Origin of the sequence: Streptomyces ovatisporus (assembly GCF_042653885.1) — a bacterium.
Lineage (GTDB): Bacteria > Actinomycetota > Actinomycetes > Streptomycetales > Streptomycetaceae > Streptomyces > Streptomyces ovatisporus.
This window is the reverse complement of record NZ_JBHSFH010000013.1, coordinates 114,998-229,937: the sequence shown is the minus strand read 5'-3', so window position 1 is coordinate 229,937 and position 114,940 is coordinate 114,998. Positions and strand designations below refer to the sequence as shown.

97 protein-coding genes and 5 pseudogenes (1 of these 102 only partly in view) are annotated in these 114,940 nt (G+C 70.8%); 57 read left to right on the top strand and 45 right to left on the bottom strand.

Annotation, left to right across the window (positions count from 1 at the left end):
• Window positions 1-400 carry the 5' portion of a magnesium/cobalt transporter CorA gene (corA, locus tag ACFPA8_RS22290; RefSeq protein ID WP_386451200.1) on the bottom strand. The gene continues 584 nt to the left of window position 1, outside the view, so the window shows 400 of its 984 coding nt (coding positions 1-400); its start codon is at window positions 398-400; the stop codon falls past the left edge of the window.
• A gap of 90 nt (window positions 401-490) precedes the next feature.
• Between corA and ACFPA8_RS22285 the strand changes: the two genes are divergently transcribed.
• The 4 genes from ACFPA8_RS22285 (at window position 491) to mshC (ending at window position 4,451) form a co-directional block, all read left to right on the top strand.
• On the top strand, window positions 491-1,264 hold the full coding sequence (locus ACFPA8_RS22285; protein WP_386451199.1) for a histidine phosphatase family protein: 774 nt from the start codon (window positions 491-493) through the stop codon (window positions 1,262-1,264).
• Between the two features lie 68 nt (window positions 1,265-1,332).
• Entirely contained in the window at window positions 1,333-1,923 is a 591-nt protein-coding gene (locus tag ACFPA8_RS22280; RefSeq protein ID WP_386451198.1) for a DUF3090 domain-containing protein, read from the top strand.
• Window positions 1,920-2,939 carry an SCO1664 family protein gene (locus ACFPA8_RS22275; RefSeq protein ID WP_386451197.1) on the top strand — a complete coding sequence of 340 codons (1,020 nt, stop codon included), beginning with the start codon at window positions 1,920-1,922 and terminating at the stop codon, window positions 2,937-2,939. Before ACFPA8_RS22280 ends, ACFPA8_RS22275 begins: the two co-directional genes overlap by 4 nt.
• Before the next feature lie 282 nt (window positions 2,940-3,221).
• Window positions 3,222-4,451: a cysteine--1-D-myo-inosityl 2-amino-2-deoxy-alpha-D-glucopyranoside ligase gene (mshC, locus tag ACFPA8_RS22270; RefSeq protein WP_386451196.1), complete on the top strand. Its 1,230-nt coding sequence runs from the start codon at window positions 3,222-3,224 to the stop codon at window positions 4,449-4,451.
• Between the two features lie 834 nt (window positions 4,452-5,285).
• Here the strand turns inward: mshC and ACFPA8_RS22265 are convergent.
• A pseudogene (locus ACFPA8_RS22265) lies at window positions 5,286-6,165 on the bottom strand (PAC2 family protein); the annotation flags it as partial.
• Between the two features lie 211 nt (window positions 6,166-6,376).
• Window positions 6,377-6,727: pseudogene (locus ACFPA8_RS22260) on the bottom strand (substrate-binding domain-containing protein); the annotation flags it as partial.
• A 59-nt stretch (window positions 6,728-6,786) separates the two neighbouring features.
• Between ACFPA8_RS22260 and ACFPA8_RS22255 the strand changes: the two are divergent.
• A complete protein-coding gene (locus tag ACFPA8_RS22255; RefSeq protein ID WP_386451195.1) occupies window positions 6,787-7,215 on the top strand; it encodes a DUF3459 domain-containing protein in 429 nt (142 codons plus the stop codon).
• Between the two features lie 378 nt (window positions 7,216-7,593).
• Here the strand turns inward: ACFPA8_RS22255 and ACFPA8_RS22250 are convergent, their stop codons facing one another.
• The gene (locus ACFPA8_RS22250) at window positions 7,594-9,156 is read right to left on the bottom strand and encodes an FAD-dependent monooxygenase (protein ID WP_386451194.1); all 1,563 of its coding nucleotides are present in this window, start codon (window positions 9,154-9,156) and stop codon (window positions 7,594-7,596) included.
• Window positions 9,157-9,278: 122 nt separating this feature from the next.
• Here ACFPA8_RS22250 and ACFPA8_RS22245 point away from each other — a divergent pair, with 122 nt between their 5' ends.
• Window positions 9,279-9,902, top strand: coding sequence for a TetR/AcrR family transcriptional regulator (locus ACFPA8_RS22245; RefSeq protein ID WP_386451193.1), 624 nt, complete (start codon window positions 9,279-9,281; stop codon window positions 9,900-9,902).
• A 272-nt stretch (window positions 9,903-10,174) separates the two neighbouring features.
• Here the strand turns inward: ACFPA8_RS22245 and ACFPA8_RS22240 are convergent, their stop codons facing one another.
• From ACFPA8_RS22240 to ACFPA8_RS22220, 5 genes and pseudogenes are all read right to left on the bottom strand, one after another.
• A complete protein-coding gene (locus tag ACFPA8_RS22240) occupies window positions 10,175-11,791 on the bottom strand; it encodes a glycerol-3-phosphate dehydrogenase/oxidase (protein WP_386451192.1) in 1,617 nt (538 codons plus the stop codon).
• Between the two features lie 5 nt (window positions 11,792-11,796).
• Window positions 11,797-13,347, bottom strand: coding sequence for a glycerol kinase GlpK (glpK, locus tag ACFPA8_RS22235; protein ID WP_386451191.1), 1,551 nt, complete (start codon window positions 13,345-13,347; stop codon window positions 11,797-11,799).
• A 114-nt stretch (window positions 13,348-13,461) separates the two neighbouring features.
• Window positions 13,462-14,217 (bottom strand): MIP/aquaporin family protein, encoded by a 756-nt coding sequence (locus tag ACFPA8_RS22230; protein WP_386451190.1) that lies wholly within the window; start codon window positions 14,215-14,217, stop codon window positions 13,462-13,464.
• Between the two features lie 220 nt (window positions 14,218-14,437).
• Window positions 14,438-14,521, bottom strand: a pseudogene (locus tag ACFPA8_RS22225) (IclR family transcriptional regulator); the annotation flags it as partial.
• A 93-nt stretch (window positions 14,522-14,614) separates the two neighbouring features.
• A pseudogene (locus ACFPA8_RS22220) lies at window positions 14,615-15,286 on the bottom strand (IclR family transcriptional regulator); the annotation flags it as partial.
• A 268-nt stretch (window positions 15,287-15,554) separates the two neighbouring features.
• On the opposite strand from ACFPA8_RS22220, the gene metH reads away from it, so the two are divergent.
• The 3 genes from metH to ACFPA8_RS22205 all read left to right on the top strand — a co-directional run bounded on the left by metH (window position 15,555) and on the right by ACFPA8_RS22205 (window position 21,819).
• Window positions 15,555-19,079: a methionine synthase gene (gene metH, locus ACFPA8_RS22215; protein WP_386451189.1), complete on the top strand. Its 3,525-nt coding sequence runs from the start codon at window positions 15,555-15,557 to the stop codon at window positions 19,077-19,079.
• A 107-nt stretch (window positions 19,080-19,186) separates the two neighbouring features.
• Complete coding sequence (locus ACFPA8_RS22210; protein WP_386451188.1) at window positions 19,187-19,888, top strand: HAD family hydrolase; 702 nt, start codon at window positions 19,187-19,189, stop codon at window positions 19,886-19,888.
• Window positions 19,889-20,229: 341 nt separating this feature from the next.
• Window positions 20,230-21,819, top strand: coding sequence for an ABC transporter substrate-binding protein (locus ACFPA8_RS22205; protein WP_386451187.1), 1,590 nt, complete (start codon window positions 20,230-20,232; stop codon window positions 21,817-21,819).
• Between the two features lie 57 nt (window positions 21,820-21,876).
• Here ACFPA8_RS22205 and ACFPA8_RS22200 read toward each other — a convergent pair whose 3' ends face one another.
• Window positions 21,877-22,545 carry a response regulator gene (locus tag ACFPA8_RS22200; RefSeq protein WP_386451186.1) on the bottom strand — a complete coding sequence of 223 codons (669 nt, stop codon included), beginning with the start codon at window positions 22,543-22,545 and terminating at the stop codon, window positions 21,877-21,879.
• 46 nt (window positions 22,546-22,591) lie between these two features.
• Window positions 22,592-23,530, bottom strand: coding sequence for a RecB family exonuclease (locus ACFPA8_RS22195; RefSeq protein ID WP_386451185.1), 939 nt, complete (start codon window positions 23,528-23,530; stop codon window positions 22,592-22,594).
• A 200-nt stretch (window positions 23,531-23,730) separates the two neighbouring features.
• Between ACFPA8_RS22195 and ACFPA8_RS22190 the strand changes: the two genes are divergently transcribed.
• The 3 genes from ACFPA8_RS22190 to ACFPA8_RS22180 all read left to right on the top strand — a co-directional run bounded on the left by ACFPA8_RS22190 (window position 23,731) and on the right by ACFPA8_RS22180 (window position 26,893).
• Window positions 23,731-25,176: a site-2 protease family protein gene (locus ACFPA8_RS22190; protein ID WP_386451498.1), complete on the top strand. Its 1,446-nt coding sequence runs from the start codon at window positions 23,731-23,733 to the stop codon at window positions 25,174-25,176.
• Between the two features lie 32 nt (window positions 25,177-25,208).
• Window positions 25,209-26,141, top strand: a complete 933-nt coding sequence (locus tag ACFPA8_RS22185; protein ID WP_386451184.1) for a tRNA (adenine-N1)-methyltransferase — start codon at window positions 25,209-25,211, stop codon at window positions 26,139-26,141.
• 182 nt (window positions 26,142-26,323) lie between these two features.
• The gene (locus ACFPA8_RS22180) at window positions 26,324-26,893 is read left to right on the top strand and encodes a hypothetical protein (protein ID WP_386451183.1); all 570 of its coding nucleotides are present in this window, start codon (window positions 26,324-26,326) and stop codon (window positions 26,891-26,893) included.
• Between the two features lie 54 nt (window positions 26,894-26,947).
• On the opposite strand, the gene ACFPA8_RS22175 is transcribed toward ACFPA8_RS22180, so the two are convergent.
• Entirely contained in the window at window positions 26,948-27,247 is a 300-nt protein-coding gene (locus ACFPA8_RS22175) for a ferredoxin (RefSeq protein ID WP_386451182.1), read from the bottom strand.
• Between the two features lie 242 nt (window positions 27,248-27,489).
• On the opposite strand from ACFPA8_RS22175, the gene arc reads away from it, so the two are divergent.
• From arc to prcA, 5 genes are all read left to right on the top strand, one after another.
• A complete protein-coding gene (gene arc / locus ACFPA8_RS22170) occupies window positions 27,490-29,256 on the top strand; it encodes a proteasome ATPase (protein ID WP_386451181.1) in 1,767 nt (588 codons plus the stop codon).
• Between the two features lie 257 nt (window positions 29,257-29,513).
• A complete protein-coding gene (gene dop, locus ACFPA8_RS22165; RefSeq protein WP_386451180.1) occupies window positions 29,514-31,025 on the top strand; it encodes a depupylase/deamidase Dop in 1,512 nt (503 codons plus the stop codon).
• 143 nt (window positions 31,026-31,168) lie between these two features.
• Window positions 31,169-31,387: a ubiquitin-like protein Pup gene (locus tag ACFPA8_RS22160; protein ID WP_045865506.1), complete on the top strand. Its 219-nt coding sequence runs from the start codon at window positions 31,169-31,171 to the stop codon at window positions 31,385-31,387.
• Between the two features lie 132 nt (window positions 31,388-31,519).
• The gene (gene prcB / locus ACFPA8_RS22155; RefSeq protein ID WP_386451179.1) at window positions 31,520-32,365 is read left to right on the top strand and encodes a proteasome subunit beta; all 846 of its coding nucleotides are present in this window, start codon (window positions 31,520-31,522) and stop codon (window positions 32,363-32,365) included.
• A gap of 53 nt (window positions 32,366-32,418) precedes the next feature.
• Window positions 32,419-33,189 carry a proteasome subunit alpha gene (gene prcA / locus ACFPA8_RS22150; protein WP_386451178.1) on the top strand — a complete coding sequence of 257 codons (771 nt, stop codon included), beginning with the start codon at window positions 32,419-32,421 and terminating at the stop codon, window positions 33,187-33,189.
• A 153-nt stretch (window positions 33,190-33,342) separates the two neighbouring features.
• Here the strand turns inward: prcA and ACFPA8_RS22145 are convergent, their stop codons facing one another.
• On the bottom strand, window positions 33,343-34,452 hold the full coding sequence (locus tag ACFPA8_RS22145; RefSeq protein WP_386451177.1) for a LacI family DNA-binding transcriptional regulator: 1,110 nt from the start codon (window positions 34,450-34,452) through the stop codon (window positions 33,343-33,345).
• Window positions 34,453-34,573: 121 nt separating this feature from the next.
• Here ACFPA8_RS22145 and ACFPA8_RS22140 point away from each other — a divergent pair, with 121 nt between their 5' ends.
• The 12 genes from ACFPA8_RS22140 to ACFPA8_RS22085 all read left to right on the top strand — a co-directional run bounded on the left by ACFPA8_RS22140 (window position 34,574) and on the right by ACFPA8_RS22085 (window position 47,967).
• Window positions 34,574-35,881 carry an MFS transporter gene (locus tag ACFPA8_RS22140; protein ID WP_386451176.1) on the top strand — a complete coding sequence of 436 codons (1,308 nt, stop codon included), beginning with the start codon at window positions 34,574-34,576 and terminating at the stop codon, window positions 35,879-35,881.
• 9 nt (window positions 35,882-35,890) lie between these two features.
• A complete protein-coding gene (pafA, locus tag ACFPA8_RS22135) occupies window positions 35,891-37,252 on the top strand; it encodes a Pup--protein ligase (protein WP_386451175.1) in 1,362 nt (453 codons plus the stop codon).
• A gap of 88 nt (window positions 37,253-37,340) precedes the next feature.
• Window positions 37,341-38,303: an FKBP-type peptidyl-prolyl cis-trans isomerase gene (locus ACFPA8_RS22130; protein WP_386451174.1), complete on the top strand. Its 963-nt coding sequence runs from the start codon at window positions 37,341-37,343 to the stop codon at window positions 38,301-38,303.
• 62 nt (window positions 38,304-38,365) lie between these two features.
• Complete coding sequence (locus ACFPA8_RS22125; protein ID WP_386451173.1) at window positions 38,366-38,740, top strand: FKBP-type peptidyl-prolyl cis-trans isomerase; 375 nt, start codon at window positions 38,366-38,368, stop codon at window positions 38,738-38,740.
• Between the two features lie 162 nt (window positions 38,741-38,902).
• Window positions 38,903-39,877, top strand: coding sequence for a helix-turn-helix transcriptional regulator (locus ACFPA8_RS22120; protein ID WP_386451172.1), 975 nt, complete (start codon window positions 38,903-38,905; stop codon window positions 39,875-39,877).
• Window positions 39,878-39,892: 15 nt separating this feature from the next.
• Window positions 39,893-40,855 (top strand): helix-turn-helix transcriptional regulator, encoded by a 963-nt coding sequence (locus ACFPA8_RS22115; RefSeq protein ID WP_386451171.1) that lies wholly within the window; start codon window positions 39,893-39,895, stop codon window positions 40,853-40,855.
• Window positions 40,856-40,960: 105 nt separating this feature from the next.
• Window positions 40,961-41,236, top strand: a complete 276-nt coding sequence (locus ACFPA8_RS22110) for a hypothetical protein (protein WP_386451170.1) — start codon at window positions 40,961-40,963, stop codon at window positions 41,234-41,236.
• Window positions 41,237-41,460: 224 nt separating this feature from the next.
• Window positions 41,461-41,748 (top strand): Sec-independent protein translocase subunit TatA, encoded by a 288-nt coding sequence (tatA, locus tag ACFPA8_RS22105; RefSeq protein ID WP_386451169.1) that lies wholly within the window; start codon window positions 41,461-41,463, stop codon window positions 41,746-41,748.
• A gap of 124 nt (window positions 41,749-41,872) precedes the next feature.
• On the top strand, window positions 41,873-42,808 hold the full coding sequence (tatC, locus tag ACFPA8_RS22100) for a twin-arginine translocase subunit TatC (protein WP_386451168.1): 936 nt from the start codon (window positions 41,873-41,875) through the stop codon (window positions 42,806-42,808).
• A 17-nt stretch (window positions 42,809-42,825) separates the two neighbouring features.
• The gene (locus ACFPA8_RS22095; protein ID WP_386451167.1) at window positions 42,826-43,719 is read left to right on the top strand and encodes a diacylglycerol kinase; all 894 of its coding nucleotides are present in this window, start codon (window positions 42,826-42,828) and stop codon (window positions 43,717-43,719) included.
• Window positions 43,720-43,764: 45 nt separating this feature from the next.
• Window positions 43,765-46,572 (top strand): DEAD/DEAH box helicase, encoded by a 2,808-nt coding sequence (locus ACFPA8_RS22090; protein ID WP_386451166.1) that lies wholly within the window; start codon window positions 43,765-43,767, stop codon window positions 46,570-46,572.
• A 210-nt stretch (window positions 46,573-46,782) separates the two neighbouring features.
• Window positions 46,783-47,967 carry a phosphatidylinositol-specific phospholipase C1-like protein gene (locus ACFPA8_RS22085; protein WP_386451165.1) on the top strand — a complete coding sequence of 395 codons (1,185 nt, stop codon included), beginning with the start codon at window positions 46,783-46,785 and terminating at the stop codon, window positions 47,965-47,967.
• Window positions 47,968-48,076: 109 nt separating this feature from the next.
• On the opposite strand, the gene ACFPA8_RS22080 is transcribed toward ACFPA8_RS22085, so the two are convergent.
• Complete coding sequence (locus ACFPA8_RS22080; protein WP_386451164.1) at window positions 48,077-48,940, bottom strand: siderophore-interacting protein; 864 nt, start codon at window positions 48,938-48,940, stop codon at window positions 48,077-48,079.
• Between the two features lie 77 nt (window positions 48,941-49,017).
• Complete coding sequence (locus tag ACFPA8_RS22075; RefSeq protein ID WP_386451496.1) at window positions 49,018-49,950, bottom strand: 5'-3' exonuclease; 933 nt, start codon at window positions 49,948-49,950, stop codon at window positions 49,018-49,020.
• A 405-nt stretch (window positions 49,951-50,355) separates the two neighbouring features.
• Between ACFPA8_RS22075 and ACFPA8_RS22070 the strand changes: the two genes are divergently transcribed.
• A complete protein-coding gene (locus ACFPA8_RS22070) occupies window positions 50,356-51,102 on the top strand; it encodes a helical backbone metal receptor (RefSeq protein ID WP_386451163.1) in 747 nt (248 codons plus the stop codon).
• Between the two features lie 109 nt (window positions 51,103-51,211).
• On the opposite strand, the gene ACFPA8_RS22065 is transcribed toward ACFPA8_RS22070, so the two are convergent.
• Window positions 51,212-51,958: an AraC family transcriptional regulator gene (locus ACFPA8_RS22065; protein WP_386451162.1), complete on the bottom strand. Its 747-nt coding sequence runs from the start codon at window positions 51,956-51,958 to the stop codon at window positions 51,212-51,214.
• Between the two features lie 53 nt (window positions 51,959-52,011).
• Here ACFPA8_RS22065 and ACFPA8_RS22060 point away from each other — a divergent pair, with 53 nt between their 5' ends.
• Entirely contained in the window at window positions 52,012-53,238 is a 1,227-nt protein-coding gene (locus ACFPA8_RS22060) for an MFS transporter (protein WP_386451161.1), read from the top strand.
• A gap of 130 nt (window positions 53,239-53,368) precedes the next feature.
• Here the strand turns inward: ACFPA8_RS22060 and ACFPA8_RS22055 are convergent, their stop codons facing one another.
• The 3 genes from ACFPA8_RS22055 to ACFPA8_RS22045 form a co-directional block, all read right to left on the bottom strand.
• On the bottom strand, window positions 53,369-54,109 hold the full coding sequence (locus tag ACFPA8_RS22055) for a gamma-glutamyl-gamma-aminobutyrate hydrolase family protein (protein WP_386451160.1): 741 nt from the start codon (window positions 54,107-54,109) through the stop codon (window positions 53,369-53,371).
• A gap of 142 nt (window positions 54,110-54,251) precedes the next feature.
• Window positions 54,252-55,763: an ethanolamine permease gene (gene eat, locus ACFPA8_RS22050; protein ID WP_386451159.1), complete on the bottom strand. Its 1,512-nt coding sequence runs from the start codon at window positions 55,761-55,763 to the stop codon at window positions 54,252-54,254.
• 126 nt (window positions 55,764-55,889) lie between these two features.
• Window positions 55,890-56,666: a FadR/GntR family transcriptional regulator gene (locus ACFPA8_RS22045; RefSeq protein ID WP_386451158.1), complete on the bottom strand. Its 777-nt coding sequence runs from the start codon at window positions 56,664-56,666 to the stop codon at window positions 55,890-55,892.
• An 85-nt stretch (window positions 56,667-56,751) separates the two neighbouring features.
• Between ACFPA8_RS22045 and ACFPA8_RS22040 the strand changes: the two genes are divergently transcribed.
• The 4 genes from ACFPA8_RS22040 to ACFPA8_RS22025 all read left to right on the top strand — a co-directional run bounded on the left by ACFPA8_RS22040 (window position 56,752) and on the right by ACFPA8_RS22025 (window position 61,314).
• Window positions 56,752-58,119, top strand: a complete 1,368-nt coding sequence (locus tag ACFPA8_RS22040; RefSeq protein ID WP_386451157.1) for a glutamine synthetase family protein — start codon at window positions 56,752-56,754, stop codon at window positions 58,117-58,119.
• A 10-nt stretch (window positions 58,120-58,129) separates the two neighbouring features.
• Window positions 58,130-59,515 (top strand): aldehyde dehydrogenase family protein, encoded by a 1,386-nt coding sequence (locus tag ACFPA8_RS22035; protein WP_386451156.1) that lies wholly within the window; start codon window positions 58,130-58,132, stop codon window positions 59,513-59,515.
• Entirely contained in the window at window positions 59,512-60,318 is an 807-nt protein-coding gene (locus ACFPA8_RS22030; protein ID WP_386451155.1) for a 3-oxoacyl-ACP reductase, read from the top strand. Before ACFPA8_RS22035 ends, ACFPA8_RS22030 begins: the two co-directional genes overlap by 4 nt.
• 144 nt (window positions 60,319-60,462) lie before the next feature.
• A complete protein-coding gene (locus ACFPA8_RS22025; RefSeq protein WP_386451495.1) occupies window positions 60,463-61,314 on the top strand; it encodes a DUF2510 domain-containing protein in 852 nt (283 codons plus the stop codon).
• A gap of 160 nt (window positions 61,315-61,474) precedes the next feature.
• On the opposite strand, the gene ACFPA8_RS22020 is transcribed toward ACFPA8_RS22025, so the two are convergent.
• Complete coding sequence (locus tag ACFPA8_RS22020; protein ID WP_386451154.1) at window positions 61,475-62,689, bottom strand: alanine racemase; 1,215 nt, start codon at window positions 62,687-62,689, stop codon at window positions 61,475-61,477.
• A gap of 848 nt (window positions 62,690-63,537) precedes the next feature.
• Here ACFPA8_RS22020 and ACFPA8_RS22015 point away from each other — a divergent pair.
• The 4 genes from ACFPA8_RS22015 (at window position 63,538) to ACFPA8_RS22000 (ending at window position 67,256) form a co-directional block, all read left to right on the top strand.
• Window positions 63,538-64,263, top strand: a complete 726-nt coding sequence (locus ACFPA8_RS22015; protein WP_386451153.1) for a hypothetical protein — start codon at window positions 63,538-63,540, stop codon at window positions 64,261-64,263.
• Window positions 64,264-64,388: 125 nt separating this feature from the next.
• Window positions 64,389-65,573 (top strand): type VII secretion-associated serine protease mycosin, encoded by a 1,185-nt coding sequence (gene mycP, locus ACFPA8_RS22010; protein WP_386451493.1) that lies wholly within the window; start codon window positions 64,389-64,391, stop codon window positions 65,571-65,573.
• An 85-nt stretch (window positions 65,574-65,658) separates the two neighbouring features.
• A complete protein-coding gene (locus tag ACFPA8_RS22005) occupies window positions 65,659-66,405 on the top strand; it encodes an SseB family protein (protein ID WP_386451152.1) in 747 nt (248 codons plus the stop codon).
• Between the two features lie 83 nt (window positions 66,406-66,488).
• On the top strand, window positions 66,489-67,256 hold the full coding sequence (locus ACFPA8_RS22000; RefSeq protein ID WP_386451491.1) for an MIP family channel protein: 768 nt from the start codon (window positions 66,489-66,491) through the stop codon (window positions 67,254-67,256).
• A 35-nt stretch (window positions 67,257-67,291) separates the two neighbouring features.
• On the opposite strand, the gene ACFPA8_RS21995 is transcribed toward ACFPA8_RS22000, so the two are convergent.
• Entirely contained in the window at window positions 67,292-67,690 is a 399-nt protein-coding gene (locus ACFPA8_RS21995; RefSeq protein ID WP_386451151.1) for a DUF1844 domain-containing protein, read from the bottom strand.
• 271 nt (window positions 67,691-67,961) lie between these two features.
• Here ACFPA8_RS21995 and infC point away from each other — a divergent pair, with 271 nt between their 5' ends.
• The 8 genes from infC to ACFPA8_RS21955 all read left to right on the top strand — a co-directional run bounded on the left by infC (window position 67,962) and on the right by ACFPA8_RS21955 (window position 77,450).
• On the top strand, window positions 67,962-68,633 hold the full coding sequence (gene infC, locus ACFPA8_RS21990) for a translation initiation factor IF-3 (protein WP_074467927.1): 672 nt from the start codon (window positions 67,962-67,964) through the stop codon (window positions 68,631-68,633).
• 107 nt (window positions 68,634-68,740) lie between these two features.
• Window positions 68,741-68,935 (top strand): 50S ribosomal protein L35, encoded by a 195-nt coding sequence (rpmI, locus tag ACFPA8_RS21985; RefSeq protein ID WP_045865535.1) that lies wholly within the window; start codon window positions 68,741-68,743, stop codon window positions 68,933-68,935.
• Between the two features lie 80 nt (window positions 68,936-69,015).
• Entirely contained in the window at window positions 69,016-69,399 is a 384-nt protein-coding gene (gene rplT / locus ACFPA8_RS21980; protein ID WP_028436556.1) for a 50S ribosomal protein L20, read from the top strand.
• A gap of 163 nt (window positions 69,400-69,562) precedes the next feature.
• Window positions 69,563-70,459 (top strand): TrmH family RNA methyltransferase, encoded by an 897-nt coding sequence (locus tag ACFPA8_RS21975; protein WP_386451150.1) that lies wholly within the window; start codon window positions 69,563-69,565, stop codon window positions 70,457-70,459.
• A gap of 159 nt (window positions 70,460-70,618) precedes the next feature.
• A complete protein-coding gene (locus ACFPA8_RS21970) occupies window positions 70,619-71,851 on the top strand; it encodes a sensor histidine kinase (protein ID WP_386451149.1) in 1,233 nt (410 codons plus the stop codon).
• A 176-nt stretch (window positions 71,852-72,027) separates the two neighbouring features.
• Window positions 72,028-73,164, top strand: coding sequence for a phenylalanine--tRNA ligase subunit alpha (gene pheS / locus ACFPA8_RS21965; RefSeq protein ID WP_386451148.1), 1,137 nt, complete (start codon window positions 72,028-72,030; stop codon window positions 73,162-73,164).
• Window positions 73,164-75,731, top strand: a complete 2,568-nt coding sequence (gene pheT / locus ACFPA8_RS21960) for a phenylalanine--tRNA ligase subunit beta (protein WP_386451147.1) — start codon at window positions 73,164-73,166, stop codon at window positions 75,729-75,731. Before pheS ends, pheT begins: the two co-directional genes overlap by 1 nt.
• Window positions 75,732-76,106: 375 nt before the next feature.
• Complete coding sequence (locus tag ACFPA8_RS21955) at window positions 76,107-77,450, top strand: PP2C family protein-serine/threonine phosphatase (protein ID WP_386451146.1); 1,344 nt, start codon at window positions 76,107-76,109, stop codon at window positions 77,448-77,450.
• A gap of 15 nt (window positions 77,451-77,465) precedes the next feature.
• Here ACFPA8_RS21955 and ACFPA8_RS21950 read toward each other — a convergent pair whose 3' ends face one another.
• The gene (locus tag ACFPA8_RS21950; RefSeq protein WP_386451145.1) at window positions 77,466-78,326 is read right to left on the bottom strand and encodes a 3-hydroxybutyryl-CoA dehydrogenase; all 861 of its coding nucleotides are present in this window, start codon (window positions 78,324-78,326) and stop codon (window positions 77,466-77,468) included.
• Window positions 78,327-78,583: 257 nt separating this feature from the next.
• Between ACFPA8_RS21950 and ACFPA8_RS21945 the strand changes: the two genes are divergently transcribed.
• The gene (locus ACFPA8_RS21945; RefSeq protein WP_386451144.1) at window positions 78,584-79,846 is read left to right on the top strand and encodes a glycoside hydrolase family 10-like protein; all 1,263 of its coding nucleotides are present in this window, start codon (window positions 78,584-78,586) and stop codon (window positions 79,844-79,846) included.
• Between the two features lie 36 nt (window positions 79,847-79,882).
• On the opposite strand, the gene ACFPA8_RS21940 is transcribed toward ACFPA8_RS21945, so the two are convergent.
• The 13 genes from ACFPA8_RS21940 to ACFPA8_RS21880 form a co-directional block, all read right to left on the bottom strand.
• Window positions 79,883-80,467, bottom strand: a complete 585-nt coding sequence (locus ACFPA8_RS21940; protein ID WP_386451143.1) for an NADase-type glycan-binding domain-containing protein — start codon at window positions 80,465-80,467, stop codon at window positions 79,883-79,885.
• A 674-nt stretch (window positions 80,468-81,141) separates the two neighbouring features.
• On the bottom strand, window positions 81,142-81,699 hold the full coding sequence (locus ACFPA8_RS21935; RefSeq protein WP_386451142.1) for a phage tail protein: 558 nt from the start codon (window positions 81,697-81,699) through the stop codon (window positions 81,142-81,144).
• Window position 81,700: 1 nt separating this feature from the next.
• Window positions 81,701-83,671 (bottom strand): putative baseplate assembly protein, encoded by a 1,971-nt coding sequence (locus tag ACFPA8_RS21930; protein WP_386451141.1) that lies wholly within the window; start codon window positions 83,669-83,671, stop codon window positions 81,701-81,703.
• Window positions 83,668-84,078, bottom strand: coding sequence for a GPW/gp25 family protein (locus ACFPA8_RS21925; protein ID WP_181766748.1), 411 nt, complete (start codon window positions 84,076-84,078; stop codon window positions 83,668-83,670). The genes ACFPA8_RS21930 and ACFPA8_RS21925 overlap by 4 nt, the downstream gene beginning before the upstream one ends.
• 1 nt (window position 84,079) lies before the next feature.
• The gene (locus ACFPA8_RS21920) at window positions 84,080-84,355 is read right to left on the bottom strand and encodes a PAAR domain-containing protein (RefSeq protein WP_386451140.1); all 276 of its coding nucleotides are present in this window, start codon (window positions 84,353-84,355) and stop codon (window positions 84,080-84,082) included.
• Between the two features lie 48 nt (window positions 84,356-84,403).
• Window positions 84,404-86,314, bottom strand: a complete 1,911-nt coding sequence (locus ACFPA8_RS21915; RefSeq protein ID WP_386451139.1) for a VgrG-related protein — start codon at window positions 86,312-86,314, stop codon at window positions 84,404-84,406.
• A 9-nt stretch (window positions 86,315-86,323) separates the two neighbouring features.
• Entirely contained in the window at window positions 86,324-87,226 is a 903-nt protein-coding gene (locus ACFPA8_RS21910; protein ID WP_386451138.1) for a CIS tube protein, read from the bottom strand.
• 1 nt (window position 87,227) lies between these two features.
• Window positions 87,228-87,659 carry a phage tail protein gene (locus tag ACFPA8_RS21905; RefSeq protein WP_386451137.1) on the bottom strand — a complete coding sequence of 144 codons (432 nt, stop codon included), beginning with the start codon at window positions 87,657-87,659 and terminating at the stop codon, window positions 87,228-87,230.
• A gap of 45 nt (window positions 87,660-87,704) precedes the next feature.
• Window positions 87,705-89,369, bottom strand: a complete 1,665-nt coding sequence (locus tag ACFPA8_RS21900) for a hypothetical protein (RefSeq protein WP_386451136.1) — start codon at window positions 89,367-89,369, stop codon at window positions 87,705-87,707.
• A 99-nt stretch (window positions 89,370-89,468) separates the two neighbouring features.
• On the bottom strand, window positions 89,469-89,609 hold the full coding sequence (locus ACFPA8_RS21895; protein ID WP_386451135.1) for a DUF6760 family protein: 141 nt from the start codon (window positions 89,607-89,609) through the stop codon (window positions 89,469-89,471).
• Window positions 89,606-90,067 carry a hypothetical protein gene (locus ACFPA8_RS21890; protein ID WP_386451134.1) on the bottom strand — a complete coding sequence of 154 codons (462 nt, stop codon included), beginning with the start codon at window positions 90,065-90,067 and terminating at the stop codon, window positions 89,606-89,608. Before ACFPA8_RS21890 ends, ACFPA8_RS21895 begins: the two co-directional genes overlap by 4 nt.
• Complete coding sequence (locus ACFPA8_RS21885; protein WP_386451133.1) at window positions 90,067-90,510, bottom strand: phage tail protein; 444 nt, start codon at window positions 90,508-90,510, stop codon at window positions 90,067-90,069. Before ACFPA8_RS21885 ends, ACFPA8_RS21890 begins: the two co-directional genes overlap by 1 nt.
• A 119-nt stretch (window positions 90,511-90,629) precedes the next feature.
• A complete protein-coding gene (locus ACFPA8_RS21880) occupies window positions 90,630-92,171 on the bottom strand; it encodes a phage tail sheath family protein (protein WP_386451132.1) in 1,542 nt (513 codons plus the stop codon).
• Between the two features lie 269 nt (window positions 92,172-92,440).
• Here ACFPA8_RS21880 and ACFPA8_RS21875 point away from each other — a divergent pair, with 269 nt between their 5' ends.
• Window positions 92,441-95,839, top strand: a complete 3,399-nt coding sequence (locus ACFPA8_RS21875) for a phage tail protein (protein ID WP_386451131.1) — start codon at window positions 92,441-92,443, stop codon at window positions 95,837-95,839.
• Window positions 95,840-95,988: 149 nt separating this feature from the next.
• Window positions 95,989-96,480: a hypothetical protein gene (locus ACFPA8_RS21870; RefSeq protein ID WP_386451130.1), complete on the top strand. Its 492-nt coding sequence runs from the start codon at window positions 95,989-95,991 to the stop codon at window positions 96,478-96,480.
• Window positions 96,481-96,581: 101 nt separating this feature from the next.
• On the opposite strand, the gene ACFPA8_RS21865 is transcribed toward ACFPA8_RS21870, so the two are convergent.
• From ACFPA8_RS21865 to ACFPA8_RS21850, 4 genes are all read right to left on the bottom strand, one after another.
• On the bottom strand, window positions 96,582-98,663 hold the full coding sequence (locus ACFPA8_RS21865; RefSeq protein ID WP_386451129.1) for an ATP-binding protein: 2,082 nt from the start codon (window positions 98,661-98,663) through the stop codon (window positions 96,582-96,584).
• Complete coding sequence (locus tag ACFPA8_RS21860) at window positions 98,660-99,424, bottom strand: Pvc16 family protein (protein ID WP_386451128.1); 765 nt, start codon at window positions 99,422-99,424, stop codon at window positions 98,660-98,662. The genes ACFPA8_RS21865 and ACFPA8_RS21860 overlap by 4 nt, the downstream gene beginning before the upstream one ends.
• A 55-nt stretch (window positions 99,425-99,479) precedes the next feature.
• Window positions 99,480-102,194 carry a VWA domain-containing protein gene (locus ACFPA8_RS21855; RefSeq protein WP_386451127.1) on the bottom strand — a complete coding sequence of 905 codons (2,715 nt, stop codon included), beginning with the start codon at window positions 102,192-102,194 and terminating at the stop codon, window positions 99,480-99,482.
• A 234-nt stretch (window positions 102,195-102,428) separates the two neighbouring features.
• A complete protein-coding gene (locus ACFPA8_RS21850) occupies window positions 102,429-103,070 on the bottom strand; it encodes a helix-turn-helix transcriptional regulator (protein WP_386451126.1) in 642 nt (213 codons plus the stop codon).
• A gap of 224 nt (window positions 103,071-103,294) precedes the next feature.
• Between ACFPA8_RS21850 and ACFPA8_RS21845 the strand changes: the two genes are divergently transcribed.
• The gene (locus tag ACFPA8_RS21845) at window positions 103,295-104,629 is read left to right on the top strand and encodes a COG1470 family protein (RefSeq protein ID WP_386451125.1); all 1,335 of its coding nucleotides are present in this window, start codon (window positions 103,295-103,297) and stop codon (window positions 104,627-104,629) included.
• 124 nt (window positions 104,630-104,753) lie between these two features.
• On the opposite strand, the gene ACFPA8_RS21840 is transcribed toward ACFPA8_RS21845, so the two are convergent.
• The 3 genes from ACFPA8_RS21840 to ACFPA8_RS21830 all read right to left on the bottom strand — a co-directional run bounded on the left by ACFPA8_RS21840 (window position 104,754) and on the right by ACFPA8_RS21830 (window position 107,140).
• The gene (locus ACFPA8_RS21840; protein ID WP_386451123.1) at window positions 104,754-105,596 is read right to left on the bottom strand and encodes an eCIS core domain-containing protein; all 843 of its coding nucleotides are present in this window, start codon (window positions 105,594-105,596) and stop codon (window positions 104,754-104,756) included.
• Between the two features lie 246 nt (window positions 105,597-105,842).
• Complete coding sequence (locus tag ACFPA8_RS21835; RefSeq protein ID WP_386451121.1) at window positions 105,843-106,034, bottom strand: DUF1918 domain-containing protein; 192 nt, start codon at window positions 106,032-106,034, stop codon at window positions 105,843-105,845.
• 119 nt (window positions 106,035-106,153) lie between these two features.
• A complete protein-coding gene (locus ACFPA8_RS21830; RefSeq protein ID WP_386451119.1) occupies window positions 106,154-107,140 on the bottom strand; it encodes a DMT family transporter in 987 nt (328 codons plus the stop codon).
• Here ACFPA8_RS21830 and ACFPA8_RS21825 point away from each other — a divergent pair.
• Window positions 107,139-108,584, top strand: a complete 1,446-nt coding sequence (locus tag ACFPA8_RS21825) for an aminotransferase-like domain-containing protein (RefSeq protein WP_386451117.1) — start codon at window positions 107,139-107,141, stop codon at window positions 108,582-108,584. The genes ACFPA8_RS21830 and ACFPA8_RS21825 overlap by 2 nt on opposite strands.
• 89 nt (window positions 108,585-108,673) lie before the next feature.
• On the opposite strand, the gene ACFPA8_RS21820 is transcribed toward ACFPA8_RS21825, so the two are convergent.
• Window positions 108,674-109,102, bottom strand: a complete 429-nt coding sequence (locus ACFPA8_RS21820; RefSeq protein WP_386451115.1) for a hypothetical protein — start codon at window positions 109,100-109,102, stop codon at window positions 108,674-108,676.
• 208 nt (window positions 109,103-109,310) lie between these two features.
• Entirely contained in the window at window positions 109,311-109,415 is a 105-nt protein-coding gene (locus tag ACFPA8_RS21815) for an LPFR motif small protein (protein ID WP_386451489.1), read from the bottom strand.
• A gap of 264 nt (window positions 109,416-109,679) precedes the next feature.
• Here ACFPA8_RS21815 and ligD point away from each other — a divergent pair, with 264 nt between their 5' ends.
• The gene (ligD, locus tag ACFPA8_RS21810) at window positions 109,680-110,699 is read left to right on the top strand and encodes a non-homologous end-joining DNA ligase (protein WP_386451113.1); all 1,020 of its coding nucleotides are present in this window, start codon (window positions 109,680-109,682) and stop codon (window positions 110,697-110,699) included.
• Window positions 110,700-110,777: 78 nt separating this feature from the next.
• Here the strand turns inward: ligD and ACFPA8_RS21805 are convergent, their stop codons facing one another.
• A complete protein-coding gene (locus ACFPA8_RS21805) occupies window positions 110,778-111,731 on the bottom strand; it encodes a hypothetical protein (RefSeq protein WP_386451111.1) in 954 nt (317 codons plus the stop codon).
• Window positions 111,732-111,886: 155 nt separating this feature from the next.
• On the opposite strand from ACFPA8_RS21805, the gene ACFPA8_RS21800 reads away from it, so the two are divergent.
• From ACFPA8_RS21800 to ACFPA8_RS21785, 4 genes and pseudogenes are all read left to right on the top strand, one after another.
• Window positions 111,887-112,456 (top strand): histidine phosphatase family protein, encoded by a 570-nt coding sequence (locus tag ACFPA8_RS21800; RefSeq protein ID WP_386451109.1) that lies wholly within the window; start codon window positions 111,887-111,889, stop codon window positions 112,454-112,456.
• Window positions 112,457-112,642: 186 nt separating this feature from the next.
• Window positions 112,643-113,119, top strand: coding sequence for a GbsR/MarR family transcriptional regulator (locus ACFPA8_RS21795; RefSeq protein ID WP_386451108.1), 477 nt, complete (start codon window positions 112,643-112,645; stop codon window positions 113,117-113,119).
• A gap of 5 nt (window positions 113,120-113,124) precedes the next feature.
• Complete coding sequence (locus ACFPA8_RS21790) at window positions 113,125-113,994, top strand: SAM-dependent methyltransferase (RefSeq protein WP_386451106.1); 870 nt, start codon at window positions 113,125-113,127, stop codon at window positions 113,992-113,994.
• 162 nt (window positions 113,995-114,156) lie between these two features.
• Window positions 114,157-114,734 (top strand): annotated as a pseudogene (locus ACFPA8_RS21785) (transposase); the annotation flags it as partial.
• Window positions 114,735-114,940 lie beyond the last annotated feature (206 nt).

Genomic DNA, 114,940 nt, shown 5'->3' with positions numbered 1-114,940 from the left:
CCGTCGGGTTCCTCTCCAGCCGCTCCCGCACCTCACCGAGCGGATTGGCCTCGCCGTGCCGCACCGTGACCACGAAGGAGTCGCCGATGAAGAGCATCACCTCGCCGGCGGAGACGGTCGCGGTGGACTGGTCGTAGGAGACGGGCTTCAGGACCAGGAAGAGGGAGTCGGAGTAGACCTCCAGCTTGGGCCGCTGATGCGCGTGGAGAGCGTCCTCGACGGCGAGCGGGTGCAGCCCGAACTCTTCGGCGACGTGGTCGAATTCGGCTTCGGTGGGCTCGTGCAGGCCTATCCACAGAAAGGCGTCCCCCGACTCCCTGGCCTCCGCCAGCGCGTCGGAGTAGTCGGACGGGCGCTCCATGCGCAGCCCGTCCTTGTAGATGGCGCAGTCCACGATCACGACAGGTCATTGTGCCCCGTCGTCGCAGCTCCAACCACCGCAGCGGGATGCAGGACCGGCGGTACGGGCCGCTCGCTTACGCTGGCAGGCATGCCCACGCTGATCCTCGTACGGCACGGCCGCTCCACCGCCAACACCTCCGGACTGCTCGCCGGCCGCACCCCGGGAGTGGCCCTCGACGAGTACGGGCAGACGCAGGCCGGGGCGCTTCCCGGCCGGCTCGGCGCACTGCCGCTCTCCGCGGTCGTCAGCAGCCCCATGCAGCGCTGTCAGGAGACACTGGCCCCGCTCGCCCGTGCCCGCCCGGACGTGCCCGTGCACACCGACGAGCGGATCTCGGAGTGCGACTACGGGGACTGGAGCGGACGCAAGCTGGCCGAACTCCTCGAAGAGCCGCTGATGACGACCGTGCAGCAGCACCCCTCCGCCGCGGCGTTCCCCGGCGGGGAGTCGATGCGCGACATGCAGGCCCGGGCGGTGGAGGCCGTGCGGGAGTGGAACAGCCGGATCGAGGAGGAGCACGGCCCGGGGGCGCTGTACGCGATGTGCTCGCACGGCGACATCATCAAGTCCGTCGTGGCCGACGCCCTGGGAATGCACCTGGACCTGTTCCAGCGCATCTCCGTGGGCCCCTGCTCGCTCACCGTCATCCGCTACACCGCGTTGCGGCCCTTTCTGCTGCGACTCGGCGAGACCGGGGAACTGGACTCGCTCGTACCGCCGGAGCCCCCCGCGGAAGAGGCGGAGGGAGCGTCCGCGGAAGGAGCCTCCGCCGAAGACGCCGGAGACGCTTCACGGAAGCCCGGCGGGGAAGACAAAAGCCGCGCGCAGGGCAGCAACGCCACTGTGGGAGGCGGCGCTTAAGCACGAAGATCGGCAGGCGCAGTAGGGTGCCATTGACCGAGTAGACGTCGACGACAACGGAGCAGGACGTGTCCCGTCAGGTGTTCCTCTACGACCCTCCGGACCGATTCATCGCCGGTACGGTCGGGCTGCCAGGACGGCGCACCTTCTACCTCCAGGCCTCGGCTTCGGGCCGTACGACGAGCGTCGCGCTGGAGAAGGCTCAAGTCGAGGCACTGGCCGAGCGGATCGACGAACTGCTGGACGAAGTGGTGCGGCGCTCCGGCGGCAACGCACCCGTGCCGGCCGTGGCTCCCTCCGAGATCGACGACAAGGAGCCGCTGGAGACACCCGTCGAGGAGGAGTTCCGCGTCGGGACCATGGCACTGGCCTGGGACGGCGACGGCGAGCGGATGGTCGTGGAGGCGCAGGCCATCGTCGAGCTGGAGGCCGACTCCGACGAAGACCTCGCCGACGCCGAGGAACGCCTGCTCCAGGACGACGAGAACGGCCCCCCGATGCTCCGGGTGCGGCTCGACGGAGCCATGGCCCGCTCCTTCGCCAAGCGGGCTCTCGAGGTGGTCAACGCGGGTCGTCCGCCGTGCCCGCTGTGCAGCCTGCCGCTCGACCCGGAAGGGCACGTGTGCCCGCGGCAGAACGGCTACCGGCGGGGCGAATGAGCAAGCAGGCCGAATCCGCTTCTCCGTCACGGCCGGGCCGGCCGTCCGGTTCGCCGGCGGACGACGAGACGCGCCGCCACCTGGAGCGCGGCTCGCTGACGGTGCTGGGACGGATCCGGGAAGCCTCCAACGCCGTGCTCTTCGGAGCGGTCGAACACGAAGGCCGCAGCGTGCCGTGCGTGTACAAGCCGGTGGCGGGCGAACGTCCGCTGTGGGACTTCCCCGACGGCACTCTCGCGCAGCGCGAGGTGGCGGCGTACGAGATCTCCCGTGCCGTCGGCTGGGACCTGATCCCCGCCACGGTCCTGCGCGAGGGGCCCCACGGACAGGGAATGTGCCAGGCATGGGTGGGGCCGCTGCCCGGCACGGACGACGAACCCGCCGACGAACCCGCTGACGGCTCCGGCGGCGGTTCCGGTGACGGTTCCGGTGACGGGGCGGCCCGGGCGCCCGAAGCCTCCCGCGACACCGGAGTCCCCGAGGACGCCGGGGACGTGGGGGAGGACGCGGACGCCTCCGCGGGCGAGGGGCTCGGAGACCTGCTCGCCGTGGTCGAGGGTGACGAGCCGGGCGCGGGCTGGAAGACCGTCGGCCACGTGGACACCGGCGGTGTACGCCCTGCACTGCTGGTGCATGCCGATGACGCACGGTTGCGGCGGCTCGCCGTCGTCGACGCCGTGATCAACAATGCGGACCGGAAGGGCGGCCATCTCCTGCCCGTCCCCGGGGGCCGGCTGTACGCCATCGATCACGGCGTCACCTTCCACGTGGACGGCAAGCTGCGCACTCTGCTGTGGGGGTGGGCTGGCGAGCAGCTCACGGCGGAAGCCGTCGCGGCACTGCGTGAACTGGCCGCGGAGCTGGCCGAGGGCACCCCGCTCACTGCCCGGCTGTCCGAACTCATCACCCCCGGGGAACTCGACGCCCTGCGCAAGCGGGTCAACGCGCTGCGCAAGTCCGGACGGCACCCGCTGCCCGGTGGCGACTGGCCCGCGATTCCCTGGCCGCCCGTGTAGGGCCTTCCGCCCGCCGAGTCCGGTTCCAGGTTCCACTCCGGCGGGCGGTGCTGTGCGCCTTGGGCGGAGTCGAGCGGCGTGCAGCGAGGGTCCGTAGGCGCAGGGGGAGAGCAACGGCGGGGCAGTGACGGGGCACCGGCAGGCAGGAGACAAGGGCGCGATACCCCGCAACCGCACCCGACCCGCCGTCAAGGCCGTGTATCAAGCCATTCACGCAACTTGCTCATCTCTCGTCCCCGTCCGCCCGAGATGCCGAACGGCTGTCCGGGTTAGGCTCGTGGAATGCATGCCTGGCCCGCTCCCGAGGTCCCCGCCCTGCCTGGTCAGGGCCGCGACCTGGAGATCCACGACACCGCGACCGGCGGGCGGGTGACCCTCGCCCCGGGTCCCGTCGCCCGCATCTACGTCTGCGGCATCACGCCCTACGACGCCACACACCTGGGGCACGCGGCGACGTACAACGCCTTCGACCTCGTACAGCGCGTGTGGCTCGACACCAAGCGGCAGGTGCACTACATCCAGAACGTCACCGACATCGACGATCCACTGCTGGAGCGGGCCGGTGTCACCGGCGAGGACTGGACGGCGCTCGCGGAGCGTGAGACCGCCCTCTTCCGTGAGGACATGACGGCCTTGCGGATGCTGCCGCCGAGGAACTTCGTCGGAGCTGTCGAATCGATTCCGCGCATCGTGCCGATGGTCGAGAAGCTGCTGGAGCAGGGCGCGGCGTACGAACTGGACGGCGACGTCTACTTCTCCGTCGACGCGGACGCCCACTTCGGCGAGGTCTCGCGACTCGACGCCGAGACCATGCGGCTGCTGTCCGCCGAGCGTGGCGGCGACCCCGAGCGGCCGGGCAAGAAGTGCCCGCTGGACCCGATGCTCTGGCGCGGGGCCCGCGACGGCGAGCCCCGGTGGGACGGAGCCTCACTCGGCCCGGGACGTCCCGGCTGGCACATCGAGTGCGTGGCCATCGCTCTGGAGCACCTGGGGATGGGCTTCGACGTACAGGGCGGAGGCAGCGATCTGGCCTTCCCGCACCACGAGATGGGCGCCTCGCACGCCCAGGCGCTCACCGGCGAGCACCCCTTCGCGCAGACGTACGTGCACGCCGGAATGGTCGGTCTGGACGGCGAGAAGATGTCGAAGTCGAAGGGCAATCTCGTCTTCGTCTCACAGCTGCGCCGCGACGGCGTCGACCCCGCCGCGATCCGGCTCGTCCTGCTCTCGCGCCACTACCGGGAGGACTGGGAGTACAGGGAAGAGGTGCTCGACGAGGCCCGCTCCCGGCTCGCCCGGTGGCGCGCCGCTGTCTCACGGCCGGACGGACCGCCCGCCGGAACCATGGTGGAGGAGGTACGGGCCGCCCTGGCGGACGACTTGAACTCGCCGGCCGCCCTGGCCGCCGTCGACCGGTGGGCGGCGGCACAGGAATCCGGCGGCGGCACGGACACGGGTGCGCCCGGTCTGGCCTCGCGGGCGGTCGACGCGCTCCTGGGAGTCGCCCTGTAGCGGCTCCCGCAACTGCGCGGCAGCACAAGGGAGTTCACAGACGCCGGCCGAAGGGCCGGACCGCACTGTCGACGCGGTCCGGCCCTTCGGCTTCGTTCTTACTTCTCGCTGCTGCCGCTGCTGCCGCTGCTGCGCCGCTGTGTCGCGGCAGGCAGGCGCGGCCTCCGGCGACGGAGCCGGACTCCGTCGGTCACTTCTCGCCGGAGTCCTCGCCGGGCTCGTCCTGCGAGGAGGGCTTCCGCTTCCTGGGCGTCTGCTTCTTGGGTGCCTGCTTCTTGGGTGCCTGCTTCTTCGGCGCTTCCTTCTTGGCCGTCTGCTTCTTGGGCGTCTGTTTCCTCGGCGCCCGCTTCTTCGGCTTCTCGTCGGCCGTACCGCCGTCGCCTTCGCTCTCCGCCGGCTCCGCGTCCTCGGACTTCTTCCCGGCCGCCTTGCCGTCCTCCGCGCCGTCCGTGCTCTTGGCGTTCTTGGCGCTCCGGGTGCTCCGCGTGCTCTTCCTGCCCTTCGGGCCCGCGCGGCCCGCCGTCCCGCTGCTGCGGGTGCTCCGGGTGTTCCTGCTGCTCCCGCCGGAGGTGCCTGTGCCCTTTCCGGTCCCGGGCTGGTCCTGGCCCTCCCGGCTCTCGTCGCCCTCCGGGGTGTCCCGGTGCTCGGCGCTCGCACCGTTCCGTGGGGCCTCGTCCTCCGTGCCGCCGTCCCCGTCGCCGGCGCGCTCGCTGCCGTCCGTGCCGCTGCTGTCCTCGTCGCCGGACCTGTCCTCCTTCGTGGAGGGCTTCGAGCGTCGCGTCCCTCCCCCGCCCGTACCGCGCCTGTACGAACTCGCCCCGGACTCACGGGCGTTGTCGGCCGCCCCGCCGCCCGCGGGGCCGTCGTCGCGCCGCCGCAGATAGCGCTCGAACTCCTTGGCGATGGCTTCCCCCGACGCTTCGGGCAGGTCGGCGGTGTCCCGGGCCTCCTCCAGCGACTGCACGTACTCCGCGACCTCGCTGTCCTCCGCGGCCAGCTGGTCCACGCCCAGCTGCCAGGCACGGGCGTCCTCCGGCAGGTCGCCGAGCGGCACGCTCAGCTCCAGCAGGTCCTCCAGCCGGTTGAGGAGCGCCAGCGTCGCCTTCGGGTTGGGGGGCTGGGAGACGTAGTGCGGGACGGAGGCCCACAGGCTCACCGCCGGCACCCCGGCGTGGGTGCACGCCTCCTGGAGGATGCCGACGATCCCGGTGGGGCCCTCGTAACGCGACTCCTCCAGGCTCATCGTGCGTGCCAGATCCGGGTCGGACGTCATGCCCGTCACCGGCACCGGACGGCTGTGCGGGGTGTCGCCGAGCAGCGCGCCCAGCACGACCACCATCTCCACACCCAACTCGTGCGCGAAGCCCAGGATCTCGTTGCAGAAGGAACGCCAGCGCATGCTCGGCTCGATGCCCCGTACGAGCACCAGGTCGCGGGGGCCGCCCTTGCCGCCGGCGTTGTCGATCCGTACCACCGAGAGCCGCGTCGTCGGCCAGGTGACCTTGCGGACGCCGCCGTCGAGCCACACGTGCGGCCTGTTGACCTGGAAGTCGTAGTAGTCCTCGGCGTCGAGCGCGGCGAAGACCTCGCCCTTCCACTCCTTCTCCAGGTGCCCGACCGCGGTGGAGGCGGCGTCGCCGGCGTCGTTCCAGCCTTCGAACGCGGCCACCATGACCGGGTCGACCAGCTCGGGAACTCCCTCGAGCTCGATCACCCAGCGCCTCCTTCCGGCCGGGACGGAGCACCTGCTCCCTGCCCGGCAGCCGATCCAGTTCCGTGCGGCAACCAGCCTACGGCGTGTGCAGGCGACCGCCGCAGTCCTGGCCGCCCTTCAAGTGCCTGACCAGAGCAGGTCACGCACACGTCACGCGCTGCGCCGGCCACGCGCCGCGATGCCGCCGCGCAGCCGTCGGCCCCTGCGGCGCTCACGCACCGGGTGGCACACCGCCCGGTGCACTGCTCGTCCCGCGGGTGACCAGACGCGTTTCCAGCTGGACGTGGGGCTTCCCGGACCTGCTCCGCTGCACGGTCTCCAGCAGCAACCGGCCCGCGGTCAGGCCCTGTTCGCGGACGGACTGGCCGATCGTCGTCAGGCCCAGCAGCTCGGCGACGGGGCTGTCGTCGAAGCCGACCACCGAGATGCCCGCCGGTACCTCCACACCTGAGCGCCGCAGCGTACGCGGCGCCTCGACAGCAACGTCGTCCGCCTCCGCGAAGACAGCGGTCGGCGGACTGCGCAGCGACCAGCAACTCGCCCATCGCCCTGGCTCCGCCGTCGATGCCCCAGGGTCCGGAGACGACGGCGTCCGGGGCGACGGTGAGTCCGCGTTCGCCCATGGCGGAACGGAAACCCTCCAGCCGGCGCCTGGACACGCCCTGGCGCTGCCGCGTTCCGCTGCCCTGGCAGGAGGAGGGGCCCTCGTACGGTTTCGGGCCGGGAGGCGGCTGGCTGCCGCAGCCGAAAGGCTGGGGCGAGTACTCGGCAGCACCGCAGTCCGGCGATCCGCGCTCCTTCCTGGAGCTGTACCGCACCGCGCTGAGGCTGCGCAGGGACGTACGGGGGAGCGGCGAACTGGAGTGGCTGCCGGCGGGGGAAGGGGGGCTTGCCTTCCGCCGGGGCGGAGCGTTCGAGTGCCGCGTCAATCTGGGCGACCGTCCGCTGCCCCTGCCCGCCGGGGCATCTCTGCCGGTGGCCAGCGACAGCCCTGAGGGGGGTGGCGTGCTCGCACCGGACACGGCGGTCTGGATCAAGCCCTCGGCGTGAACGCGGGGGCCGGCCACGGACATCCGGCACGTCGGATACCGGTGGCTGCCGTTCCCATGGGCCGGGCACGAGCACGGGACCGGCCCGGGGCTTGAACCTGCCCCGGGGTTCCAGCGTGCCGGGCGCGACCTGGCGGTACGACAGGAACGACTCTGGTCCTGGAACAACTGCTCACGAACAGTCGGTACGGGTGTCGAGGCCGAGCCGGTCTTCACACCCGACGCCGTACGGGGTCTTCCAGACCGAGCGGTGGTCGCATGAACCGCCAGTGCGCCGGGAGCAGTTGGCGGACAGACTGTGCTCGGTGCTGCGGCTGGTGGTCTTCTCGTGCATCGCCCTTGACGCCGGCTGACCGACCGGGGCACGCACCCCGATCGATCACGCTCGCACTCGCCCGTGCTGCAACGCACCCTCCAGCCAGCGCCCGAGAGCGGCGGTGCCAGGTCGGCCGCGCCACGCCAGATGCGCGTCCGGGCGGATCAGCCATACCTCGCCCTTCATGCGCGGCCCCTCGCTGCCGGCTTCGGTGTCGGCTGCGGTCAGGGCCGTGATGCGGTCCGCCAGCCGACTGCGCACAGCCGGCAGGCAGGCGGTCGCTGTGTCGTCGTCGCCCAGCAGCACCCAGCGCCCGCCCAGTTCGGCGTGCAGCCGGGTGGTGCCACCATGCGGATGCCGGCAGGCCCAATCGGGCACCCGGTCGCCGGGTCGTGGGCGGCGGCCCGGCCACCTTCCGCGGTCGGCCAGCGGGCCCCGGCGGTAGCTCACCGAAAGCTGGGAGGCGACCAGGGTTCCCTGGCGCTGCACCGCCGGCCGGCTGAAGATGGGCACCAGCACCCACCTGACCAGCTGGCGCACCAGCCCACTGTTGCCGATCTGCAGCCGGGCGACGGCGCTGGTGTTGCGGAGCACCTCGGTGGCCAGCGGGCGGCGTTCGGCCTGGTAGGTGTCCAGAAGCGCCCTGCCGGCGTGGCCCTGGACGACCAGGGCGAGCTTCCAGGCGAGGTTTTCCGCGTCTCCGATCCCGGTGACCATGCCCTGTCCGCCGGCGGGGCTGTGGATGTGCGCCGCGTCGCCGGCCAGTAGGGTCCGACCCTGTCGATAGGTTTCGGCCAGGCGGCGGTGGACGCGGAAGACCGAGGCCCAGTTCGCGTCCCTGATCCGCTCACCGGGGAGGCCCGCTCGCTCGGACGCCAGGTGGCGGAACCGGTTGAGGATCTCGTCTCCGGTGAGCTTCTCGTCCTTGGCACCCGGCAGGTAGGCCATCAGCCGCCACAGGCTGCCGCCTTCAGCGCCGGGGTGATCGGGCATGGGCATGGCGAACAGCGGTCCGTCCGGGTGTGCCCAGCCGTGCCCGCCGACGCGGGGAAGGTCGAAGTCCGCGTGCGCGTCGGCCAGAAGCCAGGAGTCGGTCAACGGGGCACCTGGGAACCGGATGCCGGCGAGCTTGCGCACCAGGCTGTGGGCGCCGTCGCAGCCGGCCAGCCACCCGGCCCGCACGGTTTCCCCGCTGCTCAGGGCCGCAGTGATCCCCTGGTCGTCCTGGGCGGCGCCGGTGACCGCAGTGTCCCATTCCACCGTGCCGCCCAGCTCGGCCAGGCGGTCCCGCAACTGGGCCTCGACGGCGGTCTGGGGCAACACCAGCGCCGGGCGCGGGGTGCCGAGGCCGGCGTCTCCAAAGTGGATCTTCATCGCCGGTCGCCCCGCGATGTGCGTAGTGAGGACGAGGGCTGGGGCTGAGCGGTCGGGCAGGTCGCCCAGTGCTCCCAGCCGGTCGAGGACTTCGACGCCGCGGGCGTGCAGGATGTTCGCCCGCGACGTGGTGGCCGGGCCTGACGCCTGGTCCACGACCCGGACCGCCACCCCTTGCAGACGCAGGCCGCAGGCCAGCGCGAGGCCGGCAGGTCCGGCCCCGACCACCAGGACGTCCGTGGACTCGGTCATCCGCATCTCCACAAGCAAGCGGGACAGACGTAAGAACGGAACGGTGGCGTTCCGTCCCTGCCCGACGGTAGCCGGGGCTACGATGGAACGCAACCGTTCCGTCTCTGGTGGAGGATGCGCCCATGCCCGACGCCACTCCAGCCCCCGGGCGCAGACCGGCCGGCGCGGCGGTGCTCCGCGAAGAGGTCACCGGCGCGATCGCCCAAGCGGCTCTCGCCGAGCTGGCCGAGGTCGGCTACACCCGCATGTCCATGGAAGCCGTCGCCCGCCGCGCCGGCGTCGGCAAGGCCGCCATCTACCGCCGCTGGCCATCAAAAGAGCCCATGGTGCTGGACGTCGTCCGCGACCTCGCCAACCAGACCGTCCCGCTGCCCGACACCGGCACCCTGCGCACCGACGTCGCCGGCTTCGTGCAGCACACCTCCGCCCTGCGGGCGGACCTGCGCGCGGTACGCATCCTCACCGACCTGACGGCCGAGGCCACCCGCAACCCGCGACTGGCTGAGGCGATGCGCGCCACCGCCGAGGAGCCCCGTCGCGCGGCGGCCGGGCAGCTCCTGCACCGCGCCGTCGAGCGCGGCGAACTCCCCGCCGACCTCGACATCGAACTGGCCACCGACTGCCTGGTGGGCCTGGCCTACCTGCGCCCCCGGACCCCCTGGCAGCCCGCCGAGCGCCTGGACCCCGACACCACGGCGCGACTGGTCGGGGTCACCCTGGCCGCGCTGGCAGCCTGCCGCCGCTGAGGCCCGGCCGCCGACATCACCCCACCACGGACTGGTAGTTGTCCGACGGCGGCCGCAACGTGGAGCCCAGGAGCCTTGGCGTACCTGATGCGGCTGCTCGCCGACGACATGGACACCCCGCCGACCTACCGCCGACGATCCTCCGACATCTCGTCGGGCTCCGCGTCCGAGGGGCCCTCCGCGCGGACGGCCCCCGTTCAGCCGGAGGAACTCGGCGCCGTGCGCCCGTCGGGAGAGCGACGGGCGCACGGCGCCGAGAGGCCGGCGGGGTGTCAGTCGGGCCGCTGCGCCAGCAGCATGCCGACCTGCTCGCGCACGTCGTCGGTGTCCAGGCCGCGGATCGTCAGGGTGGTGCGGCGCCGCAGCACGTCGTCGACGGTCTCGGCCCACTCCCGGTCGCGTGCGTGGACGACCTGCGCCCAGATCTCCGGTCCGTCCGGGTGGATGCGTTCGCCCAGCGACGGGTCCTCGTTCACGAGCCGGGCGATGTCGAAGGCCAGCGAGCCGTAGTGGGTGGCCAGATGGCGTGCCGTCATCGGATCCATGCGCGGACCGGGCTCGCGCTCCCGGTCCACCAGCAGCCGGTGTGCGACGGCGTTGGGGTTGCTGATGCCGGGCAGCGGGGTGCGCCGGACCAGTTCCCGTACGGGCTCCATGTCCTGCGCGAGCGAACCGCCCGGCAGCTTGGCCAGTTTGTTCATCACGGCACGGCCGATGTGCCGGTACGTCGTCCACTTGCCGCCCGCGACCGAGAGCATCCCGCCGATGCCCTCGCTCACCACCGTCTCCCGTTTGGCGGCCGTCACCCCGCCGGGGCCGCCGGGCAGCACGCGCAGCCCTGCGAAGGCGTACGTGATCAGGTCGCGGGAGAGGTGCTCGTCCCGCACGGAGAACGCGGCCTCGTCGAGGATCTGCTGGATGTCGGCCTCGGTGGCCGCCACTTCGGCGGGGTCGCCCTCGTACGCCTCGTCGGTGGTGCCCAGCAGCAGCTGGTCCTCCCAGGGGAGCGCGAACGTGATGCGGTACTTGTCGATGGGTGTGGCCATGGCCGCCCGCCAGGGCGACTTGCGCCGCAGCACCAGATGCGCGCCCTTGGACAGCCGGACACTCGGCGCGGCGCCCTTGTCCTCCAGCCTGCGCAGGTGGTCCACCCAGGGACCGGTCGCGTTGAGCACCAGACGGGCGTCGACCCCGAACTCGCTGCCGTCCGTGCGGTCGCGCAGTTCGGCGCCGGTGACTCGGCCGCAGGTGCGGCGCAGGCCCACGACCTCGGCGTGGTTGAGCACCACGGCACCGGAGTCGACGGCGGCGCGCACCGTCATCACGGCCATGCGGGAGTCGTTCATCTGGTGGTCGCGGTAGAGGGCGACCGCCTTGAGGTTCTCCGTGCGCAGCCCCGGATTGTCGGCGGCGGCACGCGAGGGGGAGATCAGGCGCCCCACCCCGTCGCCGAACGCGGAGAGCGCGCTGTAGGCGAAGACGCCCGCACCCAGCTTCGCCGCACCGTGCGGACCGCCCTTGTAGACGGGCAGGTAGAAGGTGAGCGGGTTGACCAGGTGCGGAGCGACGTCCTTCGCGAGTACCCGGCGTTCGTGGTGATTCTCCGCCACCAGCTTGACCGCGCCGGTCTGCAGATAACGCAGGCCGCCGTGGACCAGTTTGGAGGAGGCGGAGGAGGTGGCGCCGGCGAAGTCGCCGGCGTCCACCATCGCCACCCGCAGACCCGACTGCGCGGCGTGCCATGCCACCGAGGTCCCCAGGATGCCGCCGCCGATCACGAGCAGGTCGTACGTCGCGTTGGCGAGCAGCCCCCTGGTCTCGGCGCGGCTCGGATTGCCGCCGGCAGCCGGGCGCGTCCCGAGAGTGGGGACGCTCTGCAGGGTGTTCATGTCGTTCAGTTCTCCTCTTCGATCCAGCCCATGGTCCGCTGGACGGCCTTGAGCCAGTTCTTGTACTCGCGGTCACGGTCGGCCGCGTCCATGCTGGGCGTCCACTCGGCCGCCCGCTTCCAGTTGGCGCGCAGCTCGTCGGTGTCGGACCAGAATCCGACGGCGAGCCCTGCCGCGTACGCCGCGCCGAGGCAGGTGGTTTCGGCGACCATCGGACGGACGACGGGCGCGTCGAGGAAGTCCGACATCGTCTGCATGAGCAGGTTGTTGGAGGTCATGCCGCCGTCGACCTTCAGCGCGGTCAGCTCCACGCCGGAGTCCTTCTGCATCGCGTCGACGATCTCGCGGGTCTGCCAGGCGGTCGCCTCCAGCACGGCTCGGGCGAGGTGGGCCTTCGTCACGTACCGGGTCAGGCCGGCGATGACGCCGCGAGCGTCGTCACGCCAGTACGGGGCGAAGAGGCCGGAGAAGGCGGGCACGAAGTACGCGCCGCCGTTGTCGTCCACGGAGCTGGCGAGCGTCTCGATCTCGGCCGCGGAGTTGATCAGACCCATCTGGTCGCGCATCCACTGCACCAGCGAACCGGTGACCGCGATGGCGCCTTCCAGGGCGTAGACGGGACGGTCGTCGCCTATCTGGTAACCGACGGTCGTCAGCAGCCCGTTGTAGGAGTTGACGGCCTCGTGACCGGTGTTGAGCAGCAGGAACGTGCCAGTGCCGTACGTGGACTTCGCCTCGCCCTCGGAGTAGCAGGTCTGCCCGAACAGGGCCGCCTGCTGGTCGCCCAGGGCGGACGCCACGGGAACGCCGGCGAGCGCGCCCTTCGCCTCTCCGTACACCTCGGCGGAGGAGCGGATCTCCGGGAGCACCGACATCGGGACGCCCATGGACTCGCAGATCTTCTCGTCCCAGGCCATGGTCCGCAGGTTCATCAGCATGGTGCGGGAGGCGTTGGTCACGTCGGTGACGTGCCGGCCGCCGTCCGGACCGCCGGTGAGGTTCCAGATGACCCAGGAGTCCATCGTGCCGAAGAGCAGTTCGCCGCGGTCGGCGCGCTCGCGCAGGCCGTCCACGTTGTCGAGCAGCCAGCGGATCTTCGGGCCCGCGAAGTAGGAGGCGAGCGGCAGACCGGTCTCGCGGCGGAAGCGGTCCTGGCCCACGTTGCGGCCGAGTTCGCGGCACAGGGCGTCGGTGCGGGTGTCCTGCCAGACCAGCGCGTTGTGCACGGGCTCGCCGGTGGCCTTGTCCCAGAGCAGCGTCGTCTCACGCTGGTTGGTGATGCCCAGGGCCTTCACGTCGGCCTTGGTGATGCCCGCCTTGTCCAGGGCGCCGATGACCACTTCCTGGACGTTGGTCCAGATCTCCGAGGCGTCGTGCTCGACCCAGCCGGGCTTCGGGAAGATCTGCTCGTGTTCCTTCTGGTCGACCGAGACGATGCGGCCGTCCTTGTCGAAGACGATGCAGCGGCTGGAGGTGGTGCCCTGGTCGATGGCGGCGATGAAGGGGCCCTCGCCGTGGGAGGAGGCGCCTGGGGACTGGTTGTCGGTGTCGCTCATGTCCTGCTCTCCAAGGTGTTCGGTGGGAAGGGCTCTGCGCCCGGACCGTGACTGCCGGCCTGCGCGTGCGAGGCCGGGTCACGGAGCGGGCGGCGAGCGGAGCGGGGCTGGGTCTCAGGCGAAGGCGAGCTGGTGGACGCCTGCGGCGAGCGCCGCGCCGACGAGGGGACCGACGATCGGGACCCAGGAGTAGGACCAGTCGGAGCCGCCCTTGTTCGGCAGGGGGAGCAGCGCGTGGACGATACGGGGACCGAAGTCACGGACCGGGTTGATGGCGTACCCCGTGGGGCCGCCGAGCGACAGGCCGATGCCGAGGACGACCAGCGCCACCAGCAGCACTCCGATGCCGGAGAGGCCGACGCCCTTGTTCAGGCCCTGCGTGAGGATCGCGATGATCAGCACGAACGTGCCGATGATCTCAGTCGCCAGGTTCTGCGCGGCGTTGCGTATCTCGGGGGAGGTGAAGAACACGCCGTGCACGGGGCCGGGGTTCTCGCCCTTGCGCTCCGCCATCGCCGGTTCGGCGAGGTCGGCGTGGAACTGGCCGTAGTACGCCAGCCACACCAGCACGGCGCCGATCATCGCGCCGAGCAGTTCGGAGGCGAAGTAGAGCGGGACGTCGCTCCACTCGGTCGTGCCCTCGATGGCGAGGGCCAGGGTGACCGCCGGGTTGAGGTGTGCGCCGGAGACGCCCGCGGCCACGTAACCGCCGGTCAGGACGGCCATGCCCCAGCCGAAGGTGATGACGATCCAGCCGGAGTTGTGCGCCTTGGACCGTTTGAAGGTGACGGCGGCGCAGACGCCACCACCGAGCAGGATGAGCAAGGCCGTGCCTATGACTTCACCGAAGAAGATGTCGGAGCTGGACACCCGCGACTCCTTTGTCTTGTCCAGATGGGGAGGGCGGGCCGGTCCCGTCCGCTGTTCGACAATGCCGACCGCCGACTGGGCAGTTTTGTCCCTGGTGAAGGTCCCGTCAAGGGGTGTGACTCAGGTCTCTTCGGTGCACTTTTCGCACAGGTACGGCGACCCGGGCACGCAGGGCTCCTCCGCCCCGGTGCGGCCGTGTCCGCCCGTACCTCCGGGAGGCTCAGAACCGCCGGGCGCCCAGGTCGCGCGAGACCGCCCGCGCACAGTCCCGTACGGCCGCGACCAGCAGCGGACGCAGTTCGGCCTCCCCGCCCGTCCCGCCCGCGGAGTTCCCGGCGCCCGGCACGGTGCCCGGGCCGGCGGCGCCCGCCGCGGCCCCGACCGGAACCTCCTCGCAGAGCCGCTCCACGGCGCCGGTCACACCGACCGCGCCCACCGGCATCCGCCGGCGGTCCCGGATCGGCGCGGCGATCGACGCCAGGCCCTCCCACGTCTCCTCGACGTCGGCGGCCCAGCCGCGGGCCCGCGTCAGTTCCAGCACGTCCTCGAAGCCGTCCAGGGCGGTGACCGTACGCTCCGTGAAACGCTGCCGCTCGCCGTCCACGGCCTCGCTGTGAGCCACCGGGTCGAAGGCGGCCAGCACCTTGCCGAGGGCCGTGCTGTGCAGTGGCTGCATCACGCCGACCTCGAGCACCTGACGGCTGTTGTCGGGCCGGAAGACGTGATGCACTATCAGCACGCCCTGCTGGTGCAGAACGCCCAGGTAGACGCTCTCGCCACTGGAACGCGCCAGGTCGTCCGCCCAGACCAGGGCGCGTGAGCGCAACTCGTGGACGTCGAGATAGCTGGTGCCCAGCCGCAGCAGTTCGGCGCCCAGCTGGTACTTGCCCGTCGCCCCGTCCTGTTCGACGAAACCCTCCTGCTGGAGAGTGCGCAGCAGCCCGTGCGCGGTGGCCTTCGGCAGTTCCATGGACGCGGCGATGTCGGAGAGGCCCAGCCGCCGTTCTCCGCCCGCCAGGACGCGGAGCACAGCTGCCGCACGTTCGAGCGACTGGATGGTCCGGGCCATCTGGCACCTCCCTGACCTGCTCTCCATGAGCCGCTCTGATACGGGTTCGACAATGCCGAACGGTAGCGCTTGATTTCCGGCTGCGGTAGCCCGGTCCTTCTCGGTCGCTCGTACGAGGGAGGCCGTTCCGCACGCGCCAGCGGTCCACTGTGCGGAATGTCCGGCTGCGCTCTTGTGCTCGCCCGATACCCTGATCAGGTGCGCCGTCCTCTCCGGAGTGGACGGACCCGCATAGCCGACAGCCGTCGCATCCTAGGGAGAACCCTTCATGGCCTCGCCGAGCAGTACGCCCGCTTCCGCTTTCCCCCGGGCAGCCGCCCTGCGAAAGGCGCTCGCGGAGCGCGTGATCGTCGCCGATGGCGCGATGGGCACGATGATCCAGGCGCAGGACCCCAGCCTCGACGACTTCCAGCAGCTCGAAGGCTGCAACGAGATCCTCAACGTCACGCGGCCCGACATCGTCCGCTCGGTCCACGAGGAGTACTTCGCCGCCGGTGTCGACTGCGTCGAGACCAACACGTTCGGCGCCAACCACGCGGCGCTCGGCGAGTACGAGATCACGGAGCGGGTCTACGAACTCTCGGAGAAGGGCGCCCGCATCGCCCGCGACGTCGCCGACGAGTTCGAGGCGGACGGCCGCCCCCGCTGGGTGCTCGGCTCCATGGGCCCCGGCACCAAACTCCCGACGCTGGGCCACGCCCCGTACGCGACGCTGCGCGACGCCTACCAGCGCAACGCGGAGGGCATGATCGCCGGTGGCGCCGACGCGCTGCTGGTGGAGACGACCCAGGACCTGCTGCAGACGAAGGCCGCCGTCATCGGCGCCCGCAGGGCCATGGACGCCCTCGGGGCGCACGACCTGCTGCTCATCTGCTCGGTCACGGTCGAGACCACCGGCACGATGCTGCTGGGTTCCGAGATCGGAGCCGCCCTCACCGCTCTCGAACCGCTCGGCATCGACGTGATCGGCCTCAACTGCGCCACCGGACCCGCCGAGATGAGTGAGCACCTGCGCTACCTCGCGCAGCACTCGCAGGTGCCGATCTCCTGCATGCCCAACGCCGGTCTTCCGGTGCTGGGCAAGGACGGCGCGCACTACCCGCTGACCCCCGAGGAGCTGTGCGACGCCCACGAGGGGTTCGTCCGCGACTACGGCCTCTCCCTGGTCGGCGGCTGCTGCGGTACGACCCCCGAGCACCTGCGTCAGCTCGTGGAGCGCGTGCGCGGCAAGGAACCCGTCACGCGCACGCCGACCCCGGAGCCCGGCGCCTCCTCCCTGTACCAGCTGGTCCCCTTCCGGCAGGACACCTCGTACCTGGCGATCGGCGAGCGTACGAACGCCAACGGCTCCAAGAAGTTCCGCGAGGCCATGCTGGACGGCCGCTGGGACGACTGCGTCGAGATGGCCCGCGACCAGATCCGCGAAGGCGCCCACATGCTCGACCTGTGCGTCGACTACGTGGGCCGTGACGGCGTCGCGGACATGAAGGAGCTGGCCGGGCGCTTCGCGACGTCGTCCACGCTGCCCATCGTGCTGGACTCCACCGAAGTGGACGTCATCCAGGCCGGGTTGGAGAAGCTCGGCGGCCGCGCCGTCATCAACTCCGTCAACTACGAGGACGGTGACGGGCCCGAATCGCGCTTCGCCCGCGTCTCGGCGCTCGCCCGCGAACACGGCGCGGCGCTGATGGCTCTGACCATCGACGAGGAGGGCCAGGCCCGTACGGCCGAGCACAAGGTCGCCATCGCCGAACGGATCATCGAGGACCTCACCACCAACTGGAACATCCCCGAGTCGAGCATCCTCATCGACTGCCTGACGTTCACCATCTGCACGGGCCAGGAGGAGTCCCGCAAGGACGGCATCAACACCATCGAGGCCATCCGGGAGCTCAAGCGGCGTCACCCGGACGTGCAGACCACGCTGGGCCTGTCCAACATCTCCTTCGGCCTCAACCCGGCGGCGCGGATCGTCCTCAACTCCGTGTTCCTCGACGAGTGCGTCAAGGCCGGCCTGGACTCCGCGATCGTCCACGCCAGCAAGATCCTTCCGATCGCGCGGCTGGAGGAGGAACAGGTCAAGACGGCCATGGACCTCATCTACGACCGGCGCAGCGAGGGCTACGACCCCCTTCAGCACCTGCTGGAGCTCTTCGACGGCGTCGACACCAAGGCGATGAAGGCCGGCAAGGCCGAAGAACTGGCCGCGCTGCCCCTGGACGAGCGTCTGCAGCGGCGCATCATCGACGGCGAACGCAACGGCCTCGAAGCGGACCTGGACGCGGCGCTGGAGGAGCGTCCCGCACTGGACATCGTCAACGACACGCTGCTGGCGGGCATGAAGGTCGTCGGCGAACTCTTCGGATCGGGCCAGATGCAGCTGCCGTTCGTGCTGCAGTCCGCCGAGGTGATGAAGACGGCGGTCGCCCATCTCGAACCGCACATGGAGAAGTCCGACGACGAGGGCAAGGGCACCATCGTGCTGGCCACCGTGCGCGGAGACGTGCACGACATCGGCAAGAACCTCGTCGACATCATCCTCTCCAACAACGGCTACAACGTGGTCAATCTGGGCATCAAGCAGCCCGTCAGCGCGATCCTGGACGCCGCCGAGGAGAACAAGGCCGACGTCATCGGCATGTCCGGCCTGCTGGTGAAGTCCACGGTGATCATGAAGGAGAACCTGGAGGAGCTCAACCAGCGCAAGATGGCCGCCGACTTCCCCGTCATCCTCGGCGGTGCGGCCCTGACCCGCGCCTACGTGGAGCAGGACCTGCACGAGATCTACGAGGGCGAAGTCCGCTACGCCCGCGACGCCTTCGAGGGCCTGCGCCTGATGGACGCCCTGATCGGCGTCAAGCGCGGCGTCCCGGGCGTGGAACTGCCGCCGCTGAAGCAGCGCCGGGTGCCCAAGCGTCCCTCGTCCGCCGCCGGTGAGGTACCGGAGGCCGAGGTCAACGACGGTTCGGTGCGCTCCGACGTCGCCACCGACAACCCCCTGCCCTCCCCGCCGTTCTGGGGGAGCCGCGTGGTCAAGGGCATCGGCCTCAAGGACTACGCGTCGTGGATCGACGAGGGCGCGCTCTTCAAGGGCCAGTGGGGGCTGAAGGAGTCCCGCAAGGGTGACGGGCCCGGCTACGAGGAGCTGGTGGAGTCGGAGGGCCGGCCCCGCCTGCGCGGCTGGCTGGAGAAGCTGCACACCGAGAACCTCCTCGAAGCCGCCGTCGTCTACGGCTACTACCCCTGCGTCTCCAAGGGCGACGACCTGATCCTGCTGAACGAGGACGGCAGTGAGCGCACCCGCTTCACCTTCCCCCGTCAGCGGCGCGGGCGGCGGCTGTGCCTGGCGGACTTCTTCCGTCCCGAGGAGTCCGGCGAGCAGGACGTGGTCGGGCTCCAGGTCGTCACCGTGGGGTCCAGGATCGGGGAGAAGACGGCGGAGCTCTTCGCCTCGGACGCCTACCGGGACTACCTGGAGCTGCACGGCCTGTCCGTGCAGCTCGCCGAGGCCCTCGCGGAGTACTGGCACGCCCGGGTCCGTTCCGAGCTGGGCTTCTCCGGGGAGGACCCGGAGGCGATGACCGACATGTTCGACCTGAAGTACCGCGGGGCGCGCTTCTCGCTCGGCTACGGAGCCTGTCCGAACCTCGAGGACCGGGCGAAGATCGCCGACCTGCTCCAGCCGGAGCGCATCGGGGTGGAGCTCTCGGAGGAGTTCCAGCTGCACCCCGAGCAGTCCACGGACGCGATCGTCATCCACCATCCGGAGGCCAAGTACTTCAACGCCCGATAACGGGTACGAGCGAACCATCGTAGAATGGTCGATCCGGTAGAGGCCGGTCGTCCGCTCCTCGGGGAGCGGTCGGCCGGCCTTGTTGTCCCTCACGGAGGTGTACGCGGATGACCAGTTCCACCCCCGCGCTCGGCACTCTGACGGCCGAAGGCCCGTCGTTGCAGGCGGTGCTCCTCGACATGGACGGCACCCTTGTCGACACGGAAGACTTCTGGTGGGACGCCGAGAGCGAGGCATTCGCGGAACTGGGACACGTCCTGAAGGACGAATGGCGGCAGATCGTGGTCGGCGGCCCCATGACCCGCAGTGCCGGTTTCCTCATCGAAGCCACCCGGGCCGACATCACGGTGGAGGAGCTGACGGGGCTGCTCAACGCCAAGTTCACCGAACGGCTCCGGCGGGGCGTGCCGCTCGCCCCCGGGGCCCGGCGCCTCCTGGCGGAGCTGCGCCTGCACGGGGTGCCGACGGCGCTGGTCTCCGCTTCGCACCGCAGCATCGTCGACGAGATGCTCAAATCGCTGGGCGAGGAGCACTTCCACGTCACTATCGCCGGTGACGAGCTGACGCGCACCAAGCCGCACCCCGACCCGTATCTGACGGCCGCGAGGCGGCTGGGCGCCGATCCCGTGCGCTGCGCCGTCATCGAGGACACGGTGACGGGGGTGACCGCGGGGGAGGCCGCCGGCTGTCAGGTGGTCGCGGTGCCGTCGGTGTCACCGATCGAAGCCGCCGAAGGACGCACCATCGTGAAGTCCCTCGAGGAAGTGAGCCTGGCTTTTCTCAGGTCGCTCGTCATGGTGTCCCACTAGGCATTTCCTGCGGGCAGCGGGCTTTTCGGCGGCGATTTGCGAACAGGCCCCCTTGACGCGGCGCGTAGGGGGCAGTGGCATACATCACGCACCCCGCGTCGCCGCCGCTTTCGGTGTGCGGCATGTCCCCTGAAGTGCGACGCAAGTGCCGCTGTGTCCATATTGACCGAGTGTTCGGACAGTTCGTTCAGCTGTCCGTGCAACGGATCGGAGGTGATCCCCACGGGCCCCGAGTCCGTTGGCAGAACGTGCCTTTCGGAATTCTTTCTGTCGATGCTTCAGCTTTCCCTCCCGGCCTTCCGCCGCGTGGAGATTCCGGCCGGAGGAGAGGACCGCCGTTCATGATCCGCAAAACCATCGCGCTGCCCGCGGCAGCCGCTCTTCTGACGTCCCTGCTCGCCGGCTGCGGCGTGGAGCCCGCAGACGGAGGAGGGATCGTCGTGGGTACGACGGACTCCTTCGCAGTCACCGACTCCACCCCGGCGCCCTTCGACCCGGCCGCTTCCTACGACGTCAGCGCCTGGAACGTCATGCGCAACACGTTCCAGACACTGCTCCGGATGCCCCGCTCCGGCACCCGTCCCGTGATGGACGCCGCCGAGCGCTGCGGCTTCGTCGACGAGCAGAACGAGCACTACACCTGCACGCTGCGCAAAGGACTCACCTTCTCCAACGGGCACAAGCTCGACGCGCAGGACGTCGAGTACTCGATCCGCCGAATACTGAACATCCGTTACGCCAACGGACCCGTCTCGCTGCTCACCGGCATCAGGAAGGTCGAGGCCACCGGCGACCGCGACATCGAGTTCCGGCTGAGGAAGCCCGACGCGACCTTCCCGTACAAGCTCGCCACCCCGGCCGCGGCCATCGTGGACAGCGAGACCTATCCCGACGACGGCTTCATCAAGAGCTTCAAGATCACCGGCTCCGGCCCGTACCTCCTCGAAGATCTCGACGACAAGGCCGGCAAGGCGGTCTTCACCCGCAACCCGGACTACAAGGGCGGGCTGAAGATCCGCAACGAGCGGATCGAGCTGCGCTTCTACCCGGACTCCGAGGCGATGGAGAAGGCGCTCCGGGCCGGCGACATCGATCTGATGAACCGTACGATCTCGCCCAAGCAGGTGGCGAAGCTGGAGGCCGCCGGCGACGACCGAGTCGACCTGGTCGAGCAGCCGGGGCAGGAGATCCGCTACATCGTCTTCAACACAGAGGACGAGACGATGGGCCGCCGCTCGGTCCGGCGGGCGATGGCCGAGATCATCGACCGCAAGGAACTCGTACGGGACGTGTACGCGCGCACGGCGGAACCGCTCTACTCACTGGTGCCCTCCGGCGTGACGGGGCACCGCAACTCCTTCTTTAACGAGTACGGCGAGCCCGGCAAGGACGCCGCCCGCGACATCCTGGAGGAGGCGGGCGTGGAGATCCCGGTGAAGATGGAACTCGCCTACACCACGGACCACTACGGCAGCGTCACCGAGAAGGAGTTCGAGAACATCGAGGAGCAGCTGGACGACAGCGGGCTCTTCAAGGTGAAGACCAAGGGCGTGCCCTGGGCGAAGTACCGCACCGCGGCGCTGAAGGGCAAGTACGAGGCCTACGGCTACGGCTGGTTCCCCGACTTCCCGGACGCCGACAACTACATCGCCCCGTTCTTCGAGAAGAACAACTTCCTCGGCAGCTCTTACACCAACCCCGAGATCCGCGACCAGCTGATACCGCAGACGCGCCGCGTGGCCGACCGGGTCCGCACCGCCGACGGCTTCGGACGCGCGCAGGACATCGTCGCCGAAGAGGTGCCGGTGCTGCCGCTGTGGCAGGGCAAGCAGTTCATCGCGGCGCGCGACGACATCACGGGCGTGGAGTGGGCGCTCAACTCCTCCTCCGTGCTGCAGCTGTGGGAGCTGGCCCGCAGCGACGTCAGCTGACCGGAGGTCAGCGCCGGACCGCTCGCCCGCAGTCCGGCACTCCGTCCGTCCCGGTGGTCACGCGCCGGGACGGACGAGCCCGCTCTCGTACGCGTAGACGGCGGCCTGTACGCGGTCGCGCAGCCCGAGCTTCGTCAGTACATGGCCCACGTGCGTCTTGACCGTCGTCTCGGAGACGAAGAGGTCGGCGGCGATCTCCGAGTTCGACAGACCGCGTGCCACCAGCTTCAGCACCTCCACCTCACGCTCCGTCAGCTGGTGCAGCGCGTCGGGCACGGGCTCCTCGCCGGAGGGCAGCTTCCCCGCGTACTTGTCCAGCAGGCGGCGGGTGATGCTGGGGGCCAGCATCGCCTCGCCGTCGGCCACCACCCTGATCGCCTGCACCAGCTCGGCGGCCGGTGCGTCCTTCAGCAGGAAGCCGCTGGCGCCGGCACGCAGGGCCTCCACCACGTACTCGTCCAGATCGAAGGTCGTCAGCACCAGCACCTTCGCGGGACCGTCCTTCGCGGGCCCGGTGATGCGGCGGGTCGCCTCGACGCCGTCCATCCTCGGCATGCGGATGTCCATCAGCACCACGTCCGGCTGCAACGCCCGCACCTGGTCCAGCGCCTGGAGGCCGTCACCGGCCTCACCGACCACGGCGATGTCCTGCTCCGCCTCGAGGATCATCCGGAAACCGGTGCGCAACAGCGGCTGATCGTCTACCAGCAGAACGCGGACAGCCACGGAATCTCCTCCAGCGGGCGGCGGGGGCATGTGGCCCCATTCTTGCTCAAGGCTGCGCCGGCGACTCCCGGGACCCGTCGGTACGCGGCTTGGGCAGCCGGGGCTGGACGGTGAGCGGATAGGGCGGGGGAGAGCCTCCGAACTCGGGGCAGTGCGCCTGATGGTCGCACCAGTCGCACAGCCTGCTCCGCCGGGGGCGCCAGTCGCCGGTCTCCGTCGCCCGGGTGATGGCCTCCCACAGGGCCAGCAGCCTGCGTTCGACACGCAGCAGATCGTTCTCGTCGGGATCGTAGGTGAGCACGTCGCCGCTGCCGAGGAAGACGAGCTGCAGACGCCTCGGCACCACACCGCGCAGCCGCCAGACGACCAGCGCGTAGAACTTCATCTGGAACAGCGGACCGTCGGTGTACTGCGGGGGCGGTGCCTTCCCCGTCTTGTAGTCCACGATCCGCACCTCGCCCGTGGGAGCGACGTCGACGCGGTCGATGATGCCGCGCAGCCGCAGTCCCGAATCGAGCTTCGTCTCCACGAACAACTCGCGCTCGGCGGGCTCCAGACGGGTCGGGTCCTCCAGCGAGAACCACCGTTCGACGAGTGCTTCGGCCTCCGCGAGCCACAGGGCGAGCTGCTCCCCGTCGAGCGCGGTCCCGCCGTCCTCACCGGCCTCACTGTCCGTACCCGCCGCACCCGCCGCACCGCCGCCCTCCGTGGCGAACAGCTCCCGCAGCTCCGGCCGTTTGGCCAGCAGCCGCTCCCACTCGCCGACGACGAGGGACCGGGCCCGCCGTACGCTGCGGTGCTCGGCCGGTGCGTCGAAGAGCCGCTCCAGCACCGCGTGCACGACCGTTCCGCGCGTGGCGGCTGCTGAAGGTTTCTCAGGCAGTTTGTCGATCACCCGGAAGCGGTAGAGCAGCGGGCACTGCATGAAGTCGCTGGCGCGGGACGGTGAAAGGGAGTTGGGCGGCGAGGCGACTCGGGTCTTCATGGGGTACGACCCTAGGGCCCCGCACCGACAGCGGACGCATACCATCGAGGACGACGCACCGCACTACCGATCATGGGACCGGCAGCGCTGCGGAGTGCGAGGAAAGCGGCAGAGGGGAACCCGTGGCGGACACGGACAACGACGGCAGGCCGCAGGACGGCTCCGGCGGCTCCGGCGAACCCGGAAGGGAGGGAACGGGCATGGACCGTGTCCCTGACCGTCCGGACAGCCGCACGCAGCCGGACGGGAAGCCGGAGAGCGACGTGCCGCCCGGACCGGCATCGGGCACCGGCGACGAGGGCACCGGCAGCCCGGGGACAGGCACCGGGGCAGGGCCCGACGAGGACCCGACCGCTCAGGGCACCGGCACCGGCACCGGCACTGAGAGCGACCCCCCTCCCGGCCCCGCCGCCGAGCACCCGCAGGCTCCTCGGCCCGAGTCCGGACGCTCCCAGCGGGCCACCCCCCTCGCCACCGACAAGGTCCGCCGCAACGGCCCTTTCGGAGGCGGCATCCTGATGGGCCGTCCCTTCGGAGTCCCCGTCTACGTGGCACCCAGCTGGTTCCTCGTCGCCGCACTCATCACCTGGGTCTTCGGCGGCCAGCTCGACCGCGTCCTCCCGCAGCTGGGCGCACTGCGCTACCTCATCGCGCTCTTCTTCGCAGTCGCCTTCTACGCGTCCGTGCTCGTGCACGAACTCGCCCACACCGTCGTGGCACTGCGCTTCAAGCTGCCTGTCCGCCGTATCCAGCTCCAGTTCTTCGGCGGCGTCTCGGAGATCGAGAAGGAGGCCGAGAACCCCGGACGTGAGTTCTGGCTCGCCTTCGTCGGGCCTCTGCTCTCCCTCGTGCTCGCGGCGCTCTTCTACGGCGGGATGCAGGTCGTCAGGCCCGGCACCGTCCCCGGTGTGCTGCTGGCCGGCCTGATGATCTCCAACCTCATCGTGGCGGTCTTCAACCTGCTCCCCGGCCTGCCGCTGGACGGCGGCCGCATGCTCCGCGCGCTGGTCTGGAAGTTCAGCGGACGCCCCATGACCGGCACCGTCTTCGCCGCCTGGACGGGCCGGGCCCTCGCCGTCGCCGTACTGATCGGGCTGCCGCTGGCCACCTACGCCGGCGGCTTCACCCAGCAGAGCATCGGCGGCGTCGACTCCCTCATGGACGCGCTGCTCGCCGCCATCCTCGCCGCGATCATCTGGACCGGCGCCGGCAACAGCCTGCGCATGGCCCGGCTGCGCGAACACCTCCCGGATCTGCGCGCCCGTGCGCTCACCAGGCGTGCCGTCCCCGTCACCGCCGACACACCGCTCTCCGAGGCCCTGCGCCGCGCCAACGAGGCCGGAGCCCGCGCCCTCGTCGTCGTCGACGGCCTCGGGGCTCCGCTCTCGCTCGTACGGGAAGCCGCCATCGCCGGGATTCCCGGGCACCGCCGCCCCTGGGTGGCCGTCTCCACCCTCGCGCAGGACCTGAAGGAGGGTATGCGCGTCCCCGCGGAGCTGGCCGGCGAGGAACTCCTGGAGTACCTGCGAGCCACCCCCGCGACCGAGTACCTGGTCGTCGAGGAGACCGGCGAGATCTACGGCGTCCTCGCCACCGGAGACGTCGAGCGGGCCTTCGTCGCGGCCATGGCGAAGCCCTCGGCGTGAACGCCGCAGCGCACACCCGTTAGTCTGTGCGCATGTCCGAACCGACCGGTGCAGCCCGCCGTCGCGGGCCCTTCAAGGTCGGGGACCAGGTCCAGCTCACCGATCCCAAGGGACGCCACTACACGTTCACGCTCGAAGCAGGGAAGAGCTTCCACACCCACAAGGGAGCCTTCCCCCACGACGAGCTGATCGGCGCTCCCGAGGGCAGTGTCGTCCGTACCACGGGAAACGTCGCCTATCTCGCGCTGCGCCCCCTGCTCCCCGACTACGTCCTGTCCATGCCGCGCGGAGCCGCCGTCGTCTACCCCAAGGACGCGGGTCAAGTCCTGGCGATGGCCGACATCTTCCCCGGGGCGCGCATCGTCGAGGCCGGCGTCGGCTCCGGCTCCCTGAGCACGTTCCTGCTGCGCGCCATCGGCGACCAGGGCATGCTGCACAGCTACGAGCGCCGCGCCGACTTCGCCGAGATCGCCCAGCAGAACGTCGAGCGCTACTTCGGCGAACCGCACCCCGCCTGGACCCTCACCGTCGGCGACCTCCAGGACCATCTCTCGGACACCGAGGTCGACCGCGTCATCCTTGACATGCTCGCCCCCTGGGAGTGCCTGGAGGCGGTCTCCAAGGCGCTCGTTCCCGGCGGCATCGTCTGCTGCTACGTCGCCACCACGACGCAGCTTGCGCGCATGGTCGAATCCATCCGCGAGCACGGCACGTTCAACGAGCCGCAGGCATGGGAGACCATGGTCCGCAACTGGCACGTGGAAGGTCTCGCGGTACGCCCGGACCACCGCATGATCGGCCACACCGGCTTCCTGCTGACGGCCCGCCGCCTCGCCGACGGCGTGGAGCCGCCGCTGCGCCGCCGTCGTCCCGCCAAGGGCGCCTACGGCGACGACTACACAGGCCCGGGCAGCACCTCCGGCAGCTCCGGGAAGGACTCCGGAAACTCTACGTCCGCAGGCTGAGGCAGCTGCACGCACGCCTGTCCGCCCTGCTCGCCGGGTCCTGAACTCGGGGGCAGGGCGGAGGAGTTGACTCCCCGCCAGAAACCGCGGGCAGAAGTGCCGACCCGGCCGTTCCGATGCGGTGTGACGTATGGCACGATGCTGGGCATCCCCCAGCACACACTTCACAGGAGTCACCCGGCGTGACGGAACTGCCGCACACCCGTACCCGCATGGTGCACTGGCTGAGCACGGCTGTGGCGCTCGCCGCCGTCGTCGGCGCCTCGTCGTTCATCCAGCCCGCCGACGCCAGCGCCCAGGCCACGCTCTCCGTCAAGGCCGCCGGCCCCGCCCCCGACCCGGAAGCGGCACGCTTCCCTGTCGACTGCGGAAAGGGCCCAGGCGTCAAGGTCGATGTGGTGGACCACGGTTCGGCGGATTTCGACGGGGACGGACGGAGCGAGACGGTCGCCTCCGTACGCTGCCACTCGGGCACCGGCACACCGCCCAACGCCCTGTACGTACTGGCAGCCGCAGCCGATCCGGAGGCCCCGCCGCGCGTGGTCGCCACGATGCTGCGCACCAAGGAGCGCATGACCGTCCAGGACCTGAAGGTCCGCGGCACCACCGTCTCCGCGAAGCTCCTCGGCTACTCCTCGCCGTCCGTGCCCAGCTGCTGCCCGGACAAGCAGCGGAGGGTGAAGTGGGAGTGGAAGGACGGGAAGTTCGCACTGGAGGCGGCGCCCGTCCCAGGCGCTCCGGAGAGCGTCTGAGGGCAACGGGCCGCTCTCAGCAGCCCTTTCCGGACACGGCGGGTGTCCGCTTCGTCACTCTGCGGACTCGTCGGCGTCGGGGCCGTAGACCTCAACGCTGTCCGAAACCCTGCGTACATGGATGCAGTCGCCCGGGCATTCCTTCGCGGAATCCACGACGTCGTCGAGGAGCGGAAGCGGCACCGGCGTCGCAGCGCCCTTCTCCTGAAGCAGTTCGTCCTGGGCGTCTTTCACGTAGGCCAGGCCGTCGATGTCCAGCTCGAACACCTCTGGTGCGTACTGCGCGCAGATGCCGTCGCCGGTGCACAGGTCCTGGTCGATCCAGACCTCGAGTGCGTCGTTCCCGGTGCTCATCCTGTCGCCTGCCGTTCCTGCGGTCGTGAGGGAAGCTGCCGCCCACCAAGGGCTGTTGACCACCTCGACCCTACAACCGGCTGCTTCCGGATGGTGGTGGGTGGGTATCCCCCTGTGGTGAGGGAGCGCGCAAGGGTGAAGATCAGACACACCGCGAGAGTCTTTCTGATCTAGGGTTTCAACCCGTACCGGTACAGGTAGGGTCAGGAAGCGTCCAGCTCCCCCTGGAGGAGGTGAGGACCGTGGCAGCCCACGACGACGACATCAACCGCGGCATCCGGCCCGGTCGGGGTTCCGAAGACCCCTCCGGCCAGGTCGCGTATCTCGAGCAGGAAATCGCCGTCCTGCGCCGCAAGCTCGCCGACTCTCCGCGGCACACTCGCATTCTCGAGGAGCGGATCGTCGAGCTGCAGACGAACCTGGCAGGCGTCTCGGCACAGAACGAACGGCTTTCCAACACTCTCCGTGAGGCGCGTGATCAGATCGTCGCCCTCAAGGAAGAGGTGGACCGTCTCGCTCAGCCGCCCGCCGGTTTCGGTGTTTTTCTGCAGGCCAACGAGGACGGCACGGCGGACATCTTCACCGGCGGCCGCAAGCTCCGTGTGAACGTCAGCCCCGGCGTCGAACTCGAAGAGCTCCGGCGCGGCCAGGAAGTGATGCTCAACGAAGCGCTCAACGTGGTCGACGCCATGAAGTTCGAGAGCGCCGGCGACATCGTCACGCTCAAGGAGGTCCTGGAGGACGGCGAACGCGCCCTGGTCGTCGGTCACACCGACGAGGAGCGCGTGGTGCGCCTCGCGGAGCCGCTGCTGGAGTCGACACTCCGGGCCGGCGACGCCCTGCTTCTGGAGCCGCGTTCCGGTTACGTCTTCGAGGTCGTTCCGAAGAGCGAGGTCGAGGAGCTCGTCCTCGAAGAGGTCCCGGACATCGACTACGCCAAGATCGGTGGCCTGCGCGGACAGATCGAGCAGATCCGCGACGCGGTGGAGCTGCCGTACCTGCACCCGGATCTCTTCAAGGAGCACGAACTCCGGCCGCCCAAGGGCGTCCTGCTCTACGGCCCGCCCGGCTGCGGCAAGACGCTGATCGCCAAGGCCGTCGCCAACTCCCTGGCCAAGAAAGTCGCGGAGGTCACGGGCAAGCCCCAGGGGAAGAGCTACTTCCTGAACATCAAGGGCCCCGAGCTTCTCAACAAGTACGTGGGCGAGACCGAGCGGCACATCCGGCTGGTCTTCCAGCGGGCCAGGGAGAAGGCGAGCGAGGGCACCCCCGTCATCGTCTTCTTCGACGAGATGGACTCCCTCTTCCGCACCCGCGGCTCCGGGGTCAGCTCGGACGTCGAGAACACGATCGTCCCGCAGCTGCTCTCCGAGATCGACGGCGTGGAGGGCCTGGAGAACGTCATCGTCATCGGCGCCTCGAACCGCGAGGACATGATCGACCCCGCGATCCTGCGCCCCGGCCGTCTCGACGTGAAGATCAAGATCGAGCGTCCCGACGCCGAGGCCGCGAAGGACATCTTCTCGAAGTACCTGACGGCGAACCTCCCGCTGCACGCGGACGACGTGGCCGAGCACGGCGGGAACTCGAACGCCGCAGTGGACGCCATGATCCAGTCCGTGGTGGAGCAGATGTACGCCGAGTCCGAGGAGAACCGCTTCCTCGAGGTGACGTACGCCAACGGCGACAAGGAAGTCCTCTACTTCAAGGACTTCAACTCCGGCGCCATGATCGAGAACATCGTCGGCCGGGCGAAGAAGATGGCGATCAAGGCCTACCTCGACCAGAACCAGAAGGGTCTGCGCGTCGCCCATCTGCTCGCCGCCTGCGTGGACGAGTTCAAGGAGAACGAGGACCTTCCCAACACCACCAACCCCGACGACTGGGCCCGCATCTCCGGCAAGAAGGGCGAGCGGATCGTCTACATCCGCACGCTCGTCACCGGAAAGCAGGGCGCGGACACGGGCCGTTCCATCGACACCGTGGCCAATACCGGTCAGTACTTGTAAGCAGACAGCGATCCGGCTGCGGACGCCCCGGGTGGACCCCCGCCGAGAGCAGGGGGGCGGGGGCGTCCGCAGCCGGATCGTTTTGAGCAGACTGAGGAAGTCCGCTGAGTGATCTCCCGACTTCGGTCCGTGCGTTCTAGGCTCGTGCGTAGTGCCGCTGCGCGCAGTGCCCGGAGGCGGAACGCACGCGGGACGGTCGCGCGGCGGGACTTGAGCGGTGGCCCATCGGCGGGCCGTCGCCGGGCAAGGAGGGCCGCATGACCGTACGGCGAGTAATGGGCATCGAGACCGAGTACGGAATCTCCGTGCCCGGCCACCCCAACGCCAATGCCATGCTCACCTCGTCCCAGATCGTCAACGCCTACGCCGCGGCGATGCACCGGGCGCGCCGCGCCCGCTGGGACTTCGAGGAGGAGAACCCGCTGCGGGACGCGCGGGGATTCGACCTGGCACGGGAGTCCGCCGACGCGAGTCAGCTCACGGACGAGGACATCGGCCTGGCCAACGTGATCCTCACCAACGGCGCGCGCCTCTACGTCGACCACGCCCACCCCGAGTACAGCTCGCCCGAGATCACCAATCCCCTCGACGCCGTCCTGTGGGACAAGGCGGGGGAGCGGATCATGGCGGAGGCCGCCGAGCGCGCCGCCGAGGTCCCCGGTACGCAGGCGATCCACCTCTACAAGAACAACACCGACAACAAGGGCGCCTCGTACGGCACGCACGAGAACTACCTGATGAAGCGGGAGACCGCGTTCTCCGACATCGTGCGCCACCTGACGCCCTTCTTCGTGTCCCGCCAGGTGGTCTGCGGGGCAGGCCGCGTGGGGCTCGGGCAGGACGGCAGTGAGCACGGCTTCCAGCTCAGCCAGCGCGCGGACTACTTCGAGGTCGAGGTCGGCCTGGAGACCACGCTGAAGCGGCCGATCATCAACACCCGGGACGAGCCGCACGCCGACGCCGAGAAGTACCGCCGTCTGCACGTGATCATCGGGGACGCGAACCTCTCCGAGATCTCCACGTACCTCAAGCTGGGCACCACGGCTCTGGTCCTGTCCATGATCGAGGACGGGTTCATCGCCGTCGACCTCGCCGTCGACCAGCCCGTACGCACCCTCCACCAGGTCTCTCACGATCCGTCGCTGGGCAAGCTGATCACGCTGCGCAGCGGCCGTACTCTCACGGGCGTCCAGCTCCAGATGGAGTACTGCGAGCTGGCGCGCAAGTACGTGGAGGAGCGCTGGGGCGCCGACGCCGACGAGCAGACGAAGGACGTGCTGACGCGCTGGGAGGACGTCCTCTCCAGGCTGGAGACGGACCCGATGAGCCTCTCCCGCGAGCTGGACTGGGTCGCCAAGCGGGAGCTCATGGAGGGCTACAGGCGCCGCGACGGCCTCGGCTGGGACGCCGCCCGGCTGCACCTCGTGGACCTGCAGTACGCCGACGTACGCCTCGACAAGGGGCTCTACAACCGCCTCTCGAACCGCGGCAGCATCCAGCGGCTCCTGGACGAGGACGACATCCAGCGGGCCGTGGGGAAGCCCCCGGAGGACACCCGGGCCTATTTCCGCGGCCGCTGCCTGGAGCAGTACGCGGACGACGTGGCCGCGGCCTCCTGGGACTCCGTGATCTTCGATCTGCCCGGCCGTGACTCTCTGCAACGGGTGCCGACACTGGAGCCGCTGCGGGGTACACGGGATCACGTGAAGGAGCTCCTGGACCGCTGCCGCACGGCGGAGGAGCTGGTGAGAGTGCTTTCCGGCCGCTGAAAAAGGCTATTCGGTACCGGATGCGGGAATCACCGGGGTGGTCCTCCGACGTTGGGAGAAGTGAAGGGCCGATGTCAGTCCCTGCTTGTAGGGTCTGATCTTGTACGTCACGCGTACACACCGAACCGAGCGGGGTGAGGGATATGGCGACCAAGGACACCGGCGGCGGGCAGCAGAAGGCCTCCCGTCAGACCGAGGAGACCGAGGAGCAGGCCGAGGAGACGCAGGTCTCCGAGGATCTCAAGGAGCGCCAGGAGGCACTCTCGGAGGACGTCGACTCCGTTCTGGACGAGATCGACGACGTCCTCGAGGAGAACGCCGAGGACTTCGTGCGGTCCTTCGTTCAGAAGGGCGGAGAGTAAGGCGCGTGAGTCACCGTCCTGCGTCCCCGAAGCCCGGGGGCGCAGGACGGATGACATTCGAGCCTCCGGGTATGGTCCGATCAGCATTCCAAGATCCGTCTGATTCGACTTCCGACTCGTGGAAGGAAACGTGTGGAAGCCAACACTCGTGACACGGGGCGTCTGCCGGCAGCCTTCCTGACGCCCGGCTCGTCCTCGTTCATGGACTTCCTGTCCGAGCACGCCCCGGACGTGCTGCCCGGCAGCAGGCCCCTGCCTGCTGTCGAGGGTGCCGTGCAGGCTCCGCACGGCACCACCATCGTCGCGGCGACGTACGCCGGCGGTGTGGTGCTCGCGGGCGACCGGCGCGCGACGATGGGCAACGTCATCGCGCAGCGGGACATCGAAAAGGTCTTCCCGGCCGACGAGTTCTCCGCGGTCGGCATCGCCGGTACGGCCGGCCTCGCCGTGGAGATGGTCAAGCTCTTCCAGCTGGAGCTGGAGCACTTCGAGAAGGTGGAGGGGTCCGTACTCTCCTTGGAGGGCAAGGCCAACAGGCTCTCCACGATGATCCGCAGCAACCTGGGCATGGCCCTTCAGGGTCTCGCCGTGGTCCCGGTGTTCGCGGGGTACGACGTGGACCGTGAGCAGGGCCGGATCTTCTCCTACGACGTGACGGGCGGCCGTTCCGAAGAGGTGGGCTTCACCGCTGTCGGTTCGGGCTCCGTCTTCGCCCGCGGCTCTCTGAAGAAGCTGCACCGCGAGGACCTGACAGAGGAGCAGGTCGCCACGGTCGCGCTGCAGGCGCTCTACGACGCGGCTGACGACGACTCCGCCACCGGCGGCCCCGACATGACCCGGCGGATCTACCCCACGCTGACGGTCATCTCCGACGAAGGATGCCGCAGGCTCCCCGAGGAGGAGGTCTCCGGGCTCGTCCGCGCGATGCACGAGGGCCGGCTCGAGCAGCCCAACGGGCCGAAGGCCCCGCTCTCCTAATGGCCACGGGGCCTTCGGTGCCCTCTTACAGGACAGGAAGGGACGGATAGCCGGTGTCGACGCCGTTCTACGTCTCACCCCAGCAGGCCATGGCGGACCGCGCCGAGTACGCCCGCAAGGGCATCGCGCGGGGACGCAGCGTGGTCGTGCTGCAGTACACCGACGGCATCGTGTTCGTCGCCGAGAACCCCTCGAGGTCACTGCACAAGATCAGCGAGATCTACGACCGCATCGCCTTCGCAGCGGTCGGCAAGTACAACGAGTTCGAGAATCTGCGCATCGGCGGTGTGCGGTACGCGGATCTCCGGGGCTTCACCTACGACCGGGCCGACGTGACGGCGCGGGGTCTGGCGAACGTCTACGCCCAGACCCTCGGCACGATCTTCTCGAGCGCTGCGGAGAAGCCGTACGAGGTGGAGCTGATCGTCGCGGAGGTCGGCCCGGCCCCCGAGGACGACCAGATCTATCGGCTGCCGCACGACGGATCGATCGTGGACGAGCACGGCTCGCTCGCTGTCGGCGGCAACTCGGACCAGATCAACAGCTTCCTGGAGCAGCGCCACCGCGACGACATGACGCTGGCCGAGGCCGTGAAGCTCGGCAAGGAGTCCCTGGCACGGGACAACAACGGCGGCGAACGTGAGCTGACCGCCGACCAGTTGGAGGTCGCCCTGCTGGACCGCAGCCGGGTGCAGCAGCGCAAGTTCAAGCGCGTGCTCGGCCCGCAGCTGAAGCGGCTGCTGGGAGAGGACGCGTCCGGCGAGTCCTCGGGGGCGTCGGAGAGCGGAGACGACAGCGCGTCGGAGAACGACGCGGAGGAGTAACCACAGCGCGGACCTGCGGGGTGAGCCCTGTGGGTACCGGACATCGCGCATGCGCCGTGTCCCGGCAGGGTGACGCCCCGCCGGGACACGGCGCGTCGCGTGGGCGGTCCGCTCCCCGTGCGCGCCCTGCCGCCGTGCCGGAAAGGGCCGGGTTCAGGTGCGGTGAGCCGGGGGAGAGGCCGTCGAGCCTCGGCGGACCAGCTCGACGGGGAGTACGGGCGTCCTTGCCCTGCGCCCGTCGAGGACCGCCAGCAGGGCGCGCATCCCTTCCGCGCCGACCTCTTCGGCGGGCAGCCGGACCGTCGTCAACTCCGGTTCGAGCGCGGTGGCCAGACTGAGATCGTCGAAGCCGGTGACGGAGAGGTCCTCCGGCACCCGCAGGCCCAGCCGCCGTGCCGCCTTGCAGGCCCCGGCCGCGAGCAGGTCGTCGTCGCAGACGAGGGCCGTGGGGCGGGGACGCGTCTCCAGGATGCGGGTCGCGGCGCGCAGCGCGTCCTCGACGCTCAGGGCGCACCGTTCCGTGCGTACGACCGCGCCGGCCGTCCCCGCGACCGCCTCGTGGAGCGCGCGTGCTCGCATGCCGAACGTCCAGCTGTCGACCGCTGCGGCGAGGTGCGCGATGTGAACGTGGCCCAGTTCCAGCAGGTGGGCGGCGGCCTGGTGCATGCCGTCGGCGATGTCGAGGTTGACGGTGGCGGGGGAGCGGTCGGCTTCGGGGTCGCTGTCCAGCATGACCAGCGGCAGCTGACCGCCGTCGCGCAGGGCCGCGAGCGCATCGGGGGCCATGGAGGAGGCGATCACGCCGTCGAGGGCGGCGCGGGCGGAGCCGAAGGGGTCGACGGCCGGGCCCGTGCCCTCCGGGGAGGGGTAGAGCACCACGCCGAAGTCGTGCTCGGCGGCCACGCGTGAGGCCCCGGTGTGCACGCGCGCGAAGTAGTCGTGGGTCAGGGCGGGCACGACGAGGAGGGCGGTGCGCGTACGGCCGAGCCGGAGGCTGCGTGCGGCGAGGTTGGGCCGGTAGCCGAGCGCGCGGGCGGCGGACCGTACGTTCTCAGCCGTACGCGGTGAGACCCTCCCCTCCCACTTCCCGCCGAGGACGAGGGAGACCGTCGCCTGCGAGACATCGGCATGCCGTGCCACGTCCCGGCTGGTGGGCCGGGCACCGGCGGACGCGGCGGCAGGGGAGTCGCCGGAGGCGTGCCGGCCGGAAGACGTCTCCGGGCGCGACCGTGGAGCGGTGCCGGGCTCCCGGCTGCTGGCCATCCGTACGCTCCTTTCCGCCCGTGCGATGTGCCCGAGGTGGACCGCGGGTCAGCGACATGGTACGTATTACCTCGCAAGTTATACGTACAACGTGTCGGGGTGACGCGGAGAGGAGCCAGCCATGGCGACGGGCTATGCCGAACTGCTCCGGGCCCGGCACGCGGTCCGCCTGCTCGTCGGCACCCTCGTCGGGCGGCTGCCCAACGCCACGGCTGCGCTGATCATCGTGCTCTTCACGCGTGCAGAGGGCGGCAGCTACACCCTCGCCGGTGTCCTCTCCGCGGTCTACGGACTCGCGACGGCGGTGGGGCAGCCGCTGCTGGGACGGCTCGTCGATCTGTACGGGCAGCCGCGCGTGATGTTCCCGGCCGCGCTGCTCTCAGCGCTGGGCATGGCACTGTTCGCCTGGGCCGGTATCGGCACGGTGGCGGTGGCCGTGGCAGCCGTACTCGTCGCCGGGGTGGCGACGCCGCCGCTGGAGGGCGGGTTGCGCGCGCTGTGGCCGGGCGTCCTCAACGGGCCGGAGAAGGTGCACAGGGCGTACGCGCTGGACGCCGTGGCGCAGGAAGTGATGTTCGCGGTGGGGCCGCTGCTGGTCACTCTCTGCGTCGCCTTCTGGGACGAGGCCGCCGCGCTGCTGATCATCAACGCGTTCGGACTGGCGGGCGCCCTCTCCGTCGTCGTCTCGCCGCCCTCGCGGAAGTGGCGGTCCGCACCGCGTGAGGCGCACTGGCTGGGCGCGCTGCGCTCCGCGGGGCTGCTCGCGCTGCTGGGGGCCTTCTTCTTCGTGGGGCTCGCACTCGGCGGGATAGCCGTCGCGGCGGTGAGCTACGCGGACGACCACGGCGAAGCCCTCATCTCCAGCTACCTGCTCTCGGCGCTGGGCTTCGGCGCGCTCGTCGGAGGTGTCGTGTACGGCGCACGCCACTGGCCCGGCGCACCGGAGCGGCGCCTCAGATGGCTGGTTCTCGCTCTTGCGTTGGGCTACCTGCCGCTGGTCCTGGTGCCCGGCGTGGTGGCCATGACGGCACTGGCGGGCCTCGCGGGGGTCTTTCTCGCCCCGGCGCTCGCCTGTGCGTTCGTCGTCGTGGACCGGCATGCTCCCGCGGGTACCGTCACTGAGGCCTTCTCGTGGCTCGTCACCACCTTCGGGGTGGGCGCCGCGGCGGGAACTGCCGTGGTCGGCCCGGTGATCGAGCGCGGCGGGTCCCCCGCGGGGTTCGCGGTCGTCGGTGCCGGCGGCGTCGCGGCACTGCTGGTGCTCCTGCTGACGGGCCGGGCTCTTTCGGTGGACGCCGCGGCGTCCCGTACCGCACCGGTCACGGGCCTCGCCGCAGGTCCCGGCCATGCTCAGGAGCCGGTCACGGCGGCGGAAAATGATCGGAACGGTGCCGCCGATCCCGGTTTCAGAACAGGCCGTCAGGCGTAATGTTCAGTCATGGACCGCCGAATCTTCGGGCTTGAGAACGAGTACGGCGTCACGTGTACGTTCCGGGGACAGCGCAGGCTGTCCCCCGACGAAGTGGCGCGGTACCTCTTCCGCCGTGTCGTGTCATGGGGCCGCAGCAGCAACGTCTTCCTCCGCAACGGCGCACGCCTCTATCTGGACGTGGGCTCGCACCCTGAGTACGCGACCCCCGAGTGCGACAACGTGACCGAACTGGTCACCCACGACAAGGCCGGCGAGCGCATCCTCGAGGGGCTCCTCGTCGACGCCGAACGCCGCCTGCACGAGGAGGGAATCGCGGGCGACGTCTACCTCTTCAAGAACAACACCGACTCGGCGGGCAACTCCTACGGCTGCCACGAGAACTATCTCGTGGCGCGGCACGGGGAGTTCTCCCGCCTCGCGGACGTGCTCATCCCCTTCCTCGTCACGCGTCAACTCGTGTGCGGCGCAGGCAAGGTGCTGCAGACGCCGCGCGGCGCCGTGTACTGCGTCAGCCAGCGCGCCGAGCACATCTGGGAAGGGGTCAGCTCCGCCACGACCCGCTCCCGGCCGATCATCAACACCAGGGACGAGCCGCACGCGGACGCCGAGCGCTACCGCCGCCTCCATGTGATCGTCGGCGACTCCAACATGTCGGAGACGACCATGCTGCTCAAGGTCGGCGCCACCGACCTGGTGCTGCGCATGATCGAGGCGGGCACCGTGATGCGCGACCTGACCCTGGAGAACCCGATCCGGGCCATCCGCGAGGTCAGCCACGACATCACCGGGCAGCGCAAGGTGCGTCTCGCCAGTGGCCGGGAGGCCTCCGCGCTGGAGGTGCAGCAGGAGTACTACGAGAAGGCACTGGACTTCTGCGAGCGCCGGGGCATCCGTACGGGCCGGGTGGAGCGCGTACTGGAACTGTGGGGCAGATCACTCGACGCCATCCGCACCGAGGAGCTCGACAAGATCAACACCGAGATCGACTGGGTCATGAAGTACCAGTTGATCGAGCGCTACCGGGCCAAGAACAACATCTCGATGTCGCATCCCCGGATCGCGCAGATAGACCTCGCGTACCACGACATCCACCGCCGTCGTGGTCTGTACTACCTGCTGGAGCGGAACGGTCAGGCGGCCCGCATCTGCAACGATCTCAAGATCTTCGAAGGCAAGTCGGTGCCTCCGCAGACCACGCGGGCCAGGCTGCGCGGAGACTTCATCAGGCGGGCCCAGGAGCAGCGGCGGGACTTCACCGTCGACTGGGTCCATCTCAAGCTCAACGACCAGGCGCAGCGCACCGTGTTGTGCAAAGACCCTTTCCGGTCGGTCGACGAGCGGGTCGAGAAACTGATCGCCGGTATGTGAGTCGTGTCGAGTGGTGGCAGGGACCGGCGGGCGGGGTCGTAGGGTTGCCCCGACCGTCCGGACATCCCCTAGACCGCGAGTTGGACACATGCTGCAGACTCCCGGGGGAACAACCCCCCACCCCAGGAAGCCCTACGCGCGCCGTTTCGCGGCGGCGCTGGCCGTATCCGTACTGGCCGTGTCCCTCGCGGCATGCGGTGGAGAGGACGGCTCCGAGTCCGAGAACGGAGCCGTCCCGCAGGTCACCGGGGCCACCGACAAGAAGCCCAAGGTGGCGAAGGGCAAGGGCAAGCCGCCCAAGGACCTCAAGGTCGAGGTCCTCAAGGAGGGCAAGGGCCAGAAGGTCGAGAAGGGCGACTCGCTGAACGCGAACTACCTCGGCCAGCTCTGGAACGGCAAGGAGTTCGACAGCAGCTGGAAGCGCGGTCAGACCGCCACCTTCCAGATCGGCACCAAGAAGGTCATCAAGGGCTGGGACGAAGCCCTGGTGGGCAAGAAGGTCGGCAGCCGCGTCGAGATCGTGGTGCCGCCGTCGAAGGGCTACGGCAAGCAGGGCCAGCCGCCGACGATCCCGAAGAACGCCACGCTCGTCTTCGTCGTCGACCTGGAGAAGATCCTGCCGAGCACGATCGACGGCAAGGCGGTCGAGGGCGAGCACAACCCCGAACTGCCCGAGGTCAGCTCGAAGGTCGTGAAGAACGAGGCTCCCGAGATCAAGATGCCGAAGGGCGTCGACAAGGCCCCGGACGAGCTCCTGGACGAGACCGTCGTCGAGGGTGACGGGAAGAAGATCACGGAGAAGAGCACCGTCCTGACCAACTTCACGGCGAAGATGTGGAAGGGCGGCAAGCAGCTGGACGACACCTGGGCGCAGAGCGGTCCGCAGGAGATCCCCGTCTCCAAGATCCCGGGCTGGGCCGATGCGCTGAAGGGCAAGAAGGCCGGCAGCCGCGTGGTGATCTCCGTGCCCAAGGACGAGTTCCCGAAGGAGCAGCAGAAGCAGTTCTCCTCCGGCGTCGTCTTCTCGGTGGACGTACTCAGCGTGAAGTGAGACCTCCGCGACGTGAAACACTGGCGCGGTTGTCCGAATGATTCGTTGGTAGGAGCCATTTCGTGAGCATCGAGAAGCCCGAGGTCGACTTCCCCGAGGGCGCGCCGCCTGCCGACCTGGAGATCGTGGATCTCCGGGAGGGCGACGGGCCCGAGGCCAAGGCCGGCGACAACGTCTCCGTCCACTACGTGGGCGTCTCCTTCTCCAGCGGCGAGGAGTTCGACGCGAGCTGGAACCGCGGCAAGCCGCTGCAGTTCCAGCTCGGCGCCGGCCAGGTCATCCCCGGCTGGGACCGGGGCGTCCAGGGCATGAAGGTCGGCGGGCGCCGTCGGCTGACCATTCCGCCCCACCTCGCCTACGGCGAGCAGGGCGCGGGCGGCGGCCGCATCAAGCCGAACGAGACGCTGATCTTCGTCTGCGATCTGGTCTCCGTCTGACGGGGCGCAGCTCCGCGGCATCCGAGGACCTCGCCCTGGGGGCGGGGTCCTCGGTCTTTGCTTTGGCCGGGCAGGCGAGGAGCGGTACGGTCAAGTGCCCGGCATCACACCGGGCGATCCCTGAACAGCACAGAGCAGCACGAGAAGAGGCACGAGGAGCCCATGGCGATTGCCAAGGCCGAGCGGCTGATGAATCTGGCGCTGTGCCTGCTCGGAACCCGGCGCCCGCTGACCAAGCGTGAGCTGCGTACCTCGATCGAGGCGTACATGGAGGCGGGCAGCGACGAGTCCTTCAACAGGATGTTCGAGCGCGACAAGGACGATCTGCGCGAACTCGGCCTCGTCATCGACACGGTGGAGAACCTCGACGGCGACATCGGCTACCGCGCGAAGCACGACAACAACAGGCTGCCGCCCATCGCGCTCGACGCCGAAGAGGCCACGGCACTCGGTCTCGCCGCTCGCGTGTGGCAGCAGGCCCGTCTCGCCGGAGCCGCCAGCGGCGCCCTGCAGAAGCTGCACGCCGCGGGCGGTATGCCGCAGCAGGACGGCGGCGCCGAAGGGGCCGAGCCGGCGATTCCGCACAGCACGCTGGAGCCCCACATCCCCGCCCGTGAGGCGGCGTTCGAGCCGCTGATGCTCGCCTGCCGGGACCGGCGCCCCGTCGTCTTCGACTACCGCAAGTCCAACGCCGTACGGGCAGAGCGCCGTCAGGTCGAGCCGTGGACGCTGGAGTGCTGGCGCGGCCACTGGTACCTCGCCGGGTTCGACACAGGGCGGCAGGCCGAACGCGTCTTCCGGCTCTCCCGGATCACCGGGGCGGTGCGTTCGCGTGCCGCGGCCTTCACCGCGCCCGTACCGGACCAGGTGAAGGTACGGGAGGCCGTGGAGCGCTGGGCGGGGGAGAGCGCGTCGCGCACCGCCCTCATCAGGCTGCGGGCCGGATCGGGGTACCCGCTCCGTGCCCGTGCCGTGCAGGTACGGGAACTCCCGGACGGCTGGGAGGAGTTGGAGATTCCGTACGGACACGGCCTGGACGCGTGGCTCGTGGAGTTCGGGCCCGACGTGATCGTTCTGGAACCGGCCGAACTGCGGGCCGAAGTGGTCGACCGGCTGCGCGCCGTCGCCAAGGGCTGAGGGAGAGCGAAGGCCGTGGCATCGAACGCCATTGACCAGACCCGGCGGATGCTGTCGCTGGTGACGTACCTGCGCGACCGTCCCGGAGCCCGGATCGACGATGTGGCCCGTGCGTTCGGCATCTCCGCCGACGAGTTGATCTCGGACCTCGACGTGCTGCCGATGTGCGGCACCAGCTTCCGCGGCGGCGACCTGCTGGAGATCGACACCGACGGTGAGCGGATCTGGTGGCGCAACGCCGACGCGCTGGGCAGCGACACCGCACAGCCGCTCCGGCTCGCCTCCGACGAGGCGACCGCGCTGCTGGTCGCGGCCCGCGCCGTCGCCACGCTGCCGGGCCTGCGCGAGAGCGACCGGGACGCGCTGCAGCGCGCGACGGCGAAGCTGGAGGCCGCGGCGGGGGAGAACGCGGGGGCCAGCTCGCGGCTGTCGGTCACCTTCGAGTCGGAGGGCGGCGTCTTCGCCGACGTCGACCGTGCCATCGCCGAGCGGCGCAGGCTGTGGCTGCGCTACTACTCGCCGGCGCGGGACGAGCTGACCGAGCGCGAGGTCGACCCCATCCGGCTCTTCGCGGTGGGACACACCTACCTCGAGGCGTGGTGCCGTCTCTCCGAGGCCCGCCGGACCTTCAGGCTCGACAGGGTCGCCGAGATCAAGCTGCTGGACGAGCCGGCTGACCCGCCGCCGGTCGAACTGCGGGACCTGAGCGAGGGGCTCGTGCAGCCGTCGGCCGAGGATCCCGAGGTGGTCGTCGAGGTCGGACCGGGCGGTCGCTGGGTCGCGGAGTACTACCCGTACGACAGCGCCGAGGAACTCCCCGACGGCGGGTTGCGCGTCAGGCTGCGCACTCCCGATCCGGCGTCGCTGCGCCGGCTGGCACTGCGGCTGGGCCGGGACGGCCGGATCGTGGAGCCGCGTGAGCTGGCGGACAGCGCGCGGGAGGCAGCGCGGCTCGCGCTGGCGGCCTACGGGGAGTGAGACGGCCGGGGAGCACGCGGGGCGGGGTTCATGTCCCGCCGGTGCTGTGCCGTCCGGCAGGGGAGGCGGGGGCTCCGGTTGCCGCCGAGCCACTAGGCTCGGCGCATGCTCTGGCCCATGTTCTTTCTCGCGCTCGCCTTCTGCGGTATCGCCGTTCTCGGTGTGCTGGCCGTCCGGGTCGGGCTGGAAGTGCGCCGTTTCACCCGGGCGGTCGGGGACAGCTCTGAGCGGATCACCCGGGCCGCCGAGGACCTGGAGCGTGCGGCCGGACCGCTCGCGGGACGGGCGGGTGCGGCGGGTGACTCCGGTGGTGCCCGCGGGGCCGGCGTGACGGCGGAGAGCCGCCTCCACGGGCGTCAGCAGGGCTCCGGGCATCCTTGAGGACGATGGTCCTTACGTGTACTGCCTGGCCCGTACCTTTGACCGGTAAGCTGCACAGTGCCGCGTCCGCGGTGAAAGGGGACCGCAATCCCGAGTGGGAACAGGCATTGCCCGTCGTTCACTCCTCAGGGTTACGATCGCTGGCAGCACGCGCTTGACGCAGCCCGTCCGATTCACACGGCAGGCAAGGACTCACGCCGGCCCCGGCGAGAAGGTAGTGGCACATGATCGGCAATTTGAAGCCCCTGGAGATCGTCCTGATCGTCCTGGTCATCCTGCTGCTGTTCGGCGCCAAGAAGCTTCCGGACATGGCTCGTTCGCTGGGCAAGTCCGCCCGCATCCTCAAGAGCGAGGCCAAGCAGATGAAGAAGGACGGCGGCGACGACAACGACGCCGGAACCACTGCCGACTCCCAGCAGGCGGCTCCGCGTACCATCCAGGCCGCACCCGGGGACGTGGCGAGCTCACGGCCCGTCGCAGAGCCGACCGAGCAGCAGCAGAAGCAGTCCTGAACTGCCGTCCGGTCACAGAGAGCCGGACAATGTGAGGCACTTCCGACAACTCAGACAATGAGGACGAGGGTTGCTGAAGTCGGCCCGTAAAGAGGGCAAAAGGGAGAAGGACCCCGAGGGGCGGATGCCCCTCGCGGAGCATCTGAGGGAGCTGCGCAACCGTCTGATGAAGGCGGTGCTGGCGATCCTCGCCGTCACGATCGTGGCGCTGGTCTACTACGAGCCCATCGCCGCTTTCCTCACCGACCCCGTAGCCGCGTCCGTGGGCTGCGAGAAGGGCTTCGGGCGCGCGGCGTCCGAGGGCGAGACGTGTGCGGAGATCACTCTCAACGGGCTCATCGCCCCCTTCACCGTGATGCTCAAGGTCGGCCTCATGGTCGGTGTCGTCGTGGCCTCCCCGATCTGGCTCTACCAGCTCTGGGCCTTCCTCGCGCCCGGCCTGCACAGCCACGAGAAGAAGTACGCGCGCAGCTTCGTCGCGGCGGGCGTACCCCTCTTCCTGGGCGGTGCCTACCTCGCGTACCTCATCCTGCCCAAGGCCGCCAAGACGCTGCTCGACTTCAGCCCCGAGGGCATCGGGAACCTGATCCCGCTGGACGATTTCCTCGATATCGTCACCCGGCTCGTGATCGTCTTCGGCCTGGCCTTCGAGCTGCCGCTGCTGCTGGTGATGCTGAACCTCACCGGCATCCTCGGCGGGCGCCAACTGCTGGGCTGGTGGCGGATCATGGTGCTGTGCATCACGGTCTTCTCCGCCGTCGCCACACCGACGGGCGACCCGCTCACGATGGGCGCTCTGGCCGCGCCGATCGTGCTCCTCTACTTCGGCGCCGTGGGCATCTGCCTCCTCAACGACCGACGGCGCAGCCGCAAGGACCCCTACGCCGGACTGGACGACGACGAAGCGTCGCAGATCGGCCGGCCCGAGGCCCTCGACGAGGCCGAGACGGTGCCTTCGCAGCGTGCACTCACCGACGGCGAGGGCGAGACCGGGAGCAAGGGCGGCGCGGCGCGGCAGGACGGTCCGGTGCGGCAGGACGGTTTCGACGACGCGACCTGACCATGTAGGGTCCGCGCGTGACCAGCGAGATCACTCTTTTCGTCAATCCCACGGCCGGCCGCGGACGCGGCGCCGGTGCCGCACAGCCGGCGGCCGAAGCGCTGCGCCAGGCCGGTTTCGCCGTGCGTACGGTCGTCGGGAACGACGCACCCGACGCGCTCGCACGTGCCCGTGAAGCCGTCGGCGCCGGCACCGGAGCACTGATCGCCGTCGGCGGTGACGGGATGGCGTCCCTGGCCCTCCAGGCCGTCGCCGGTACGGACACCCCGCTCGGCGTCGTCGCGGTCGGCACCGGCAACGACTTCGCGCGGGCGACGGGTCTTCCCGTGCGGGAGCCCGCCGAGGCGGGACGGCTCATCGGCGAGGCGCTCAAGGCCGGCCACTGCCGGACCCTCGACCTCGGACGGGTGGGAGATCGCTGGTTCGGCTCAGTGCTCGCCTCCGGCTTCGACTCGCGGGTGAACGACCGCGGCAACCGGATGCGCTGGCCCGCCGGCCGGCTGAAGTACGACTTGGCGATCCTCGCCGAGCTGGCCGCCTTCCGTACGATCCCCTACCGGCTCACGCTGGACGACGGCGAGCCGCAGGACATCGAGGCCACCCTCGTGGCCGTGGGCAACGGACCCTCGTACGGCGGAGGCATGCGCATCTGCCACGGGGCGGAGATGAACGACGGACTCCTCGACGTGACGGTGGTCGGGGACTGCAGCCGGGGCACGCTGCTGCGCGTCTTTCCGCGGGTCTACAAGGGCACCCATCTCAGCCATCCGGCGGTCACCACGTACAAGGCACGCAGTGTGCGCCTGGAGGCGGACGGTGTGACGGGGTACGCGGACGGGGAGCCCTTCGGGCGGCTGCCGCTGACGGCGCGGGTGGTGCCGGGGGCCGTACGGCTTCTCGTTGCGGAGTAACGACCGTGAGCGGTGTCGGGGGTGGCCGGTAGGCTCGTAGTCACGATGACCGAGGACCTGTCCCCCGCAGAGCGATATGCCGAGGCGCGGAAACGTGCCCAAGAGCAGGCCACCGCTCTCGCCCCCTTCCGTGACCTCTACGACTTCGATCTCGACGACTTCCAGATCGAGGCGTGCCAAGCCCTCGAAGCCGGGAAGGGAGTGCTGGTCGCGGCACCGACCGGCTCCGGCAAGACGATCGTCGGCGAGTTCGCCGTGCATCTGGCGCTCACCCGGGGCCGGAAGTGTTTCTACACGACGCCCATCAAGGCCCTGTCCAACCAGAAGTACAACGACCTGGTCAAGCGGTACGGCGCGGACCGCGTGGGCCTGCTGACCGGTGACAACTCGGTCAACGCCGATGCACCCGTGATCGTGATGACGACCGAGGTGCTGCGGAACATGCTCTACGCGGGCTCGCAGGCGCTCATCGGGCTCGGTCACGTGGTGATGGACGAGGTGCACTACCTCTCCGACCGCTTCCGCGGCGCCGTATGGGAGGAGGTCATCATCCACCTCCCCGAGTCCGTCACCCTCGTCTCGCTGTCGGCGACGGTCTCCAACGCCGAGGAGTTCGGCGACTGGCTGGACACCGTCCGCGGCGACACCCGGGTGATCGTCTCCGAGCACCGCCCGGTGCCCCTGTGGCAGCACGTGCTCGCCGGGCGGCGGATGTACGACCTCTTCGAGGAGAAGGCCGACAAGCGGGAAGTCAACCCGGACCTCGTGCGGATGGCCCGGATGGAGAACAGCCGGGTCACCTCGCCCCGCGACCGCCGCCGCGGCAATCCGCGCCGCGAGGCGGACCGGGAACGTGAGCGGCGCAGCCGCGCCCGGGTGTGGACACCGGGCAGGCCCGAGGTCATCGACCGGCTCGACTCCGAGGGGCTGCTCCCGGCCATCACTTTCATCTTCAGCCGTGCGGGCTGCGAGTCGGCCGTACAGCAGTGCCTGTACGCCGGGCTGCGGCTCAACGACAACGCGGCGCGGGCCCGTGTGCGCGAGATCGTCGAGGCGCGTACGGCCGACATCCCCGACACCGACCTGCACGTACTGGGCTACTTCGAGTGGCTGGAGGGCCTGGAGCGGGGCATCGCCGCGCACCACGCGGGCATGCTGCCGACCTTCAAGGAGGTCGTCGAGGAACTGTTCGTGCGGGGCCTGGTGAAGGCCGTCTTCGCCACCGAGACGCTGGCACTGGGGATCAACATGCCCGCCCGCTCCGTGGTGCTGGAGAAGCTGGTCAAGTGGAACGGCGAGCAGCACGCGGACATCACGCCCGGTGAGTTCACACAGCTGACGGGCCGTGCCGGCCGGCGTGGCATCGATATCGAGGGGCACGCGGTCGTGCTGTGGCAGCGCGGCATGGACCCGGCCGCGCTGGCCGGCCTGGCCGGTACGCGTACGTATCCGCTGCGCTCGTCCTTCAAGCCCTCGTACAACATGGCTGTCAATCTGGTCGGCCAGTTCGGGCGGCACCGCTCGCGTGAGCTGCTGGAGACCTCCTTCGCCCAGTTCCAGGCCGACCGGTCCGTGGTGGGCATCTCCCGTCAGGTGCAGCGCAACGAGGAGGGGCTGGAGGGCTACCGCGCCTCCATGACCTGCCATCTCGGCGACTTCGAGGAGTACTCGCGGCTGCGCCGCCAGCTCAAGGACCGGGAGACGGAGCTGGCCAAGCAGGGCGCCGTGCAGCGCAGGGCGCAGGCCGCCGCGGCGCTGGAGAAGCTGCGGCCGGGGGACGTCATCCATGTGCCGACCGGCAAGTTCGCCGGGCTCGCGCTCGTACTGGACCCGGGGACGGGCGCCGGGCGCGGCCCGTCCCATCACAGGGGCTGGCAGCAGAACGACGGCCCGCGTCCGCTCGTGCTGACCGCTCAGCGTCAGGTGAAGCGGCTGGGCTCGATCGACTTCCCCGTGCCGGTGGAGCCGCTGGAGCGGATGCGTATTCCCAGGTCGTTCAACGCACGCAGTCCCGAGTCGCGCCGCGACCTCGCCTCGGCGCTGCGTACGAAGGCGGGACACCACGCGCCGCCCCGGCATCGCAAGCAGCGCTCCGCCGCCGCCGACGACAGCGAGATCGCGCGGCTCCGCGCCGAGATCCGCCGTCACCCCTGCCACGGATGCGACGAACGGGAGAACCACGCCCGCTGGGCGGAGCGCTATCACCGGCTCCGCCGGGACACGCGGCAGCTGGAGCGCAAGATCGAGGGCAGGACGAACACCATCGCCCGCACCTTCGACCGCGTCTCCGCGCTGCTGACGGAGCTGGGTTATCTGCGGGAAGACGAAGTGACCGACGACGGGCGGCGGTTGGGGCGGCTCTACGGCGAGCTGGACCTGCTGGCCAGCGAGTGTCTGCGCGACAAGGTGTGGGACGGCCTTCCCCCGTCCGAACTGGCCGCGTGCGTCTCGGCGTTGGTGTACGAGTCGCGTGCCGCCGACGACGCGCTGCCGCCCAAACTGCCCGGCGGCGGCGCGCGGGGCGCCCTGGAGGAGATGGTCCGCATCTGGGGCCGCCTGGACGCCCTGGAGGAGGAGCACCGCATCAGCCAGACGGAGGGCGTGGGCCAGCGCGAGCCGGATCTGGGCTTCGCCTGGGCCGCGTACCGCTGGGCCGAGGGACACGGCCTCGACGCGGTCCTCCGCGAAGCCGACATGCCCGCAGGCGACTTCGTGCGCTGGTGCAAGCAGTGCATCGACGTGCTCGGGCAGATCGCCGTGGCAGCGCCGGAGAGCGGCAGCGTCGCGAAGAACGCGCGCAAGGCGGTCGAGGCGATGCGGCGCGGCGTCGTGGCGTACACGAGCGTGGGCTGACGGGGCAGCGGCGCGCGAGCGGAAGTGCCGTGCCGCGCCGCGCCGTTGAGGGCGCCGGGCACTGGTGCCGTGACGGTACTCGGGTGGTGCCCGGCCGCCGCGGGGCGGAAGAGCAATGCAGGCGGTGGGTGTTGACGGCGGGAGCATGCGGGGCATGTTCACCCGGGCACCGCCCATGTCCTCGTCTCTCATGCCTCAACGGAGGTCGATGTGCGCACCACGACCAGATCCGGATTCCGTCGCTGGGCCGCCGTGGCCACTGCCCTCGCCGCCGTGGCGACGCTGACGTCGGCGACGCTCGCACCCTCCTCCCCGTCCGGGCAGGCGCACGACCCCGCAGACCGGTTGCGCCTCACGCAGCTCCAGGCCATGGCCACCCACAACAGCTACCACCGTGAAGTCTCTTTCGCGGAACAGAAGTTGATGAGCGAACACGACCCCAACTTCCGGACGCTGCTCTACAGCCACGCGTCCCTGCCCGTACAGCTCTCCCGTCAGCAGGTGCGCGGCATCGAGCTGGACGTCTTCCCCGACCCCGACGGCGGCCTGTACGCCGACCCGCTCATCCGCAAGGACGCCGGACTTCCTCCGCCTGCCGACCCGGAGCTGCGCAGGCGCGGCTTCAAGGTCCAGCACTGGGCGGACTTCGACTACCGCAGCAACTGCGTGAGTCTCCGGAGCTGCCTGCGGCAGGTGAGGAAGTGGTCCGAACGGCGGCCCGGCCATGTGCCCGTACCGGTGCTCCTCGAACTGAAGGAGACGGACCCGGAGTTGGAGGAGCGCGGCGGTGCGGTGAGTCCTCCGTGGGACACGGAGATGCTCGACGCGCTCGACGCGGAGATCCGGTCGGTCTTCCCCGACGAGGCGACCGTCACGGCTGACGACGTCCGGCGGCCGGGGCAGACCCTGGAGGAGTCGGTGCGCGAACACGGCTGGCCCCGGCTGTCCGCAGCCCGCGGCAAGGTGATGTTCCTGATGGACAACGACGACCAGGAACTCCAGGACGCCTACCGCGCGGGCGGCCGGGAGAGCCTGCAGGGCAGGGTGCTGTTCACCGACTCCGAACCGGGGCGCCCGGATGCCGCGTTCATGAAGGTCAACGACCCGACCGGGGCCAACAAGGCCGTCATCCAGGACCTCGTGAGGAAGGGCTACTTCGTACGCACCCGCTCCGACGTGCCGCTGGACCAGGCTTCCAGCGGTGACACCGGCATGCTGGAGGACGCTCTGGCTTCGGGGGCCCAGATGATCTCCACCGACTTCCCCGTGCCCGGGCTCGCCGCGCGCTACGGCTCCGACTACGTCGCCGAACTTCCGGGCGGCAGCGGCCCGGTGCGCTGCAACCCGGTCAGCGTGCCGTCGGCGAAGTGCCCGGGCGGGCCCATCGAGCCCTGACGGGGCAGGGCGCACGGGAGAGACGGACTCCGACTGACGGGGCCGGCTGACGGACCCCGGCCGACGGGGCCGGGGCTGCGGGCTCTGCGACGGTGCGGCTCCGCGGCGGTCAGGCCTGGCCGCCGTCCACCGTGCCGCCGGCCTCCTGCTCCGCCTCCACCTGCGCGTTCCACTCCTTCTTCGAGGACTGCCAGCCGTCCTCGTCGTGGCCCTGCCGCCAGTAACCGGAGATGGACAACTGCTCGCGTGCCACGCCCCGTTCGAGCCGCAGGTGGCGGCGGAGTTCCTTCACCGCTCCGGCTTCGCCGTGCACGAAGGCATGCACCCGCCCCGGCGGGAAGTCCAGCGCACGTACGGCTTCGACGAGCCGCTCGCCGACCCTGGCCGACCCCCGGTGGAGCCAGACCACGCCGGCGGTGTCCGGAACGCTGAGCTTCAGCTCCTCCTGCGGGCCCTCGACCTCGATCAGTGCCCTGACCCGGGCATCCGCGGGCATCGCCTCCAGGGCGGTGGCGATCGCGGGCAGGGCGCTCTCGTCACCCGCCAGCAGGTGCCAGTCGGCCTCCGGGTCGGGGGCGTAGGCGCCGCCGGGCCCGAGGAAGAGGATCTCCTCACCCGGGACGGCGTTCCGCGCCCACGGCCCGGCGAGTCCCGCGTCGCCGTGCACGACGAAGTCGAGGGTCAGCTCCCGGGCGGCGGGGGCCCACGAGCGCACCGTGTACGTACGCGTCACCGGCCACTGGTGGCGCGGGAAGCCGGCGCGGATGCGGACGATGTCGAAGGGCTCCGGATACTCCACGTCGGGGAGCGGGAAGAGCAGCTTCACGTAGTGGTCCGTGAACTCGCCCGCGGTGAATGCCTCCAGACCGGGACCGCCGAGGACGACGCGCACCATGTGGGGAGTGAGCCACTCGGTGCGGATCACGCGGCCCCGGTGGACGTGCGTCTTGCTGCTGGGCGTGCGGTCTGCCACGTGGAACTCCTGGGACGGTGCGCGCGTGAAGTGGTTAGGGTTACCTAAGCTACCACTCGGCCCCGTCTCCGGCCTGCTCAGCTCGTACCGGTTCCGCGGTCCCGGCCTTCTGCCAGCACCGTCAGCAGCCGCTCCAGGGAGCCGCCCAGGCCCCACCGCTCCGCCAGCTCCTCCAGGGCCTGCGGGTGGCGCGGGGCGGCCGGCAGCGAGGCGTCGAAAGAGGGCAGGGCGACGTCGCTCGCGACCCGGACCACCTTCGGTGCCACCTTGAGGTAGGGCCGTGCCTCCGCGAGACGCCTGCGCTGTGCGGGCGTGAGCCGGGACGCCGGATCGTCGACGGCGGCCATGATGCCCGCCAGGTCCCCGTAGCTCTCCAGCAGCTTCGCCGCCGTCTTCTCGCCGACGCCGGGGACCCCGGGCAGACCGTCGCTCGGGTCGCCGCGAAGCAGGGCCAGCTCGGCGTAACCGGCGCCGTCCACGCCGTACTTGGAGCGCAGCGCCGCGCCGTCGTAGACGTCGAGGTTCCCCACGCCCTTCACGGGATACAGCACCCGCACGCCGCGGTCGTCGTCGATCAGCTGGAACAGGTCGCGGTCGCCCGTCACGATGTCGACGGGCGTGTCCGCGCGTGCCGTCAGCGTGCCGATGATGTCGTCCGCCTCGAAACCCGCGGCGCCCACCCGGGCGATGCCGATCGCGTCCAGCACCTCGTCGATGACGGGTACCTGCGGGCTGAGGGTGTCGGGGACCTCCTCGGCGTCCGGGCCTTCGTCGGCCTCCGCGGCGACCCGGTGAGCCTTGTAGGACGGGATGAGCTCCACGCGCCAGGCCGGGCGCCAGTCGAAGTCCATGCAGGCCACCAGGGAGTCCGGGTGCCGGTTGCCCGCCAGCCGCGCGATGAAGTCGAGCAGCCCGCGTACGGCGTTGACCGGGGTTCCGTCCGGCGCCCTGACCGTCTCCGGCACTCCGAAGTAGGCGCGGAAGTAGAGGGACGAGGTGTCCAGGAGCATCAGGCGTCGCGGCGTCGTCGTAGTCACGGGGCCGATGATGCCGTACGGGTCCGACAGCGGCCCGCAGGAGCCAGCGGCCCGCAGGAGCCGGTGCAGGCCGATGGGAGCCGCTGCGCTGCCGCACTTGCCGCTGTGCGCACCCGTGCTGTCATATGGCGGAGGCGGAGATCCCGCGCCAAGGCCCATACCGGCCTTCCTGCCTCCAACACTTGTACGTGTGGCGCAAATTGGCCTGCCTCATCGGCCTACTCGCGCCTACTCTCTTCTCCGTACGAGGACGTGCTTCCGGACCTTCGGCAGCCGTCGCGCGGACAGCGCGACGGGCCTGCCGGGGGAGGACCGCCGGAGGAGCGGAACGCCGTACGGGGGAGCGGGTTCGCCGCGCGGGGGGCGTACGGTGCCGGTATGGCGCACACGAATACCGGCACCGTGCGGAGCGTCGTCTCTCTCGTCCCCTCCCTCACCGAGGCGCTGGCAGCGACCGCGCCCGAGCTGCTCACCGGCGCGACCGACTGGTGCAGCCATCCGCCCGGGCTGGACGTGACCCGGGTACGCGGCACCAAGAACCCCGACCTGGAGCGCATCGCCGCTCTCGCCCCCGATCTCGTCGTCGCCAACGAGGAGGAGAACCGGGAGAGCGATCTCGCCGCGCTGCGCGCCGCCGGCATCGACGTGCTCGTCACCGAAGTACGCACGCTGCCGCAGGCGTTCGGCGAACTCGAGCGGATGCTGACCGAGGGGTGCGGGCTGGCCCGCCCCCGGTGGCTCCAGGAGGCGGAGGACGCCTGGCGCGACGCTCGGGCGGAGTTCGACGTGCGCGCGTTCGTGCCTGTGTGGCGCCGACCGTGGATGGTCCTGGGGCGTGACACCTTCGCGGGCGCGCTCCTCGCCCACCTCGGCGTGCACAACATCTACGAGAGGCATCGTGAACGGTATCCGCGGTTGCCGCTCCAGGAGTTGAACGAAGCCGGCCACGCGGATCTCGTCGTACTGCCCGACGAGCCGTACCTCTTCACGGCCGACGACGGACCTGAGGCCTTTCCCGGTCTGCCGTCCGCCCTCGTCGGCGGGCGCCACCTCACCTGGTACGGCCCCTCGCTCACGGAGGCACCGGCGGCGCTGACCGCGCAGCTGCGCAAAGCCCTGGGCTGACGGACCGAGCCGCACCGGGACGGATCGAACCCGCACCGGGCCGGACGCGCGATCCGACTGCCGGGACCGCCGACTGCGGGGACCGCCGGCCGCGGGACGAAGGCGGCACTCAGGCGCGGCGGTTGTGGGTGCCCGGGGTGTGGCCGAAGGCGCGGCGGAAGACGTCGATGAAGGCGCTGGTGGAGGCCCAGCCGCAGCGGTGGGCGACCGTGGTGACGGGCTCGTCCGCGGCCAGCATCCGCAAGGCGTGGTACAGACGGAGCTGGGTGCGCCACTGGGGGAACGTCATGCCGAGCTCTCTCCGGAAGAGGCGGCTGAGCGTGCGCTCGCCGGCCCCTGCCTCGTGTCCCAGCGCCGCGAGGCCACGGGGGTCGGCCGGGTTCTCCTCCAGGAGGCCGCAGACCGTGCGCAGCCGGGGGTCCCGGGGAGCGGGAAGCGGCACGGGCTGCTGCCGCGACACCTTCACCTGGTCGAGGAGGACGGCGCGCAGACGCCGCCGCTCCGGCCCGCCGTCGCCGGCGTCGCGCGTGCACTCGAGGATCAGTTCCCGGAGCAGGGGGCTGACGGCGAGGACGGTGGGGGCGTCCAGGCGGAGCGGGTTGACCGTGCTGGGAATGCCGAGCAGGTGGAGGTCCAGGTGACCGTGGGCCCGGTGGGCGTGGACGCAGCCGGCGGGTACCCAGATGGCGCGTGTGCCGGGCGCGAACCAGGTCCCCGCGTCGGTGGTGACCGCCAGCACTCCCGATCCCGCGTAGACGATCTGGTGGTCGTCGTGCCGGTGGGCGTCGATGCTCTGGCCCGCGGCCAGTGTCTGCGTCCGGGTCGGAGCCTGCGGAGTGTGGCGGATATGCGGCATGAACCGGCAGATTATCGGAAGCGCGCCGAGGCCGCCGAGCAGACGATCGACGGGTGACGACGAAGCAGAACTCGCGCAACGGTCCGGTGCTGCGCCTCTCCCTCGGGCACGCCTGTGTGGACGTCTATCAGGGCGCGGTGGCCGCCCTGGTGCCGTTCTTCGTCTCCGAACGGGCCTACAGCTATGCCGCGGCCTCCGGGATCGTCCTGGCCGCCTCACTTCTGTCATCCGTCGTGCAACCGCTGTTCGGTGCGATCACCGACCGGTGGACCGTGCGCTGGCTGCTGCCCGTGAGCACGGTGACCGGCGGGGCGGGCGTCGCGCTGGCCGGAGTCGGCGACTCCTACGCGGTCACCCTGGCGGTGGTGGCCGTCTCCGGTGTGGGCGTCGCCGCCTACCACCCGGAGGCCGCCAGGGTCGCCCGCCTCGCGAGCCGTGGCAGTCACACGGCGATGGGCTGGTTCTCGCTCGGCGGCAACCTCGGCTTCGCCGCCGCCCCCCTGCTCGTCTCCGCGGTCGTGGCCACCGGCGGGCTGCGTGCGTCCCCTCTGCTCGTCGTCCCCGCTCTGGCCGGGGCCGTGCTGTGCATCGCCGCCCTGCGCTCGGTCGGGCGCGGGAGCCCGGCGCAGGACGCTGCCGGGGCGGCCGGTGCCGGGAAGGACGACTGGCCGTCCTTCCTCAGGCTCTCCGGAGCGATCGTCTGCCGCTCGGTCGTCTTCGTGGGCCTGAGTACGTTCATCGCGCTGTACGTACGCCAGCGGACCGGGGGAGGGGCGACCGTCGGGACCGCCGCGCTGACCGTGCTCTACCTCGGAGGGGCGGTGGGCACCGTGGCCGGGGGGAAGCTGGCCCACCGGTTCGGCCGTGTCCGGGTCGTGCAGTGGTCCTACACCCTCACGGTCCTGGCCGTCGCCGGGGTCGTGCTCGTACCCGGCCCGTCGGTCCTGGTCTTCGTCGCCCTTGCCTCCGCCGGCCTCTACGTGCCCTTCTCCCTGCACATCACCCTCGGCCAGGACTACCTGCCCCGGCGGGTGGGCACCGCCGGCGGTGTCACCCTCGGCCTGACCGTGAGTGTGGGAGGGCTGGCCAGTCCGTTCATCGGAGCAGTCGCGGACGCGACGTCGCTCCAGACGGCCCTCGCACCGCTGATCGCGCTGCCCGCTCTCGGCCGGTTCCTCCTGCGCGGACTGAACGAGCCGGGCATGTTCGGCGGAGCGCCCGGACGGTCCGGGGACACGGGCGGCGCTGAAGACGGCACGGCGGTATCGGGCCGTGGGTGAAGAACCGTCGCAGACCGCAGACCGCAGACCGCAGACCGCAGACCGCAGACCGCAGACCGCAGACCGCAGACCGCAGACCGCAGACCGCCGCCGCATCGAGTTCGCGTGCGGACGTTCCGCGGACCCGGCGTCAGACGCGCGAGCCGCTCCCCGCCGGCTCGGCCAGTTCCCCGACCGGGGACGGCCCCGAGGCCGCCTCCACCAGTGCCCGCATCACCCGGGTGTCCTCGCCCTCCTCCGGGTGCCACTGCACCGCGAGGACGAAGGGGTGCTCGCTCCCCGGCAGTTCGACGGCCTCGACGGTGCCGTCCTCGGCGTACGCACCCGGCACCAGCCCGTCGCCCAGCCGGGAGAGCGACTGGTGGTGGTACGTCGGCACGGACACCGGTTCGGGAAGGGCGCGGGCGAGCCGTGTGCCCGCCACCGGCCGGACGGAGTGCTGGGCGAAGACCCCGGGGCCGCCCCGGTGGCCCTCCAGGTGCTGTACGAGCGTGCCGCCGAGGGCGACGTTCAGCAGCTGCATGCCCCGGCAGATGCCCAGCAGCGGAAGGTGCCGGGCGAGGGCGGCTTCGATGAGGGCGAGCTCCCAGTCGTCGCGCTCCCGGTCGGGTGGCCCGCATTCGGGCTCGGGGGCGGCGCCGTAGCGCACCGGCTCGACGTCCGGGCCTCCCGAGACGACGAGACCGTCCAGCCGCGAGACGACCGCTTCGGCGCGCTCCGGGACGTCCGGGGGCAGCATGACCGCACATCCGCCCGCCCGCTGGACGAGGCGGGGGTATCCGGCGGGCAGCACCGCGGCGCGGTGCTGCCACACCCCCCACCGGACGTCGTTCTCCAGATAGGTGCTGATGCCGATCAGCGGCGTGTGCATCGGATGCCTCCGGCGGCGGACGGCCGCGTACCGGCCCCGGTGCCGGGGCCTCGGCGGTCTTGACGGGTCTTGGCCGACGGGAACCCGGCGTCCCGACCGCAGGACGGTCGCCGCCAGCGGTTCCCGCGGGCCTTCTGCCAGCTTACGGACCTGCCTTCGCGGCCGGCGCCTCCGGCTCACCGTGGCCGCCGTCCCGCTCCAGCTCGGCCTCGGCCGCCGCGAGTGCCGCGAACTCCTCCTCCGGGGCCGCAGCCACCAGGTGGTGACGGCTGTAGAAGGCGAAGTAGCCCACGGCGACGGCGTACAGCACGAACGCGATGCCCGCCGCCTTCGGGTCCACCAGGAACGTGGCGACCACCGCTGCGCACGCGAGCACGAAGCCCACCGACGAGGTCACGAGCCCGCCCGGAGTGCGGTACGGACGGGGCAGTTCGGGCTCACGGCGGCGGAGCACGATGTGGGAGAGCGTCATCAGCACGTAGCTGATCGCGGCCCCGAAGACGGCGATGTTCAGCATCCGCGCACCGTCGCCGGTGTACGCCGCCAGCGAGAAGCCGATCACGCCTGGCACCAGCAGGCCCAGGTAGGGGGCCTTGCGGCTGCTCGTCAGGGAGAGGAAGCGGGGCAGGTAGCCGGCGCGCGAGAGGGCGAAGAGCTGCCGCGACCCGGCGAAGATGAGGGAGAAGAAGGACGCCACCAGACCGGCCAGACCCGCGTAGTTGACGATCCTGCTGAGGGTCGTCGGGTCGCCGCCGGACGCCGTCTCCAGGGCCGCGACGAGCGGGTTGTCGGCGTCCTTGATCGCGTCGGAGCCCGCTGCGCCCGCCGCGGGCAGCAGCGTGAGCAGGGCGAGGATCACGAGGATGCCGATGGACCACGCGAGCGCCTTCGGCATCGCCCTGACGGGATCGCGGGTCTCCTCGGCCGCCAGCGGTACGCCCTCGACCCCGAGGAAGAACCACATGCCGAACGGGAAGGCGGCCCAGATCCCCAGCACACCCAGCGGGAGCCACGAGTTGGAGCCGAAGGCCTGGCCGTCCACCGCGACGTCGTTCAGCGAGCCCGCGTCGAAGTGGGTGAACGCGCCGATGCAGAAGACCAGCAGGGCGGCGACCGCGATGCCGGTGACGATGAAGCTGAAGCGCAGTGCCTCACCGACGCCCCAGAGGTGGATGCCGATGAAGAGCGCGAAGCACACGAGGTAGACGGGCCAGCCCGCTTCCACACCGAAGAGGCCGAGCGACTCGACGTAACCGCCGATGAACACGGCGATGGCCGCCGGCGCGAGGATGTACTCGATGAGGATGGCCGTACCGGTCAGGAAGCCGCCCCACGTACCCAGCGCGCGCCGTGCGAAGCCGTAACCGCCGCCCGCGGTGGGGAGGATGGAGGAGAGCTCCGCGAGGGAGAAGACCAGGCAGGCGTACATCGTGCCCATCAGCACGGTGGCGATCGCCAGACCGCCGAAGCCGCCTTCCGCGAGGCCGAAGTTCCAGCCCGCGTAGTCGCCGGAGACCACATACGCGACACCGAGTCCGGTCAGCAGCAGCCAGCCGGCGCTGCCACGCCGCAGCGAACGACGCTGGAGGTATTCTTCGGCGCTCTCCTGGCCGGTCTCCGGCGACGGTTGCGAGGGTTTCGTTCCTTCGGCCATGACCGCTCCTGCCTACGGCATTGGTGTGGGAACATACCTTTGCCCTGCGGAGGACCCCAGCGCAACCCCCTGCACATTACTTCGGGGTTACACCTCCGTCCCCGCCCGCCCCCTGTGTGCGGCCGTTCATCCCAGGAAGCCCCGCAGGAGGGCCGCCGTCCCCGCGCAGTGTTCGCGGGCGACCGCACGGGCCCGCTCCGGATCCTGGGCGAGGACCGCCTCGACGAGTGCCGCGTGCTGCTGCTGCGCGTGCTCGAGGTTGCGTACGAGCAGCGGTATCCGCCCCAGCAGATCGTTGACCTTCGCCCGCACTGCGGCGTACTGGGCCGTCAGCGAGGGGCAGTCCGCCAGCTCGACGAGCGTGAGGTGGAAGAGGGTGTCGCTGCGCCGGTAATCGGCGAGGGCGGCGTCGCGAGTGTCGTCGAGAGCGGCACGCAGGCGCGCCGCCTCGGCCTCCGACAGGCCGCGGGCGGCGCACAGTTCGGCGGCGCCGGACTCCAGGACCTCGCGGAAGCGCAGCGTGTCTGCCACGTCCACGTCGGCCGCCCCGGTGGCGCGCAGCAGTCCCTCCGGCGGGTCCGTGCCCTCGACGGGTGGCTGGGGATGGCGTACGAACGTGCCCCCGTACCGTCCGCGGCGGCTGACGACCAGGCCCTGTTCGGCGAGGACCCTGAGCACCTCGCGCAGCGTCACGCGGCTGATGCCGAGACGTTCGGCGAGTTCACGCTCGGCCGGGAGCCGTTCGCCGTCCGGGACGAGGCCCAGGCGGACGATCTGGAGTATCTGTTCCAGCGCCTCCTCGAAGCCGTTGCCGGCGCGCACCGGCCGCAGCACCGCGGCCAGCCGGTCCGGCTCGGGACGGCCCGCCTCGGGCCGCGCCCCGCGGCCGTTCCCGGATCTCACCGGCTCTCCCTCATCGGAACCCCTTCCGAACCAATGGTCTTCCGGACTACCTTATGACTTCCCGTGGAACGACAGGAGGCCGGACGTGGCAGAACGCACACCCCCAATCTCCGTCGACGAGCTGCGAGTGCTCGTCGAGAGGGAGGAGATCGACACCGTCGCGCTGGCCTTCACCGACATGCAAGGGCGACTGCAGGGGAAGCGGTTCGCGGCCCGCCACTTCCTGGACGAGGTCATGGAGCACGGCACTGAGGGCTGCAACTACCTTCTCGCCGTCGACGTCGATCTGAACACCGTCGACGGCTACGCCATGTCCTCCTGGGAGCGCGGCTACGGCGACTTCGCCATGCACGCCGACCTCAGCACGCTGCGGCTCGTCCCCTGGAACCCGGGCACGGCCATGGTCACCGCGGACCTGGCCTGGCACGACGGCTCGCCGGTCGTCGCCTCGCCCAGGCAGATCCTGCGCCGCCAGCTCGACCGGCTCGCCGAGCGCGGCTGGAGCGCGTACATCGGCACCGAGCTGGAGTTCATGGTCTTCCAGGACTCCTTCGAGCAGGCCTGGGACAGCGCGTACCGCGGTCTCACCCCGGCCAACCAGTACAACGTCGACTACTCGATCCTCGGCACCGCCAGGGTCGAACCGCTGCTGCGCCGCATCCGCAACGAGATGGGCGCGGCGGGGATGCGGGTGGAGTCGGCCAAGGGCGAGTGCAACCTCGGCCAGCACGAGATCGCCTTCCGCTACGACGAGGCGCTCACCACCTGCGACCAGCACGTCGTGTACAAGACCGGCGCCAAGGAGATCGCCGCGCAGGCCGGTCAGGCCCTCACGTTCATGGCCAAGTTCGATGAGCGGGAGGGCAATTCGTGCCACATCCACCTCTCGCTGCGTGACGAGGACAACTCTCCCGTCTTCGCCGACGAGGCCGGCGAGTACGGCATGTCCGCCACGATGCGGCACTTCCTCGCCGGACAGCTCGCCGCGCTGCGGGAGTTCACTCTCCTCTACGCCCCGAACATCAACTCCTACAAGCGGTTCCAGCCGGGCTCCTTCGCGCCCACGGCCGTCGCCTGGGGCCCCGACAACCGCACCTGCGCGCTGCGCATCGTCGGACACGGCCACGGGCACAGGCTGGAGAACCGGGTACCGGGCGGCGACGTCAACCCGTACCTCGCCGTGGCCGGCATGATCGCCGCAGGGCTGCACGGCGTCGACAAGAAGCTGGAGCTGCAGGAGGCGTGCACCGGCAACGCCTACACCGGCGACGCGGAACACGTGCCCAGCACACTGCGGGAGGCCTCGCAGCTGTGGGAGGAGAGCACCGTCGCGCGTGAGGCGTTCGGTCCCGAAGTCGTGGCGCACTACCTGAACATGGCGCACGTGGAGCAGCAGGCATACGACACGGCCGTCACGGACTGGGAGCGGTTCCGCTCCTTCGAACGGATGTAAGGACGCGACTTTGCACGACGAGCACCAGCAGCACGAACTCCCGGTCCTCAACCCCGCGACCGAGGAATTGATCACCACCGTCCCCGCAGCCACACCCGCCGACGTCGACGCGGCCGTCCGGCGGGCCGCTTCCGCCCAGACCATGTGGGCGGCGCTCGCGCCGGGTGAACGCGCCCGGCTGCTGCGCCGGTTCGCCGTCACCGTCGACGAACACCTCGAAGAACTCGCGCAGCTGGAGGTCCAGGAGGCGGGTCACCCGGTGGGCAACGCCCGCTGGGAGGCGGGTAACGCCCGGGACCTGCTCGACTACGCCGCCGGGGGAGTGGAGCGGCTGAACGGCAGGCAGATCCCCGTCGACGGCGGCATCAGTGTCACCTTCGCGGAACCGCTCGGTGTCGTGACCGTCATCGCTCCGTGGAACTTCCCCATGCCGGTCGCCGCGTGGGGCACGGCCCCTGCCCTGGCCGCCGGCAACGCCGTGATCCTCAAACCGGCCGAGACGACACCGTTGACCGCGCTGCGGCTCGCGGAGCTCGGGCTGGAGGCGGGACTGCCCGAGGGGCTCTTCCAGGTCCTGCCGGGCGAGGGCCCTGTGGCGGGCACCGCCCTCGTGGAACATCCCGGAGTCGCCAAGGTCGTCTTCACGGGTTCGACGGCGGTCGGCAAGGACATCATGGCCAGATGCGCTGCCGGCGTGAAGCGGGTGACGCTCGAACTGGGCGGCAAGAGCCCCAACATCGTCTTCTCCGACGCCGACCTCGCGCTGGCCGCCACCGCCGCTCCGGGCTCCTTCCTCGACAACACCGGGCAGGACTGCTGCGCCCGCAGCCGCATCCTCGTCCAGCGTGACGTCTACGACCGCTTCCTGGAGCTGCTGGAACCGGCCGTGAGGTCCTTCGTCGCGGGCGACCCGGCCGATCCCGCCACACAGATGGGACCGCTGATCTCCGAGCGACAGCGTGAGCGGGTGCGGGGCTACGTCCCGGAGGACGCCCCCGCCCTCATCCGCGGGGAGGTGCCGGACGGCAAGGGTTACTGGTATCCGGCCACGGTCCTGGAGGGGGCGCCCGGCGACCGGCGCAGCGCGGAGGAGATCTTCGGCCCCGTCGCGGTGGCGATCCCCTTCGAGGACGAGGCCGAAGCCGTGCGCATCGCCAACGACTCGGACTACGGCCTCTCCGGCTCCGTCTGGACCCGCGACGTGGGCCGCGCGCTGCGCGTCTCCCGTGCCGTGGCGGCGGGAAACCTGTCGGTCAACTCGCACAGCGCCGTGCGCTACACGACCCCCTTCGGCGGCTACAAGCAGTCGGGTCTCGGCCGTGAACTCGGTCCGGACGCACTGACCGCCTTCACCGAGACCAAGAACGTCTTCATCAGTACGGAGGAGCAGCCGTGACCGATTCGCCCACCGGCCCCGCAGGAGCAACGTCCGTGTGCCGGCGCCTCGTCGGCCGTACCGCCGTCGTCACCGGTGCCGGCAGCGGGATCGGGCTGGCAGCCGTGCGGCGGCTCGCCTCGGAGGGTGCGCGCGTGGTGTGCGCCGACGTCGACGCCGAACGGGGCAAGGCGGCGGCGGAGGAAGCGGGCGGACTGTACGCCGAGACGGACGTCACCGACGCCGAGCAGGTCGAGGCCCTCTTCAAGGCGGCGTACGAGACGTACGGAAGCGTCGACATCGCCTTCAACAACGCGGGCATCTCGCCGCCCGACGACGACTCGATCCTCACCACGGGCCTGGACGCCTGGCAGCGGGTGCAGCAGGTCAACCTCACGTCGGTCTACCTGTGCTGCAAGGCCGCGCTGCCGTACATGCGCGAGCAGGGCCGCGGCTCCATCATCAACACCGCCTCGTTCGTCGCGGTGATGGGCGCGGCGACCTCGCAGATCAGCTACACCGCCTCCAAGGGCGGCGTGCTGGCCATGTCGCGGGAGCTGGGCGTGCAGTTCGCCCGCGAGGGCATCCGCGTCAACGCGATCTGCCCGGGTCCCGTCAACACCCCGTTGCTGAAGGAGCTGTTCGCGAAGGACCCGGAGCGTGCGCAGCGCCGGCTCGTCCACGTGCCGCCGGGGCGCTTCGCGGAGCCGGAGGAGATCGCCGCGGCGGTGGCCTTCCTGGCGAGTGACGACGCCTCCTTCGTCAACGCCACCGACTTCATGGTGGACGGCGGCATCTCCGGGGCGTACGTGACGCCGGTCTGAGCTCTCCGCGGCTGAGCTGCGGGGAGCGTCCGGGGCTTCCGGCTCCGGTGTTTCCCGCTCCGGGTGTTTTCCGGTCAGAGCTCACCGGCCGGGCGGAGTCCATGTGACTCGCACACGTGTTGCCCTACAGTGCGAGAGGTGACCATGACGACACCGCCCGGCTGGTACCCCGACCCGGGAAGCGCGTACAAGCCCAAGTCCCGTGCGCAGGAACGGTGGTGGGACGGGAGCGCATGGAGCGGCCAGACCCGTACCCGTGGCGCCGTACGCGGTCCCCTCGTCGCGGGGATCGTCGGCGGGCTCGTGCTCGTCGCGGCTCTGCTGGTGGGGTCGGTGCTCGTCTTCGGGGCGGGTGTCGGCAGCGGCGCGAGTGATGAGGCAGGAACTGGTCCGGCCCCCGAATCTCCGCCCCGCGACGACGGGTCGGGAGGCTCCGGCGAGCTCCCCGAGGAGGAGGGCGGCCCGGGCGAGGAGGGAGAGGTCCCGGCCAGCGGCGTCGATCTGCCCGTGCTGGACGGCTGGAGGCACGACCCCCTCGCGCCCATGGTCACCACCGGTGAGTACACCTGCCCCGGCAGCGAGAGCGAGAGGTGTCTGCGCGGCTCCTCGGTCATCGTCGTGGCCGGGACGGACACCGGCAGCGCGGAGGACGCGGCGAAGAGCGACATCGGCCGCTTCGCGAAGACCGCCTACAGCAAGGGCACGTACGGCGGCATCACCTCGCACGAGGCCGTCGCCTCCGAGAAGACCACCGTGGCGGGCGAGGACGGCTACCGGGTGCGCTGGAAGATCGTCAACCGGACCAAGCCGGACGCGTACGTGGAGTCGCTGGCCTTTCCGCATCCTTCCGGCTCCGGGGAGATGCTGCTGCTGCGCAGCGGTTTCGACATCCACCGCGCCGCGCCCCCGCTGAAGGACATGGACAGGCTGGCCGAAGGCGTCAAGGAAGGTCCTGAGGCAGGGGAGAGCGGCGGCGTCCCCGGCGAAGCCGTCTGACGGCTCCGACCCGGCCCTGGTCCGGACCGGTCTCAGCAGGCCCGGAACGCGGCCCGGACCTGCTGAGACCGTCCCGGACCGCTGGAAGCCGCTCCCGACCCGCTGGTGCCGTGGTCGGGAAGGTCTGCCGGGAAGCGCGAGCCGGTGAACCTTCGCAGCGCTAGAGAAACGTGCGGCCCTCGCCCCGGTACGTCGGGAGCACCCCCGTCACCCGGTCGCCCTCCACCAGGTGCAGCTCGGCGAAGCGTTCGCAGAGCTCCCCGGCCTTGGCGTGCCGGAACCACACACGGTCACCGACCAGCAGGTCGTCGGCCGGCGTCCCCAGCAGCGGCGTCTGCACCTCGCCGGCTCCCTCCTGGGCGTCGTAGCGCAGGCCCTGCGGCAGGTAGGGCTGGGGCAGCCGGTCCCGGCCGGGCGCACCGGAGGCGGGATAGCCGCCGCCCAGCACCGTCACCACGCCCACGCCGGGCCTCCGTACGACGGGAAGTGCGAAGAGTGCCGCGGGACGTCCCGTGAAGGAGCTGTAATGATCGAAGAGGCGCGGCACGAACAGCCCGGACCCGGCGGCGACTTCGGTCACGGCGTCCTCCGCGGCGGTGTGCTGGACGCTTCCCGTCCCGCCGCCGTTGACGAACTCCAGGCCGGGCGCGACGCGGCGTACCGCCTCCACCGCAGCGGCCCGCCGGGCGGCCAGTTCCCGTCTCGCCGCGGCCTGCATGACGCGTACGCCGCGTGAGCGCAGCCAGTTGCCCGGCGCGACGTCGCCGACGCCGGCGACGTGCCCCTCGTACGCCATCAGGCCCACCAGCCGGAATCCTTTCCGCCGGGTCACCGAGCGGGCCAGTTCGGCCAGTTGGAGCGGCGAACGGACGGGGGAGCGGCGCGCCCCGATCCGGATCCGGCCGCCCAGCGCCCGCAGTGAGGTGTCGAGTTCGAGACAGATCCGGATCTCCTGGGAGCCGCCGTCCCGTGCGGCGTCGATGAACGCCAGTTGTTCCGGATCGTCGGCCATGACGGTCACGGCCTGCGCGAGCTTCGGGTCGGAGGCGAGTTCCGCGAAGCCGGCCCGGTCGGCGGAGGGGTACGCGAGCACGACGTCGTCGATGCCCGAGCGGGCGAGCCACAGCGACTCGGCGAGCGTGAAGCTGAGCACTCCGGAGAAGCCGTCCAGGGCGAGCACGCGCTCCAGCAGCCCCCGGCACCGGACCGACTTGCTTGCCACCCGGATCGGTTTGCCGCCCCCGCGGCGCACCAGGTCGGCGGCGTTCTTGTCGAACGCGTCGAGATCCACGACGGCGAAGGGCGGATCCAGACGCGAGGTGGCGCTGTCGTAGCGGGCCCGGTCTGCCGTGAGGTCGGCTGAGGTGTCGAACACCCGTGCAGCTTGCCAGAGTGCGGCGGTCCGGGACAGAGGACGAGGGGCGGCCGGGCAGCGCCGACCGGGTTGCCGGAACCACCAGTTCGCCCCGTAGAGTGACGGCCGCACGCTGCGTGAGGCCGACCCTGCGGCGTGTTGTCCGTTACGAACCGGCATGCCCCGAAAGGGATTCGTGTGGGGTGGCACTGCGCGCGGGAGGGGTGCAGATGAGCACTGACGCCGACCGCACAGAGCCTCCGGACTCTCCCGGACCGCATCCCGATCCGGTACGGGAACACCCCCGGGTACCGGCCCGCCCGGCCTTTCCTCCTCGCCCTGCCGTTCCGCCGCGCCCGGGCATCCCGCCGATGCCCACCTCGCCGCCGCAATCCGACCGGCCCGGAACTGCGGCCGGTTCGCCCGGTGTACGCCGCCCGGCACCCGGCGGCGGCGTGCGCGGGCCCGCGAAGCCCACCCAGAAAGACGAGCGCACCGCACAGATGCCGCACGACTCGGAATCGGACGACGTCCGGCCCGCCGCATCGAAGTCAGCCTCCGCCCGGGACGCACGGCTGCGCCTGCCGGCCCCCGCCGCGCCGCAGCAGCCCCCGCCGCCCACCGGGGAACCGCTGACGCCCGAGACGCTTCGCCGCAAGGCGTACGGGGGGAGTGCCGGTCCGGGCACCCTCCCGGCAAGCGCTCCGATGCCGTTCGAGGCCGGGGGTCCGGACCGGACTCCGGATGAGGCGGCAGGCACCTTCCCGGGAGGCGGGGGAGCCGGGTTCGGGCCGCCCACCGCCCAATTGCGCCCGATACGTGACACTTCCGCGCACAACCGCCCCGCCCCCCGTACGGTCGCGGCCGCCGTGTGTCTCGTGCTCGGCGTGGGACTGCTCGGCGGTGCGGGCGCCGGGATGACGCTCACCGACGATCCCGCCGAACAGGCCTCCCCTGAGCAGGTGTTCGAGCGGGCGGGGACGATGTGGCACGACACGCCCGTGGACCAGCTGTTCCCGCGCGTCCTCGAAGGTCTGGGCGCCGGCCCCGGCAGCGCCGACCGCAAATGGCTGCGCGTCGCCGTCGCCCCGGACACCAACTGCCGTAACGCCTTCGACCCGTTGCTGGCCAAGGCTCTCTCGCCCGTGGGCTGCGAGCGTCTGCTGCGTGTCACGTACGCCGACGAGACGACCAGCAGCGTCACCACGGTCGGGCTGCTCTTCACGCGCAGCGGCCAGAGCGGCATGCGCTCGCTCCGCAAACGCTTCGCGGTGGAGAACCTCACCGAGCGCACGGACCTGATGCCGCGCCCGTACCCGGCACGCGGCACCGTCGCCGCCGACTTCGGCGACGCGCAGCGCGCCAGCTGGACGGTGCGGGTGCTCTCCGACGCCCCGGTCGTCGTCTACGCCGTCACCGGCTTCGCCGACGGGCGCGTCGTCAGCGATCCGCAGGCCGCGGCGGAGGCCACCGAGAAGGGCGAGACCTCCGCCGCGGCACAGGCAGGACTCGGGCACGACGCACAGGGCATCGCAGACCGAATCGAGCGCCGGCTGCGCAACACGGCGGCAGGGCGAGGGGAAGGCGACCAGTGACGCACAGCCGTCGCGTACAGCAGCAGAGGCCCGCACGGACCGACGGGCCGGCCGGACCCGCCACGGCCGGCGCAGCCGAAGGGCCCCGCCCGTCCCGCCCGTCTTCGCGCGCCCGGCGCGCGCTCGTGCGCCGCGTGGCGGCCCTGCCTCTCGTGGCGCTGCTCGCACTCCTGCCGGCGGCCGGCGGTGCCCACGCCGCCGGTGAGGACGTGCCGCGCCAGGAGTGGGCGCTCAAGGCCATCCAGGCGCCGGACGCGTGGAAGACGACCAAGGGCAGAGGCATCACGGTGGCCGTCCTCGACACGGGCGTGGCGTCGGACCACCCCGACCTGAAGGGCAACGTGCTGCGCGGCCGGGACTTCGTCGGCGTCGGAGCCGAGAAGGGCGACCGCGAATGGGCCCGGCACGGCACGGCGATGGCCGGCCTCATCGCCGGGCACGGACACGGCAAGGGCGGCGCCCAGGGGGTCACGGGCGTCGCACCGGAGGCCAAGATCCTGCCCGTACGGGTGCTGCTCGAGGACGCCGACCCGCAGCGCAAGAAAGCCCGCGAGAAGAGCGCGGGAGCCCTGGCCGAGGGCATCCGCTGGGCGGCCGACAAGGGCGCCGACGTCATCAACCTCTCCCTCGGCGACGACAGCGACTCCGCACATCCCGAGGCCCGCGAGGACGCCGCCGTGCGGTACGCCCTGAGCAAGGGCTCCGTCGTCGTCGCCTCCGCGGGCAACGGCGGAGAAGAGGGCGACCACGTCTCCTACCCGGCCGCGTACCCCGGCGTGATCGCGGTGACAGCGGTGGACCGGCGCGGCGCACGTGCCGCGTTCTCCACGCGGCGCTGGTACGCCACCGTCGCGGCACCGGGCAAGGACGTGCTCATAGCCGATCCCGACCGCCGCTACTACGAGGGGTGGGGCACCAGCGCCGCGTCGGCCTTCGCCTCCGGCGCGGTCGCGCTCGTACGTGCCGCACATCCCGACCTGAGCCCCGCCCAGATCAAGGAACTGGTCTCCGACACGGCCCGGAACACACCCGAAGGCGGCCGCAGCGACGCCCTCGGGACCGGCGTCGTCGATCCGGCGGCGGCCATCGAGATGGGTTCCAACATCAAGCCGCGCAAGCAGCAGCCGAGCCCGCAGGCGTACCAGAACGAGTTCTTCGGCGCCGGCCCGGACGACGGCCTCAGCGCGGGCTGGCTCGCCACCATCACCGGCTTCGTCGGCCTGCTGCTGATCGCGAGCGCGGTGGCGGTCCACCGCGGCGTGAACCTGGAGACGCTTCGCGGCCTGAGCCGCCGCATGCCCCGGCAGTGACGGGGGCCCTCCCGTTCGCGCGGAGCGGCGGCCGTCCGGGGCCGCCGGGAGGAGGCCCCTGACCCACGGACTAGGCTCACCCTCCGTGGCGCTGAAGAACATCCCCGACCCTGGCTTCGCCGACGACACCGGTGCGGCCGACCCCGCGCTCGCGGAGGCCCTCGCGGCCTGGAACGCGGAGCGTACGGGCCCGGACGCCGAGCAGCGCGTGCTGCGGGCCCTCCAGGAGGCGCGCCTCCTGGTTCCCGTCGTCGCCGTGCTCGGCGAGAGCGAGACGGACGACGCGGGGCTGCGCCGGGAGAAGACCAGCGACATGGCCGTGCCCACCCTCACCGCCCCCGGCGGACGCCGCGCCCTGCCCGCCTTCACCAGCACCGCCGCGCTGAGCCGCTGGCGCGAGGACGCACGCCCCGTCGCCGTCCGGCTGCATCAGGCCCTGCAGGCCCTCGCGCACGAGAACGCCGACACCCTCGTCCTCGATCTCGCCGGACCCGTCACCTACCAGCTCACAGGCCCGGCGCTGCGGGCCCTCGCCGAGGGCCGGACGCGGGTGCGGCCCGCCCGGGATCCGGACGTCGCGGCGGCGCTGAGAGCGGTCCTGGCCGCCGAACCGGACGTCGCCGGCGCGCACCTGTTGCCCGGCGGTGAGGACAGCGACGCCACCCTGGCTCTCGCCCTGACGCCGCACGCGGACGCCGCCGCCACGGCGCGGCGCCTCTCCAGCGCCCTCGCCGCCGACGAGACGCTGCGCGCCCGGCTTGTGCGCGGCCTGGAACTGGCACTGCTCCCGCCCGGCAGCGCGCTGCCCGACGGCGCCCTGCACCTGCGCTGACGGTCCTGCGCGGGGCGGCGGCCCCGCGGCATTCACCCGCTCGACGTGCGGGCCCGCCAGTGGCGCTCCAGACTCGAAAGATGATGGAGCAATTCAGACATGTCAGGAGTGCCATCTCGGCCGACACGGAGCTGCAGACCACAACGGCGGAGTTCCTGGGAACCCTGGTTCTCGTCTTCTTCGCGGTCGGCGCCTCGGTGCTGTCGGGCGAGTACATCGGCACGCTCGGTATCGCCCTCGCGTTCGGCTTCACGCTGCTGGCTCTCGCCTACGCGATCGGACCTGTCTCCGGTGCCCACATCAACCCGGCCGTGACCCTGGGCATGCTGGTGGCCAAGCGCCTCGACATGCAGACCGCCGTCCGCTACTGGGTCGCGCAGGTCGCCGGCGCCATCGCCGGGGCGGCGCTGCTCTTCCTGGTGGCGAAGCAGGTCCCGGGCCTGCGGACCAGTGAGGCCTTCGGCACCAACGGCTTCGGCGACCGCTCAGCGGTACGCATCACCCTCGGCGGAGCCTTCGTGGCCGAGCTGCTGCTGACCGCGCTGCTCGTGTACGTCTTCCTGTGCATGACGCACAAGGTGACCGTGGCGGGCTTCGCCGGGCTGCCCATCGGCATCACGCTGGCCGTCGTCAGCCTGATCGGCATCCCGCTGACGGGCGCCTCGGTCAACCCTGCCCGCAGTCTCGGCCCGGCGGTCTTCGCGGGCGGGGCGGCCCTGACGCAGTTGTGGCTCTTCCTCGTGGCGCCACTGCTCGGCGGAGCACTGGCGGCTGTCGTGCACCGCGTCACGCACCCGTCCGCCGGGGCCGAGCTGAGCAGGAACCTGCAGCCCTCGGGAAGCCCCCGCTGAGCAGTTCCGGCCTGGGCGGCGGGCCGGGAGGGAACTCAGCCGAGGACCGGGCCCGTGAACTTCTCACCGGGCCCCTGCCCCGGCTCGTCCGGTACGGCCGATGCCTCCCGGAAGGCCAGCTGCAGCGACTTCAGCCCGTCGCGCAGGGGAGCGGCGTGGTACGAACCGATCTCCGTGGCACTCGCCGTGACCAGGCCGGCGAGGGCGTGGATCAGCTTCCGCGCCTCGTCCAGGTCGCGGTGCTCCTCGCCCCCCTCGGAGAGGCCGAGATTGACCGCGGCCGAACTCATCAGATGGACGGCGACCGTGGTGATCACCTCCACCGCCGGCACGTCCGCGATGTCACGGGTCATGCTGTCGAAGTCGGGGGCCCCGGACGTCCCCGGAGTGCCGTCGGCGGGCCCGGCCGGGCCGGTGGGTGCGGAGTCGCTCATGCGTGCCACCCTAGAGCTTCCGGCTTCCCGCGACCCCGGTGGGGAGTGCTCCCGGCCCCTGGTATGCTGGGATATCGACCGGCTGGAGAACGTCTCTTCAGCCCGCAAGTGGAGGCTCCGAACTCCCACCTGACGGTCCTCGGGACCGCGGGTCAACGGTCAGGCTGCGCCCCGCGGAATGTCGCGTCGGTGCTCCCGGTCTTTGAGGAGCCCCGCCTGTGTCCGTCAGGGGCGTTTTGTGCGTCTCGGCGCGGTGGTCATCGAAACCTGACTGCGCGCGGCCGTCCGCCAGACCGCCGCGTGGTGTACCCGAGGAGGCCCCATCAGCGCCGAGCCCCGCATCAACGACCGGATTCGCGTCCCCGAGGTGCGACTCGTCGGTCCCAGTGGCGAGCAGGTCGGCATCGTGCCGCTTGCCAAGGCCCTGGAGCTTGCGCAGGAGTACGACCTCGACCTGGTCGAGGTGGCAGCGACGGCACGTCCGCCCGTCTGCAAGCTCATGGACTACGGAAAGTTCAAATACGAGTCGGCCATGAAGGCCCGTGAGGCGCGCAAGAACCAGGCGCACACGGTCATCAAGGAGATGAAGCTCCGGCCGAAGATCGACCCGCACGACTACGACACCAAGAAGGGTCACGTCGTCCGGTTCCTCAAGCAGGGTGACAAGGTCAAGATCACGATCATGTTCCGCGGACGTGAGCAGTCCCGCCCCGAGCTGGGCTTCAGGCTGCTGCAGCGCCTCGCGGACGACGTCGCCGACCTGGGTTTCGTGGAATCCAACCCGAAGCAGGACGGCCGAAACATGATCATGGTGCTCGGTCCGCACAAGAAGAAGACCGAGGCGATGGCCGAGGCCCGCGAGGCTCAGGCCGCCCGCAAGGCCGGCCGCCAGCAGGACAGCAGCCCTGTGGAAGAGCCCGCCGAGGAGCCCGCCGAGGCGTGAGCCCTCCTGGGGCCCCGCCTCGGAAACCCGAAACAGCGATACACGACGCTTCCGTATGCCGGTCCGCCGGCGGACCGGGGCGTCTCCGACGAGGAGTGAACGGCGACATGCCGAAGAACAAGACGCACAGTGGTGCCCGTAAGCGCTTCAAGATCACCGGCTCCGGCAAGGTGATGCGCCAGCGTGCCGGTCGCCGCCACCTTCTCGAGCACAAGCCGTCCACGCTGACGCGCCGCCTTGCCGGCAAGACCGAGATGGCCCCGGCCGACGCCAAGAAGGTCAAGAAGCTTCTCGGCAAGTAAGGCCAGCCCGACCGGGACCCAATCGATTCGGGCTGGGTGGTCGTCCACCAGACCGGCCCCGTGTACCAAGGAGTCATCAAGTGGCACGCGTCAAGCGGTCAGTCAACGCACACAAGAAGCGCCGGGCGATCCTGGAGCAGGCCAGCGGCTACCGCGGCCAGCGCTCGCGGCTGTACAGGAAGGCGAAGGAGCAGGTCACCCACTCCTACGTCTACAACTACAACGACCGCAAGCGGCGCAAGGGCGACTTCCGGCAGCTGTGGATCCAGCGCATCAACGCCGCCGCCCGCGCCAACGGCATCACCTACAACCGCTTCATCCAGGGTCTGAAGGCCGCCAACATCGAGGTGGACCGCAAGATCCTCGCCGACCTGGCGGTCAACGACGCGGGCGCCTTCACCGCCCTCGTCGAGGCGGCGCAGAAGGCCCTCCCGAGCGACGTCAACGCTCCGAAGGCCGCCTGAAGCACGCGCCGCGCACGCGCATGACGCACAGCAGCGGACCGGCAGGCACGCGCCTGCCGGTCCGCTGCTGTGCGTGGGCGTCTGCCTGCCTGCCGGCCTGCCGCGCGCATGCCGAGCCGCTGAGCCGCCGAGCCGCTACGAACCGTGAAGTGAGCCGCCGTCCATGGGCACCACCCCCGATCTGATCTCGCCGCGCTCGGCGCGCGTCGCCGCAGCCCGTCGGCTGGTCCGCCGCAACTTCCGCGCCAAGGACCGCCGTTTCCTCGCCGAGGGCCCGCAGGCCGTACGAGAGGCCGTCACGCAGAGCGCTGCCCGCACCGCGGGGACCGCCGGCGGGGACGGGCCCGTGCTGCTGGAGCTGTTCGCCACCGCGGAGGCCGCCGAACGGCACCCGGAGATCCTGGAACAGGCACGGGGCAGCGGCGTACGCGTGCATCTCGCCGACGTCCCCACCCTGGCCGACATCGCGCAGACGGTGAATCCCCAGGGGCTCATCGGGGTCTGCCGCTTCCTGGACCGCCCGCTGGACGAGCTGCTGGCCGCCCGGCCCCGGCTCGTCGCCGTCCTCGCCCACGTACGCGACCCCGGCAACGCCGGAACCGTGCTGCGCTGCGCCGACGCCGCGGGAGCCGACGCAGTCGTCCTCACCGACGCCTCCGTCGACGTCTACAACCCCAAGGCGGTGCGCGCGTCGGCCGGTTCGCTCTTCCACCTGCCCGTCGCGGTGGGGGTGCCCGCCGCGGCCGCCGCCGAGGGGCTGCGCGCCGCCGGGGTGCGTCTGCTGGCCGCCGACGGCACCGGAGAACACGACCTCGACGGCGAACTCGACGCCGGCACCATGGGCTCTCCCACCGCGTGGATCTTCGGCAACGAGGCCTGGGGTCTGCCGGAGGAGACGCGCGCCCTCGCCGACGCGGCAGTGCGGGTCCCCATCCACGGCCGGGCGGAGAGTCTGAACCTCGCCACGGCGGCTGCCGTCTGCCTGTACGCCTCTGCGCGTGCGCAGCGAGCGCCCGGGGGATGCCGCGCGGGGACGCAGCACGACGAGGCACGGGGATAGTCACAGCGCAGACGTGCGCTCGGAGGCGTACGCCCCGCGCGCTCCCCTCGCTCGAGTGCGGCTTCAACGCCTCGTCACGGGGAGGGACAGTGCGGAGAGCGACTAGTAGGGTGGCTCGCCCGGGGGCGGAGGCGAGTGGTCAGAAGGGGGGCGGCGGCGATGGACGTGCGGGCGTACGGCACCCAGGAACGCGGGGTGGTCTCCGGCGCCGGCAGCCACGGGAACACGTTCGAGGGACGCACCGGCGCCGGCCCGGCCCCGACCGCAGGCCTCGCCGCATCCGCGGAAGACGCGCGGGAAGCCCCCCGTGGGGCTCACGGCTCGCTCCCCGTCGGCGAGACCCAGGCCGTGCACCCCGACGATCTGCCCGACGGGCTCGTCGTCGCCGACCGTACGGGCCACATCGTCTGTTTCAACGCCGCCGCCGCGCGCCTCACCGGCTGCGACCCGGCCGACGCCCTGGGCCTTCCCCTGCACAGCGCGCTGCCCCTCGAGGACATGGACGGCCGCCGGTGGTGGCAGCTCACCGACCCCTACGGCGGCCTCGCCACCCGCACCCGCCAGCCCGAGCGGAACCTGCTCCTGCCGGGCGGCCGTGAGGTGCTGGTCGCCGCACGTTACGTACGCGCGCGCCCCCAGGGTCCCCTGGAGCGGCTGGTCGTGAGTCTGCGCGGCACGGAAGCCCGCAGACGGGCGGAGCGCAGCCACGCGGAACTCATAGCAACCGTCGCCCACGAGCTTCGCTCCCCGCTCACCTCCGTGAAGGGCTTCACCGCGACGCTGCTCGCCAAGTGGGAGCGGTTCACCGACGACCAGAAGCAGCTGATGCTGGAGACCGTCGACGCCGACGCCAACCGCATCACGCGGCTCATCGCCGAGTTGCTCGACATATCGCGTATCGACTCCGGACGGCTGGAGGTGCGGCGGCAGCCCCTGGACATCGCCGCGGCGGTACGCCGTCACGTCGGTGCCCACATCGCGGCCGGACGCTCCGCCGACCGCTTCGTCGTGCGCATCGCGGACCCGCTGCCCGGTCTGTGGGCCGATCCGGACAAGATCGACCAGGTGCTGGGCAATCTGCTGGAAAACGCGGTGCGGCACGGCGCGGGCACTGTCACCATCGACGTGGCACCCGCACCGGCCCGCATCGACGAACAAGGAACGGCAGTCACCGTGAGCGACGAAGGCCCCGGCATCCCCGAGGAGTCGATGAGCCGCGTCTTCACCCGCTTCTGGCGGGGCAGCAGGCGGGGCGGCACCGGCCTGGGCCTCTACATCGTCAAGGGCATCGTCGAGGCGCACGGCGGGACGATCACAGTGGGCAGGGCGGCCGCCGGCGGCGCCCAGTTCCGATTTACCCTGCCCGTGGGTGCCCCGGCCTTCATGGCCTGAGCGGCGCGCACGGGCTTCCCGGTCCCCAAGGGGCATCCGCAGGTCTCCCTCCCGGTGCGCAGCGCCGGGGAGGGGGCCCGGTGATCACATCCGTGTACGAGTGATCACGCCGGCCCCTCTAGACTCGGCTGTCGGCACTCTTGCGCAGCCAAAGCCAATCGGAAGCACGGGAAATGATGTCCGCACCCAATAAGTCCTACGACCCTGTCGAGGTCGAGGCGCTGAAACCGGAAGTGATCGACCAGGCCAAGGCCGAGGCGCTCTCCGCCGTGGCCGCCGCCGGTGATCTCGAAGAGCTGCGTGAGGTGAAGGCCGCCCACGCCGGCGACCGCTCTCCGCTGGCTCTCGCCAACCGCGAGATCGGCGCGCTGCCCCCGCACGCGAAGGCGGAGGCCGGCAAGCGCGTCGGCCAGGCCCGCGGAGCGGTGGGCCAGGCGCTGAAGCAGCGGCAGGAGGAGCTGGAGCGCGAGCGTGACGAGCGTGTGCTGGTCGAGGAGGCCGTCGACGTCACTCTGCCCTACGACCGCACGCCCGCCGGTGCCCGGCACCCGCTGACCACGTTCTCCGAGCGCGTCGAGGACGTGTTCGTCGCGATGGGTTACGAGGTCGCCGAGGGCCCCGAGGCCGAGGCCGAGTGGTTCAACTTCGACGCCCTCAACATCGCCCCCGACCACCCTGCGCGCACCATGCAGGACACCTTCTTCGTGCGGGCCGGCCAGGGAGGCGGCGAGGACGAGGAGGGCGACAGCGGTGTCGTGCTGCGCACCCACACCTCACCCGTGCAGATCCGCACGATGCTGGAGCGCCGGCCCCCTCTCTACGTCATCTGCCCCGGCCGGGTCTTCCGCACCGACGAGCTGGACGCGACCCACACCCCCGTCTTCACCCAGGTCGAACTCCTCGCCGTGGACGAGGGCCTGACGATGGCCGACCTCAAGGGCACCCTCGACCACATGGTGCGGGAGCTGTTCGGCGAGGGCGTCCACACGCGGCTGCGCCCCAACTACTTCCCGTTCACCGAGCCTTCGGCCGAGATGGACATGGTCTGCTACCGCTGCCACGGCGCGTCCGTCGGCAACCCGGACCGTCCGTGCCGCACCTGCTCCAGCGAGGGCTGGATCGAGCTGGGCGGCTGCGGAATGGTCAACCCCCGTGTCCTGACCGCCTGCGGCGTGGACCCGGAGAAGTACAGCGGGTTCGCCTTCGGGTTCGGGATCGAGCGGATGATGATGTTCCGCCACAACGTCGAGGACATGCGAGACATGGTCGAGGGTGACGTGCGCTTCACCAGGCCGTTCGGGATGGAGATCTGATGCGCGCCCCGCTTTCGTGGCTGCGAGAGTACGTAGAGCTGCCTGCCGGTGAGACCGGCCGGGACGTCGCGGCGAAACTGATCGAGGCCGGTCTGGAGGTCGAGACCGTCGAGCGGCTCGGCTCCGGGCTCAAGGGCCCGCTCGTCGTCGGCAAGGTCCTCGCGATCGAGGAGCTGACGGGCTTCAAGAAGCCGATCCGCTACTGCCAGGTCGACGTCGGACAGGCCGGGGGCACGGGCGAACCGCAGAACATCGTCTGCGGCGCGACCAACTTCGCCGTCGGAGACAAGGTCGTCGTGGTCCTGCCCGGCGCCGTGCTGCCCGGTGACTTCGCCATCAGCGCGCGCAAGACCTACGGCAAGGTCTCCGAGGGCATGATCTGCTCGGCGGCCGAGCTGGACATGGGCGACGACCACGGAGGCATCATCGTCCTCCCGCCCGAGTACGAACCGGGCACCGACGCCATCGAGCTGCTCGAACTCGTCGACGAGGTGCTGGACATCGCGGTCACCCCCGACCGCGGCTACTGCCTGTCCATGCGCGGCATCGCCCGCGAGACGGCCACGGCGTACGGGCAGCAGCTCCGCGACCCGGCGCTGCTGGACGTCCCCAAGCCCAACGCGCACGGCTTCCAGGTCGACGTCGCCGACCCCAAGGCGTGCGACCGCTTCGCCGCCCGTACGGTCACCGGCCTGCGCCCCGACGCCAGGTCGCCGATCTGGCTGCAGCGGAGGCTGCAGAAGGCCGGGATGCGCCCGGTCTCGCTGCCCGTCGACATCACCAACTACGTGATGCTGGAGCTGGGTTCACCGCTCCACGCCTACGACCGCGAGCGGCTGCACGGACACATCAGCGTCCGCCGCGCGGCACCGGGGGAGCGGCTGACGACCCTGGACGGCAGCAAGCGCACGCTGGACCCGGAGGACCTCGTCATCGCCGACGACGAAGGCCCCATCGGGCTCGCCGGCGTCATGGGCGGCGTCAACAGCGAGATCGCCGACCCGCAGCAGGACCCGGAGAGCGGCGAGTGGCGGGGTACGACCGAAGTCGTCGTGGAGGCCGCACACTTCGACCCGGTCACCGTGGCGCGTACCAGCCGCCGCCACAAGATCTCCTCGGAGGCTTCGCGCCGGTTCGAGCGCGGCGTCGACCCCGAGGCCGCAGCCGCCGCCGCACAGCGGACCGTCGACCTGCTGGTGCTGCTCGCCGGCGGCACGGCAGAGGCCGGCGTCACCGAGTTCGCCGCCCCGCACGGGCCGCACACCATCAAGATCGCGGCAGGGCATCCCGACCGTGTCGCCGGTGTCAGCTACGGCAGGGAGGCAGTCGTACGCCGCCTGCAGCAGGTGGGCTGCGACGTGTACGGGCAGGACGAGCTGACCGTCACCGTGCCGTCCTGGCGCGCCGACCTCACCGACCCCAACGACCTCGCCGAAGAGGTCATCCGCCTGGAGGGGTACGAGAACCTGCCCTCGACGCTGCCCCGCCCGCCGGCCGGCCGGGGCCTGACCGGGAGGCAGCGGCTGCTGCGCCGGACCGGCCGTGCGCTGGCCGGCGCCGGATACGTCGAGGCCCTCAACTACCCCTTCGTAGGCGCCGCCTCGTTCGACCAGCTCGGCCTGCCCGAGGACGACCCGCGCCGCCGCACGGTCACGCTGGTCAACCCGCTGTCCGACGAGGAACCGGGGATGCGCACCACGCTGCTGCCGGGGCTGCTCGCCACGCTGCGCCGCAACGAAGGGCGCGGCAGCCAGGACAGCCAGGGTGGCCTGGCCCTGTTCGAGACGGGTCTCGTCTTCCTCCCGACGGGCTCCGAGACGCGCGCCGCCCGGCTGCGGGTCGACGCACGCCCCTCCGACGAGGACGTCGCCGCGCTGGAGAAGGCCCTGCCGGATCAGCCGCGGCACGTGGCCACCGTGCTGGCGGGCCCGCGGGAGACGTCCGGCTGGTGGGGCGAGGGACGTCCGGCGGGATGGGCGGACGCCGTCGAGTCGGCCCGTACCGTCGCCCGCGAGGCAGGCGCGGAACTGACTGTCCGCAACGGGCGGTACGAGCCGTGGCACCCGGGGCGCTGCGCCGCGCTGTACGTCACCCACGAAGGCGGGGAGGTGCTCGTCGGGCATGCCGGCGAGCTGCACCCGCGTGTGGTGAAGGCGATGGGGCTGCCGGAGCGCACCAGCGCGATGGAGCTCGACCTCGACCTCCTCGCGCGGGCGGGCGGCGGTGTCGTCCCGGCGCCGCGTGTCTCGGGATTCCCGGTGGCGACGCGGGACGTGGCGCTCGTGGTGGACGAGTCCGTGCCCGCGGCGGAGGTGGAGGCGGCGCTGCGCACCGGCGCGGGCGAACTCCTGGAGTCCCTGCGCCTGTTCGACGTCTTCACCGGGGAGCAGCTCGGCAGGGGCAAGAAGTCGCTGGCGTACGCACTGCGCTTCCGTGCCGCCGACCGCACGCTCAAGGCGGAGGAGGCCTCGGCGGCGCGGGACGCGGCGGTGGCTGCCGCTGTGGAACGTACGGGTGCGGTACTGCGGGGCGCCGAAGCGGGCTCGGGGGCTCCGGCGGCCGGCTGATGCCCTGACGGGGAACGTCCACCTGCTCCGTCACACGGCGGTGGTGCGGGACGCCCGCTCCGGGGGAGGTCCCGCACCACCGCGGGGCCCTGGCGCTTAGGGTCGGGCACCTGCCGACGGCCCGGGGGAGCAGCGGATTTGAGGGGCGCGCGGACTGAGGTCCGGGCGCCCCTCTCGTTGTCCGCACAGGTGTACGCGCTACGAGTACCCGCGGCTCACTCAATCGAGTGAGTAATCGCGGAGGCAGGTCATCCGGCCTCCGGGCTCGACCACGATCGTGTTGATCGCCGAACGACGTGCCCAGGCGCGGGAGGGAGCCGAGCGACAGCACGGGTGAGGCGGGCGATCGCCTCACAGGCCGGAGGGACCGACCGTATGACCGCAGACCGGGCAGTGAGCGTCGACGTCAGGGCTCCCGGAGACGCCGGGCCGGCGACGGACGGACCCGAGGTCCCCCGGCACTTCTCCGCCAGTCGTCTCGTGGTCCATCTCGCGCCTGCCGTATGGGTCGTCGGGGTCATGTTCTGGGAGTGCAGGCTTCCCGCGGGGACGCACGTCGTCGCGCTGCTGGCCGCGACACCCGCCCTCGCCTGCGCGGGAAGCGCGGGCAGAGCGGGCATCTGGCTCGGCGGCGGGTGCGCGCTTCTCGCGCTCTATCCGCTCGGTCTCTGCCCCGAGTACGAGCAGTTCGCCGGCCGGCCGGCGACCACCGCGGCCATCCTCTGTGTGGCGCTGGCCAGTTGTTACGCAGTACGCCGGCGGACGCGCCTCGCCGACGAGTTGAAGAGCACCCGTGAGGCGGCCACCGCTGCGCAACAAGCACTGATAAGGCCGCTTCCTCCGCGCATCGAGGACTTCAGCATCGCGGGCGGGTATCTCTCGGCGGCCCGCTGCGCGGCAGTCGGCGGCGATCTGTACGACGCGGTGGCCACCGTCCACGGAGTACGCGTCGTCATCGGCGACGTACGGGGTCACGGGCTGGGAGCGGTCAGTACGGTCGCCGCGGTGCTCGGCGCCTTCCGGGAGGCGGCACACGACGAGCAGGACCTGGCACAGGTGCTGCGCCGTCTGGAGAGAGCCCTCGACCGGCACTTGAACGTCGTCGGCCACTCGGCGCAGGGGCACGCCGCGGGCGGCCCGGTCACCGCGCCGGGAGCTGCGGACCACAGGGCGGCCGGCGGAATCGACGACACCGACGAGGAGTTCGTGACGGTGCTGCTGCTGGAGGTCCGCCCCGAAGGCACGGTCACCGCCCTCAACTGCGGCCATCCCTGGCCCTACCGGCTCTCCCGGAAGCGTGACGGGACTCCCGCTGTGGACCCGGTGGCTGAGGACGAACCGCTGCCCCCGCTGGGCCTGCTGCCGCTGCCGCCCGGGGGGCCGCAGCCGTTCCGGTTCCGGCTCCCGCCCGGCGAGACGCTGTTTCTCTACACGGACGGGGCGGAGGACGCCCGGAACGCGTCCGGTGAATTCTTCCCGCTGCCCGAAGTCGTGCGAGCCGCCGTCACCGAGAAGACACGGGAGGCTCCCCCGAAGCCCGCCACGCCGGCGGACGTCGTGGGCCACGTACGGCAGGAACTGCTCAGCCACACACGCACCCGGCTACCGGACGACGTGGCGCTGCTCGCGCTCCGCAACGACCGGTGCCGGGTGCACGGGCAGCCACAGGACGCAGTCAGGGAACGGGTCGCTGTGCGGCTGCCGTGCTCCTGTCCGTGATCCCCGGGCCCGGGGTCAGCTGTAGGCGTAGAAGCCCGCGCCCGCCTTACGTCCGAGCCGCCCCGCGTCCACCATCCGCTGCAGCAGCGGAGGAGCGGCGTACAGGGGCTCCTTGAACTCCGCGTACATGGAGTCGGCGACGGAGGCGACCGTGTCCAGGCCGATGAGGTCGGTGAGCTTGAGCGGGCCCATCGGGTGGGCGCAGCCCATCTCCATGCCGTTGTCGATGTCCTCGCGGTTGGCGATCCCCGACTCGAACATCCGGATCGCGGAGAGCAGATACGGGATGAGCAGGGCGTTGACCACGAAACCCGAGCGGTCCTGGGCGCGGATCGTGTGCTTGCCGAGGAGACCGGAGACCGCCGCCTCGGCGCGCTTGATCGTCTCGTCGGCCGTGGTCAGCGCCGGGATGATCTCCACCAGTTGCTGCACAGGGGCGGGGTTGAAGAAGTGGATCCCGATGACCTGGTCGGGGCGGGACGTGGCGACCGCGAGCTTGACCAGCGGGATCGAGGACGTGTTGGACGCGAGGATGGCGTCGCCGCGGGTGACGACCTGATCGAGCACCTGGAAGATCTCGGTCTTGACCTGCTCGTTCTCGATCACCGCCTCGACGACGAGATCGCGGTCGGCGAAGTCGCCCAGGTCCGTGGTGAAGGTGAGCCGGCCGAGCGTCGCGTCCCGCTCCTCCTCGGTGATCTTGCCTCGCTGGGCGGCCTTGCCGAGGGAGTTCACAAGCCGGGTACGGCCGAGCTCCAGAGCTTCGCCCGTGGTCTCGGCGACCATGACGTCCAGACCGGCCCGCGCGCACACCTCGGCGATGCCGGCGCCCATCTGGCCACAGCCCACCACTCCGACGCGTTCGATGTCCGTCACCTCGTGCCTTTCGCTGATCCTGTGGTCCGGGGCGGCGCGGGCATGCACAGCCGTCCCCTGAGAGCCCCCGTACGCCGCCCGACGTTACCCCGCGCGCCCTGTCCCCGTGGAGCGGGGGCGGAAGCCGGTGCGGGGGCTTGTCCGTATGCGGTCAGCACGACAGCATCGGCGGATTGGTCTCCACCGCTTCGAGGGACCATGGAGCCGGGGACCACGGCTCACCGACCGGCAGGGCGACGAAGGTGCAGGGGGAAGAGATGCGACGGATCACGCGGAGGAGCTTCGCAGCGGGAACGGCGGGCGCGGCGGGGACGCTGTGGGGCGTCACCGGCTCGGCCAACGCCCGCGCGGCGGCGTACGACCGCAGGCGGCTGGACCAGGGCCCCGGTCACGGCGGCGGCCACCGCGACGTACGCGGCATGTGGATCGCCACCGTCGACAACCGCGACTGGCCCAGCGGACCCGGCCTCAGCGCCGAGGAGCAGCAGGCGGAACTGGTCCGGCACCTGGACGTGGCGTGCCGCCGCCGTCTCGACACCGTGTACTTGCAGGTCCGTCCGACTGCTGACGCGTTGTGGCCGTCGCGGTACGAGCCGTGGTCGGAGTGGCTGACCGGCACGCAGGGCAAGGAGCCCGGCTGGGACCCGCTGCGCTTCGCCGTCCGCGAGGCACACCGCCGGGACCTGGCCGTCGAGGCGTGGTTCAACCCGTACCGCGTCGCGCTGCACGACGATCCCGGGAAGCTGGTGGCCGGCCACCCCGCCCGCAGGCACCCGGAGTGGGTGGTCCCCTTCGGCGGCAAGCTCTACTACAACCCGGGGCTGCCGCAGGTCAGGCGCTTCGTCCAGGACGCCATGCTGGACGCGGTGGTGCGCTACGACATCGACGCCGTCCACTGGGACGACTACTTCTACCCCTATCCGGTGCCCGGGGAGACCTTCGACGACAGCGACGCCTTCAAGGAGTACGGGAAGGACTTCCCGGACCTCGCGTCCTGGCGCCGCAACAACATCAACCTGCTGGTGAGGGAGTTCGCCCACCGCGTACACCGGGTCAAGCCGCAACTGCCCTTCGGAGTCTCGCCCTTCGGGGTCTGGCGCAACCGCACCAGCGACCCGGCGGGTTCGGACACCGCCGCGCAGGTGCAGAGCTACGACGACAACTACGCCGACACACGCCGGTGGGCGCGGGAGGGGTGGATCGACTACATCCTTCCGCAGATCTACTGGCACATGGGCTTCGAGGACGCGGACTACGCCGAGCTGGCGCCCTGGTGGGCGGAGACCGTACGGGGGACCGGCACGCGTCTGTACCTCGGCGAGGCGCTGTACAAGGCGGGCGATCCCGCGCAGCCGGAGGCCTGGCAGGACCCCGCAGAGCTGTCCCGGCACCTCACACTCTGCAAGTCGCTGCCGGAGGTGCGGGGACACGTCTTCTTCTCGGCCAAGGAGGTGGACGAGGACAAGATCGGCGCGATGGCCCGCGTGGTCGCCGACCACTACACGGCGCGGCGGCGCTGAAGCAGCCGCCGGAGCACACGAGTCGGGGACGCCGCCTCAGCGGCGCCCGAAGAACTCGAGTTCGGCGATGGCCGGGCGCCGCGCCGGGCGCGCGCCGTACGCGTCCTCGACCGCCACCGTGACCTGCACGACGTCCGAACCGCGGACGTCGAAGCTCTGGTCCCCCGCCTGGTCCTTGAGGCGGAGCGACTTGGTGGTCCGCTCGCCGGACTCCTGCAGGAGCGTCAGCGTGATGTGCGAGGGACGCGCCTCCTTGAGGTACTCGTCCTGCTTGGCCGAAGTCCCGGGCGTGATCAGCAACTTGTGCAGCCGCACCGGCTTCTCGAACGAGGCCCGCACGTAGTGGCCGGTGAACGTGCCGGCCCGCGCGGGGGCCCAGTAGCGGTTGCTGAGCTTGTCGAAGGCAGCGGCCGGCCTGTGGCCGGGTGCGGAACTGGAAGCGGTCGGCCCTGTCACCTGGAGCGCCTCCGGCTTGCCCGTACTGTCCCGGGCGAAGTCGAAGAACTCGGCGAGCTGCGCGCGCGAGAGCCAGGCGACGACCGCGAGGAGGAGCAGGACCAGCGGCAGGGCGATCCGCGGTCGGGGCAGGATGCGGTGCCGTGGCCGGCTGCCCGCTGCCATGCGGCGCTCGGGGTCCGGGCCCGTCAGCCTCCGCCACCACGGGAGCGGACCCGGGGGCGGGGATGTGTCCGGTGTCCGTGCCGGGTCGAGGACGCTGTGGCAGCCGAGGCAGAGCCTGCGGTCTGCGGGGTTCACCGTCCGGCAGCGGGGACAAGTACGGGACGTTCGCGGGGCCGGCGGAGTGGACGTGGGCGGGGGCGCGGGTGTGGGTGCGGGGCGTTCCTCCTCGTCGTGGCGGGGGCCCGCCCCTCCGGCGAGTTCGTCGCCGGGACGGCGGGGAGCGGCCGCTGCCGGAGTCTCCGCTGCCGGGGCGGCCGGCTCCGGGCGAGGCGCCGCGGGCGGGGGTGCGGTGTGCGGCGCGGGCGGGGGCGCGGCGTGCGGTGCGGGGGGTGCCGGCGGAACGGTGGGGGAGTGCCGCGGCATGGGCGGAGTCGCAGCGCTCCCCCTGTCGAGTGCGCCGGGCCGGCTCTCTCCTCCGTCGGGCGTGCTCCAACTCGGGGGACGCCGCGGTGAGTCGGGGACGGTACCGGGCGTGCCCGAGTCCGCTCCGCCGGCGGGGGCGGGCCGGTCCCGCGGTTCCCGCTCGCTCTCGTCCTCCCAGCCCAGGAACGCCTGGCAGGACGTGCAGAACTGCATGTCCGGCGCGTTGCGGTGGCCGCATTCGGGACAGGTCGTCACGGTCCCGCTCCCTCCGTCGTGGGCAGGATCTCCAGCTCGTACCCCACGTGCGCCGGCACCTCGGCCGTGATCAGCTTCTCCAGTCCCGCCCGGTCCACCCGATCCGGTTCCGGGGCGCGCAACCGCACCCGTACCCAGGGCGGTCCGTCTCCGGGGAGCGCGGCGTGCGGGTCCGTGCTCCACGTGCACACGCCGCTCTCGGTGATCTCCGGTTCGATGCCGGTCTCGACGCGTACGGCCGCCGCCAGGCCCTCCTTCGTGCCGCGTCTGCGGTGCCGTACGACAGCCCCGGAGACCACGGCGCGCCGCTGGGTGACGGGGCGCTCCTCGTCGACCTCCACCGACACCCAACTCGCCAGCCACGCGACGAAGTCGTCCGGGGCGGTGACGGGGTGCAGGTGTGCGGGGAGGTTGTCGAGGGTCAGCAGCACCGGCGCCAGCACCTCGTCCAGGGCGCCGAGGAACCGATGCAGGAAGTCGTCCTCGACATACAGGGCGGGGAGCTGACGCAGCAGCGGGCGGGGGCTGGGCAGTCCGGGCACCGAGGCGCGCATGTCACGCCTCCCGCACGCGTAGCTGGTGCTCGTAGCTGAAGACCAGGGCGTGCCGGTCGAGGGTGATCTTGTTCGTGGCCTCGTCCCGTTCCCCCGTGACCGGATCGGCGGGGAAGAGACGGACGTCCTCCACCAGGTCGACGTCCGGCACCTGTTGAAGGACGGCGAAGGCCTCACCGGAGTGCACCGGACGTCCGAAGGGCCAGCCGTGCCCGTCAGGGCCGCCGGTGAGCGCGTTGAAGTAGCCGAACAGTGCCGCCAGCGCCTCGTCCCGCAGCCTCTCGTGTGAGGCGCCCCGCACGGCCTGTACGGAGGCGACGATCGTGACGCCCTGGTAGTAGGGGGGTCCGACGATCAGCCGGGCACCGACGGGACGCCGCGACTCCAGGTGCGCGGCGATCGTCGCGAGCGTGTCCTCCGGCGGTCTCAGCTGGTCGAACTCGATCCGGCCCTGCGCGTCGCCGCTGCCCGCCGGGACCACCAGCAGCCTTACGCCGCCGCCTTGTTCGTCGTCCGGCCCCGCGGCGTCGGCCGCGCCCACCGGTACGCAGCACACGCGGGCGGCGTCCGGGGCCACCTCGGCCGCGAGCTGCTCGTAGTCGGCGGGGACGACGGCACGGTGCAGCGTGCGCAGCGTCATGGGGCCCCGTACGCGGACGTTCTCCATGCTCTCCCCGTCGACGCCGCCCTGGGCCGGACGCCGGTTCTCCACCCGGGCCACGTACGGCAGAGAGCTGCGCAGCACCCGCAGCGCGCCGCGGGCCACGTTGCCCGCGCTGCCGCCGCCCGTGCGGTAGCGGCGCACCCGGACGGGACAGCCCTTGGGCGGCACCGCGCCGTTGAACCGGAGGCTTCCGTTCCGCTCACGCAGGGCCGGACCGAAGTCCACGCGGCCCGAGTTGGGGTCGAGCGTGATGTGGCGGTCGGCCGGTGTGGAGTGCGCGAAGCTGTCGACGCGTGTCCACTCCACCCAGCCCTCTCCCTCGGCCACTTCGACGACGAAGGGCTCCTCGTCCTGCACCACCGGAGGCCGGGCCACGTGGAACTCCTGCCCCGGCACCCCCTCCGAGATCCCCAGCGGCTCCTCGTGGACGGTCTCGGCGTGCGCCGCCTCCACGGTCCCGCCGATGGTGAACGCCGTGACACCCCGCACGGTCGGCGACTGCAGATACGTCGGCGTGCCCTCGACCGCCTCCACCAGGCGGCAGCGGACCCAGCCGCCCGCATGTCCGGCGACCGTCGTGACGGCGTGCGTGGCGGGCATGTGCAGGATGACCTCGCCCGCCTTGTTGAAGCCGCCCGTGTCGTCCTTGTCGACGGTGCAGGGGACCCAGCCGCTGCCGTCCCACGCCTCCCACAGCAGCGGCGGCCTGCGCGGGTCGACGCCGACGCCCTCCACACGGCAGTCCAGCCGCAACACCAGCACACAGCCGGGCACCGGGACGGACAAGCCGATGCAGAGGCAGTCCCCGGGCACCGGTGATGCCTGGAAGCACGGCACGTCACGCTGGAGCGCCAGCTCCTCGGAACGGTCGGCGGCACGCCCCGAGCCGGGCCACGTGGCCAGATGCGCGTAGGAGCACGGCACCACCGACAGATCGCGCCTGGTGGTGAAGACCACCGCCTCCTCCGTCTCGGTGCGCAGCGTGGCCACCTCCGTGCCCGCGTGGACGCGCACCGGCTCGGGCTGCGGCGCCGACAGCCAGAAGGTCACATCCGTACGGGCGGCCGTCGGCGGATAGAGCCGGACGCCGATCAGGTCGAGGAAGGCCAGATAGTTCTTGTCCGGGACCCGGTTGAGGCGGTAGACGAGCTGGTCGACCATCGTCGCGAACGCCTCGATGAGCGTCACCCCGGGGTCGGAGACGTTGTGGTCCGTCCACTCCGGACACCGCTGCTGCACCAGCCGCTTCGCCTCGTCGACCAGGGTCTGGAAGCGCCGGTCGTCCAGGTTGGGACTGGGGAGCGTCATGCTCCACCCTCCTCGCGCTGCGGGATCACATAGAACGGGAAGACGAGGTTGCGCGGATCGTTCGTGCCGCGCACCGCGTAACTGATGTCGATGTAGAGGACGCCGTCGTCGGCGCCGTCGAAACGCACGGCCACGTCCGCCACTTCGATGCGCGGCTCCCAGCGCTCCAGGGCGAGCCGCACCTCGTACGACAGCTGCCCGGCGGTGCCGGCATCGGCTGGCGCGAAGACGTACTCGCCCAGGGCGCAGCCGAATTCGGGGCGCATGGGCCGCTCGCCGGGCGAGGTGCCCAGCACGACCCTGATGGCCTCCTCGATCTCCCGGTCGCCGCCCACCAGGGCGATGCTGCCGGTGGCGTCCGTACGGGGCGGGAACGCCCAGCCGCGGCCGATGAACTGCTGCGCCACCTCACCCTCCGATCAGGACGGTCGGGCACCCGGAGGTGACGGCGGCACCGCAGCCGGCCTTGTCGCCGACGCGAGCCGCCGGTCTTCCGCCGATCAGGACGCTCGAACTCCCGGGCCCGGCAAGGGGACCGGGCGGATGGGCGGCGGGCGAGGCGCACTGGTGCGAGGTGCCCACGGTCGCGGCGGGCCTGCCGCCGATGAGCACGCTGGGCACGCCCGGGGGACCGATCGTGCCCGGGTGCGCGGTGGGGTCACCGACGCGTGCCGCTGCGGACATGTGCTCCTCCTCTTCCTCGCCCGATGCGCCGTGCGGTCGGCACCGGGGTCAATTCAGGCGCACCATGGGCGCGTTGACGGACACGGTCTGACCGCCCTTCACCTCGGTACGGGTGTCGCCCGCCACGGTCACCTGGCTGCCCCTGACCTCCATGGCGCCGCCCGTCGCGAGGGTGACGCGGCCGTTGCCGCCGTCGACGTCGACTCCGCTGCGCGAGGTCAACTTCACCGAGCTGCCGGAGAGTTCGAGGGCGCCGTCCCCCGCGTCGAGAGCGACTCCGTCCCCGGCCCTGACGGAGACCTTCTCCTTGGCGTCGATCTGCACCGTGCCGTCGCTGTGCAGCACGATCGTCGTGCCCCTCCGGTCCAGAGCGATCTTCAACTTGCCGTCCCCGGTCACCAGCCGGACGCCCTGCGCGCCGTTGGCCGCGTCCAGGACCTCCAGCTTGTTGCCGCTCCTGGAGCCGAAGGCGCGCTTGTTGACCGCGCCCGTCGTCGGGTCGACGGACTCGCCGTCCTCGTTCCCGGCTCCGCCTCCCGCCGCGCCGGGCCCGCCCCCGGCACCTGCTCCGCCCCCGCCGCCAGGCTTGTCCTGCCCGTTGTAGAGCGCCGCCAGCACGAACGGGCGGTCCAGAAAGCCCTGTTCGAAGCCGACCAGCACTTCGTCCCCCACCTCGGGGATGAACGCCTCGCCGCCGCCTGTGCCGCCCGCCTGCGCCGTACGGGCCCAGTCGCTCGCGTACTCGTCGGACAGCCACGGGAAGCGGACCTTGACCCTGCCGAGGCCGTCGGGGTCCTTGGTGTCCGTCACGGTTCCGTTGACCAGGCCCGTACAGCGTGCTCCGCCGGCCGTGCCCCGTCCGTCGCTGCCCGTCAGACCGAACAGCGTGCGCTCCTGCTGCCCCGAGACGGTCACCCAAGTCTCGTAACCGCGCCGGGAGTCGAAGACGTGCCGCGAGGAGGTGACCGTGTACCGGCCCTCGAAAGGCGCGCCGACCCCGGCCAGCGTGACAGCACCCCCCGCCCGCACCTGCGGATTGCCCCTGATGACCGCCTCCAGCTCCGCGAAGGACCCGGCGATGCGTTCCGCGACGGCCTTCGCCGCCTGGTCCACCTCGGCCTGCGTGCCGTAGGCGGCGTCGCTCACGACGAAGTCGGCCTCGCCGAACGGTTCGGTGACCTGCGCGGCCGTCACGCCCAGGTCGAGAGTGCCGGTCCTGCCCGCCGCTGCACGCCCGACCAGCGCCTGCTTGGCCTTCACGTCCCAGCCGCGCACCTCGACGCCGGAGACCTGCTCGGCCGCCGAGACCGCGGCCCGGCAGCGCAGCAGGTTGTCTCCCATCTCCAGGACCAGGGGTTCGCCGGCGGCCCGCGCCGAGACTCCCGGGGCTCCGGCCGCCTCGGTGGGCTTGGTGACGTGCACCCGCCCGTCGGCGACGTACAGCTGCGCACCCGCCTCCTCGGCGAGAGCGCGCAGGAACTCCCAGTCGGAGATGTTGGGTTGGGCCACGTGCTCGCGCACGGGCCCCGCGACGTCGACCTTGCCGGGCTTGAGTCCGGCGCGCTGTGCGACGCGGGCGCAGATGTCGGAGAGCGTCATGTTCTGGTAGCTGGCCACCCGACGGCCGCGGAAGAGGCGGTACGACTCGTCGAGGCCGCGCACCACCGTGAACGTGCCCGTGTCGTCGATCTCCAGCTCCAGAGCGGTCACGCTTCCGGTGAGCAGCGGCTGCGTCGACGTTCCGCCTGCCCTGGCCAACAGCCGTACCGCCGTGCCGACCTTGACGCCCGCCTTCTCCAGCAGCGTGCGGCTCGGGTCGCGGAAGCGGAGCACGAACAGGTCGGGCAGCGTCCGGCTGTCGTCTACGTAGCCCTCGACCAGCGTGTTCGCCAACGCGGCGGGCAGCGCCCGCCCTTCGAACTCGACGACCACCGATTTCGCGACGCTCTGTCCGGCCATGACCCCGCCTCACCGTCCCGGAGCGGGGGTGTCGAGGGCGTTGCCGGGGAACCGTGGAAAGCCGCCCGGGGGAAGGGCCCGGTTCCCGGCGCGACCCTGCGGTACCTCCTGGCCGCCCTCCCACAGCGCCTCGGGGTGGTGCGGCGAGGTCTGGAGGCGGTCCAACTCGTCCAGCGCGGGCAGCAGAAGCTCCCGGCCCCCTGCCAGCCGCATGGGGTCGTCGATGTTGTTGGCCTCGGCGATCACCCGCCAGGCCGTGGGGTCGCCGTACTCCTGCCAGGCCAGGTGCGGCAGCGTGTCGCCCGTCTGGACCCGGTGGACGCGGCGGGAATGCAGGGAGCCCGACGTGGGGTTCTGGCCCGGCGTCTCACCGGTGATCTCCTCCATCGTCACCTGGCACACCGCGCGGACGGGCACCCCGGAAGTGGTGAACAGGGTGTATTTGACCTGTACTTGACTGACGTAGCCGGGGAATCCGGTGAGCCCGCCCCAGTGGAAGACGACCCAGGGAGGCGACGAACGCTGCTGCTGCCGGGTCTCACTCGTCGGCACGCAGCAGGAGAAGAGCTGCTCGACCGACTTCACGACACTGCTGTCCTGCGTGTCGCTCGCGTCGAAGAACATCTCCACGGTGAGCTTGCTGGGCTGCGGCCCCTGGTACTCCGGCGGGCCCGCGCTCTTGGCTCCCTTGGCCGGACTGCGCTTCCACGCCGCCGCCTTGGTGAGGCTCAACTCCTTGGGGTTGAACTGGAAATCGATGCGCCCGCTGGGCCCGCCCGGCGTGAGGCTGCCGCCCGGCGGAGGCGTACGCAGCTCCAGATACGCGTGTTCCAGCTTGGGCCGTCCACCACCGCCCGCACGGGCGGCTCCGCCCCCCGACGCCGCGGCGCTGAACGCGACAGGTGTGCTCATCTCAGCCCTCCATCACGAAGCCGTGGTGGGCGATCTCGATCGTCTCGACGGCCACCTTCGGCTGCTCGGCGTTGAGGACGGGGCCGGTCCAGCGCACCGGCACCACCTCCAACAGCCCCCACCTGGCGACCGGTCGGCCGTCGCCCGTACGCGCCTCGATGTGCGCGGTCTTCCGGCTGAACCCCGTCGTCATCGACGCGAACCAGCGCGCCACCTTCTCCGTGTCGCGCGTCAGGGGCCGCGACAGCTTCACGTTGGGGTACTTCAGACGGGTCGGCAGCTGCCAGATGTGATGGTTGTTGCCGCCCTCCTCACGCTGCTCCAGCACCACCTCGGCGCCCAGGCCCTGGCAGCTGTTGAACGAACCGAGCTCGATGTCGTCGATGGTGACGACGAAGCAGACGCTGACCGCGGGGTCGTCCGTGGCGGGCATGCTCAGCTCCTCTCTCCGGGGGCTCGTGGTCGGGGTCGGCGGCGGTCAGTGCCTCGTGTCGATGAGGAAGCCCGCCCGCTCCCGGTCGAGCCGCAGCTCCGCTTTGAGCATCCGGCTCAGCGGGGCGAACAGAGCGCGTACGAGCTCGTCGGTCACCTTCGGGGTGCCGCCCTTCTCCGAGTGCGCACCTTGAGGGCCGTTGGCGTCCGGGGGACCGGGCTGGTCGGCGGGATCGGCGCCGGGTTCGGGTGGGGGCTCAGGGTCCGGCTCAGGGGGCGGGTCGACGGGTTCGTCGGGTGTGTCCGGGGGAGGTGGTGGGTCGGCTGCCGTGTCCGCTGCCGGTGCGTCGGTGTCGCGCTGGACGGTGGGGGGCCGGAAGACGACGGACCCGTCCGCCATGCGCTGGGCCACCCCGGCGGCGACGGCGACCGAGCCGGCGTCGACGGGGGTTGTGGAGGCGGTCAGCGGTGCGGTCGGCGGGGCGGGGGTGCTCGGCGGGGCGCTCGTGACCGTCCTTTGGACTGGTGGTGCGGGGGTGACGAGGCGCGTGGGAGCAGGTGAGGCGGTCGGCGGAGCTGCGGCGGTTCGCTGGACGGGTGCCGTCGCGACCGGAGAACTGCTGCCGACGGGGTCACCTGGGCGCGTGGTGTGCGGACGGCCGGTGCCGGGGGAGTCCGGTGCGGTCCACCTGACGGGTACGGCGGGCGGGGCGGAGTCCGGCGTGGCAGCCGGAGCGCTGTCGGAGGCGGCTTCGCCCCCTGAGAACAGCGGCATGGAGCGCTGGGCGACGAGCGGTGCGACGACCGGCTCCGGCGACGGCGCGGGGAGCCGGGGGAGCGGCGTGCCGTCCGCGGCAGCGCGCTGGAGGGGCACGGGGCCGTGCATCACGGGCGGCGCGGCGCTCTGCTCCACCGCCGGTTGGCTCGGCGCTGTCTCCTGGGGGCCCTCGTCCGTACGGGAAACCGTCGTCGGCGGGTCGTCACCGAGGAGCGGCCTGGACGGTTCCTCGAAGCCTTCCGCCACGGCCGGGCCGGGCTCCGAAGTCCCTTCCCCGGCGGAGGAGTCGGGACGGGAGGCAGACTGGGAGGAGTCCGAGACGGCGGTCCGCTGCGCGGTGGGTGGCAGGCTGTGCAGCGGCTCGCCGAGCCCGAAGCCGCGGGGCCTCTTCGCGGCGGGTGGAGTGCCTGCGACGGCGCGTTGGGCGGACGCTTCAGGCCGGGCGGTGCGCTGCACCGGAGCCGCAGGAGGCGTCGATGTGTCGACAGTGCCGACGTCCGTGCTTGTCGCCCCAGGTTGCGGGGCCGCGACAGTCAGTCGCGGCAGTTCGTGAAGCGAGGTCCCGAGCGGCCGTGCGGACGTCAACGAGACGCTCTCCGCGGTCCGTTGAAGCGGCGCAGGAGCCGCCGAGCCGCCCTCCGGGCTCCCGGGCGCGGACTCCGAGGGCCGAGAGAGCTCCTCCGTCTCCCGGCTGACCGTGAACGCGCTGGTGAGCCCGTGTCCGAGCCCGGACGGCGCTTCTGGGCTGACGAGATGCCCGAGCGGCCTCTGGAACGACGTGTCCTGCCAGGCGCTCAGCGAACCGCGGAAGCCGACCGGGTCGGAGACCAGTCCGGGCGGCGTCCCCAACGCACGCTGGAGCGGCGGCAGTTCGCTCCAGGCGGGCACGGCCGGCGCAGCTGCCGGCGGCGTGTCGGCAGGTACCGGTGACACGTCCGGCGACGATTCCGTGCCCCCTCGGCGGCTGTTCAGCCAGGACAGCAGTCCCATCAGTTCCTCGGCCCCCTCGCTCTCGCTCTCGGCGCGCTGCCGTCAGCCGCCCAGCCGGGCGATCTGGTCCACGTACCGCAGACGGTCGGCGTGCTCCAGATCGAGGATCTGGTCGAGCGACCAGTGGAAGTGGTAGGCGACGTACGCGACTTCCTCGTGGATGCGGTCCGCCGCGTACGTCACGATTCCCCCAGGCGACCACCGCCGGCGAGATCGACCGCGAAGCTCTCCTGACACGACGGGCACGTCACGGCAGCCCGGGAGTGCCCCTCGGCGTTGATGCGCCTGTAGAAGTCCTGGAGGAAGGCCAGATCGGAGGCGAACAGGTCCTCCACGATGCCCGGATGGACGTCCCCTACTGTGCCCAGCCGAACCAGGACGCGGGAGATGAGCACGACCGACAGATACGCCGCGTTCTCCCGCACCCGGTCGTCGCGGAGCGGGATCAACTCGTCCCGTGCCGTGGCCAGTCGCATCACGCCGGTACGGTGCACGGTGCCCGACTCGTCGACGTACCCCCGCGGCAGCTCGAAGGGGAACTCCGTGCGCAGCGGCTCCGGACGTACGGCCGACGCGCCGTCGCTCCCCGCCTCCGGAGGCCCCGCCTGTGTCGGCGCGACTGCGGTGTTCGTACGCCGCATCAGTCGACTTCCATGTTCTCGTACGTGATCACGAGCTTCTCGGTGAGAACCGAGGTGTCGCCCGCCTTGAGGGTGCTGATCTCAAGGGACTTGGGCCAGGCGTTGATGAGCTTGTAGCGCTTGATCGGGACGCCCTCGTAGTCGTAGACGATGATGGCCCCGTGGCGGCGCGCGCTGTGCATCCGCCCGAACCGCGAGTCCTTGATCCAGCTCTCGAAGCTGTTGTCCTCCGTCAGACCGCGGGTGAGGGTGACCTCCCCGGCCTTCGGACGCCCCGGCAGCTTCTTGATCGCGTACTTGCCGTCCGTGCTGTTCTGCTTCAGCTCGATGACGTCCTGCTCCATCTTCAGACCACTGACCTCGGTGATCTGCCGGATGAGCACGGCATCCAGTTCGAGTCCGAAGGAGTGCCCGACCGAACTGTCGAGATCGGGGAGTGGCATGCCGGCCTCCTTGCCTGCGTCGCTCGCGTCGTTGCTGGTGGTGGCGGGATCGGGAGTGCTGGATCCAGTCGGTCTCGGTCAACGGCGTGCGTGCTGCGTCGACTTGGCCTCGCCGCCGGTCACTCGTCGACCGCGCCGGAACCGCCGGACAGCTGCGCGAGCCGGAACACCACGAACTCCGCCGGCTTCACCGGGGCGACGCCGACCTCGCACACGACCTGCCCGTTGTCGATGCTCTCCGGCGGGTTCGTCTCGTTGTCGCACCGCACAAAGAACGCGTCGTCGGGAGTGAGGCCGAACAGTGCGCCCTTTCGCCACTCGTTGACGAGGAACGCCGAGACGGTCCGCCGCACCCGGGCCCACAGCGCGTCGTCGTTGGGTTCGAAGACGACCCACTGGGTGCCCTCGAGGATCGACTCCTCCAGGTAGTTGAACAGCCGCCGGACGTTGAGATAGCGCCAGGCCGGATCGCTGGAGAGCGTCCTGGCGCCCCAGATGCGGATGCCGCGTCCGGGGAAGGCACGGATGCAGTTGAGTCCGATCGGATTGAGCAAGTCGTGCTCGCCCTTGGTCAGTTGGGTCTGCAGGGCCACGGCGCCGCGAATCACCTCGTTCGCCGGGGCCTTGTGGACGCCGCGCGTCTCGTCGTTCCGTGCCCACACGCCGGCGATGTGGCCGCTCGGCGGGACGAGAGTGTTCCGGCCGGCCCCGGCGTCGAACACCTTGATCCACGGGTAGTACAGCGTCGCGTACTTCGAGTCGAAGGCCGTTCGTTCGGTGCGCCACGTACGCACCTGCTGCGGGCTCAGACCGGGCGGGGTGTCGAGGATCGCGATACGGTCGCCCATCGCCTCGCAGTGCGTGATGATGCCCTGCTGGACGGATATCACCGTCTCCAGGTCCAGCACGCCGCGCTCGTACGCACTCATCAGGTCCGGTGCCGCCACCATCGTGATGTCGTCGAAGGCTTCCAGGCCGCCGAGCCCCGTGCGCTGGTCCGGGTCGCCGACGTAGGTGTCCGTCGACACCTCGCCGGGGGCCGCTGCCCCTCCGGCTGCCGCACCCGGCGGTGCCGCCAGCGTCACCGACTGCGCCTCCGGACGGGCCGGCGCGGCGCCCTTGCCGGGCTCCTCCAGCGAGATCAGCGAGGACTGCGCCTTCACCCGGGTGGCGACGTTCTCCTTGCTGCGCTTGGCGGTGACGGAGGCGTACGTCTCCTCGACGCGGCCGTCTCGCTTGACGATCAGGGTGAAGACGTCCCGGGGCGGGTCCTCTCCCTCCGGGTCTGCTACTTCGACCGTGATCTCGCCCGTCACGCCGGGGAGCGTCCGTACGACGTAGGGACCCAACTGCGCCTGCGCACCGGCGACCAGCTCGCCCTGCTCCGCGTCCTGGTCGCTGCCGCCGATGCGCACGATGTAGCAGATGCCGCCGCCGTTGGCGAAGAAGCCCTGCACGGACGTGGCGAGGTACGTACCCTCGACGAAGTCGCCGAAGACGGTGGTGAATTGAGTCCAGTTGGTGATGAGCGTCGGCTCGTTCAGCGGGCCCTTCTGCGCGAATCCGATGAAGGCGGCGACCGACGTCCCCACACCTTGGATCGGGCGGGAGCCGGACTCCACCTCTTCCACGTAGACGCCCGGCGACAGGTACGACGGCATGCCACGCTCCTCCTTGACCTGGACCTCGAAGACTCGACCTCGGTCGGGAAACGCAGGCGATTCTTGTTCGTGCGCCGGATCGTCTGAAAGGGCTTTCGGCCGCCCCGGCGTACAGAACCGTGTGCCCGAACGTGCAGCGGGCCGTGCCTTTCCGCGGTGACTCACGCTTGAGCTGAGAGCCGTGGCCGCCGCGAAGCTGCGGCCATGTCCGGGACGTACGGTCGGGGGCGCGCGGGTCACGGGGTCGGCGGTGCCGGCCGGGTGGCGCGGTGAAGGCGGCCCCGGAGAAGTCCTCGAAGCCCTCGGGTACGGGCGCCGGATCCCAGCAGGAGACGGGCCGTTCGGCGACGGTACAGCAGACCGCGGAGGCGGCACCGGCAACCCCGTCCACTTCCGGTCCGGGCCTGGACCGTCGAAGTCTGCAGCGCCTCCAGGGAGTCGCGGGCAACGCGGCCGTGTCCCGCCTTGTCGCCCAGCGCTACACCGCGCCCGTCAAACCGCCCCCGTCCAGCGCGCCCGGTTTCCGCAAGGTCACCTCGGATGTGGCGGCGAAGAAGCAGAAGGTCGCTCAACATCCGCCTGCGGAGGGTGAGTCGAAGTCCGCGCAGGACGCGGCGAAGGCGCCGGACGACGACAAGGAGGCGCAGGGCAAGGTCGCCAACTCCGAGAAGATGGACAAGGCGAAACCCGGCGAGTTCGACAAGCAGGCCTTCATCGACGCGGTGAACAAGGCCATCGCTGACCAGGCGCCGAAGAACCTCGACGAGGCGGAGAAGTTCTCCGAATCGGGCAAGGCCGAGAACGTCAAGGAGCAGGTCGACGGCAAGGTCTCCGACGGCAAGAAGACCTCCGCGAAGGACATCGACTCCACCACCAAGGCCGAACCCGACACGTCCGCGGCCAAGGAGAAAGACGTCACGCCGATGTCGCCGGACAAGCCTCCGGCGAACCCTGGCGCGCCCGACGCCGAGGGCGCCGTGCCGGAGAAGCAGCCGCCCGAAGTGACGGACTTCTCCGAGGGGCCGAAGGCCAACGACAAGGCGATGGCCGACGCCGAAGTCACCGAGGAGCAGCTGAAGAAGGGCAACGAGCCGGAGTTCGACGCCGCGCTGGGGGAGAAGAAGAAGGCGGAGGCGGACTCGGCGAAGGCCCCGGGCAAGGCCAGGGGGGCGGAGAAGGAACAGCTCGACCAGGCCAAGGAGGGAGCCGCCGCCGAGGGCACCAAGGCCATGGCGGCGATGACAGCCAAGCGGGGCGAGGCCGGCAAGCAGATCGACGGCGGCAAGAGCGAGACCAAGTCGAAGGACGAGCAGAAGCGCGAACAGGTCACCGCCAAACTCCAGAAGGTCTTCGACGCCACGAAGAAGGACGTCGAGGGAATCCTGGACGGCCTGGACAAGAAGGTCGACGACCAGTTCACCAAGGGGGAGAAGGCGGCGCGAGCCGCCTTCGAGGCCGACCAGTCGCGCCGCATGAAGGAGTACAAGGACAAGCGCTACTCCGGATTCACGGGCAAGCTCCGCTGGACCAAGGACCTCTTCAAGGGGCTCCCGGACGAGGCCAACCAGCTCTACCAGTACTCACGCAAGCTCTACGTGCGGAAGATGCAGGGCGTCATCTCCTCGATCGCGGACACGATCGGCGCGGAGCTCGGCAAAGCCAAGGCCCGTATCAGGAAGGGCCGTTCGGAGCTGAAGGCGGAAGTCGACAAGCTCCCGGAGGACCTGAAGAAGTTCGGGCAGGACGCGGCGAAGGATTTCGCGGGCAAGTTCGACGACCTCGAGTCGGAGGTCGACGACAAGTCCAAGCAGCTCGTGACGGACCTGGCGACGAAGTACACCCAGGCGCTCAACAAGGTCGACGACCGGATCAAGGAGCTCCAGGAAGCCAACAAGGGTCTGATCGACAAGGCCAAGGACGCGATCGTCGGCGTCATCAAGACCATCAACGAGCTCAAGGATCTGCTGCTGGGCATCCTGGCGAAGGCTGCCAGCGCGATCATGAAGATCATCAAGGACCCGATCGGGTTCCTGCAGAACCTGGTCAAGGCGGTCGGCGCCGGCCTCCAGCTGTTCATCACCAATATCGCCGACCACCTGAAGAAGGGCCTCGTCGCCTGGCTGCTGGGCACGGCGGTCAAGGCGGGCATAGAACTCCCGGCGAAGTTCGACCTCAAGGGCATCATCCAGCTCATCGCCTCGACGCTGGGCCTGACGTGGGACAGCATCCGTGAACGCGTGACCCGCAAGGGCGTTCCGGACCAGGCCATGGAAGCGGTCGAATCCCAGGTCCCGGTGGCGAAGGCGCTGGCGAAGGAGGGGCCGTCGGGCGCGGCCGACGAGATCTCGGCACAGGTCGGTGACCTGAAGTCGACGATCCTCGACGACCTGAAGTCCTACCTGATCCCCACGGTCATCATCGCGGGCATCACCTGGATCGTCTCCCTGCTCAACCCGGCCTCCGCCTTCGTCCGCGCGGTCAAGGCAATCATCGACATCGTCATGTTCGTCGTGAACCAGGGCGCGCAGATAGTCGAATTCGTCAACGCGGTGCTCGACGCGGTCATCGAAATAGCGAACGGCGGCGCGGCAGGCGTACCCAAGATGGTCGAGGCTGCGTTAGCAGCGAGCATCCCCTTGCTGATCGGGCTGCTCGCCTCCCTCCTCGGCATCGGCGGCCTGGCCAACAAGGTCAAGCAGGTCATCCAGAAAGCCTCGAAGCCGGTTAACCGAGCGATCGACAAGATCGTCGACAAGATCGTGAAGGCAGGGAAGAAGCTCTGGTCCAGGCTCAAAGGAAAAGGAAAAGGCGACAAGGGCGAGGGCGACAAGAGCAAAGGCGAAAAGGATCAGATCGTCGGTGACCTGTCACTCACGCAGAGCACGGACATGGCTGGCGAGGACCACGCGGTCTACGTGGAGGTCAAGCAACGCAAGGTCCATGTCGAGATGGCCTCGCAGAGGCGGGAGTGGATCGGTGGCCTCATCGCCTCGGCGCTCGAGAAGGAGGAAGCCGGCCGGAAGCGGTCGGATCTGCTGAGGTACCTCAACGGAATGGACGCTCAGGTCAAGGAAATGGAGAGTACTGACGCCAGTCGGTTGACGCAAGCCAAGAAGGACCGGATCGAGAGACAGTTGATCGAGATCACTCGGGCCTTGCACCTCCTTGGTCACACATTCGGGATGAAGGACCTTCTCGACTTCACCAAGAGCAACTACACGGCAAATGGAAAGTTGCTGGATGACTACCGCAACGGCAAGGCAATCCGCGCGACCTTCTACCCCAACTGGAACGCAGCCGCTCAGAAGGAGAAGCGCAGGCAGCTCAAGGAGCACACTAACCGCCTGACCACAGAACAAACTACGTGGGACCCAAGAGGCAAACACACAGGATCGAACTGGTACGTATGCCCCGGTAACGGCTCCCGCGGCCCACACCTTGCAGACAAGTCGACTTCCAAGGGTCTGCCTGCCATTGATCATACGCGGGAGGTCTCCACGCACTGGAATGAAGAAGGCCACAACACTCCGCATCCGCCACGTGAGACGTGGTACAACAACGTTTCCAATCACGTGACGATGTGCACCAGTTGCAATGGCAGCAAGAGCGGTCCCGACTTCAATACCGATGTGGGCCCCGATTTCCGGGGACCGGGAGACCCGCCGTGACGGATCCTGTGGACATCGTCCCCGACACCGGGCCACTCAATTTCAAACTGTGGCTCCCCTGCTGGGAATCGAGCAACGGCCGACTCCGCTGCCGGTTCCAGGCCACTACCGCGGGCCTCACCCAGCTCAACGAGGGAACCTCGGAGTGTATGGCCCAGTTTCTGGCCGAGCTCGACCAGGCAGAAGCGGTGAACATCACTTGGTCGAGCGAGCGGTACCGGACGACGTTCTTCGCCGACTCCCCTGACGCCGACGAGTGGGAAGACAGGCTGGTGATGACTTGGGCCGTTCAGATCGAAACCGACAGCGATGTCGACCCGGAGGACGCTGGCACGCATGCCCCCGGCCCGCATGGCAGCTACGCCTACGACACCACCTTCGCAGACGAGGACGAAGACTGGGAGCGAATTCGTGACCGGGTATTAGTCATTGCGGGCACGGCTTACGGCCCCAATCTCGACCCGGCACCACTGGTGTCTGCGGAAGGCGTCCTTTCGGCAGACACCAGCGTCTTCGACGGCATGGTCGCGCTCGACCTTGGGGTGCTCGTCTTCCCCGACGATCTACCGTTGATCGACGGAGTGCTCGCACGATGCCGCGATCAGGGCCTCTGCACGAATTGGAAGGAGCCGGGCTCCTGATTGTGGCCACTTACCCACGCCGATGCTCGGCCGAGAGCCAGCGTGACGAGCGGGGCGTGCCCGGACAGACAAGTGTCGACGCACTTGCCAGCCGACAACCTTCAGTTCAGCAGCGCTACGTATGGGCCGAACTCCGAGGCCAGTGTCAGACGGCCTAGCTTCTGGTACTCGCGCTGGATTGCGTGGATCAAGTCCCGCATCGTCAACGGGGAGTTGGACTCCGCCTTGAGGTAAGCCGCCGTGATGGCGATGGAGCGGATGTTGCCGCCTGCCAGCTCGAAGGACTCCGCGCAGAAGGCGAGGTCCACGTCTTCCGAGTGGGGGAGGAGCGGGGCCAGGCAGCGTTGCCAGAGCACCAAGCGTTCCGCAGCCTCCGGCAGGGGGAAGTCGACGACCAGGTCCAGGCGGCGGGTGAAGGCGTCGTCCAGGTTGGCGCGGAGGTTCGTGGCCAGGATGGCCAAGCCGTCGAAAGTTTCCATGCGTTGGAGCAGGTACGCGCTCTCGACGTTCGCGTAGCGGTCGTGGGCGTCCTTGACCTCGGAGCGCTTGCCGAAGATCGCGTCGGCCTCGTCGAAGAGGAGGACGCCGTTGATGCCGGCGGCCTCCGTGAAGATGCGCTCCAGGTTCTTCTCCGTCTCGCCCACGTACTTGTCGATGACCGTCGACAGATCGACCGTGTAGAGGTCCAGGCCCAGGTCGGCTGCGATGACCTCCGCGGACATTGTTTTTCCAGTGCCCGAGTCACCGGCGAAGAGCGCCGTGACGCCGCGTCCGCGCCCCCCGCCCGGGCGCATGCCCCATTCGCCCAGTACGCGGTCGCGGTGCCGGGCGCGGGCCGTCAGTTCGCGGAGCTGGGCCAGGGGGTCGGGCGGCAGGACCAAGTCGTCCCAGCCGACAGCCGGTTCGATGTGGCGGGCCAGGCGGTCGAGCCCCGCTGCGTTCTGGGCGCGGGCTCCCGCCCGTACGTCGTCCGGTTTCAGCGAACCACCGTTGAGTGCTGCCGTTTGGGACGTGGCGCGGGCGGCTCCCGCGATCTGGTCCGGGGTGAGGAGGAACGGGGAGAGGGTTCGGGTCAGGTCCAGGTTGGGCGGGACCCCCGCGCCGTAGGACGCTTTCCAGAGTTCCGCCCGCGCTGTGGGTTCCACTCGCGGGGCCTGGAGGAGGAGCGGCGGGTGCTTCGACCATGAGGCGTCCCAGGGGGCGCGGCCCACGAGGATCACGGGGACGTGGGCGTTCGTCAACTGGCGGATGACGCCGACCTTTTCAGGTGTCAGGGCGTCCAGGGGACCGCAGACCATGCCCGAGCCCGTAAGGCGTGCCTCGCGGGTCAGGACGCGTACCGCTTCGCTCGGGTTCGGGTCTTCGGACAGGCGGTCGAGGTCCACGCCGAGCGGTGTGCGGCCGGAGCGCAGGAGCGCCGAAGCGCCCAAGGACGTGCCTGCGCCGCCCTGGTCTTCCCGGAGGTAGGCCAGCCGCACACCGTTGTTGAGAGCGCGGGCAAGTGGAGCCGGGTCGCCGACGCCTGGGACGTCCGGGCGGGGGACCAGTAGGTCCGTGATGCGTGGGTCAGGGGTGTCGTCGCCCAGCAGGTGCGCTGTCACCCGGTCGGGGACGCGCAACGCGCGGGCCAGGAAGGGGCGTTCAGGTTCCTCGATGAGGAGAAGCCCACCTGCGCGCAGCGGCGAGAGTGGGTGGAGGCGGGCCCGTGCGCCGGAGTCCGCCCCCGGCAGGCCGCACAACCCGAGGGCGAGTCCTGAGCTGGGGCGACGACGGGTCACGTCGTCGTTCAAGTAGCCGTAGAAGGACTCGAAGCGGTCGTCCAGGTCGGGGAGGAGAGAGATCAGGAGGACTTCCACGTCCAGCGCTGAAAGGCCGAACTCTCGGGCCACGGCGTGGAGTCGGGACGTCTCGTTCGCTCGGGATTCGGCCGCCGACAGGCGATCGGCCTCGGTGTCGTCCGGTGCGGCGATCGACCGGCCCTCGTTCAGGAGCCGGAGCACCGTCTCGTCGTTGAGGTAGAGGCCCCGGAATTCGTCGTCCGGGTGGGGGTCGGTGGCCTGCCGGGCCGCCACCGCACGACGTACCCGTTCCTCGATGATGACCGCTCGGTCGAGCAAGTGGCGGAGCGAGACGTCCAGTTCAGCGTCGCGATCGATGTCGGGTGAGGGCTCCCCGTCCGTCATTCGCCGCCCTCGGAGATGCGGGATGCGATGCCGCCCCGGCGTGTGCGCGTGCGGGGCTCGGGGTCGGCCCCGTCGTCGGCCGTCCGTCGCGGCGCACCCGGACGCGTGCCGTAGATCGGCTGCTTCGCACCGCTCGGTGCGGTGCGGTACGCAGTCGGCTCCCGGCCGGGACGGTCCTCGGGTGACGGGGCGTCGAAGAAGCCGAGTTGAAGACCCTCGTCGCCGACCGGCGGGCCGGCCGGATAGACAGGGGACGCGGTCGCCGGGACGCTCACCACCAGGTCTAGGGACGGCTTGAGTTCGCCGCCCAGCGCGCTCCACACGTCCGCGAACGACCTGTCCTCCGGCGGCGGCAGCGCCACCGTCATCGGTACGGCGACGCCGATCTCCGCCAGCGTCCCGGTCAACCGCTCGGCGGGCAGCGCCTCGTACTGGAGCAGGCAGGTCAACAGCGAGGAGAGCAGGCGGTGTTCGTCCTCCGGCCGCTTCGTCCACGCCGTGATCAGGTACGAGAGCTTGAAGTACCGGGGCGGGCGACGGCGGGCGACGACGATGCCCTGCTCGTCGTACTGGTTGTGCAGCCCTCGCTCGCGGAGCTGCATGTGTTCGCGGATGTCGTACAGGTACAGGTTCACCGTCGGGGCGTTGACCGTCGCCGCCCAGTCGCGGGTTGGCGCGTCGAAGACGACGGCGATCTGTCCGCCCTCCAGAGGTTCGGCCCGGAAGAGCGTGCGCAGGGCTTCGTCGACCTCATGGATCACGGTGTTTCCTCCCAGCTACGCGTCCTTGCGTTCCCCTTCCGCGGGAACCGCCCGATCAGCCGCGGCCCGCGAAGTCCGGCGGTTCCAGGTGCCGTTGAACGACCAGGAAGGGTTTCTGCAACCGGTCCAGCGCACGTACGTCGGCGCGCAGCTTCCGCGGACCGATCTGGTCCTTGCGCAGCACCAGTACCGGTGCCTCGAACGTCCCGTCACGTCCCACCCGCAGCGGCGAGCGGGCCGCCGTGATGCCCGGTTTCCATGTGAGGCGGACCGTGGCGCCGGGCGGGAAGTCCTTGCCCCGTGCCAGTACGGCCTGGCCGGGCGGCCCGGCCTTCGGCGTCACCGTCAACTTCGGTTGCAGCACGCGAAGATGAGCGCTGTCCTTGTTGTTCTTCCGGTCAGGGTCACGTGGGGAGCTGCTGACGGAGACGCTCACGTCGCCGCTCTCCGCCTCGCGGTAGACGGCTGCCTGTGCCACGACGAGCCGACCGCCGGGCTTGATGCTGCACGGGTCGCTGCTCGTACAACCCGTGAGGGGGCCGAGCGACCGGCGCTTCGACTTGTCGGCCTTGGGCCACTCGGCAGTGACCACCACGTCCTTGGCCGTCTTGGGGCCCGCGTTGGTGAGGATGAAGCGGGCGATCGTCTGCCTGCCCACGTAGTTCTTGGCGGGAGCGACGCTCGCCTTCACCGCGACATCGGCCTCATTCGGTACGGGCGGCGGCAGCACGGTGAACTCAGCCGAGTCCTTGCCGGTGTTGCCCGCGGAGTCGGTCGCCTCGCAAGTGACCTTCGTCGTACCGACCTTGAAGCGGGATCCGGACTCGGGCTCGCAGCTGACGGGAAGTTCGCCGTCGACTGCGTCGATCGCCGTGGCGGGGAAGTCGATTTCCGCACCGGACTTGCCCGGGGCTTCCACCGTGCGGTCGTCGACGGTCACCTCGGGGGCGTCGACGTCCTCGATCTCGATGGAGATGAGCTCCTGGTAGTCGGGTACGGGCTCCTCGCCCCCGTCGTCGCCGTCGGAGTCTCCCTCGGTTTCGCCCTGTACGTCGCCTTGCACGTCTCCCTGAACGTCTCCTTCTACCTCTCCCTGCACGTCACCTTGCACATCGCCCTGTACGTCCCCTTGCACGTCCCCTTGGATGTCGCCCTCGGCATCGCCCTCGGTGTCCCCCTGCACGTCGCCCTGCACGTCCCCCTGCACATCGCCCTCGGTCGTGCCCCCGTCGTCGCACCCTTCCGAGCCACCGAGCAGGCCCCCCAGCAGTCCGCCCAGCGCCCCCAGGCTGTCACCGCCCGTCAGTCCCGCGAGGGCGCCGCCCACGAGGCCGACGGCGCTGCCGTCGCAGCCGCCCGTCCCGGCGATCGCACCGGCCGCCGCGCCGGCGACGACCCGTCCGTCGGAACCGGCGACGCCGCCCGCGGCGGCTCCCGCGACGAGGCCGCCCTCCGAGTCGCCCGTACCGGCGATGAGCCCGGCCGCGGCACCGGCAGCCGCATCACCGTCCTCACCGCCGATGGCGCCCGCCGCGGCCCCCGCGATGGCGCGTCCCCCCGCAGCCGGGCCCGCGTCCTCGCCCTCCGGTCCCACCACGTACGGGTCCCTGTTCTGCCGGGATGCGGCGTCGTCGACGACGGTGTCCGGTGAACTCCCGTCCGGGAGTTTCCCGTCCGCGAGGAACTGGATCGTGCACGTCAACTCGGCGCCCTGCGGCGCGTCCTCGGCCGCCTCGACGGTCTCCGTGAAGGTGGCCGTTCTGCCGCTGGTCACCGTGCGCGTCGCCGGGGCGAGCGAGACGGACAGGGACGGATCGCAGCCGAGGGTCTGGTAACTGATGGTGGTGGGAAGGTTGGTGAGCCCTTCCACGACCTTGTCGGACACCTCGTCGGCGTCGATGCCTTCGAAGAGTTCGCCGTTGGTCTCCTCCACGACCTTCGTCGCCTGGCCCGGCTCGTGCGTCGGTTCCTGGTTCTGGTCCTCCCCGTTGCCGTTGTCGCCGTTGCCGTTGAGGCCGTCGCCCAGGTCCGTGGTCACGTCGACGCCCAGCACGCGAACGCCCGCGCTCCGCAAGGCGCTTGTCGTGTCACCGAGGGAGTGCCCGAGGCTCGGGTCGTGGCTGGACGCGTCGCCGACGAGGACGACGACCGGGCTGGCGCCCTCCCTGAACTCGGTCTGCCCACCGCTCCCGTGGGCGATCTGCCACAGCGCGTTGAGCCAGTCCTCGGCAGGTCCGGGGCTGTTGACGCCCCGGTCGGTGTCGAGACGGTCGACTCCGTTCTCCTGCACGTCGTCCATGTCGTCCGTGAGCCCTTGGAGCACCGTGTAGGCGCGCGGCCCGTCGATGGTGTCGCCGTAAGTGGCCACGGCGAAGCGGGCGTCGGACTGTTCGTCGGTCACCGAACGGGTGATCTCCCGCAGGTTCTCCTGCACGTTGGCGATCGGCGGGCCCATGCTGCGGGTGCCGTCGACGAGCAGTACGACATCGGGACGCGGAGGCACGACGGGCGTGCGCACCTTCTTGTCGACGGTCAACGACTCGCCCGGCGACAGGGATTCGTCGACACGGTGGGGCGTGACGGCCGGACCGCGGTCGCCGGGCCGGGACCAGGCCACGACACCGGGAAGGAAACTGATCGCCAGGACCAGCACGAGCGTCAGTGCGCCGATGTGCAGAGCGGTCGTCCCGGTCGCCTTACTCCCGAGGGACTGTGCCGCGGTACGCCATCCTGCCGCGCCGCGTGGTCGAAGGCGCTGAACCCCCCGCACAGAAGCCCCCTTCGGTGATCCGCCGATGCGCGCTTCACCCTCGCCTGCGTCCGCGTCCGTGGAGAGCGGAAGGGAGCCAACCCTTCGGGTACGGGCCCGTGCCCGAATGTGCACCGACCGCTGCGGCACCCCTCCGCGCCCGCGCCCGCCCCCGTCGACTCCCGTGCTGTGTACGCGACTTGAACCGCAGGTCAGCGCCGGCCGGTCGAGCCCGGGACCGGCCCGACCGCTCCGTCAGATCAGACCCTGCCGCAGTGCGTACGCCACCGCGTGCGACCGGTTCCGCAGATTCAGCCGCGTCATCACGGCGTGCAGCACGTTCTTGATCGTCCGCTCCGAGTAGGCGAGCTTGAGCGCGATGTCCGCCGTGTCGCATCCTTCGGCGACGAGCCGCAGCACCTCGATCTCACGGGTGGCCAGCCCGGTGAAGTTCAGCCCCCGTGGCCCGAGCACCTCGCCCTGGAGCTTGCCGACCTGTTCCAGGAGCGTGCCCAGCAGGTCCGGCGGCACATGACCCTCCCCTTTGGCCACGGCCCTGATGACTTTCACCAGCCGCTCCGGAGTGGCCTCGGCCCTCCGTACGATCCCCACGAATCCGCATTCGGCCGCGCTGAGCAGCTGCTGCTCGTCGATGTGCGTGGTGACCAGCACCCCCCGCGCGGCGCTGGTCCGGTGGATCTGCCGTAACGCCTGTAACACGGCTTCGTCGACGGCGTCCGCGACGACGACGACCACTTCGGGCGGTTCCGTCCCGTCCTGGTCCACGAGGCGGACTTCGGGCCGTGTCCGCAGATGGCTGGCCAGTCCGGCCTGTGAAATCGGGTCCTGGGCTCGTACGTCCACCGTGACGCGGTCCACGGAAGTGTGCTGGTTCATCCCGTGCTTCCCCTCCCCCTCGGTCAGGCGCCGAGATGCGCCTGCCTATGTGCAAACAATCTCTCTTCCAGTCGCTGCCGATCTGTGCGGCAGAAGGCTCCCCTGCCGTCCGTGCCCTGCGACAGAGGGCAGAACACGATGGCTCAGAGAGAACCCGCATTTGCCCGAAAGCGTTCCTGTCCGGCCGCTGCTCGTGGCGCCGGTGTGAACGTACGGTGCGCGCCATGAGTGTTTCGGCGAGCCTCGACGAGTCCACCGTCAGCCTGGAGCCCGGCAGCGAGGCGGCATTGCCCGTCCAGGTGCTCAACTCGGGCACCACGGTCGAGGAAGTCCGCTTCGAGGTCGTCGGGCCCTGCGCGGGCTGGGCCACTGTGGAGCCGGAAAGCCTGTCGCTCTACCCCGGGGCGTCCGGCGCCGCGACCATCACGCTGCGTCCGCCGCGCAGTTCGTCCGTCATGCCGGGGGAGACCCCGCTGGGTCTGCGCGTCGTACCCACAAGTGACGCGACGCAGACGGTCGTTCCCGAACGCGCCGTCGAGATACTCCCGTTCAGCGACGTCACCTCCGAGATCGTGCCCCGCTCCTCGCACAGCGCGTGGCGCGGGCGCCATGAGGTCGCCGTCGACAACAGGGGCAACACGCATGCCTCGTTCGACCTCGAAGCGCGCGAGGAGACCGAACGCGCCCGTCTGGTCTTCGAGCCGGCGGAGCTGAACGTACCGCCGGGCGAGGCGAAGTTCGCGAAGCTGAGGGTGCGGCCGGTCCACCGCGTGTGGCGGGGTGCGCCGGTCACGCATCCCTTTCAAGTGCTCGTGACGCAGAAGTCGTTGGGCGAGGGTGCCGAACCGCCGGTGCCTGTGGTGCTGGACGGGACGTACGAGCAGGAAGCCATCCTGCCGCGCTGGCTGCCCCGCGTACTCGTCGTGGCGGTGCTGCTGGTGGGCCTGCTGGCAGGACTCTGGTACGGGCTTCTGAAACCCACGGTGCGGTCGGCGGCCAAGGAGGCCATCACGCCGAAGGCGATCCAGGACGCGCAGGCGAAGCACACATCGGGAGGGGCGGGCGGAGGGCAGGCGTCCGGCGGTGCGGACGCCGGGGCGAGCGGCTCGGGCGGACGGAGCGCTGGCCAGGACGGAGGCGGGGGAAGCGGCTCCGGCTCCGGCTCCGGCGGCGGTGGAGGCGGTGGCGGCGGTGCGTCCGAGAGCGCCCGTACGCAGGTCAAGGACTCCGTCGGCGGCGGTGCGTCCGACAAGACCGCCTACACGGTCCCGGGCGGCAAGACCTTCGCACTGACCGACATCGTCGTGCAGAATCCGCAGGGCGATTCGGGCACCGTCGTCGTCTCCAGCGAGGACGGCCAGGTGCTCGACCTGGCGCTGGAGAACTTCCGCGACTCCGACTACCACTTCGTGACTCCGATCGAGGTCTCAGCCGGCGGCAAGATCACCATCTCCATCACCTGCCGTGAGGTGGGCAAGCCCGTGAAGGCGCCCAAGCCGTCGCAGTGCTCCGAATCGCTGTTCCTCGGCGGCTCGCTGAGGGATGCGAAGGGCGACTGACGAGCGTCGTGCGGGGGCCGGGCGGCGACCGGAAGCGGGCGCGTACGGCACACATGCCGGACGCGCTCCGATCCGTGCGCCGCAGTCCGCAGGCCGCGCTGCGGCGGCCGTACCCGGCGGGAGCTCACTCCGGAGGCGGCTCCTCCTCCTCTTCGGCCTTGGCGTCGCCGGCGGCGCGCTGCACGAACGACCCCTGTACGTCCGCGGGTTCCTCTTCCTCGTCCTCGGCCTGCCGCTGCAGTGCGGCGGGCGCTGGCGCAGCCGCCGGGGCCGGAGCGGAATCGGCTCCGGACGCCGGAGCGGGCTCCGCCATGACGCGCTCGGCGTTGGCGCTCGCTTCCTGCTCGAAACGGTCGGACGGATCGCTCACCCGGATCCCGCCGGGTGCCTCGGTGCCGTCGACGGGCCCGCTGCGCTGCTGCATGACATGGGTGAGCTCGTGGGCGATGGTGGTGCGGCCCTCGTGGGACGACGGATCGTAGGCGTCCCGCTGGAAGACGACGTCGTTCCCGACCGTGTAGGCGCGGGCACCGACGTCCTTCGCCGACTCGTGGGCCGCGGAGTCGGTGTGGACCCGTACGTCGGAGAAGTCGGCGCCGAGCCTGCCCTCCATGTCGGTCCGGGTTCCGGGGTCCAGGGACTGCCCGCCCGAGGAGGAGATCACCTCGTGGACGGAGGACCTGGCAGGGGGCTGTTCGCCGGCTTCCTCGCTCTCGCGGCCGTCCGTGGCGCCCTCCCGCTGCACCGCCGGCCTCCGCTGCACCATCGACGTCACGGCGCTGTTGCCCACCGTCCGTTGCAGGGTGCCCATACCGGGGCGGCCGACGACGTCCGTACGTCCGGAGGCAGCGGCGCGCAGCATATGCGGCAGCTCCGCCGCGGTGCGCGCGTCCGGCGACGTCCCGTCCCGCTTCAGGACCTCGTCGTGCTCGTGCCCCTGCTCCCCGTCATGCTCATGTGCGCGCATCGTGTCGCTCCCCCTCGGGCCTGCCGCCTCCGACCGCCGTACGGAAACCCAGCGTGACGGGGCGGGGGCAGAGCGTCCAGGACGTTCAGCGGCACCGGAGGTGCACTTCCGCTTGCCCTTCGGGGCAGAACGGCCGGGTCCCGGCGCTCCCGGGCCGGGGGAAGCCCCGCGGAACGGGCCGTCCGCACGGCGACGACGGCGGCACGCTCACGTGCAGCCGTCGCTCGATCGTCCGCTTGCAGGCCCTCAGGCCTTCTTGCGCTCCCGCACGACGCTGTCGGGCCCCGGTGACATCACGGCCTCGTGGCCGTCGTCGAAGCGCACCCGGAAGGGCGGTTCGCCGTCCGTGCCCAGTACTTCGACGATCTCCGCGACGCGGTCGTGATCGCCCACGACTCGTCCGTGCACCAGCAGGCTGTCGCCCGTCTTCGCTCGCATCAGGAGGACCCTCCTGTTCGCAGGGGTGTGCACGGTGCTAGCCGTGCAGTCCGCACTGTCCCTTTCTGTACAGATAAGTCTACGTCGGAGCGGTGAACTGCGCCCGGGCTGCGGCAGGGTCAGGTACGGCTCCGACGGACGACGGCGATGCAGACCAGCACCGCCACCGCCGTCAGGGGTGCGGCCGGCGAAAGCTCCTCGCCCAGCAGCAGCACCGACCAGCCGAGCGTGAGCAGCGGCTGCGCGAGCTGCGTCTGGCTGGCCCTGGCCACTCCCGCGACGCTCATCCCGCGGTACCAGAGCGTCAGTCCCAGCAGCTGGGAGCCCGCGGCCACCCAGAGCAGGCCCATGACGGAGTGCGCGGTCGGCCCGGCGGACGGCTCCAGTGCCAGTGCGGCGGCCGTGCCGGGTACGGCAAGCGGCAGGCACCCCACGAGCGCCCAGCAGACCACCTGCGTCCCGGACAGCTGGCCCACCAGGCGTGCGCCCTCCGCGTACCCCGCGGCGCACAGCAGCAGTGCGACGCCCAGGAAGAGATCCCCGATGGCGGGGGCGCCGCCGGACTCGTGCAGGGCGAAGGCGAGAACTGCCGCGGCTCCGGTGAGCGCGGCTGCCCAGAAGACACGGGACGGCCGGGCGCCGGTGCGCAGAGAGGAGTACAGAGCGGTCGTGAGCGGAAGCAGCCCGACGACGACGGCGGCGTGCGCGGTGGAGGAGGTCTGCAGGGCGAGCGTCGTGAGCAGGGGGAAGCCGACCATGACGCCGGACGCGGCGACGGCCAGCCACGGCCAGTGCCGCCGCGCCGGTACGGGCACGCGGAACACGGCGACCAGCACCGCGGCGAGGAGAGCGGCCAGCAGCAGCCGGAGGAAGGTCGCCGACCAGGGACCGAAGCCCTCCAGCGTCCAGGCGGTGGCGGGGAAGGTGAGGGAGAAGCACGTGACGCCCAGCGCGGCGAGAAGCAGCCCGCGGCCCGCAGCGCGGGGCGCGGCCGGGCCGGGCGGTCCGAGCCCGCTCTCCTGTCGTGCGCCTTCTTCCGCCCGGGACGGCCCGGAGTGCGGAACCGCTATCCCCACTGGCGTAGTAGCGCTATCGTTGTGTTTCATGTATGAGAGTAGCAGTGTCGCTGAGCTGGCGAAAACCCTCCGTGGTGTCCTCGACCGCTACTCGCCGGGGGAAAAGCTGCCGTCCAGTCGGGACCTCGTCGAGGCTCATCGCGTCAGCCCCGTCACCGTCTCCCGCGCCCTCGCCCGGCTCGCCGCGGAAGGGCTCGTCGTCACCCGGCCCGGAGCCGGGGTCTTCCGGGCGGGGCCGCGTACGGCGCCGCCCGCGAAGGGCGACACCTCGTGGCAGGAGGTCGCCCTGAGCGCGGACGCCTCGGCCGACCAGGTGCCGCGCAGCGTGGACGCCGGAGGCGTGCTGGCGACTCTGGCCGTGCCGCCTCCCGGCGCAGTCGAACTCAGCGGCGGGTACCTGCCCGCGAACCTTCGTCCCGAACGTGCGCTGTCCGCGGCGCTCGCGAGAGCCGGGCGCCGCCCCGGGGCGTGGGCCCGGCCGCCGGTGGACGGCGTCGAGGAGCTGCGGGACTGGTTCGCGAGAGAGATCGGCGGCCCCTCGGGAAGCGTCACGGCAGCGGACGTGCTTGTCACCTCGGCGGGCCAGAGCGCCATCACCACCGCGCTGCGTGCGCTCGCAGCGCCCGGTGCCGCCGTCCTCGTGGAGTCCCCGACCTATCCGGGGCTGCTCGCCGCGGCCCGTGCCTCCGGGCTGCGCCCCGTCCCCGTGCCGGTCGACGCGGACGGGGTCCGGCCCGAGCTGCTCGCCGAGGCCTTCCGTGCCAGCGGGGCGCGCGTCTTCGTCTGCCAGCCGCTCTTCCAGAATCCGACGGGGGCCGTCCTGGCAGCCGGACGCAGAGACGCGGTCCTGGAGGCCGCCGCGGCTGCCGGCGCGTTCGTCGTCGAGGACGACTTCGCGCGCTGCCTCGCCCACGAGGACTCCGGCCCGCTGCCGCCCCCGTTGCGTTCGGCGGACCCGGACGGGCGGGTCGTCCATATCCGCTCGCTCACCAAGATCACCTCACCGAGTCTGCGCGTGGGGGCGCTCGCGGCGCACGGGCCGGTGCTGGGGCGGCTGCGCGCCGTGCAGACGGTGGACAGTTTCTTCGTCTCGAGGCCGTTGCAGGAGGCCGCCCTGGAACTCGTGGGAGCGCCCGCCTGGCAGCGCCATCTGCGCACGGTGGCGGGGGAGTTGAGGAGCAGACGTGAGGTCATGCTCACGGCGCTGGCCCGCGAGGCGCCCGCACTGGTGCCCGTCCACGCGCCCCGGGGCGGCTATCACGTGTGGGTGCGCCTTCCCGACGGTACGGACGAGGCGGCGCTCGCCGCTGCCGCCCTGCGGGCAGGGGTGTCCGTCGCTCCCGGACGCCCGTATTTCGCCGCCGAATCACCGGCGCCGCATCTGCGGCTCAGTTTCGCCCCGGCGAGCGGGGAGGCCGATCTGGTGGAGGGCGTACGCCGGCTGCGTACCGCCTGCGAGGAGACGCTGGGGTGAGGCCCGCGGCCCTCGGCCCGCGGCCGCGGGAAGCGGTGCGGCCAGGGCGGTCGGCAGCCCCGGCGTCGGTGAGCTGGGACGTCGGTGAGCTAGGACGTCGGCGACGGCGGAGCGCCTGGCGCGGGCGGCGTACCCTCCTGCTCCCTGCGCCCCCCGCCGCGCACGGCGAGGCCGGCGAAGACGGCCCCGGGGGCCAGCAGCACGCTCATGAGGGCGGCGTTCCTGGTGCGCCTGCGGTCGCAGTCGGCGGCTATCTGCTCGCTCGCTCTCGCGCTGTCGCCCTTCTGCGCCTCCTCCAGGCCGGCGAGTTCGTCCAAGTCATCCGGACTCATGGAGAAGGTGTGGTTGACGGCGCTGCCGTCCAGGTCCAGGCGGCCGTCCTCCCAGCCGACGGCGGCGATGGACGCGCACTCGGCTTCGAGCCGGTACTCGGGGCTGTAGGAGTCGTGGCCGTACTCGACGTCCGGCCCGACGGTGAAGAGGAGGAGCGCTCCGAGCGCGAAGCCGCATGACAGCACAACGCACGTCAGAGTACGGCCAGTTGATCGGTCGGTCATGGCGGTCGACCTTAGCCGGGCGAGCCCGGCCGCGATATCCCCGACGGGAGCTCGCCGTGGTCCGGCCGCGCCCGCCGCGGTCGTCACATCGCGGCGGGCGCGGTGGTTCTCCTCCGCCACCCGCCCGTCCGTCCGGCGTCACGAGACCGGACGGGCCGGTGCCGGGCCGTCAGGGGTGGCCGTGGGCGGTGCCGGAGACCCCGCCGAAGAGCCTGGCCACGAGGCGGAGGGGCAGGGTCACGACGGTGGCCACGGCGCCGCCGGTCGTCCGCAGTACGTCTGCAACGCCTTCAGCACGAGCGAAGCTCCGTTCCTGCCCCGAACCGGCGGGCCGGCTCATTGCGGTGTTCTGCTGTACGCCTCGCTTGCCCGCCGCGCCGTGCCGGAAACGGGACGGTGTCCGTACGCGTCCTGTGGCGGCCGTCAGGACGCAGCGCGCTTCGCCGCCACAGCATGACCAGCTCTCAGGGGGGTACGCGCGACGTCCGGACGCCACAGGACCGCCGGTGCCCAGGCCCACCGGCACAGAGGACGGCCCATGAACCACTCGCTGCTGGAGGCCCTCCCCGCCGAGCACCGGCAGCGTCTCCGTCATGCGCCTCCCGGCCGGGAACTGGCGGCACACCCGATGCTCGCGACCCTCAGCGACCGGCGGGACTTCGAGGGCGGCGGGTGGCTCTTCGAACGGAAACTGGACGGCATCCGCGTCCTCGCCGTACGCGAAGGCGACGGCATCCGCCTGCTGTCGCGCACGGGCAAGCCGCTCGACGGCAGCTATCCGGAGATCGTCGACGCCCTCGCCGGGCAGGACTGCACCGACTTCACGGCCGACGGGGAGATCGTCGCCTTCGCCCACGGCCGCACGTCCTTCGAACGGCTCCAGCAGCGCATGCAGCTGACGGACCCCCGCCAGGCGCGCGCCACAGGCGTCGCCGTCACCTACTACCTCTTCGACCTGCTGCGGCTCGAAGGGACAGACGTCAGATCCCTGCCGTTGCGCACGCGCAAGCAACTGCTCCGCGGCGCACTCCACTTCCGTGCACCCCTGCGCTTCACCTCCCACCGGAACCAGGGCGGGCAGCAGCTGCTCGACGACGCCTGCCGCCGCGGCTGGGAGGGGCTGATCGCCAAGGTGGCGGACGGACGGTACGTCTCGCGCCGCTCGCCCGACTGGCTGAAGCTCAAGTGCGAAGCGGGCCAGGAGTTCGTCATCGGCGGCTGCACGGAACCGGCGGGCAGCCGGGTCGGGTTCGGGGCGCTGCTGATCGGCTACCACCAGGGCGGAAGGCTGCGCTACGCCGGAAAGGTGGGAACCGGCTACGACCACGCGACGCTGCTCGGCCTGCGCCGCCGTCTGGACGAACTGGCCGTATCCCGCTCGCCGTTCGCCGAACCAGTCCGGGAGAGGGGCGCCCGCTGGGCGTCGCCCGAACTCGTCGCCCAGATCGGCTTCACCGAGTGGACACGGGAAGGCAAGCTGCGCCATCCGCGCTTCCTCGGCCTCCGCGACGACAAGGATCCGCGGGACGTCGTCCGCGAGGAGCCGCAGCAGCGGTGAACGGACCGGGGCACCGGACGAGGGACCCGCGCCGGTGAGCGCCGGCCGCCCGGGACGCGCAGCGCACGGATTCACCGGTCAGCGGCGTCTCCCGCCCCGGCCGTTCCCGCCGCTGCGCCGTTCCCGTGCGGAGGCGACCGCTTCGGCCCGCTGCCGTGCGCGTTTCTCGGCCTCCTCCGCGCGGCGGCGCGTCTCCCGCGCTGTGCGGTCCGCCTCCCGCTCGCTCTTGCGGCAGCGCGAGTGCTCCAGCTCCGCCTGCCGCAGCTCGTCGCGGAGCCGCCCCAGGTTCTCCTCGGACGCCTCACGTGCCGCCCGTGCCGCACCGGCGTCCTCGGCAGCCGACTCCGCCTTCCGCCGCAGTTCTTCCGCCCGGTCGGCGGCCTCCCGGGCTTCCCGGCGTGCGCGCTCTCCGGCGGCACGGGTGCGCTCGTCCGTCCGCGCCTCCTTCTCGCGGCCGGCGCCGTCCGCACGTCGCGCGGTCCGTGCAGGGGCCGGCTTCTTCCCCCGGGCGCCGGCTCCCCCGCCGCGGGCCTGCGCACCTGCGGCTTCGCGGGCCGCGGCGTCGAACCCGGCGGGGACGGACAGCGGCTTGGCGAGCCTCCCCGCCGCCCACTCCCGGGCGGCGTCGGGGTCGGACATCACCGCCTGGAGCGTCTGCGCCACCTCCTGCTGTGCCTGCGGGCCGAGGGGCTGACCTGCCCCGGAGGCCAGCTGCGCCGCCTGCCGGGAGAGGGCGGCCACCAGCTGGTGCTGCTGGTGGGAGAGGGTGCGCAGCTCCTCGCCGTCCAGGTTGCGGTGGGCACCGCGCAGTTCCTCACCGAGGCGCAGCAGCGGCGCGACCTCCTCCTGGCGCTCGCGCACGAGGAGGTTGCTCGCCCAGGCGGCGAGAGTGGGACGCCGCAGGCCGCGGATCTGCCCGGCCAGCTCCCGCTGCCCTTCTGAGCGTGCCTGCTGCGCACGGTCGTTGCGGGCGGCGGTGAAGTCCTCCGGCCGCAGCCCGTACAGCTCGTCCGCCACCTCGTCCAGGTCCACACCGGCCTCCAGTGACCGTTCCGTCCTGCTTCAAGACGTTCAGAACGATTTCACCACCCGAGGTCCGCCGAGTCCCCCGGGGCCACGACCAGGGAGGTCGTGCTCCGCGCGAACGATCTGTCGAACACCGACGCCGGTCGTTCTACGATCGCCGAATGGCTCTTCGCCTCACCCTGCTGGCCGCCAGCCGCAGTGCGTCGGTGCTCGACGCGCGGTTTGCGGACAGCCGCCCGCTCGACCCGGCGGGGTGGCACGAGGTGCGCAGGGCGAAACCGGCGCTGTCCTACCTGGCGGCTGCGGAACTGCGCTATTGCTCCCCGTCGGCGCGCTGCCGGGAGACCGCGATCTCGCTCGGCCTGGCGCCTCTCGCCCAGCCGGCGCTGCGCGACTGCGACATGGGGCGCTGGAACGGCTTCACGCTCCAGCAGGTCACGGCCCGCGAACCCCGCGCAGTGAACGCCTGGATGGCGGACCCGCGCATGACGCCGCACGGCGGAGAGTCACTCGTCGCGTTCATCCAGCGCATCGGTGCCTGGCTCGACACCCGTCCGGTCGGGGACGGCGGATGGGTGGTCGCGGTCATCGAGCCGGGCGTGCTGCGGGCGGCGCTGTGCTACGCGCTGAAGGCGCCCCCGCACGCGTACTGGCACATCGACGTACAGCCGCTCGCCGCCGCGACCCTCTCCGGGCGGGCGGGGGAGTGGAGCCTGAGCCTCCAGACCTGAGCCCGGCGGGCGGGGCGGCCGTGTGCCTGCCGCCGGAGCGTCCGGAACACCGCATCCGCGCGGGCGCTTCGAGAGCGGCGGCCAGGCGGTGGCGTCGATAGGGGTGCAAGCCGCGTTGGCCGGTTGTACGATGCTAGCTGTTTCAGTGCAAGCTGAAGTAGCTAGCAAGAGCCAAGGCGGTGGCCCATGACGAAGCCCGCACCCGACGTCGACCGCGATCAGGTCCTGGACTGGGTGGAACGCGTGTCGATGTATCTCGCGCAGGACGGTGTCCCGCCTATCGCCGGGCGGGTCCTCGGGTGGCTGATGATCTGCGATCCGCCGGAACAGTCCGCCGGGCAGATCGCCGAGGCGATCGGGGCCAGCCGGGCATCCCTCACAACCAACCTGCGCATGCTCACCACGATGGGATTCGTCGGCCGGCACACCCGGCCCGGCGAACGCACCGTGTACCACCGCATCGTGGAGGGCGCCTCGGAGAAGGTCATCCGGCGGCAAATCGCCGGCATCGCCTCGTTCTGTGACATCACCGCCGACGGCCTGGCCCTCCTCGGACCCGACAGTGCACGCGCCGCGCGCATCCGCGAAGCGCACCAAGCCTTCGAATGGATGGCGAAGGCCTTCGAGAACGCACCACCCATAACACCCGGAACGCAGGAGTGACGACCATGGCAAGCAGGCTCGCCCAGACCGCCGTGGGCCCGATGGTGATCGTCGCTGTCGACCAGCACGAAAAACACCCACTGATCCATGACGAGTTGGCCCACCGGATGCTGCCGACCGCGATGAAGGCGTTCGTCACGCTCACCCGATGGGGTCCCGTGCGGCGCTGGATGGTGGCCGGCATGGAGAAGAATGTCCCCGGGATGTGGGCGAGCTTCCTTTGCCGGAAGCGATACATCGACGACCAGCTCCTCAACGCCGCGGAGGCGGGCATCGACGCCTTCGTCACCCTGGGCGCCGGGTTCGACACCAGGGCCTACCGCCTGCCCGCCCTGGGCAAGACTCCGGTGTATGAGCTCGACCTGCCGGAGAACATCGACCGCAAGCAGGCTCTGCTGAACAAGATGTTCGGGAAGGTCCCCGACCACGTCACCCTGATCCCCATCGACTTCAACACCCAGGACCTCAAGGACGCGCTGGCCGCTCACGGTCACGACAGCGGCAACATGAGGACCTTCTTCGCCTGGGAGGCCGTGACCCAGTACCTGACCGAGGACGGCGTCCGGAAGACCCTCGCCTTCCTCGCCACGGCCAGACCCGGCAGCCGACTGGTCTTCACTCACCTGGCCAAGGATTTCCTGGACGGGCGCGCCTCCTACGGCGCCGAGAAGCTGTACCAGGAGTACGTGGTCAAGCGCAGACTGTGGCACTTCGGGCTGAACCCTGATCAGATCGAGGGCTTCCTCGCTGAGTACGGCTGGCGCGTGGCCGAACAGCCGGGCCCGCCGGACTTCACCGCTCGGTACATCGAACCAACCAGCCGACGGCTGCCGGTATCTGAGGTCGAACGGTCCGTCAGCGCCGAGAAGATCTAGCCTCGCGTTTTCGCGCGGTGGCTGTCCGAGGGGTGATCACATAAGAGGAGAGTGCTTCTGACCTGGGAGGATGGGGCTTGTCGAAGGCTCTGTCCACCACAGGAAGAAAGCACTCTCCAGGTGATGAAGCGTACCGGGTTGTATCCGCGTGTTTCGTACCCCCTCCGGGCCGAGCCAGGCCTCTTCGGGCCGGTATGGCTTCCGATCCCACGGTCTCCCGCCTGGTCGAGCGTCTCGCCGGTGCCGGGCCGAAGGCGCTGGCAGCGATCCGCTCCGCGCGGGCCGCGGTGCGGCAGCGCGTGTGGTCCCTGGCCGGCGGCCACAGCCCCGTCGGCAAGGACGGCCAGGTCGTCCTGGACATCGACGCCGCCCTGGTGGTGGCGCATTCACAGAAGGAAGACGCCACACCGACTTGGAAGAAGAAGACCTTCGGTCATCACCCGCTGCTCGCCTTCATCGACCACGGTGCGGAAGCACCGAGGGAGCCGGCCGCCGCGCTGCTGCGGCCCGGACGGGCGGGCGCGAACACCGCCGCCGACCACATCACCGTCGCTCAACTCGCCCTGGCACAGCTACCGAAGCAGCACCGCCGGGGGTGGCAGACACTCATCCGCACCGATTCGGCCGACGGGACTCATGCCTTCCTGGAGTGGCTCTTCCGCCGAGGCTGGTGGCTGTCCTACTCGGTGGGCATGACCATCTCCGAGCAGATCCACACCGCGGCCACACGCATACCCAGCCGGCCTGGACACCCGGAGCAGTGGAACCCCGCGTCCACCCGGCACGAAGCCGGGCCACCAGCATGCCCACACACCCAAATCCACCCCCAGAACGCAACAAGTCCTCGCCAACAAAGCCGACGAGGACCCTCACGCAAGATCGAGGCTAGTTGGCGGATCTTGATCTGAACTGCGGAGGCCGGGAGCGCGTCGAGAATTCTTGTTGG

Excerpts from the sequence above, each read along its gene's own strand:
- ACFPA8_RS21995 (WP_386451151.1), bottom strand. The coding sequence starts at position 67,690 with ATGAGCGACTCCGCACCCACCGGCCCGGCCGGGCCCGCCGACGGCACT.
- ACFPA8_RS21890 (WP_386451134.1), bottom strand. The coding sequence starts at position 90,067 with ATGCGGCGTACGAACACCGCAGTCGCGCCGACACAGGCGGGGCCTCCG.
- ACFPA8_RS22255 (WP_386451195.1), top strand. The coding sequence starts at position 6,787 with ATGGCGGAACGGAAACCCTCCAGCCGGCGCCTGGACACGCCCTGGCGC.
- ACFPA8_RS22120 (WP_386451172.1), top strand. The coding sequence starts at position 38,903 with ATGGCGATTGCCAAGGCCGAGCGGCTGATGAATCTGGCGCTGTGCCTG.
- ligD (WP_386451113.1), top strand. The coding sequence starts at position 109,680 with ATGAACCACTCGCTGCTGGAGGCCCTCCCCGCCGAGCACCGGCAGCGT.
- metH (WP_386451189.1), top strand. The coding sequence starts at position 15,555 with ATGGCCTCGCCGAGCAGTACGCCCGCTTCCGCTTTCCCCCGGGCAGCC.
- ACFPA8_RS22175 (WP_386451182.1), bottom strand. The coding sequence starts at position 27,247 with ATGAGCACCGGGAACGACGCACTCGAGGTCTGGATCGACCAGGACCTG.
- ACFPA8_RS22130 (WP_386451174.1), top strand. The coding sequence starts at position 37,341 with ATGCTGCAGACTCCCGGGGGAACAACCCCCCACCCCAGGAAGCCCTAC.
- rpmI (WP_045865535.1), top strand. The coding sequence starts at position 68,741 with ATGCCGAAGAACAAGACGCACAGTGGTGCCCGTAAGCGCTTCAAGATC.
- ACFPA8_RS21970 (WP_386451149.1), top strand. The coding sequence starts at position 70,619 with ATGGACGTGCGGGCGTACGGCACCCAGGAACGCGGGGTGGTCTCCGGC.
- ACFPA8_RS21870 (WP_386451130.1), top strand. The coding sequence starts at position 95,989 with ATGGCCCAGTTTCTGGCCGAGCTCGACCAGGCAGAAGCGGTGAACATC.
- ACFPA8_RS22145 (WP_386451177.1), bottom strand. The coding sequence starts at position 34,452 with ATGGCCAGCAGCCGGGAGCCCGGCACCGCTCCACGGTCGCGCCCGGAG.
- ACFPA8_RS21905 (WP_386451137.1), bottom strand. The coding sequence starts at position 87,659 with ATGCCCGCCACGGACGACCCCGCGGTCAGCGTCTGCTTCGTCGTCACC.
- ACFPA8_RS21840 (WP_386451123.1), bottom strand. The coding sequence starts at position 105,596 with ATGCGCGCACATGAGCATGACGGGGAGCAGGGGCACGAGCACGACGAG.
- glpK (WP_386451191.1), bottom strand. The coding sequence starts at position 13,347 with ATGAGCGACACCGACAACCAGTCCCCAGGCGCCTCCTCCCACGGCGAG.
- ACFPA8_RS22070 (WP_386451163.1), top strand. The coding sequence starts at position 50,356 with ATGGCGCACACGAATACCGGCACCGTGCGGAGCGTCGTCTCTCTCGTC.
- ACFPA8_RS21800 (WP_386451109.1), top strand. The coding sequence starts at position 111,887 with ATGGCTCTTCGCCTCACCCTGCTGGCCGCCAGCCGCAGTGCGTCGGTG.
- ACFPA8_RS22055 (WP_386451160.1), bottom strand. The coding sequence starts at position 54,109 with ATGCACACGCCGCTGATCGGCATCAGCACCTATCTGGAGAACGACGTC.
- ACFPA8_RS21935 (WP_386451142.1), bottom strand. The coding sequence starts at position 81,699 with ATGCGCGCCTCGGTGCCCGGACTGCCCAGCCCCCGCCCGCTGCTGCGT.
- dop (WP_386451180.1), top strand. The coding sequence starts at position 29,514 with ATGACCGTACGGCGAGTAATGGGCATCGAGACCGAGTACGGAATCTCC.
- ACFPA8_RS21930 (WP_386451141.1), bottom strand. The coding sequence starts at position 83,671 with ATGACGCTCCCCAGTCCCAACCTGGACGACCGGCGCTTCCAGACCCTG.
- pheS (WP_386451148.1), top strand. The coding sequence starts at position 72,028 with ATGTCCGCACCCAATAAGTCCTACGACCCTGTCGAGGTCGAGGCGCTG.
- eat (WP_386451159.1), bottom strand. The coding sequence starts at position 55,763 with ATGGCCGAAGGAACGAAACCCTCGCAACCGTCGCCGGAGACCGGCCAG.
- ACFPA8_RS21795 (WP_386451108.1), top strand. The coding sequence starts at position 112,643 with ATGACGAAGCCCGCACCCGACGTCGACCGCGATCAGGTCCTGGACTGG.
- ACFPA8_RS22205 (WP_386451187.1), top strand. The coding sequence starts at position 20,230 with ATGATCCGCAAAACCATCGCGCTGCCCGCGGCAGCCGCTCTTCTGACG.
- ACFPA8_RS22250 (WP_386451194.1), bottom strand. The coding sequence starts at position 9,156 with ATGACCGAGTCCACGGACGTCCTGGTGGTCGGGGCCGGACCTGCCGGC.
- ACFPA8_RS22275 (WP_386451197.1), top strand. The coding sequence starts at position 1,920 with ATGAGCAAGCAGGCCGAATCCGCTTCTCCGTCACGGCCGGGCCGGCCG.
- pheT (WP_386451147.1), top strand. The coding sequence starts at position 73,164 with ATGCGCGCCCCGCTTTCGTGGCTGCGAGAGTACGTAGAGCTGCCTGCC.
- ACFPA8_RS22065 (WP_386451162.1), bottom strand. The coding sequence starts at position 51,958 with ATGCCGCATATCCGCCACACTCCGCAGGCTCCGACCCGGACGCAGACA.
- ACFPA8_RS22140 (WP_386451176.1), top strand. The coding sequence starts at position 34,574 with ATGGCGACGGGCTATGCCGAACTGCTCCGGGCCCGGCACGCGGTCCGC.
- ACFPA8_RS21865 (WP_386451129.1), bottom strand. The coding sequence starts at position 98,663 with ATGACGGACGGGGAGCCCTCACCCGACATCGATCGCGACGCTGAACTG.
- ACFPA8_RS22195 (WP_386451185.1), bottom strand. The coding sequence starts at position 23,530 with ATGAAGACCCGAGTCGCCTCGCCGCCCAACTCCCTTTCACCGTCCCGC.
- ACFPA8_RS22285 (WP_386451199.1), top strand. The coding sequence starts at position 491 with ATGCCCACGCTGATCCTCGTACGGCACGGCCGCTCCACCGCCAACACC.
- ACFPA8_RS22190 (WP_386451498.1), top strand. The coding sequence starts at position 23,731 with ATGGACCGTGTCCCTGACCGTCCGGACAGCCGCACGCAGCCGGACGGG.
- ACFPA8_RS21910 (WP_386451138.1), bottom strand. The coding sequence starts at position 87,226 with ATGAGCACACCTGTCGCGTTCAGCGCCGCGGCGTCGGGGGGCGGAGCC.
- ACFPA8_RS21915 (WP_386451139.1), bottom strand. The coding sequence starts at position 86,314 with ATGGCCGGACAGAGCGTCGCGAAATCGGTGGTCGTCGAGTTCGAAGGG.
- ACFPA8_RS22185 (WP_386451184.1), top strand. The coding sequence starts at position 25,209 with ATGTCCGAACCGACCGGTGCAGCCCGCCGTCGCGGGCCCTTCAAGGTC.
- pafA (WP_386451175.1), top strand. The coding sequence starts at position 35,891 with ATGGACCGCCGAATCTTCGGGCTTGAGAACGAGTACGGCGTCACGTGT.
- ACFPA8_RS22000 (WP_386451491.1), top strand. The coding sequence starts at position 66,489 with ATGGAGCAATTCAGACATGTCAGGAGTGCCATCTCGGCCGACACGGAG.
- ACFPA8_RS21835 (WP_386451121.1), bottom strand. The coding sequence starts at position 106,034 with ATGCGAGCGAAGACGGGCGACAGCCTGCTGGTGCACGGACGAGTCGTG.
- ACFPA8_RS21790 (WP_386451106.1), top strand. The coding sequence starts at position 113,125 with ATGGCAAGCAGGCTCGCCCAGACCGCCGTGGGCCCGATGGTGATCGTC.
- ACFPA8_RS22075 (WP_386451496.1), bottom strand. The coding sequence starts at position 49,950 with ATGCTCCTGGACACCTCGTCCCTCTACTTCCGCGCCTACTTCGGAGTG.
- ACFPA8_RS22210 (WP_386451188.1), top strand. The coding sequence starts at position 19,187 with ATGACCAGTTCCACCCCCGCGCTCGGCACTCTGACGGCCGAAGGCCCG.
- ACFPA8_RS21940 (WP_386451143.1), bottom strand. The coding sequence starts at position 80,467 with ATGGCAGCGGGCAGCCGGCCACGGCACCGCATCCTGCCCCGACCGCGG.
- ACFPA8_RS21825 (WP_386451117.1), top strand. The coding sequence starts at position 107,139 with ATGTATGAGAGTAGCAGTGTCGCTGAGCTGGCGAAAACCCTCCGTGGT.
- ACFPA8_RS21880 (WP_386451132.1), bottom strand. The coding sequence starts at position 92,171 with ATGCCGTCGTACCTGTCGCCGGGCGTCTACGTGGAAGAGGTGGAGTCC.
- ACFPA8_RS22160 (WP_045865506.1), top strand. The coding sequence starts at position 31,169 with ATGGCGACCAAGGACACCGGCGGCGGGCAGCAGAAGGCCTCCCGTCAG.
- ACFPA8_RS21975 (WP_386451150.1), top strand. The coding sequence starts at position 69,563 with ATGGGCACCACCCCCGATCTGATCTCGCCGCGCTCGGCGCGCGTCGCC.
- ACFPA8_RS21955 (WP_386451146.1), top strand. The coding sequence starts at position 76,107 with ATGACCGCAGACCGGGCAGTGAGCGTCGACGTCAGGGCTCCCGGAGAC.
- ACFPA8_RS22110 (WP_386451170.1), top strand. The coding sequence starts at position 40,961 with ATGCTCTGGCCCATGTTCTTTCTCGCGCTCGCCTTCTGCGGTATCGCC.
- ACFPA8_RS21920 (WP_386451140.1), bottom strand. The coding sequence starts at position 84,355 with ATGTCCGCAGCGGCACGCGTCGGTGACCCCACCGCGCACCCGGGCACG.
- ACFPA8_RS22090 (WP_386451166.1), top strand. The coding sequence starts at position 43,765 with ATGACCGAGGACCTGTCCCCCGCAGAGCGATATGCCGAGGCGCGGAAA.
- ACFPA8_RS21885 (WP_386451133.1), bottom strand. The coding sequence starts at position 90,510 with ATGCCACTCCCCGATCTCGACAGTTCGGTCGGGCACTCCTTCGGACTC.
- ACFPA8_RS21945 (WP_386451144.1), top strand. The coding sequence starts at position 78,584 with ATGCGACGGATCACGCGGAGGAGCTTCGCAGCGGGAACGGCGGGCGCG.
- ACFPA8_RS22240 (WP_386451192.1), bottom strand. The coding sequence starts at position 11,791 with ATGAACACCCTGCAGAGCGTCCCCACTCTCGGGACGCGCCCGGCTGCC.
- ACFPA8_RS22245 (WP_386451193.1), top strand. The coding sequence starts at position 9,279 with ATGCCCGACGCCACTCCAGCCCCCGGGCGCAGACCGGCCGGCGCGGCG.
- tatA (WP_386451169.1), top strand. The coding sequence starts at position 41,461 with ATGATCGGCAATTTGAAGCCCCTGGAGATCGTCCTGATCGTCCTGGTC.
- ACFPA8_RS21845 (WP_386451125.1), top strand. The coding sequence starts at position 103,295 with ATGAGTGTTTCGGCGAGCCTCGACGAGTCCACCGTCAGCCTGGAGCCC.
- ACFPA8_RS21830 (WP_386451119.1), bottom strand. The coding sequence starts at position 107,140 with ATGAAACACAACGATAGCGCTACTACGCCAGTGGGGATAGCGGTTCCG.
- tatC (WP_386451168.1), top strand. The coding sequence starts at position 41,873 with ATGCCCCTCGCGGAGCATCTGAGGGAGCTGCGCAACCGTCTGATGAAG.
- ACFPA8_RS22025 (WP_386451495.1), top strand. The coding sequence starts at position 60,463 with ATGACGACACCGCCCGGCTGGTACCCCGACCCGGGAAGCGCGTACAAG.
- ACFPA8_RS21850 (WP_386451126.1), bottom strand. The coding sequence starts at position 103,070 with ATGAACCAGCACACTTCCGTGGACCGCGTCACGGTGGACGTACGAGCC.
- mshC (WP_386451196.1), top strand. The coding sequence starts at position 3,222 with ATGCATGCCTGGCCCGCTCCCGAGGTCCCCGCCCTGCCTGGTCAGGGC.